116 protein-coding genes and 2 pseudogenes (2 of these 118 only partly in view) are annotated in these 113,618 nt (G+C 59.6%); 68 read left to right on the forward strand and 50 right to left on the reverse strand.

The genetic code is table 11. From position 1 onward, the window contains the following. The 3 genes in view from FCH38_RS02755 to FCH38_RS02765 are tightly spaced (at most 53 nt apart) and all read right to left on the reverse strand, a layout consistent with a single transcriptional unit that may run on beyond the window. Positions 1-1,133, reverse strand: the 5' portion of a protein-coding gene (locus FCH38_RS02755) for an RNA degradosome polyphosphate kinase (protein WP_246670521.1). The gene continues 1,114 nt to the left of window position 1, outside the view; the window shows 1,133 of its 2,247 coding nt (coding positions 1-1,133); the start codon lies at positions 1,131-1,133; the stop codon falls past the left edge of the window. A gap of 53 nt (positions 1,134-1,186) precedes the next feature. Further along, positions 1,187-1,915, reverse strand: a complete 729-nt coding sequence (hdaA, locus tag FCH38_RS02760) for a DnaA regulatory inactivator HdaA (RefSeq protein ID WP_174372761.1) — start codon at positions 1,913-1,915, stop codon at positions 1,187-1,189. A gap of 2 nt (positions 1,916-1,917) precedes the next feature. After that, a complete protein-coding gene (locus FCH38_RS02765) occupies positions 1,918-3,075 on the reverse strand; it encodes an AI-2E family transporter (RefSeq protein WP_149897903.1) in 1,158 nt (385 codons plus the stop codon). Positions 3,076-3,350: 275 nt separating this feature from the next. On the opposite strand from FCH38_RS02765, the pseudogene FCH38_RS23435 reads away from it, so the two are divergent. From FCH38_RS23435 to FCH38_RS02795, 7 genes and pseudogenes are all read left to right on the forward strand, one after another. Further along, positions 3,351-3,800 (forward strand): annotated as a pseudogene (locus FCH38_RS23435) (class I SAM-dependent DNA methyltransferase); the annotation flags it as partial. Between the two features lie 67 nt (positions 3,801-3,867). Further along, positions 3,868-4,146 (forward strand): hypothetical protein, encoded by a 279-nt coding sequence (locus tag FCH38_RS23440; RefSeq protein WP_236776566.1) that lies wholly within the window; start codon positions 3,868-3,870, stop codon positions 4,144-4,146. A 123-nt stretch (positions 4,147-4,269) separates the two neighbouring features. Continuing rightward, the gene (purM, locus tag FCH38_RS02775) at positions 4,270-5,343 is read left to right on the forward strand and encodes a phosphoribosylformylglycinamidine cyclo-ligase (protein WP_149897905.1); all 1,074 of its coding nucleotides are present in this window, start codon (positions 4,270-4,272) and stop codon (positions 5,341-5,343) included. Then, positions 5,340-6,014 carry a phosphoribosylglycinamide formyltransferase gene (purN, locus tag FCH38_RS02780; RefSeq protein WP_174372762.1) on the forward strand — a complete coding sequence of 225 codons (675 nt, stop codon included), beginning with the start codon at positions 5,340-5,342 and terminating at the stop codon, positions 6,012-6,014. Before purM ends, purN begins: the two co-directional genes overlap by 4 nt. A 133-nt stretch (positions 6,015-6,147) precedes the next feature. Continuing rightward, positions 6,148-7,083, forward strand: a complete 936-nt coding sequence (locus FCH38_RS02785; protein WP_174372763.1) for an omptin family outer membrane protease — start codon at positions 6,148-6,150, stop codon at positions 7,081-7,083. 107 nt (positions 7,084-7,190) lie between these two features. After that, the gene (locus FCH38_RS02790; protein ID WP_174372764.1) at positions 7,191-7,430 is read left to right on the forward strand and encodes a type II toxin-antitoxin system Phd/YefM family antitoxin; all 240 of its coding nucleotides are present in this window, start codon (positions 7,191-7,193) and stop codon (positions 7,428-7,430) included. Further along, positions 7,430-7,828: a PIN domain-containing protein gene (locus FCH38_RS02795; RefSeq protein ID WP_174372765.1), complete on the forward strand. Its 399-nt coding sequence runs from the start codon at positions 7,430-7,432 to the stop codon at positions 7,826-7,828. Before FCH38_RS02790 ends, FCH38_RS02795 begins: the two co-directional genes overlap by 1 nt. 6 nt (positions 7,829-7,834) lie before the next feature. Here the strand turns inward: FCH38_RS02795 and FCH38_RS02800 are convergent, their stop codons facing one another. From FCH38_RS02800 to FCH38_RS02810, 3 genes are read right to left on the reverse strand one after another with little or no spacing between them, the layout of a single operon-like run. After that, on the reverse strand, positions 7,835-8,446 hold the full coding sequence (locus FCH38_RS02800) for an NUDIX domain-containing protein (RefSeq protein ID WP_174372766.1): 612 nt from the start codon (positions 8,444-8,446) through the stop codon (positions 7,835-7,837). Positions 8,447-8,468: 22 nt separating this feature from the next. After that, the gene (locus FCH38_RS02805; protein WP_149897911.1) at positions 8,469-9,065 is read right to left on the reverse strand and encodes an NUDIX domain-containing protein; all 597 of its coding nucleotides are present in this window, start codon (positions 9,063-9,065) and stop codon (positions 8,469-8,471) included. 11 nt (positions 9,066-9,076) lie between these two features. After that, positions 9,077-11,281, reverse strand: coding sequence for a molybdopterin-containing oxidoreductase family protein (locus FCH38_RS02810; protein WP_174373121.1), 2,205 nt, complete (start codon positions 11,279-11,281; stop codon positions 9,077-9,079). A 29-nt stretch (positions 11,282-11,310) separates the two neighbouring features. Between FCH38_RS02810 and FCH38_RS02815 the strand changes: the two genes are divergently transcribed. Beyond that, positions 11,311-12,174, forward strand: a complete 864-nt coding sequence (locus FCH38_RS02815; RefSeq protein WP_149897912.1) for a 23S rRNA (adenine(2030)-N(6))-methyltransferase RlmJ — start codon at positions 11,311-11,313, stop codon at positions 12,172-12,174. A gap of 3 nt (positions 12,175-12,177) precedes the next feature. Here the strand turns inward: FCH38_RS02815 and FCH38_RS02820 are convergent, their stop codons facing one another. Then, positions 12,178-13,125, reverse strand: a complete 948-nt coding sequence (locus FCH38_RS02820) for a lysylphosphatidylglycerol synthase domain-containing protein (protein WP_149897913.1) — start codon at positions 13,123-13,125, stop codon at positions 12,178-12,180. A 197-nt stretch (positions 13,126-13,322) separates the two neighbouring features. Between FCH38_RS02820 and FCH38_RS02825 the strand changes: the two genes are divergently transcribed. Beyond that, positions 13,323-14,081: a ribonuclease T2 family protein gene (locus FCH38_RS02825; protein ID WP_153513519.1), complete on the forward strand. Its 759-nt coding sequence runs from the start codon at positions 13,323-13,325 to the stop codon at positions 14,079-14,081. A gap of 20 nt (positions 14,082-14,101) precedes the next feature. Further along, complete coding sequence (locus FCH38_RS02830; RefSeq protein ID WP_149897915.1) at positions 14,102-14,698, forward strand: glutathione S-transferase; 597 nt, start codon at positions 14,102-14,104, stop codon at positions 14,696-14,698. Positions 14,699-14,809: 111 nt separating this feature from the next. Here FCH38_RS02830 and FCH38_RS02835 read toward each other — a convergent pair whose 3' ends face one another. Further along, entirely contained in the window at positions 14,810-15,466 is a 657-nt protein-coding gene (locus FCH38_RS02835) for an outer membrane protein (protein WP_046798835.1), read from the reverse strand. A gap of 350 nt (positions 15,467-15,816) precedes the next feature. Between FCH38_RS02835 and FCH38_RS02840 the strand changes: the two genes are divergently transcribed. From FCH38_RS02840 to FCH38_RS02860, 5 genes are all read left to right on the forward strand, one after another. Further along, positions 15,817-16,605, forward strand: coding sequence for an SDR family oxidoreductase (locus FCH38_RS02840; protein ID WP_149897916.1), 789 nt, complete (start codon positions 15,817-15,819; stop codon positions 16,603-16,605). Then, positions 16,602-18,647, forward strand: a complete 2,046-nt coding sequence (uvrC, locus tag FCH38_RS02845) for an excinuclease ABC subunit UvrC (RefSeq protein ID WP_174372767.1) — start codon at positions 16,602-16,604, stop codon at positions 18,645-18,647. Before FCH38_RS02840 ends, uvrC begins: the two co-directional genes overlap by 4 nt. 103 nt (positions 18,648-18,750) lie before the next feature. Beyond that, positions 18,751-19,338, forward strand: a complete 588-nt coding sequence (gene pgsA, locus FCH38_RS02850; protein ID WP_149897917.1) for a CDP-diacylglycerol--glycerol-3-phosphate 3-phosphatidyltransferase — start codon at positions 18,751-18,753, stop codon at positions 19,336-19,338. Continuing rightward, positions 19,338-19,592 carry a molybdopterin converting factor subunit 1 gene (gene moaD / locus FCH38_RS02855; RefSeq protein WP_174372768.1) on the forward strand — a complete coding sequence of 85 codons (255 nt, stop codon included), beginning with the start codon at positions 19,338-19,340 and terminating at the stop codon, positions 19,590-19,592. The genes pgsA and moaD overlap by 1 nt, the downstream gene beginning before the upstream one ends. 16 nt (positions 19,593-19,608) lie before the next feature. Then, the gene (locus FCH38_RS02860) at positions 19,609-20,064 is read left to right on the forward strand and encodes a molybdenum cofactor biosynthesis protein MoaE (RefSeq protein ID WP_174373122.1); all 456 of its coding nucleotides are present in this window, start codon (positions 19,609-19,611) and stop codon (positions 20,062-20,064) included. 61 nt (positions 20,065-20,125) lie between these two features. Here FCH38_RS02860 and FCH38_RS02865 read toward each other — a convergent pair whose 3' ends face one another. Further along, positions 20,126-21,022, reverse strand: coding sequence for a branched-chain amino acid ABC transporter permease (locus FCH38_RS02865; protein ID WP_174372769.1), 897 nt, complete (start codon positions 21,020-21,022; stop codon positions 20,126-20,128). A gap of 61 nt (positions 21,023-21,083) precedes the next feature. On the opposite strand from FCH38_RS02865, the gene FCH38_RS02870 reads away from it, so the two are divergent. Continuing rightward, complete coding sequence (locus FCH38_RS02870; RefSeq protein ID WP_174372770.1) at positions 21,084-21,635, forward strand: CGNR zinc finger domain-containing protein; 552 nt, start codon at positions 21,084-21,086, stop codon at positions 21,633-21,635. After that, entirely contained in the window at positions 21,632-22,144 is a 513-nt protein-coding gene (locus FCH38_RS02875; protein WP_174372771.1) for a hypothetical protein, read from the forward strand. The genes FCH38_RS02870 and FCH38_RS02875 overlap by 4 nt, the downstream gene beginning before the upstream one ends. A gap of 98 nt (positions 22,145-22,242) precedes the next feature. On the opposite strand, the gene ndk is transcribed toward FCH38_RS02875, so the two are convergent. Continuing rightward, a complete protein-coding gene (gene ndk, locus FCH38_RS02880) occupies positions 22,243-22,665 on the reverse strand; it encodes a nucleoside-diphosphate kinase (RefSeq protein WP_149897923.1) in 423 nt (140 codons plus the stop codon). Between the two features lie 103 nt (positions 22,666-22,768). Beyond that, on the reverse strand, positions 22,769-23,464 hold the full coding sequence (locus FCH38_RS02885) for a glutathione S-transferase family protein (RefSeq protein WP_149897924.1): 696 nt from the start codon (positions 23,462-23,464) through the stop codon (positions 22,769-22,771). A gap of 247 nt (positions 23,465-23,711) precedes the next feature. Here FCH38_RS02885 and FCH38_RS02890 point away from each other — a divergent pair, with 247 nt between their 5' ends. Beyond that, positions 23,712-24,758, forward strand: a complete 1,047-nt coding sequence (locus FCH38_RS02890; RefSeq protein ID WP_174372772.1) for a diguanylate cyclase domain-containing protein — start codon at positions 23,712-23,714, stop codon at positions 24,756-24,758. Positions 24,759-24,930: 172 nt separating this feature from the next. Next, positions 24,931-26,814 carry an ABC-F family ATP-binding cassette domain-containing protein gene (locus tag FCH38_RS02895; RefSeq protein WP_149897925.1) on the forward strand — a complete coding sequence of 628 codons (1,884 nt, stop codon included), beginning with the start codon at positions 24,931-24,933 and terminating at the stop codon, positions 26,812-26,814. A gap of 65 nt (positions 26,815-26,879) precedes the next feature. Here FCH38_RS02895 and FCH38_RS02900 read toward each other — a convergent pair whose 3' ends face one another. The 3 genes from FCH38_RS02900 to FCH38_RS02910 form a co-directional block, all read right to left on the reverse strand. Continuing rightward, on the reverse strand, positions 26,880-27,362 hold the full coding sequence (locus tag FCH38_RS02900) for a GlcG/HbpS family heme-binding protein (protein ID WP_174372773.1): 483 nt from the start codon (positions 27,360-27,362) through the stop codon (positions 26,880-26,882). An 89-nt stretch (positions 27,363-27,451) separates the two neighbouring features. Next, complete coding sequence (locus FCH38_RS02905; protein ID WP_174372774.1) at positions 27,452-28,060, reverse strand: response regulator; 609 nt, start codon at positions 28,058-28,060, stop codon at positions 27,452-27,454. Further along, positions 28,057-29,526 (reverse strand): sensor histidine kinase, encoded by a 1,470-nt coding sequence (locus FCH38_RS02910; RefSeq protein ID WP_236776539.1) that lies wholly within the window; start codon positions 29,524-29,526, stop codon positions 28,057-28,059. Before FCH38_RS02910 ends, FCH38_RS02905 begins: the two co-directional genes overlap by 4 nt. On the opposite strand from FCH38_RS02910, the gene FCH38_RS23445 reads away from it, so the two are divergent. Continuing rightward, on the forward strand, positions 29,513-29,857 hold the full coding sequence (locus tag FCH38_RS23445; RefSeq protein WP_236776540.1) for a hypothetical protein: 345 nt from the start codon (positions 29,513-29,515) through the stop codon (positions 29,855-29,857). The genes FCH38_RS02910 and FCH38_RS23445 overlap by 14 nt on opposite strands. A 39-nt stretch (positions 29,858-29,896) precedes the next feature. On the opposite strand, the gene FCH38_RS02915 is transcribed toward FCH38_RS23445, so the two are convergent. Further along, complete coding sequence (locus FCH38_RS02915; protein WP_174372776.1) at positions 29,897-31,837, reverse strand: EAL domain-containing protein; 1,941 nt, start codon at positions 31,835-31,837, stop codon at positions 29,897-29,899. Between the two features lie 114 nt (positions 31,838-31,951). Next, positions 31,952-33,067, reverse strand: coding sequence for a GGDEF domain-containing protein (locus tag FCH38_RS02920; protein WP_236776541.1), 1,116 nt, complete (start codon positions 33,065-33,067; stop codon positions 31,952-31,954). 403 nt (positions 33,068-33,470) lie between these two features. Between FCH38_RS02920 and FCH38_RS02925 the strand changes: the two genes are divergently transcribed. Continuing rightward, on the forward strand, positions 33,471-34,397 hold the full coding sequence (locus tag FCH38_RS02925; protein ID WP_174372778.1) for a Gfo/Idh/MocA family protein: 927 nt from the start codon (positions 33,471-33,473) through the stop codon (positions 34,395-34,397). Between the two features lie 24 nt (positions 34,398-34,421). On the opposite strand, the pseudogene FCH38_RS23450 reads toward FCH38_RS02925, so the two are convergent. The 3 genes and pseudogenes from FCH38_RS23450 to FCH38_RS02935 form a co-directional block, all read right to left on the reverse strand. Beyond that, a pseudogene (locus tag FCH38_RS23450) lies at positions 34,422-34,623 on the reverse strand (GGDEF domain-containing protein); the annotation flags it as partial. Beyond that, positions 34,620-35,069, reverse strand: a complete 450-nt coding sequence (locus tag FCH38_RS02930; RefSeq protein WP_149897932.1) for a DNA polymerase III subunit chi — start codon at positions 35,067-35,069, stop codon at positions 34,620-34,622. The pseudogene FCH38_RS23450 and the gene FCH38_RS02930, both read right to left, overlap by 4 nt. Positions 35,070-35,094: 25 nt before the next feature. Beyond that, on the reverse strand, positions 35,095-36,588 hold the full coding sequence (locus FCH38_RS02935; protein WP_153514170.1) for a leucyl aminopeptidase: 1,494 nt from the start codon (positions 36,586-36,588) through the stop codon (positions 35,095-35,097). Positions 36,589-36,919: 331 nt separating this feature from the next. Here FCH38_RS02935 and lptF point away from each other — a divergent pair, with 331 nt between their 5' ends. The 7 genes from lptF (at position 36,920) to FCH38_RS02970 (ending at position 45,366) form a co-directional block, all read left to right on the forward strand. Then, entirely contained in the window at positions 36,920-38,089 is a 1,170-nt protein-coding gene (gene lptF, locus FCH38_RS02940; protein ID WP_153513508.1) for an LPS export ABC transporter permease LptF, read from the forward strand. After that, positions 38,086-39,174 (forward strand): LPS export ABC transporter permease LptG, encoded by a 1,089-nt coding sequence (gene lptG, locus FCH38_RS02945; protein WP_046798818.1) that lies wholly within the window; start codon positions 38,086-38,088, stop codon positions 39,172-39,174. Before lptF ends, lptG begins: the two co-directional genes overlap by 4 nt. After that, entirely contained in the window at positions 39,174-41,555 is a 2,382-nt protein-coding gene (locus FCH38_RS02950; RefSeq protein WP_174372779.1) for an LPS assembly protein LptD, read from the forward strand. The genes lptG and FCH38_RS02950 overlap by 1 nt, the downstream gene beginning before the upstream one ends. 299 nt (positions 41,556-41,854) lie before the next feature. Continuing rightward, entirely contained in the window at positions 41,855-42,802 is a 948-nt protein-coding gene (locus tag FCH38_RS02955) for a peptidylprolyl isomerase (RefSeq protein ID WP_149897936.1), read from the forward strand. A 26-nt stretch (positions 42,803-42,828) separates the two neighbouring features. Further along, positions 42,829-43,851, forward strand: a complete 1,023-nt coding sequence (gene pdxA / locus FCH38_RS02960; RefSeq protein WP_174372780.1) for a 4-hydroxythreonine-4-phosphate dehydrogenase PdxA — start codon at positions 42,829-42,831, stop codon at positions 43,849-43,851. Beyond that, positions 43,851-44,681: a 16S rRNA (adenine(1518)-N(6)/adenine(1519)-N(6))-dimethyltransferase RsmA gene (gene rsmA / locus FCH38_RS02965; RefSeq protein WP_153513506.1), complete on the forward strand. Its 831-nt coding sequence runs from the start codon at positions 43,851-43,853 to the stop codon at positions 44,679-44,681. The genes pdxA and rsmA overlap by 1 nt, the downstream gene beginning before the upstream one ends. A gap of 73 nt (positions 44,682-44,754) precedes the next feature. Beyond that, positions 44,755-45,366 (forward strand): dienelactone hydrolase family protein, encoded by a 612-nt coding sequence (locus FCH38_RS02970; protein ID WP_174372781.1) that lies wholly within the window; start codon positions 44,755-44,757, stop codon positions 45,364-45,366. Positions 45,367-45,379: 13 nt separating this feature from the next. On the opposite strand, the gene gmk is transcribed toward FCH38_RS02970, so the two are convergent. From gmk to fabD, 7 genes are all read right to left on the reverse strand, one after another. Further along, positions 45,380-46,042 carry a guanylate kinase gene (gmk, locus tag FCH38_RS02975; RefSeq protein WP_153513505.1) on the reverse strand — a complete coding sequence of 221 codons (663 nt, stop codon included), beginning with the start codon at positions 46,040-46,042 and terminating at the stop codon, positions 45,380-45,382. A gap of 4 nt (positions 46,043-46,046) precedes the next feature. Next, on the reverse strand, positions 46,047-46,934 hold the full coding sequence (locus tag FCH38_RS02980; protein ID WP_153513504.1) for a YicC/YloC family endoribonuclease: 888 nt from the start codon (positions 46,932-46,934) through the stop codon (positions 46,047-46,049). A gap of 65 nt (positions 46,935-46,999) precedes the next feature. Then, positions 47,000-48,220 carry an endolytic transglycosylase MltG gene (gene mltG / locus FCH38_RS02985; protein WP_149897942.1) on the reverse strand — a complete coding sequence of 407 codons (1,221 nt, stop codon included), beginning with the start codon at positions 48,218-48,220 and terminating at the stop codon, positions 47,000-47,002. A 398-nt stretch (positions 48,221-48,618) separates the two neighbouring features. Beyond that, positions 48,619-49,881, reverse strand: a complete 1,263-nt coding sequence (gene fabF, locus FCH38_RS02990) for a beta-ketoacyl-ACP synthase II (RefSeq protein ID WP_153513502.1) — start codon at positions 49,879-49,881, stop codon at positions 48,619-48,621. Between the two features lie 251 nt (positions 49,882-50,132). Next, entirely contained in the window at positions 50,133-50,369 is a 237-nt protein-coding gene (locus FCH38_RS02995) for an acyl carrier protein (RefSeq protein WP_003502080.1), read from the reverse strand. 351 nt (positions 50,370-50,720) lie between these two features. Next, on the reverse strand, positions 50,721-51,458 hold the full coding sequence (gene fabG, locus FCH38_RS03000; protein ID WP_174372782.1) for a 3-oxoacyl-[acyl-carrier-protein] reductase: 738 nt from the start codon (positions 51,456-51,458) through the stop codon (positions 50,721-50,723). A gap of 97 nt (positions 51,459-51,555) precedes the next feature. Then, positions 51,556-52,500: an ACP S-malonyltransferase gene (gene fabD, locus FCH38_RS03005; protein ID WP_174372783.1), complete on the reverse strand. Its 945-nt coding sequence runs from the start codon at positions 52,498-52,500 to the stop codon at positions 51,556-51,558. A gap of 221 nt (positions 52,501-52,721) precedes the next feature. Between fabD and FCH38_RS03010 the strand changes: the two genes are divergently transcribed. From FCH38_RS03010 to rplI, 6 genes are all read left to right on the forward strand, one after another. Beyond that, positions 52,722-53,765, forward strand: coding sequence for an aldo/keto reductase (locus tag FCH38_RS03010; protein ID WP_149897947.1), 1,044 nt, complete (start codon positions 52,722-52,724; stop codon positions 53,763-53,765). 173 nt (positions 53,766-53,938) lie between these two features. Then, positions 53,939-54,574 carry a DUF2272 domain-containing protein gene (locus tag FCH38_RS03015; protein ID WP_174372784.1) on the forward strand — a complete coding sequence of 212 codons (636 nt, stop codon included), beginning with the start codon at positions 53,939-53,941 and terminating at the stop codon, positions 54,572-54,574. Positions 54,575-54,840: 266 nt separating this feature from the next. Next, a complete protein-coding gene (rpsF, locus tag FCH38_RS03020; RefSeq protein ID WP_045016900.1) occupies positions 54,841-55,302 on the forward strand; it encodes a 30S ribosomal protein S6 in 462 nt (153 codons plus the stop codon). A 13-nt stretch (positions 55,303-55,315) separates the two neighbouring features. After that, positions 55,316-55,564, forward strand: a complete 249-nt coding sequence (gene rpsR, locus FCH38_RS03025) for a 30S ribosomal protein S18 (RefSeq protein ID WP_003496832.1) — start codon at positions 55,316-55,318, stop codon at positions 55,562-55,564. A gap of 185 nt (positions 55,565-55,749) precedes the next feature. Continuing rightward, positions 55,750-56,724: a DUF2232 domain-containing protein gene (locus FCH38_RS03030; protein ID WP_174372785.1), complete on the forward strand. Its 975-nt coding sequence runs from the start codon at positions 55,750-55,752 to the stop codon at positions 56,722-56,724. A 14-nt stretch (positions 56,725-56,738) separates the two neighbouring features. Then, positions 56,739-57,314 carry a 50S ribosomal protein L9 gene (rplI, locus tag FCH38_RS03035; protein ID WP_149897951.1) on the forward strand — a complete coding sequence of 192 codons (576 nt, stop codon included), beginning with the start codon at positions 56,739-56,741 and terminating at the stop codon, positions 57,312-57,314. A gap of 266 nt (positions 57,315-57,580) precedes the next feature. Here rplI and FCH38_RS03040 read toward each other — a convergent pair whose 3' ends face one another. Genes FCH38_RS03040 through FCH38_RS03050 form a run of 3 tightly spaced genes read right to left on the reverse strand, consistent with a single transcriptional unit; the run spans position 57,581 to position 60,865 of the window. After that, positions 57,581-58,648 carry an HlyD family secretion protein gene (locus FCH38_RS03040; protein WP_153513497.1) on the reverse strand — a complete coding sequence of 356 codons (1,068 nt, stop codon included), beginning with the start codon at positions 58,646-58,648 and terminating at the stop codon, positions 57,581-57,583. A 19-nt stretch (positions 58,649-58,667) separates the two neighbouring features. Beyond that, positions 58,668-60,413, reverse strand: coding sequence for an MFS transporter (locus FCH38_RS03045; protein WP_174372786.1), 1,746 nt, complete (start codon positions 60,411-60,413; stop codon positions 58,668-58,670). Further along, positions 60,410-60,865, reverse strand: coding sequence for a MarR family winged helix-turn-helix transcriptional regulator (locus FCH38_RS03050; RefSeq protein ID WP_149897953.1), 456 nt, complete (start codon positions 60,863-60,865; stop codon positions 60,410-60,412). The genes FCH38_RS03045 and FCH38_RS03050 overlap by 4 nt, the downstream gene beginning before the upstream one ends. A gap of 312 nt (positions 60,866-61,177) precedes the next feature. Between FCH38_RS03050 and FCH38_RS03055 the strand changes: the two genes are divergently transcribed. Continuing rightward, entirely contained in the window at positions 61,178-62,665 is a 1,488-nt protein-coding gene (locus FCH38_RS03055) for a replicative DNA helicase (protein ID WP_153513496.1), read from the forward strand. A 202-nt stretch (positions 62,666-62,867) separates the two neighbouring features. Here the strand turns inward: FCH38_RS03055 and FCH38_RS03060 are convergent, their stop codons facing one another. The 3 genes from FCH38_RS03060 to FCH38_RS03070 all read right to left on the reverse strand — a co-directional run bounded on the left by FCH38_RS03060 (position 62,868) and on the right by FCH38_RS03070 (position 64,820). Continuing rightward, positions 62,868-63,170 carry an AzlD family protein gene (locus FCH38_RS03060; RefSeq protein WP_149897955.1) on the reverse strand — a complete coding sequence of 101 codons (303 nt, stop codon included), beginning with the start codon at positions 63,168-63,170 and terminating at the stop codon, positions 62,868-62,870. Continuing rightward, positions 63,167-63,871 carry an AzlC family ABC transporter permease gene (locus tag FCH38_RS03065; protein ID WP_174372787.1) on the reverse strand — a complete coding sequence of 235 codons (705 nt, stop codon included), beginning with the start codon at positions 63,869-63,871 and terminating at the stop codon, positions 63,167-63,169. The genes FCH38_RS03060 and FCH38_RS03065 overlap by 4 nt, the downstream gene beginning before the upstream one ends. A gap of 91 nt (positions 63,872-63,962) precedes the next feature. Continuing rightward, positions 63,963-64,820, reverse strand: a complete 858-nt coding sequence (locus tag FCH38_RS03070) for an AraC family transcriptional regulator (protein ID WP_174372788.1) — start codon at positions 64,818-64,820, stop codon at positions 63,963-63,965. An 86-nt stretch (positions 64,821-64,906) separates the two neighbouring features. Between FCH38_RS03070 and alr the strand changes: the two genes are divergently transcribed. From alr to rarD, 13 genes are all read left to right on the forward strand, one after another. Beyond that, complete coding sequence (gene alr, locus FCH38_RS03075) at positions 64,907-66,100, forward strand: alanine racemase (protein ID WP_174372789.1); 1,194 nt, start codon at positions 64,907-64,909, stop codon at positions 66,098-66,100. A gap of 65 nt (positions 66,101-66,165) precedes the next feature. After that, entirely contained in the window at positions 66,166-66,477 is a 312-nt protein-coding gene (locus FCH38_RS03080; RefSeq protein ID WP_153513492.1) for a type II toxin-antitoxin system ParD family antitoxin, read from the forward strand. Continuing rightward, the gene (locus tag FCH38_RS03085; protein ID WP_210267093.1) at positions 66,416-66,724 is read left to right on the forward strand and encodes a type II toxin-antitoxin system RelE/ParE family toxin; all 309 of its coding nucleotides are present in this window, start codon (positions 66,416-66,418) and stop codon (positions 66,722-66,724) included. The genes FCH38_RS03080 and FCH38_RS03085 overlap by 62 nt, the downstream gene beginning before the upstream one ends. Positions 66,725-66,730: 6 nt before the next feature. Next, positions 66,731-68,137, forward strand: a complete 1,407-nt coding sequence (gene radA, locus FCH38_RS03090) for a DNA repair protein RadA (RefSeq protein WP_149897960.1) — start codon at positions 66,731-66,733, stop codon at positions 68,135-68,137. 89 nt (positions 68,138-68,226) lie between these two features. Continuing rightward, positions 68,227-68,814 (forward strand): CvpA family protein, encoded by a 588-nt coding sequence (locus FCH38_RS03095; protein WP_046798795.1) that lies wholly within the window; start codon positions 68,227-68,229, stop codon positions 68,812-68,814. A gap of 138 nt (positions 68,815-68,952) precedes the next feature. Next, positions 68,953-70,461: an amidophosphoribosyltransferase gene (gene purF, locus FCH38_RS03100; protein WP_149897961.1), complete on the forward strand. Its 1,509-nt coding sequence runs from the start codon at positions 68,953-68,955 to the stop codon at positions 70,459-70,461. Between the two features lie 146 nt (positions 70,462-70,607). Continuing rightward, positions 70,608-71,348, forward strand: a complete 741-nt coding sequence (locus FCH38_RS03105; protein WP_149897962.1) for an SDR family NAD(P)-dependent oxidoreductase — start codon at positions 70,608-70,610, stop codon at positions 71,346-71,348. 216 nt (positions 71,349-71,564) lie between these two features. Next, positions 71,565-72,950 (forward strand): cysteine--tRNA ligase, encoded by a 1,386-nt coding sequence (gene cysS / locus FCH38_RS03110; protein ID WP_174372790.1) that lies wholly within the window; start codon positions 71,565-71,567, stop codon positions 72,948-72,950. A 266-nt stretch (positions 72,951-73,216) separates the two neighbouring features. After that, complete coding sequence (locus tag FCH38_RS03115) at positions 73,217-73,585, forward strand: endonuclease domain-containing protein (protein WP_174372791.1); 369 nt, start codon at positions 73,217-73,219, stop codon at positions 73,583-73,585. Then, positions 73,582-74,058 carry a GFA family protein gene (locus FCH38_RS03120; protein ID WP_174372792.1) on the forward strand — a complete coding sequence of 159 codons (477 nt, stop codon included), beginning with the start codon at positions 73,582-73,584 and terminating at the stop codon, positions 74,056-74,058. Before FCH38_RS03115 ends, FCH38_RS03120 begins: the two co-directional genes overlap by 4 nt. After that, positions 74,055-74,519, forward strand: a complete 465-nt coding sequence (locus FCH38_RS03125; RefSeq protein WP_174372793.1) for a GFA family protein — start codon at positions 74,055-74,057, stop codon at positions 74,517-74,519. Before FCH38_RS03120 ends, FCH38_RS03125 begins: the two co-directional genes overlap by 4 nt. Beyond that, positions 74,516-75,472 (forward strand): prolyl aminopeptidase, encoded by a 957-nt coding sequence (pip, locus tag FCH38_RS03130; protein ID WP_149897967.1) that lies wholly within the window; start codon positions 74,516-74,518, stop codon positions 75,470-75,472. The genes FCH38_RS03125 and pip overlap by 4 nt, the downstream gene beginning before the upstream one ends. Before the next feature lie 229 nt (positions 75,473-75,701). Beyond that, positions 75,702-76,610 (forward strand): EamA family transporter RarD, encoded by a 909-nt coding sequence (gene rarD / locus FCH38_RS03135; protein WP_149897968.1) that lies wholly within the window; start codon positions 75,702-75,704, stop codon positions 76,608-76,610. A gap of 54 nt (positions 76,611-76,664) precedes the next feature. On the opposite strand, the gene FCH38_RS03140 is transcribed toward rarD, so the two are convergent. Continuing rightward, positions 76,665-78,425, reverse strand: a complete 1,761-nt coding sequence (locus FCH38_RS03140; RefSeq protein WP_174372794.1) for a peptidoglycan D,D-transpeptidase FtsI family protein — start codon at positions 78,423-78,425, stop codon at positions 76,665-76,667. 242 nt (positions 78,426-78,667) lie between these two features. After that, positions 78,668-79,288 (reverse strand): TIGR00730 family Rossman fold protein, encoded by a 621-nt coding sequence (locus FCH38_RS03145; RefSeq protein ID WP_080842185.1) that lies wholly within the window; start codon positions 79,286-79,288, stop codon positions 78,668-78,670. A 156-nt stretch (positions 79,289-79,444) separates the two neighbouring features. On the opposite strand from FCH38_RS03145, the gene FCH38_RS03150 reads away from it, so the two are divergent. The 6 genes from FCH38_RS03150 (at position 79,445) to FCH38_RS03170 (ending at position 87,203) form a co-directional block, all read left to right on the forward strand. Next, on the forward strand, positions 79,445-81,475 hold the full coding sequence (locus tag FCH38_RS03150; protein ID WP_174372795.1) for a LysM peptidoglycan-binding domain-containing protein: 2,031 nt from the start codon (positions 79,445-79,447) through the stop codon (positions 81,473-81,475). A gap of 110 nt (positions 81,476-81,585) precedes the next feature. Continuing rightward, positions 81,586-83,472, forward strand: coding sequence for an ABCB family ABC transporter ATP-binding protein/permease (locus FCH38_RS03155; RefSeq protein ID WP_174372796.1), 1,887 nt, complete (start codon positions 81,586-81,588; stop codon positions 83,470-83,472). Positions 83,473-83,600: 128 nt separating this feature from the next. After that, positions 83,601-84,335: a phosphatidylserine decarboxylase gene (locus tag FCH38_RS03160; protein ID WP_149898154.1), complete on the forward strand. Its 735-nt coding sequence runs from the start codon at positions 83,601-83,603 to the stop codon at positions 84,333-84,335. Positions 84,336-84,358: 23 nt separating this feature from the next. Beyond that, entirely contained in the window at positions 84,359-85,222 is an 864-nt protein-coding gene (gene pssA / locus FCH38_RS03165) for a CDP-diacylglycerol--serine O-phosphatidyltransferase (RefSeq protein ID WP_174372797.1), read from the forward strand. Positions 85,223-85,393: 171 nt separating this feature from the next. Next, positions 85,394-85,525 carry a hypothetical protein gene (locus FCH38_RS23535; protein WP_256367995.1) on the forward strand — a complete coding sequence of 44 codons (132 nt, stop codon included), beginning with the start codon at positions 85,394-85,396 and terminating at the stop codon, positions 85,523-85,525. Between the two features lie 385 nt (positions 85,526-85,910). Further along, positions 85,911-87,203, forward strand: coding sequence for a GGDEF domain-containing response regulator (locus tag FCH38_RS03170; protein ID WP_174372798.1), 1,293 nt, complete (start codon positions 85,911-85,913; stop codon positions 87,201-87,203). Positions 87,204-87,424: 221 nt separating this feature from the next. On the opposite strand, the gene FCH38_RS03175 is transcribed toward FCH38_RS03170, so the two are convergent. Next, positions 87,425-88,186, reverse strand: a complete 762-nt coding sequence (locus FCH38_RS03175; protein WP_174372799.1) for an SOS response-associated peptidase — start codon at positions 88,184-88,186, stop codon at positions 87,425-87,427. Positions 88,187-88,196: 10 nt separating this feature from the next. Then, entirely contained in the window at positions 88,197-88,520 is a 324-nt protein-coding gene (locus FCH38_RS03180; protein ID WP_149897975.1) for a YnfA family protein, read from the reverse strand. A gap of 142 nt (positions 88,521-88,662) precedes the next feature. Here FCH38_RS03180 and FCH38_RS03185 point away from each other — a divergent pair, with 142 nt between their 5' ends. The 9 genes from FCH38_RS03185 to FCH38_RS03225 all read left to right on the forward strand — a co-directional run bounded on the left by FCH38_RS03185 (position 88,663) and on the right by FCH38_RS03225 (position 94,633). Next, the gene (locus FCH38_RS03185; RefSeq protein WP_153513477.1) at positions 88,663-89,079 is read left to right on the forward strand and encodes an NUDIX hydrolase; all 417 of its coding nucleotides are present in this window, start codon (positions 88,663-88,665) and stop codon (positions 89,077-89,079) included. A gap of 83 nt (positions 89,080-89,162) precedes the next feature. Next, positions 89,163-89,603 (forward strand): TIGR02301 family protein, encoded by a 441-nt coding sequence (locus FCH38_RS03190; RefSeq protein ID WP_174372800.1) that lies wholly within the window; start codon positions 89,163-89,165, stop codon positions 89,601-89,603. Positions 89,604-89,708: 105 nt separating this feature from the next. Continuing rightward, positions 89,709-89,966 carry a hypothetical protein gene (locus tag FCH38_RS03195; RefSeq protein ID WP_003496894.1) on the forward strand — a complete coding sequence of 86 codons (258 nt, stop codon included), beginning with the start codon at positions 89,709-89,711 and terminating at the stop codon, positions 89,964-89,966. A 14-nt stretch (positions 89,967-89,980) separates the two neighbouring features. Then, positions 89,981-90,748, forward strand: coding sequence for a hypothetical protein (locus tag FCH38_RS03200; RefSeq protein ID WP_174372801.1), 768 nt, complete (start codon positions 89,981-89,983; stop codon positions 90,746-90,748). 122 nt (positions 90,749-90,870) lie between these two features. Then, a complete protein-coding gene (locus FCH38_RS03205) occupies positions 90,871-91,719 on the forward strand; it encodes a YgfZ/GcvT domain-containing protein (protein WP_174372802.1) in 849 nt (282 codons plus the stop codon). Positions 91,720-91,721: 2 nt separating this feature from the next. Beyond that, complete coding sequence (locus tag FCH38_RS03210; RefSeq protein WP_174372803.1) at positions 91,722-92,345, forward strand: YfbR-like 5'-deoxynucleotidase; 624 nt, start codon at positions 91,722-91,724, stop codon at positions 92,343-92,345. Further along, entirely contained in the window at positions 92,342-92,860 is a 519-nt protein-coding gene (locus tag FCH38_RS03215; RefSeq protein WP_174372804.1) for a tyrosine phosphatase family protein, read from the forward strand. Before FCH38_RS03210 ends, FCH38_RS03215 begins: the two co-directional genes overlap by 4 nt. 78 nt (positions 92,861-92,938) lie before the next feature. Next, complete coding sequence (locus FCH38_RS03220; RefSeq protein WP_174372805.1) at positions 92,939-93,760, forward strand: mechanosensitive ion channel family protein; 822 nt, start codon at positions 92,939-92,941, stop codon at positions 93,758-93,760. A 186-nt stretch (positions 93,761-93,946) separates the two neighbouring features. Beyond that, positions 93,947-94,633 carry a metal-binding protein ZinT gene (locus tag FCH38_RS03225; protein ID WP_174372806.1) on the forward strand — a complete coding sequence of 229 codons (687 nt, stop codon included), beginning with the start codon at positions 93,947-93,949 and terminating at the stop codon, positions 94,631-94,633. Positions 94,634-94,823: 190 nt separating this feature from the next. Here FCH38_RS03225 and FCH38_RS03230 read toward each other — a convergent pair whose 3' ends face one another. From FCH38_RS03230 to FCH38_RS03240, 3 genes are all read right to left on the reverse strand, one after another. Then, complete coding sequence (locus FCH38_RS03230) at positions 94,824-95,642, reverse strand: ABC transporter permease (protein WP_046798769.1); 819 nt, start codon at positions 95,640-95,642, stop codon at positions 94,824-94,826. Continuing rightward, on the reverse strand, positions 95,639-96,427 hold the full coding sequence (locus tag FCH38_RS03235; protein WP_174372807.1) for an ABC transporter ATP-binding protein: 789 nt from the start codon (positions 96,425-96,427) through the stop codon (positions 95,639-95,641). Before FCH38_RS03235 ends, FCH38_RS03230 begins: the two co-directional genes overlap by 4 nt. A gap of 410 nt (positions 96,428-96,837) precedes the next feature. After that, positions 96,838-97,881, reverse strand: coding sequence for an ABC transporter substrate-binding protein (locus FCH38_RS03240; RefSeq protein WP_174372808.1), 1,044 nt, complete (start codon positions 97,879-97,881; stop codon positions 96,838-96,840). Positions 97,882-98,171: 290 nt separating this feature from the next. On the opposite strand from FCH38_RS03240, the gene FCH38_RS03245 reads away from it, so the two are divergent. From FCH38_RS03245 to FCH38_RS03260, 4 genes are all read left to right on the forward strand, one after another. Continuing rightward, entirely contained in the window at positions 98,172-99,731 is a 1,560-nt protein-coding gene (locus FCH38_RS03245; RefSeq protein WP_174372809.1) for a VOC family protein, read from the forward strand. A 270-nt stretch (positions 99,732-100,001) separates the two neighbouring features. Beyond that, complete coding sequence (locus tag FCH38_RS03250) at positions 100,002-102,773, forward strand: DUF2339 domain-containing protein (protein WP_174372810.1); 2,772 nt, start codon at positions 100,002-100,004, stop codon at positions 102,771-102,773. Then, a complete protein-coding gene (locus FCH38_RS03255) occupies positions 102,770-103,414 on the forward strand; it encodes an HD domain-containing protein (RefSeq protein WP_149897986.1) in 645 nt (214 codons plus the stop codon). The genes FCH38_RS03250 and FCH38_RS03255 overlap by 4 nt, the downstream gene beginning before the upstream one ends. An 11-nt stretch (positions 103,415-103,425) precedes the next feature. Next, positions 103,426-104,268, forward strand: a complete 843-nt coding sequence (locus tag FCH38_RS03260; RefSeq protein WP_174372811.1) for an MOSC domain-containing protein — start codon at positions 103,426-103,428, stop codon at positions 104,266-104,268. Between the two features lie 30 nt (positions 104,269-104,298). Here FCH38_RS03260 and FCH38_RS03265 read toward each other — a convergent pair whose 3' ends face one another. Continuing rightward, positions 104,299-105,033, reverse strand: a complete 735-nt coding sequence (locus tag FCH38_RS03265) for a class I SAM-dependent methyltransferase (protein ID WP_174372812.1) — start codon at positions 105,031-105,033, stop codon at positions 104,299-104,301. 180 nt (positions 105,034-105,213) lie between these two features. Between FCH38_RS03265 and FCH38_RS03270 the strand changes: the two genes are divergently transcribed. Continuing rightward, positions 105,214-106,428 (forward strand): MFS transporter, encoded by a 1,215-nt coding sequence (locus FCH38_RS03270; protein ID WP_149897989.1) that lies wholly within the window; start codon positions 105,214-105,216, stop codon positions 106,426-106,428. A 2-nt stretch (positions 106,429-106,430) separates the two neighbouring features. Here the strand turns inward: FCH38_RS03270 and recO are convergent, their stop codons facing one another. From recO to FCH38_RS03320, 10 genes are all read right to left on the reverse strand, one after another. Then, on the reverse strand, positions 106,431-107,195 hold the full coding sequence (gene recO, locus FCH38_RS03275) for a DNA repair protein RecO (protein WP_174372813.1): 765 nt from the start codon (positions 107,193-107,195) through the stop codon (positions 106,431-106,433). Positions 107,196-107,252: 57 nt separating this feature from the next. Further along, positions 107,253-107,630 carry a response regulator gene (locus FCH38_RS03280; RefSeq protein WP_149897991.1) on the reverse strand — a complete coding sequence of 126 codons (378 nt, stop codon included), beginning with the start codon at positions 107,628-107,630 and terminating at the stop codon, positions 107,253-107,255. A gap of 137 nt (positions 107,631-107,767) precedes the next feature. Then, complete coding sequence (locus tag FCH38_RS03285) at positions 107,768-108,520, reverse strand: Crp/Fnr family transcriptional regulator (RefSeq protein ID WP_149897992.1); 753 nt, start codon at positions 108,518-108,520, stop codon at positions 107,768-107,770. A 90-nt stretch (positions 108,521-108,610) separates the two neighbouring features. Beyond that, positions 108,611-109,561, reverse strand: a complete 951-nt coding sequence (gene era / locus FCH38_RS03290) for a GTPase Era (RefSeq protein WP_174372814.1) — start codon at positions 109,559-109,561, stop codon at positions 108,611-108,613. 74 nt (positions 109,562-109,635) lie between these two features. Then, a complete protein-coding gene (rnc, locus tag FCH38_RS03295; protein WP_149897994.1) occupies positions 109,636-110,355 on the reverse strand; it encodes a ribonuclease III in 720 nt (239 codons plus the stop codon). Further along, on the reverse strand, positions 110,352-111,098 hold the full coding sequence (lepB, locus tag FCH38_RS03300; protein ID WP_149897995.1) for a signal peptidase I: 747 nt from the start codon (positions 111,096-111,098) through the stop codon (positions 110,352-110,354). Before lepB ends, rnc begins: the two co-directional genes overlap by 4 nt. Before the next feature lie 210 nt (positions 111,099-111,308). After that, positions 111,309-111,713 (reverse strand): holo-ACP synthase, encoded by a 405-nt coding sequence (gene acpS, locus FCH38_RS03305; protein WP_153513465.1) that lies wholly within the window; start codon positions 111,711-111,713, stop codon positions 111,309-111,311. Next, entirely contained in the window at positions 111,710-112,288 is a 579-nt protein-coding gene (locus FCH38_RS03310; RefSeq protein WP_149897996.1) for a DUF2062 domain-containing protein, read from the reverse strand. The genes acpS and FCH38_RS03310 overlap by 4 nt, the downstream gene beginning before the upstream one ends. Positions 112,289-112,740: 452 nt before the next feature. Further along, positions 112,741-112,887, reverse strand: a complete 147-nt coding sequence (locus FCH38_RS03315) for a hypothetical protein (RefSeq protein WP_003496944.1) — start codon at positions 112,885-112,887, stop codon at positions 112,741-112,743. 197 nt (positions 112,888-113,084) lie between these two features. Beyond that, positions 113,085-113,618, reverse strand: partial view of a RelA/SpoT family protein gene (locus FCH38_RS03320; RefSeq protein ID WP_149897998.1) — the 3' end only. 1,701 nt of this gene lie beyond the right edge of the window; the window shows 534 of its 2,235 coding nt (coding positions 1,702-2,235); its start codon lies off the right edge, out of view; its stop codon occupies positions 113,085-113,087.

Below are 113,618 nucleotides of genomic sequence, written 5' to 3' on the forward strand. Positions count from 1 at the left end.
TAGGGGTGGTGAACCACCATGTCCTTTTCGCGGATGGCGGCAAGGCAATCGCCGGCATGTTCACGCACACGCTCGGGAAACCGGGCGTTGTAAGGCTCGAATTTCAGGTCGTCGCGCGGCGCGCGCACGATTTCCGAAATGGTGTTGAGCGCCAGAAGGCCGGGCAGAACGGCGACGCGATTGTCCGGCACGCCAAGCTCGTGCACCACGAACTGGCGCAGTGACTGCGGCATTTCGCTGTCGGTCTCGATGCGGATGACGGAACCGCGACGGCGGCGCTTCAGCGCGCTTTCGAAGAAACGGACCAGATCTTCCGCCTCTTCCTCCACCTCGATATCGCTGTCGCGGATGATGCGGAAGGTGCCGAAGCCGCGGACGGTATAACCGGGATAAAGCCGGTGGATGAACAGGCCGACCACATCTTCAAGTGTGATGTAACGAATGGCGTTCTTGTCATCCGGCAGGCGCACGAAGCGGTCTAGTGCGGGCGGCAGGCGCAGCAGCGCAGTCATCGGCTCGCGGCCGTTGACGCTGTCGAGCTGCAGGCCCATTGAGAAGCCGAGATTGGGGATGAAGGGGAACGGGTGCGCCGGGTCGATCGACAGCGGCGTCAGCACCGGGAAAATACGTTCTTCGAATTCGGTGCCCAGCCAGGTCCGGTCGGCATCGGAAAGTGCGGCAGGCCGCACAACGAAGATTTCTTCCTTGGCGAGATATTGCTGCAGAACGGCGAGCGAGGCCTGCTGTTCCATCTGCAGATTGTCGATTTCCTTCAGAATATCTTCCAGCTGCTCGGCGGGCGTCTTGCCATCCGGCGTCCGGACGGTGATCTTCTGGCGAACCTGGCCTTCGAGGCCGGCAACGCGGACCATGAAGAATTCATCGAGGTTGGCGGCCGAGATGGAAAGGAAACGCAGCCGCTCCAAAAGCGGATGATCCGTATTCAACGTCTCTTCGAGAACACGGCGATTGAACTGGAGCCACGAGAATTCACGGTTGATGAAACGGGCGGGGCTGTCCCAGAGGTTCTCGCCCTCGGTCACCGGCTGAACCTTGTCGAAGTTGTCCTGCGCTACTGCGTCCATGCCCTGTTCCATCCCCTGACCTGTTTCCGTCCCGTGATCCTGTTGCATCGCGTGATCGTCCTTCTTGCCCGTATAACAGTTTGACGACGGAACTGTGACAGTCAATCGACGTCCAGCCCGTTGCCCGCCGCTGCGCTGTCCATCGAATTCAGGACTTCCGCCGCCAGCGGGCGGGTTATTCTCGTTCCGCGCGCCAGCGCCAGCCTGTCGATGCGGTCCACAATCGTCTGCGCCGTATCGAGCGAGCGCTCCATTCTATTGACGATGTAACCTATGAGTTTGTCATCCATGTAAAGCTGCCGGTCGGCGAAGAGTTTTACCAGCACCTGCGCCAGCAGCCCCTCGTCCGGCTCGCCCGTCTCCACCACCGTCACGGCCTTCAGGCGCGAACGCAGATCCGGCAGCGTCACCGGCCATGCCGCCGGCCACTGCCGGCTTGTCATCAAAAGCGTCGTGCCGTGCTGGCGCACGCTGTTGATGACATGGAAGAGTTCAGTATCGTCAAAACCACGCCGGTCGGCATCCTCGAAAAGAACAGGTCCGCTCTCGGCCGCGCGGGCAGCATCGCCGCCGGCCTGCGGGTGGATATCCCGCGCCCCGGCGATGTTTTTCCAGATATTGGCGAGATGCGATTTTCCCGAGCCGGGCGGCCCGGCCAGCACGACGACCGGTGCGCGCCAGTTCGGCCATTCATCGACAAGGCTGACGGCGGCCGCAAGCGACGCGGACAAGAGGAGATCGTCCCTGCCGGAGGCGGCCTGGTGTGAGAATGCGAGCGGCAGCTGCTCGGCCTTCGACCGGGCGTTGTCGGTTTTGATTGGGTCAGTCATCGTCAGCCCTGACCATCCACCTTGGCGGAGGACGTTTCCTTTTCTTCCAGGGTAGAATTGGCATCCCAGGGAAGGTTGGCAGCGTGTCCGTGGTAAAGATCGCTTTCAAGATACCGCGACAATGCAAAGCGGACAAGCACACCAACGGCGGCCGCCGCCGGAACTGCGACCAGAAGGCCGACGAAGCCGAACAGTGCGCCGAAGGCGAACAGGGCGAACATCAGCCACACCGGATGCAGACCGACGCTTTTGCCGACAAGTTTCGGCTGTAGAATATTGCCTTCGATGAACTGGCCGGAAAAGAACACGGCGAGTGTCAGAAACACATAGATGTAATCCGGCCAGAACTGCACGATGGCGACACCAACGGCAAGGATGAGGCCGACCATGGAACCGATATAGGGAATGAAGCTGATGAGGCCGGAGAAAAGGCCGATCAGCAGGCCGAAATTCAAGCCCACCAGCGACAGGCCAACGGCGTAATAAACGCCAAGAATGATGCAGAGCGACCCCTGCCCGCGCACGAAACCGGCAATCGTCTTGTCCATGTCGCGAGCGATCTGGCGCACGGTATGCACGTAGTCGCGCGGTATCCAGCTGTCGACCTTGTCGATCATCCGGTCCCAGTCCAGCAGCAGGTAAAAGGCGACGACGGGGGTGACGACCAGCAGCGACACGACATCGACCAGCGATTTGCCGGAATTCCAGATCTGCGTCAGTAGCGTGCCGATGAAACCGGCGCCTTCGGCCAGGAGCTTGGAGAAATTCTCCTTCACGGATTCGATCTGGTTGCTGACCCAGTCAGGCAAAAGGTTGGTATCGGCGCCGGCAATCAGCTGCTGCAAGGACGAGATATATTGCGGGATGCGGGTGATGAATTCCGAGGCCTGGGCGGCAATCAGCGGAATGATGATGATGAGCGACAGCGCGAAGATCAGCACGAAAGAAACGAGGATGACGACGGTCGCCATCAGCCGGTTGAGACCGCGACGCTCCAGCCAGTCGGCAACCGGGTCCAGAAAATAGGCAAGCGCCATGCCCGCCACGAAAGGCAGCAGAATGGAGCTGAAAACCATCAGGAAAAGGACAAAGACGGCAAGCACGCCAATCCAGAAAAACACCTGCCGGCGCAGGTTCATACCGCTCACATGGGGTTGCATTCATTCATCCTCTTGTCGCCGTGCCGTCACCGCCCAGGATGGAGATAGGATGCGCATATGCACATGGTCAAGACCGATGCGGCTGCGCTGAGGCCGCGGGAACCCGCGCGCTTGGCCATCTTTTTCCCACACAAGCTCCTCCGGCCGGCAAAATCCCGTCTTTCCGGGGTGTCGGGCCGCAACGGCAGGTTGACCGGCAGGCAATATTAGACAAATATCAAATAATAATCGGGCAAGCCCGCAACTCTCTGTCATGCCCGAGGGCCGGAGGCACGATGCAAGGCAGCAGTGAAAATGGCATCGCGGAACACAATGCCGGTCTTTTCGATCACCCCGATATTGCCGCGTGGTACGACAACCAGCAGCTTTACCCGGCCGAACGCATCATTCTCGACCAGTTTCGCCATGCCTATGCCGGCAAACGGCTGCTTGATCTCGGGGTCGGCACCGGCCGGACGACGAAACCGCTTCTGCCGCTGGTGGGCGATTATATCGGCATAGACCGTTCGCAACCCATGCTCGCGCTGGCGCGGCGCAATTTTCCGACCGCCACCTTTCTTGACATGGATGTGCGTGCGATCGGCCAATTCGGTGCGGAGCGTTTCGACTGCGTGCTCGGCGCACTCGCGATTTTAAGCGCCTTCGGCCATGAGGACCGGCTTGCCATCATCCATGCCATCAGCGGCATTCTCGCGCCCGGCGGTTATTTCATTTTTTCGTTTCATAACCGGCAATGGAAGCGGGCCGGCGGCATGCCGTTGCACCGGCGATCCTGGCATCCGCGGGACATGGGTGAATTCCCTGCATCCGCAAAGCTGGATCAACTATCTGCGGCTGCAACCCGCCACCCGGCAGACGCCGGAATATGCCATTCTGGTGGATCAGGCGCATCGCTGGAGCGGCCTCTTTTATTTCATCGACCTTGCCGCCCAAACCCGCCAGCTGGAAGCGGCGGGCTTCGAAGTTGTTGCCCGTTACGGTGAGAACGGCCGGGCGATCGAGGAAACCTCCGATACGTCCAATGACGGCCTGCTCAATCTCGTCTGTCGCGTTGGTTCGCCGGCATCGTGAGCGTCTCGCGTCGCAAGCCCTGCCAAAGCCGTTAAAAACCGGAGCTTTTGCCACTCAAACCCTTGCATCAGGCCCCGTCCCGTGCGAATGGCGACGCCAAAGGAACCAGCGGAGACGAGAGCCATGAGCCAGTCGGGCAAGAACGGTCTTACCTATAGTGACGCAGGTGTGGATATCGACGCCGGTAATCTAATGGTCGAAAAGATCAAACCGGCGGTGCGCTCGACACGGCGTCCCGGCGCGGATGGCGAAATCGGCGGCTTCGGCGGCCTGTTCGACCTCAAAGCGGCGGGTTTCACCGATCCGGTTCTGGTGGCCGCCAATGACGGTGTCGGCACCAAGCTGAAGATCGCCATCGACGCTGATTATCACGATACGGTCGGCATCGATCTCGTCGCCATGTGCGTCAACGATCTCGTTGTGCAGGGCGCCGAGCCGCTGTTCTTTCTCGATTATTTCGCGACCGGCAAGCTCGATCCGGATCAAGGTGCTGCCATCGTTTCCGGCATCGCCGCCGGTTGTCGCGAATCCGGCTGTGCGCTGATCGGTGGCGAAACCGCCGAAATGCCCGGCATGTATTCCGACGGTGATTATGATCTCGCCGGCTTTGCCGTGGGTGCGGCCGAACGCGGCCAGCTTCTGCCAGCCGGCGATATTGCCGAAGGCGATGTCATTCTCGGACTTTCCTCGTCCGGCGTTCACTCCAACGGCTTCTCGCTGGTGCGCAAGATCGTTTCGGTTTCCGGCCTTGGCTGGGATGCGCCTGCCCCCTTTGCCGAAGGCAAGAAGCTCGGGGAAGCACTGCTGACGCCGACGCGCATCTATGTGAAGCCGCTTCTGAAGGCGATCCGCGAGACCGGCGCTTTGAAGGCTCTGGCGCATATCACCGGCGGCGGCTTCCCGGAGAATATTCCGCGCGTTTTGCCCAAACATCTCGCCGCCGAGATCGATCTCGACGCGATCAAGGTTCCGGCCGTCTTCTCGTGGCTGGCAAAGACCGGCGGCGTCGAGCCCAAGGAAATGCTGCGCACTTTCAATTGCGGCGTCGGCATGATCGTGGTGGTTTCGGCTGAAAATGCCGGCAAGGTCACCGACGCGCTGACGGCGGAAGGGGAGACGGTTTTCCCGCTCGGCCGCATGGTTGCCCGTGAAGAGGGCGCACATGGCACGATCTACAAGGGCGCGCTTAACCTATGATGCGCGCCGCCTTCTCGTCCGGCCGCAAGCGTGTCGTCGTTTTCATCTCCGGCAGCGGCTCCAATATGGTGTCGCTGGCGAAAGCCTGCCAGGCGGCGGATTTTCCGGCTGAAATCGTCTGCGTGATCTCGGACACGGCTTCTGCGGGCGGGCTGGAAAAAGCCCGGGATCTCGGCATTCCTACGCTCGTCTTCGAGCGTAGGACCTATGCCAGCAAGGCCGAGCATGAAGGCGCCATTCTGGCCGCACTTGGCGAAATCGCGCCGGATATCATTTGCCTTGCCGGTTACATGCGGTTGATATCAGGGGATTTCATCGCTCCCTATGAGGGCCGCATCATCAATATCCACCCTTCCCTGTTGCCGCTTTTTCCGGGTCTCAACACCCATCAGCGCGCCATCGACAGCGGCATGAAGATTTCCGGCTGCACCGTGCATTTCGTGACCGAAGGCATGGATGAAGGTCCGACCATTGCTCAGGGCGCTGTTCCGGTCCTTTCCAACGATACGACCGAGACGCTGGCAGCGCGGCTCCTGAGCATCGAGCACCAGCTTTACCCACTCGCCCTGCAGCGGCTTGCAGAAGGCAACGTGCGGATGGAAGGCGGCAAAGCCGTCTTCACTGGCAATGAAAGTAAATCCGAGTATTCCAGTCTGATCTCCACTTTTTGATAAAGACATCACTAAAGTACAACGATACTTAAAGTGGTATTCTCCGCAAAATAAACCGATCATTTACCATAATCACCTTTAATGTCCGCAAACGGCCTCGTATTTCAGGCCCTCCGGTCATTGAGGAGCGATTATGCTATTTTCGAGATTTTCCCTGCCGCTTTCGGCACTTTTGCTGATGAGCACCAGCCTGCCGCTCGCCGCTGAACAAAGCGGCATTACCGCCTCGCTGGACGCCGGTGTTCTCAATCTTCGGGCAACGGAAACCGTTCATATCGGCGGCAGCAAGTTAAGCGAACTGGAATGGGAAACGAAAAACGCCATGGCGTTGCGCGGCTCTCTCGGACTTGAGCTTGCACCCGGCTGGCGCGTGAAAGCCGAAGGCCGTGTCGGCTTTGAAGGCGACGGCTACATGACCGACTATGACTGGATAGCGCCTTTTTCCAGAGACACGTCCAAAAACAACTGGAGCCATCGCTCCCAACACGACGATACGCGGCTTGATCACTATTTTTCGGGAAGCTTCGAGCTTAATCGCATGCTGCTGGATGATCCCCAGCAATATCTCAGCGCCGGCGTCGGTTTTCGTTATACGGATGTGCAATGGTCGGCCTATGGCGGCAGCGCCGTCTACAGCCTTTTCTCTCGAAGAGATCTGAACATCAGGTTCAAGGACGGTGAGAAGGGTATTACCTACCGCCAGCAAATCCCCGTCTTCTACGGCAACCTGACCGGTGGCCAGAGATTCGGCAACTGGTCGCTCAATGCCGGCCTGGAGGGCGGCGCGATGGTTTTTGCCAAGGCGACGGATGATCACTGGATGCGCGATATGCGCTTTACCGACAAATTCGACGTTGCTGGCATGTTCGGGGTGAAGGCAGGTGTTGCCTATGACCTGACCCAGAATGCTTCAATCTATATAGATGGCGCCTATGAATATACCAGTCTGGGGCGCGGAGACACGCATTATAGCGGCGCAGGCGCCGGAAACCTAACATCGGAAAAGAATGCCGGCGGTGGCGATCTGCAGTCGATTTTCGTAGGCGCTGGTATCAAGGGCCGGTTCTGACATGAACAGGCCTTAGCCGCGGAGAGCATCGCCGCCCTTCTTGGCCAAGCGCTTAACCAAGCAGAAGACGACCTATTATCGTCCAATATGAATAAGGGTATCGCTCCATGACGATCACGATCAAAGTCGGCGAAGCCAAAACTCATCTTTCGGAGCTTCTTGCCAGGGTTGAGGCAGGAGAAGAGGTGATTATCGCGCGCGGGAACGAAGCTGTGGCTCGCCTCGTAAAAGCCAACGACCCTCAGTCCCGCCAGCAACTCATCACTGCGATACGGACAGAGCGGTCACAGCGAAAAAAGACGACGGTGGACGAGATCAAAGTGTGGAAAGAGGAAGGTCGCAAATAGTGGCCTTCGTGGTTGACGCTTCGGTTGTCGCGGCTTGGTTCCTGCCTGACGAAAATGGCATGGTTGCCGACGAGGCATTGGCACGACTGGAAACGCAGGACGCTTTCGCGCCGGATCTTCTGTCTCACGAGTTGCGCAACATCCTGCTTTCGGCCGAACGTCGAAAACGTATTTCCCCGGACGAGATATTTGTAATTGTGCTGCGTTTTGCGAGCCTTCCGCTCACATTGTCCTCAAGCGTCGATCATGTATCAATCATCCGCCTGGCACAAAAACATTCACTTTCCGCCTGCGATGCAGCCTATCTGTCGCTTGCAATTTCGCACAAGGTACCTCTTGCAACACATGACAAGAAGCTTGCGGCAGCCGCAAAGCTGGAAAACGTCTCTTTCGTGTAAGCGTAGTCAGAGCTGCGTGCGGTTCAACATCGCCCACTGCAAAAGAATAATCGTCTTGGAATCGGTAATTTCGCCCGACGCGATCATCGCGAAGGCTTCGTCGAGACCGTAAGTCAGAACCTCGATATCCTCGCCTTCGCTTTCCAGCCCGCCGCCGTTGCCGGCCTGCACGTCGAGATCGATGCGCGCGACGAAGAGGCTGACCTTTTCCGTCAATGTTCCGGGGCTGGCATACATGTCGAAGAGATAATCGACCTTCTCGACCGCGTAGCCGGATTCTTCCATCGCCTCGCGGCGAATGGCGTCGGCCGCATTGTCGTCATCGAGAAGGCCTGCCGGCACTTCGATCATGAAACTTGGATCACCGTTTACGAAGGCGGCGGGGCGAAACTGGCGCACCATCACCACGCTGTCGCGCTTTTTATCGTAAAGCAGAATGGCCGCGGCGCTGCCGTGGTCGTGCACTTCGCGGACGATGCGGATCGTTTTGCCATCCGGCATGCGCTGATCGAAAATAAGCTTCTGCATATGCACAAAGCCCTTCCAGACCGTCTCTTTTTCCACCAGCCGAATTCTGTCCGCCTCGCCGGCAGCAGCCATTTTCAATGAACGGTCCATAATCACTCCGTAGGCAATCCCATCACAGGGTGAGGGACGATTTGTTCAGGGCCGCCCATTGCAGCAGCATGATCGTCTTTCCATCGCAGATATCGCCGGTTTCTATCATCTTCATGGCATCCGCCAGTGAAAACTCCAGAACCTCGATGTCCTCGTCCTCGTGTGCGGCACCGCCGCCCTCCTCCAGCCGATCCGATGAATCGATGATGGCGGCAAAAAAGTGCAGAATTTCGGTCACGGAACCGGGCGACATGAAGGACTTGAACAGAAACCGGACATCTTTCACGACATATCCGGTTTCCTCCATCACTTCGCGGCGAATGGCCTCGGCCGGGTCATCACCATCCAGCAGGCCGGCGGGGGCTTCCAGAAGCCAGCCGTGATAGCCGTTCACGTAGGTCGGTACGCGAAACTGCCGCACCAGCACCACCGTCTCGCGGCGCGGATCGTAAAGCAGAATGGTCGCGCCATTGCCGCGATCATAGGCCTCTCGCCGGATGACTTTTGTTTCACCCTTCGAATTGGTGTAATTATAGGTGATGTTGCGGAGATGATACCAGTTCTTTGAGAGCGTCTCGTCTTTCAGAATTTCAATCTTCACATTGTCGAACTTGCTCATTCCATGTCCCGTCAGTCTTTGCGCAGCCAAACCTTGTTGTCATGGAAAGCCGCGCCGCCATAGGGGGCAACGGCATCGGCGCCGGTGAGAACATTGATGCCCTCGCCATCCAGGTGCGCCTTGTTGGGCCACAGCCCTTCGGCAATCAGCACGCCTGATCTGGCGCCCTCAACAATCTTTGCGTGGAGACGTACTTCGCCGCGTGCGTTGCCGACGCGGACGATGTCGCCATCGGCGATACCGTGACCGGCGGCATCCTCGGAGCAGATCATCAATTCCGGGCGGCCTTCCTTCTGCACGGAGGTTTTGGTTTCCGCGAAGGTGGAGTTCAGGAAATTGCGCGCCGGCGATGTCGCCAGTCGGAAGGGATGATCCCCGTCGGCGGTCTCGATGACATCCACCTGATCCGGGAATTTCGGAAATTCGGATACCGGCCCCATGACGCCGATATTTTTCGGCGGTTTGTTCGGAGAAGGCCCCGTTGCCCAGTCCGGGCTGAACCGGAACTTTCCGTCGCCATAACCAAAGCCCTCGAGATAATGCGCCACCTCGAAAGGCGGCTGCGCATCGATCCACTTCTCCTCCGTCAGCGTGTCGAAGTCACCCCAGCCGCTGACTTTCAGCATACGGTCGACATGATCACGGGCCGAAAGGCCGAAACCGGGCATGTGGTCGACGCCGAGACGTTTTGCCAGCTCTTCGATGACAAAGAGATTGGTGCGCACGGTTTCCGGCGGTTCGACCAGTTTGGGCCCAAGCAGAATATGGTTCTGGCCGCCGGCGCGGTAGATATCGTCATGTTCGAGGAACATGGTGGCTGGCAGCACGATATCGGCCACATCAGCCGTCTCGGTCATGAACTGCTCATGCACGGCGACGAAAAGATCGTCGCGCAGGAAACCCTGCTTTACCAGACGTTGTTCGGGCGCGACATTGACGGGATTGGTGTTCTGGATGAGCAGCGCCGTCACCGGGCCGCTGTGGCGCAGCGCATTGGCATCGCCCGTCAGCACGGGGCCGATCTGCGACTGGTCGAGCTGGCGCACATCCGGGTCGGCGTAAGAACTGCCCATCAGCTCCGCCTTGTTGAGCCGGAAAATATCGCCATTATTGTGGAACGCCCCGCCACCCTCATATTGCCAGGAGCCGAGCACGGTGGCGATCGACAGGGCGGCGTGCATGGCGACCGCGCCGTTGCGCTGGCGGGCAAAACCGTAACCCAGCCGGAAGAACGTCTTTTTCGTCGTGCCGACGAGCCTTGCGAAATCCTCGATCTCGTCGACGGAAAGACCTGTAATCTCGGACGCCCATTGCGGCGTCTTCGTCTTCAGATGCGCTTCCAATCCCGTCGGATCGTCGGCAAAGCGCACCATGTAGTCACGGTCGGCGTAACCATCGCGGAAGGCGATGTGCATGATGGCGCAGGCGAGCGCTGCATCTGTGCCGGGGCGCAGGACGATGCGCATATCCGCCTGTTTCATTGTCGGATTGTCGTAGATATCAACGACGACGATCTTTGCGCCGCGTTCCTTGCGGGCCTTGACCGCATGGGTCATGACATTGACCTGCGTGGCAACCGCATTGGTGCCCCAGATGACGACGACATCGGCCTTGCCGATCTCGCGCGGATCGGGACCACGCAGCGCACCGGTGCCCATCACGTACCCCGTCCAGGCCATGTTGGTGCAGATTGAACCGAAGAAGCCGGAGTATTTCTTGGCGTGGCGCAGCCGCTCGATGGAATCGCGCTGCACCTGCCCCATGGTTCCGGCGTAGAAATACGGCCAGATGGCCTCCGCACCATGCCGGGCTTCCGCCTTGACGAAAGCATCTGCCACCTCGTCCAGCGCGGCTTCCCAGGAAATCTCCTGCCAGTCGCCTGCGCCTTTGGCGCCCTTGCGGCGCTTCGGGGTCAGCAGACGACCGGGATGATAGATGCGCTCGGAATACCGCGCCACCTTGGCGCAGATGACGCCGGCGGTGTATGTATTGCTATTGGCGCCGCGCACCCGGCCGATGCGGCCTTCCCCATTGATATCGACCTCCAGCGCGCAGGCGCTCGGACAGTCATGCGGACAGACGGTGTGGCCGACACGGACTTCGGCCTTGTTGATGGCTTTTTCAGCGGAGATCGGGGTCGCAACGTTCATGGCTTTTGTATATTGCATCAATGATGCGGCAAAAAGGCCGAAGTGACGTCCATCAAGAATATTCATCATCACCATCGGCAAGCGAGACACATCCCATGAACTATCGCCACATCTACCACGCCGGCAATTTCGCGGATGTTCTCAAACACGCCGTCCTTGCCCGTCTCGTCCGTTACCTGCAGAACAAGGACAAGGCGTTTCGCGTGCTGGATACCCATGCCGGCATCGGCCTTTACGACCTCACCTCGGAAGAGGCGCAGAAGACCGGTGAATGGCAGACCGGTATCGGCAAGCTGATGGAGACCGCCCTGCCCGCCCCCATCGCCGAACTGCTGGAACCCTATCTCGCCGCAGTCAGGGAGCTAAATCCCGATGGCGGCATTCAATTCTATCCCGGTTCGCCAAAACTCGCGCGCATGCTGTTTCGTCCGCAGGACCGGCTTTCGGCCATGGAGCTGCATCCGGATGACAGCCGCGCTTTATCCCGTCTCTTCGAGGGGGACTACCAGGTCCGGGTGACCGAGCTGGACGGCTGGCTGTCGCTTGGCGCGCATCTGCCGCCGAAGGAAAAGCGTGGCCTTGTCCTCGTCGATCCGCCTTTCGAGCTTGAAAACGAATATCAGCGGCTGGCCGATGGGCTGAACAAGGCCTATCGGCGTTTTTCCACCGGCACCTATTGCCTGTGGTATCCGCTGAAAAAGGGCGCGCCGATCAAGGATTTCCACGAGCGGCTGCAATCCTTCGACATTCCGAAAATGCTGTGCGCTGAACTTTCCGTCAAAAGCGACCGGTTGGAGGGGTTGAGCGGTTCCGGCCTCATCATCGTCAACCCGCCCTATACCCTGAAGGACGAGTTGCACACGCTCCTGCCTTTCCTGAAAACGGTGATGGCGCAGGACCGATACGCCTCGCACCGTGCCTTCTGGCTGCGCGGCGAGGAAAAGCCGGAGGAGGACTGAGGGTTACCTCAGCCCTTCCCGCTTCTGCGCCTGGGCAAGCTGTGATCGCTCGAAGAACAGGATCACGAACAGGGCCATGATGAACGGAATGATCAGGTAGAACAGCCGAAAAACCAGCAGTGCGGCGATCACGTCTGCCGGGTTCATATCCGGCAGACCGGTGACGAAGACCAGTTCCAGCACGCCGAGCCCGCCCGGCGCATGGGAAATCAGCGCCGCCGAAAAGGAAATCAGGAAAATCCCGAGGATAATCATGAAACCGGGGTTTCCGGCCTCCGGCAAGGCGAAATAGATGATGCCCGCCGCCCCGATCAGCTCGATCGGACCGATGACCAGCTGTTGCGCCACCAGTTTCGGTGCCGGATAAGGCAGGAAAAACGAGCGTATTTTCAGCGGCTTCAGCTTCAGGAGACTACCCAGCACGTAAAGGCCGACAATAACGAGCAGCAGGATGCCTGTTGTCGTGGAGGCCTCGACGGGAAGGATGCCGGTGAAGCGTTCAGTGATATCAGGCTCGTAAAGCAGCACCAGGCCGATGAGCATGATGGTTCCGATGATGAAGGTGAAGGAGCAAAGGCCAACGAGAACGCCGACCTCGGCAGCGCTCAAGCCCTTGGACGTATAGGCGCGGTAGCGCACCACGGCGCCGGAAAACACGGAGGCGCCGACATTGTGGGAAAGCGCATAGGTGGTAAACGAGGTGAGCGTGATGAAGAACCAGTTCACCTTGCGGCCGAGATGCTGGAGCGCAATGCGGTCGTAGCCGGCAAGTGCGGCATAGGCCAGCAATGTGGCCATGCCGGAGCAAACCCAGTCTCGCACGCGGATGGCCATGAAGCTTTCCCAGAGATCATCGAGCGAAAGACCGCGCAGCTCATGATAAAGCAGCCAGGCTGAAAACCCGATCGTCGCCAGACCAACGACAGGCCAGATATATTTCTTAAATCTCATGCGGTCATGCCGCCTATTTCCTCCAGCTTCACCCCAGCCTTCTTCCGTCTTTCGGGGAAGATTCGCTGGAGTCTATTCGTTATGCGGCGAAGCTTTCAACCTTTTTGCCCGTTTGCCTCGTTCACAAATTTATGTAAGACCGATTTGTCGCCGGCAGGCGATATGAGGTCGTCCATTTTCCGGAGAGCGTGCACGGAATGAAGCGTTATGCCGGTTTCATCGCCTTCGGTCTCCTGTCGCTTGCGGCCCTTTGGTTTTCGCAGGAAAAACCCGCCCCAAACAATTCCTCGAATGACTGGACCATGTATCCCCCGTCGCAACCCGCCGGGCGCTCCCAGCGGGAAACGTCCAGCCGTGATACGGGCAAAAACACCGTCCCCCGCGGCACGGGTTTTGATTTTTACGTGCTGTCATTATCCTGGTCGCCGGCATTCTGTGCCAGTTCGGAAGGTTCCGGCAATCGCCAGCAATGCGGCAGCGACAGGCGTTACGGCTTTGTCGTGCATGGGCTCTGGCCGCAAAACGAAAACGGCTATCCGGAATTCTGCAAAAGCAGCGAACCGGACCGCGTGCCTGACGCGATCGGCCGCGCCATGTTCGACATCATGCCGTCGATGGGGCTGATCGGCCACCAGTGGCGTAAACACGGCTCCTGTTCAGGCCTGTCGCAGAAAGATTATTTCTCGGCGACGCGGGCCGCCTTCGAGGCCGTCAGGCTGCCGGAGAAGATCGCTTCAGGCGCGCAAGCCGCCACCCTCTCCGCCGACGCCATCGAAACCGCCTTCACCGACGCCAATCCCGGCCTGTCGAAACGCGGCATCTCGATCAGCTGTGACGGCAAGCGCCTCGAGGAAGTCCGCATCTGCCTTAACACGGACATGACATTCCGCGACTGCCCCGAGCTTGACCGCAAAGGTTGCCGCGCCGGCTCCACCGAAATCATTCCCATACGCTAATCAACCCACAGGACCCCACCATGGAACTGCTCTATTCACCCGCCTCCCCCTATTCCGCCAAAGTGCGCATGGCCGCCCGCCATCTCGACATCGACGTTACCTCGGTGCGCGTCGATACCAATGCAGAGCCCGCGACGCTGATGGACAACAATCCGCTCGGCAAAATCCCCGTCCTGCTGCTGGATGATGGCGGCTCCGTCTATGACAGCGTGGCGATCATGCATTATCTTGACCGGCTTTCGGGCGGCAAGCTTTACCCGAAAAAGAACGGCAAGCGCACGGACGTGGAAATTCTGGAGGCGCTCTGCGACGGCATCATGGATTGCCTGCTCGCCATCGTTTACGAGCGTCGTTTTCGCCCGGAAGACAAGATCCACCAGCCCTGGATCGACAAGCAGTGGAAAAAAGTGGTGAAGGGTCTCGACCATCTGAACGCGAACCTGCCCAAGACCGGCAAAAAGCTGCATGGCGGCCATTTCGCGCTGGCGGCGATGATCGGTTATCTCGACCTGCGTTTCGCCGGTGAATGGGCCGAAGGACGCGATGCTCTGTCGCAATGGCCGGAGACTTTCGGCAAGCGTTTCGAAGCCTACGCGGAAATGAAGGCAGCCGCCTGAGGCGAAGCGGAACAGTGCCCGGCCACGTCGCCGGGCGCACTCGTAACAGACTGCAAAAACAAAAAAGCCGGGGCGTAAACCCCGGCTTTTCCTTTACCGATCCGCTGGGGATCAGAACTTGACGCCGATACCGGCCTTGACGGAGTGATCGTCGAAACCGCGCGAGAATGCGCCGGAGTCGAGACCGTAATCCTTCTTCTGGTAGTCGCTGTAGCGATATTCCAGACGGGCGGTGATGTTGTCGGTTACCATGGCTTCAACACCGGCACCAACGGTGTAACCGAGGGCGGTGGCGCTGTCCTTGGAGGTCGCGTCACGGACCTTGTTGTCGGAGACAGCAAGACCGGCCGTACCGTAGAGCAGGAACGGGTTCATGTCGTAACCAACGCGGCCACGCAGCGAGCCGTTGACGCCCTGCTTGCCTTCGATGGCGTTGCCAGCAACCGTACCGGCAGAGCCCTTCTCGTCGCCGAGGTTGACGTCTGCTTCGGCACCGTAAACGATCTGGCCGCTCTGCATGTTGTAACCACCGTACAGACCGCCACCGAAGCCCTTGGCGTCACGACCGTCATTGCTGGAGCTGAAACGGCCCCAGTCATAGTTGACCGTACCACCGAGGTAAGCGCCGGACCAATCCTTGACCGGTGCGGGCTGGTCGTAGGACACCGGTGCCTGCGGCACTTCGTTTACGGCGTCAGCGGCGTACGCAGCCGAAAAGCCGGCAGCGGCCATGGTCGAAGCCATAAGGGTTGCTACGAAAATACGCATGTTATTCTCCTTTCAGGACCGCTCTGCACTCAAAACATTGTTTTCAGACGCGGTGTAAAAATCGTCGGGTTAATCGCCCCTCTGGAAACTGAACTTGATGGGAGAATGCGGAGATCAAAGAGCCAAAATGTGAATTGTTTGGGGCAGAGACGTGACTAGAATTAGACGTTGCCTAATTGCCACAAGGGTTTTATTAACCCTAACAGAAGCCTAACCAACAATAGATCGGCTTTAAACTTAGTTATATTCAAATTAAATCAAAATTGCATTGCGAATAAAAAATCGCCCAATTCTTTTAGGGCAGACGGACAGCTTGCGATTTGCATTTATATCCAGCACATAGGGCGTGTATGAGCAAATGCAGGTCCGCCGTGAAAGAAGATATACAAAAGACAGTCTTGATAACCGGAGCCGCCCGAAGGCTTGGGCGGGCAATCGCCACCGATCTGGCCGCCCATGGCTTTGCGATCGCCGTCCATGCCAATGAATCGATGGCGCAGGCCGAGGAATTCGCTAACGAAATAAGGCAAAACGGTGGCAAAGCCGTTGCCGTGCAGGCGGATTTGACACAATCTGCGCCAACAATGGCGCTTGTCGAACAGGCCGCTTCCGCGCTCGGCCCTATCGGCGTCATCGTCAACAATGCCTCGATTTTTCTGGACGACAGCGCAGATAAACCCGATCCGGCGATCTTCGATGCGCATTTTTCCGTGCATGTGCGGGCGCCTTCGCTTATTGCCGCCGCCTTCGTTGAGCAATTGCCTAGGGATAAATCCGGTCTGATCGTCAATATCATCGATCAACGCGTGCTGGCGCTCACACCACGTTTCTATTCCTATACACTCTCGAAATCCGCCCTCTGGACAGCGACACGAACGATGGCGCAGAGCTTTGCGCCGCGTGTGCGGGTGAACGCCATCGGGCCGGGTCCCACCTTCAAAAGCGAAAGACAGGCGCCCGAGGACTTTCAGGCGCAGATCGACGGCCTTATATTAAAGCGTGGTCCTGCGCCGGATGAGTTCGGGCGGACGATTCGCTTTCTTTACGATACGCCGTCGGTCACCGGACAAATGATCGCGCTCGACGGCGGCCAGCACCTGGGCTGGGAAACCCCTGACGTGGCGGAGATTAATGAATGAACGGAAAGAAGCTGCCTGATGGCGGTATTCTCTTCGATGAAACCGACGACGAAGACGACGATGCAAGCCTTGCCACGACAGAAGTGGCGGAGGCTCCGCGCGACGCCGTGGGCATGGACTGGAATGCGGGCTGGAAGAACGAATCCGGCCTGAAGGGCATGGACCTCATCGGCGAATTCGTCAAACACCTGCCCAACTCGCCGGGCGTCTATCGCATGTTCAACGAGGCGGGTGACGTTCTGTATGTCGGCAAGGCGCGCTCGCTGAAGAAGCGTGTGGGCAACTATGCGCAGGGCCGCGTGCATTCTAACCGCATCGCCCAGATGGTGCGTTTCACCACCCATATGGAGTTCGTCACCACCCGCACGGAGACAGAGGCGCTTCTGCTCGAAGCTAACCTCATCAAGCGCTTGCGGCCGCGCTTTAATGTGCTTTTGCGCGACGACAAATCCTTTCCCTATATTCTCATCACCGGAGACAACCGCGCCCCCGCGATCTTCAAGCACCGGGGTGCACGGGCGCGAAAGGGCGATTATTTCGGCCCCTTCGCCTCTGCCGGTGCTGTGGGGCGCACGATCAATTCGCTGCAACGCGCCTTTTTGATCCGCACCTGCACCGACAGCGTGTTCGAAACCCGCACGCGGCCCTGTCTTCTACACCAGATCAAGCGCTGTTCCGGCCCCTGCACGCACGAGATCAGCGATCAGGGGTATGCGGAGCTCGTCAAGGAAGCCAAGGATTTCCTGTCCGGCAAGAGCCAGAGCGTCAAGACCGCGATTGCGCGGCAGATGAACGAGGCGGCCGAAGATCTCGATTTCGAGCGCGCCGCCGTCTATCGCGACCGGCTGGCCGCACTTTCGCATGTCCAGAGCCATCAGGGCATCAATCCGTCCGGCATCGAGGAGGCGGATGTCTTCGCCATCCACCACGAAGGTGGCATCTCCTGTATTCAGGTGTTCTTTTTCCGCACCGGCCAGAACTGGGGCAACCGCGCCTATTTCCCGAAGGCGGACCCATCTCTGCTGGGGGCGGAAATCCTCAATGCATTCCTTGCGCAGTTTTACGACGACAAGCCGGTGCCGAAACAGATCCTGCTTTCCGAAACGGTGGAGGAACAGGAACTGCTGGCCGCAGCACTTGGCGAAAAAGCCGGACACAAGGTCACGATCAGCGTGCCGCAGCGCGGCGAGAAGAAAGATATTACCGACCATGTTCTTGCCAATGCGCGCGAGGCGCATGGCCGCAAGCTGGCGGAGACCTCTTCGCAGGCGCGGCTGCTGAAGGGTTTTGCGGAAACCTTCAACCTTCCCTATGTGCCGCGCCGCATCGAGATTTACGATAACTCGCATATCATGGGCACCAATGCCGTGGGTGGCATGGTGGTAGCGGGGCCGGAAGGTTTCGTGAAGAACCAGTATCGCAAGTTCAACATCAAATCGACCGACATCACCCCCGGTGACGACTTCGGCATGATGCGCGAGGTGATGACCCGCCGCTTCTCACGCCTGCTGAAGGAAGAGGGCAAGCCCGACCGCGAGCGGACACCGACACCGGAAGAAGCGGCCGACATGCCGTTCCCCGCCTGGCCCGACGTGATCCTGATCGACGGCGGCCAGGGACAGATGACGGCGGTGCGGGCGATCCTCGATGAACTCGACATTCGTGACTGTGTGACCGCCATCGGCGTTGCCAAGGGTGTGGACCGCGATGCCGGCCGCGAACGCTTTTTCGCCGATGGACGCAGCGATTTCTCCCTGCCGCCGCGCGATCCCGTGCTTTATTTCGTGCAGCGCATGCGCGACGAAGCGCACCGATTCGCCATCGGTTCTCATCGGGCGCGACGCAAGAAGGAGATGGTGCGCAATCCGCTCGATGAAATCTCGGGGATCGGGCCGGGCCGCAAGCGCTCCCTGCTGCAGCATTTCGGCACAGCGAAGGCGGTTTCCCGCGCCGGACTCAACGATCTGATGAACGTCACCGGCATCTCCGAGGCGGTGGCGCGGCAAATCTACAATCACTTCCACGAGAGTAGCAGCGATTGAGACTGCGCTGTCGTGGCGAACTGCTAAAAAAACATAATCACGTGTTGACCCTATGCGTCAGGGGCGGCATCAAGACAGCTGATCTTTGACTGACAGGTTTCCCATGGCTTCGCGCGCATACAACATTCCCAACCTCCTCACCTATGCCCGCATTCTGGCGGTTCCCGTCATCGTTTTGTGTTTCTTCATCGAGGGCAAGCTGGAAAGCTCGGATTTCGCGCGCTGGACGGCGCTGTGGCTGTTCATCATCGCCTCGCTCACCGATTTTCTCGATGGTTACCTGGCCCGCATCTGGAACCAGACCTCAAATATCGGCCGGATGCTGGACCCGATCGCCGACAAGCTGCTGGTCGCCTCCGTCCTGCTCCTGATGGCTGCGGACGGCACCATTGCCGGCTGGTCGCTCTGGGCCGCCATCACCATTCTCTGCCGTGAAATTCTGGTCTCCGGCCTGCGCGAATATCTGGCGGCGCTGAAGGTGAGCGTTCCCGTGACGCGCATCGCCAAGTGGAAAACGACGATCCAGATGGTCGCTATCGCCTTTCTGCTGGCCGGGCCGGCGGGCGACAAGGTCCTGCCCTATACGACCGAGATGGGCATTACGCTTCTCTGGCTTGCGGCTGCACTGACCATGTATACCGGTTATGACTACTTCAAGGCTGGTCTCAAGCACATCGTGGACGAAGACTGATGACGCGGATCGTTTATTTCGCCTGGGTGCGTGAGAAGATCGGCACCGATGAGGAGCAGCTGGACATCCCCTCCTCCGTCACCACGGCCGGCGAACTGATCGCCTGGCTCGCAACCCGTGGCGAAAATTACGAAGCGGCCTTCGAATTTCCGGATGTAATCCGCGTTGCCGTCAATCAGGAACATGTCGAGCATGACGAAAGCATCGTCGGCGCGCGAGAGATCGGTCTCTTTCCGCCGATGACCGGGGGATGAGCGGATGCAGAAAGCCGTGCAGCCGACGATCCGCGTACAGGCCGGGGATTTCGACGCCGCTGAGGAAAGCCGCCGGCTGACGCAAGGCAACAAAAGTATCGGCGCGGTCGTCGCCTTCACCGGTCTTTGCCGCGACGATGGCGGCACGCTAGCGGCGCTGGAGCTTGAACATTATCCCGGCATGTCGGAAGCGGAAATCACCCGCATCGCCGAACTCGCCATCGAACGCTTCGGCCTTCTCGGCCTCACCGCCATCCACCGCCATGGCAAAATTGCCGCCGGCGAGAATATCGTTCTCGTCATCGCTGCTTCCAGCCACCGGCAGGCGGCCTTCGACGGCGCAAATTTCGTGATGGACTATCTGAAGACCTCCGCCCCATTCTGGAAGAAGGAACATGGCAAGGATGGAGCGGCGCGAGACTGGGTATCAGCCAAGACGACCGACGATGCGGCGAAGGACAAGTGGCGCTAATGCGTCGTCTTTTCTCGCACTGCCGGACATAAAGGCGGGACACACTTTTTCTGAAAATGCTTCAAGGTGCTTCAACCCTGCTGCGCATGACAATCAGCCAGCCGACCAGCATCGCCAGAACCGCCGCATCGCGCCAGACGACCGGGCCATAACCGGCCCACAGGGTTTCCGCAAATCCCACGGCAGCAGCCCCTAAACCGCAGATAAGTGGGCTGGCATAACCGCCCGCCGCCGAAATCAGCACGATCTTGAGGCCGAAGACAAGACCGGCACCAAAATCCATGGTGCCGTAATAAAAGGTGGCGAGCACCCCGGCAATGGCGGCGACAAGTCCTGCCGCGCAATAGGATAGCAGAAATACCCGGCCCGCATTGACGCCGCAGAACGATGCCGCAAGCGGATCATCCGATACGGCCTTCCACCGTCTGCCGAAAGCAGAACGGCCAAGATAAACGGACCCTGAGAGGATGAGGAGTCCAAAGGCCGCCGTGTTCAGCATCTGCATCCGCGTCAGGGTCACGGCAAAACCGCCATCGCTCCAGAAGCGTACCGGTTGCGACAGAAGCGGCGGCAGCCATAATTGCCTTGTGCCGGCGGCGAGCCTTGCACTTTCTGTAAGCGCAATCAGCACGCCGATGGAGGCGACCGTTACCGCATTGGGAGAGGCTTTCGCCAGCGGTCGCATCACCGCCCTGCCGACGAAACCGGCTGCCCACAACCCGCCGAAAACGCCCGCCCCTGCCCCAAGCGCAAGCGTTGCCGGCAAGACCAGCCACAGGCGGTTCCAGCCGAAATCGGCAAATAACAGGCAGGTCTGACCGGCAAAGGCAAATATGGCACCATAGGTAACATCGGCACGTTTGGTGACCGAGAAGGCGATGGCATAACCAAAGGCCAGAACCGCATAGAGGGCTGCGACCGGCACGGCATTCAGCAATTGTTGCAGGAAATAAGCCATGCGCGTCCTCCCACCATTGTTATAACTGTTAAAATACGTTTTGACAGTTATAATATGTGACATGACCTTTCGCTGGACAGCTCACCGTTTCGCAGGCGGCGCATTGGCGCTTGATGTCGCCAATAGTGTGATCCTGCGCTCAGACGCCGCAAAATCGGTTGACCGTTTTGCGGCGCCCGAACAGATCGCCACTTTTGCCGAGGCATCGACACAGCTTGGCGCGGAGCGTGACAGGTTTCCCGCACTCAACGCACCCGAAGCGGAGCAACGGCCAGTCCTTCTCAAGCTAAGAGAGGCGATCGACGATTGTTTTCGCGCGTCGATCATGGGTGCTGGCGATGATGACGCCAGATTGGCGGAACTTCTTTTCGCCTGCGGCACGGCGTTGCGCGCCTTTCCCGCGGCCGAAAGTCTCGGCAACGCCACTGCCCACTCCGCGCTGTCGCTGCTTGCGGTGGAGACACGGGAACGGCTGCGGATCTGCGGCAATTGCGGCTGGCTCTTCATCGATCGCAGCAAGAACAAAAGCCGGATCTGGTGCGACATGGCGGTGTGCGGCAACCGGCAAAAAGCCAGCCGGCACTACCATCGGACGAAGGAGGCGCAGACATGAACAGGATTGCCCTTCCATTGCTGGCGGTTGTGGCCGCGCTCGGTCTTTCCGGCTGCCAGCGCGACGAACCGCGTGAGGTCGCCAAGATTTCGGGCCGGATGTTCGTTTTCAATTACCGCGTAGCGATTGCCATCTATCTGGTGACCCTGCAACGCGTCGCGCCCATCGCCGATGGCAGCACGGTGGAGGCCTCATTCGAAAACCCCCGTGGTGGTCCTGACCTGACGACGAGCGACAGGATTTTTCCAGCGGACGAAAAGATCGCCGTTCAAAGCCCGCCGGTCGAGTGCGTCAAGCAGGATCGGCCTTACAAAGTCACCATTCGCATCAAGGGACCGGAGGGCGATATTCTGCAGACGATCGAGACCACGATCCACTCCGACACGGACCAGTCGCTTCTTCCCGCCAAACCGCTGGTGGTTGGACCGCTCTACACGCCCAATCCGGAGGTGTTCAAACCTGACGGCACGACGGATATGCGGCCGGTCCAAGGGTGCCCGGCATCCTGAACAAAAAAAACGGAGCCTTTCGGCTCCGTTTCCTTGAGTCTTTTCAGCGGCTTCGCGCAATAGCCTGAGAGGGCGATTCAAGCCGTTGATATTTTGAATCAGCCGACGATTTCGGTTTCGGCGAACCAGTAGGCGATTTCCTGTGCGGCGGTTTCCGGAGCGTCGGAACCGTGAACGGAGTTTTCGCCGATGGAAAGCGCGAAGGACTTGCGGATGGTGCCTTCAGCGGCCTGGGCCGGGTTGGTAGCGCCCATGATTTCGCGGTTCTTGAGGATAGCGTTTTCGCCTTCCAGAACCTGAACGATGGTCGGGCCGGAGATCATGCCTTCAACGAGTTCGCCGAAGAAAGGACGCTCTTTGTGAACGGCATAGAAGCCTTCGGCTTCGCGCTTGCTCATCCAGACGCGCTTGGAGGCGACGATGCGCAGGCCGTTATCTTCAAATACCTTGGTGATCGCGCCCGTCAGGTTACGCTTGGTTGCGTCCGGCTTGATCATCGAAAATGTGCGTTCAATCGCCATGTGTCCGTTTCCTTTTCCTATATAGAAAGTGGGCGGTCTTTACCCGCCCAAAGGCCCGAAAACAAGGGGGATCGACCATATTGCGATGACGGCGTGAGACATTTCACGCCGCTGTCACACTGCGGCCTCTTGCGTCGTAGAGATCAAGGCAGCCTTCGAACCAGTCCCGCACCGGATCATTATCGGAAAACAGATCAGCGCCGGTGGTGATCCTTGCCCATTGCAGCGCGCCGAACACGATGTAATCGGCAAAAAGCGGCGACGTGCCGCCGATAAAGGGCTGGAAGCCCAACATGCGGCGGATCGGCGCCAGCAATGCCGGAAAGGCAGCGATTTCCGCTTCGCGGTTCGCTGCGACATCCTCAAGCGGGCGGCCGAGCGCTTTCGTCCTGCTGTCGCGGAAATAACGGCGATCCGGCTCATCCAGCATATTGTGGATATCCAGCAGCGCGATACGGGTAATAGCGGGGTGAAGCACCGTCTGCGACCAGCTTTCAACGAAGCGGGCCATTGCCTTGCCGCCCTCACCGTCAAACAGCGACGGCCGCTCCGGATAGGCGTCATCCAGATAAAGCGCGATTTCGAAACTGTCGCTCACTAGCTGCTCGCCGTCGCGCAGGATCGGTACAGTCCTCGAAAAACCGTCCTCAACCGTCGGTATGACCGTGAAGGGCAAGGGGCGCTCCTCAAAATCCAGCCCCTTATGCGCCAGCGAAAGCACGGTTTTCCAGCAATGGGGAGAAAACGGCCGGGAAATGTCGCTTCCGCACAGCGAGTACAAGGTTCTGGAGTTCGTCATGGGCAACACCCTCTTTGGCTATATCGATGCAGCGATATAAGAACGGCAATGGCCTGAAATCAAATCAGCATTAGTCATATTATCGATCAAAAGCCGCCCGCCCCCCGCCAAATGTGAATTTCAGCATCAAGGCAACGAAAACATCCCAAGAGTTTAGTCTATTTTAAACCGTGGCGTGTAGGAATAGCCGCATTCGGAAACTGAATATTTCGATGAATTCATCAATACTATCTTTTTGGGGCTGACGGTGACGACATCTGCTGGCGATAAAAAACGCGAACAATCAAAAAACGGTCTTGTCGTTACCAAGATCACGCAATTTATCGCCAAGATGAATATTGCGCCGCTGCCTCGCAATTATGAATTGATCTATGAAATATTGTCGGGGCACAATCCGGCTATGGGGCGCGATATATTGGCCCTTGGCAACGCGCCACAGCAGCATGAAATCGATATTATCGGCCATAGACACAATCTGCCGGGGTTTTCGAAGATCGAAGCCGAGGAGATGGCCAACGAGGCCTTCGAAACGCTGAAGCAGATCTCAGCGCGGCTGGAAGCCGGCGTGCAGCGCGCCGAAACATTTATCGCCAGCCTTGCTGAGGAAGATCACCAGGAGCGGCCGGCAACCGAGCGGCTCGCCCGCTTGATGGGCGACATTCATGAGGAACAGACGAGCCTGCGGCACTTCATCGCCATGGGGCTGATGAAGATCCGCGAGGTTGAAAAACGCCGGGCCGAACTGCAGGCAAGTTCCCTGCGGGACGCATTGACGGCGCTTCCCAACCGCGCGGCTTTCCTCGAAAAACTCGGAGACCTTTTCGCCGGCGATCAGGCGGCGTCCGCCACCTCGCTGATGCTGCTCAACATTGACCGCTTCCGCGAAATCAACGGCAAATACGGCGCGAGCGCCGGCAACAAGGCGCTCCGGCGATTTGCGGCGCTCTTCCGTAAGACGATCAAGAAGGACGATTTCGTTGCCCGCATCGGCGGCAATGAATTTGCCTTTCTGTTTGCCAACGTCTCGCAAAATACCGCAGAAGCGATTGCCGAAAGGCTGCGGCAAAGTGTGGAGGCGCTGCGCTTCGTGACCAGCGAAGGCGAAGGTGAACATCTGACGGTTTCGATCGGCGTTGCGGCGGTGGATGGCACCGCCACGCCCGCGGAATTTTTCAGCCATGCTGAACTTGCCCTGCTTTCCGCACGCTGCGGCACGCGCAACTGCGTTGTCGGTTATTCGCGGGATCTGGCCCAGCACAGCCGCAGCAGCTACCTGGCGCAGCTCGGCTGTTAGAGCATTTCCAGTAAAAATGTGCCGCGGTTTTGCGCCCGAAAAACGCGCAAAACCAAAGATTGCGTGCACGTCCGACAATTCCGTTTAAACCAACACGCTTCAAACGCCATATCTGATCCGATGTGGCGCGCGCGCTCTTGCCTTGGCCACGCAGTTCGGCCAAAACGGCGCCATGATTACGATTACCGATCTTTCCGCCCGCATCGCCGGGCGCCTGCTTCTCGACCATGCCAGCGTGGCGCTGCCCGCCGGCGTGAAAGTGGGTCTCGTTGGCCGCAACGGTGCCGGCAAATCCACCCTGTTCAAGGTGATTACCGGTGATTTTTCGGCCGAAAGCGGTTCGGTCAGCATTCCCAAACAGGCGCGCATCGGCCAGGTGGCGCAGGAAGCGCCGGGAACGGAAGAATCGCTGATATCCATCGTGCTTTCCGCCGACAAGGAACGCAGCGCCCTTGTGGCCGAAGCGGAAACCGCGACCGATCCGCACCGGATCGCCGAAATCCAGATGCGGCTCGTCGATATCGACGCGCATTCGGCCGAAGCCCGCGCATCCAGCATTCTTGCCGGTCTGGGCTTTAACCACGAGGCGCAGCTTCGCCCCGCCTCCTCCTTCTCCGGCGGCTGGCGCATGCGCGTGGCGCTTGCCTCGGTGCTGTTTGCCGAGCCAGATCTTTTGCTGCTCGACGAGCCGACCAACTATCTCGACCTCGAAGGCACGTTGTGGCTGGAGGAATATATTCGCCGCTATCCGCATACTGTCATCATCATCAGCCATGACCGCGATCTTCTGAACAATGCCGTCAATTCCATCGTGCATCTGGACCAGAAGAAGTTGACCTTCTATCGCGGCGGTTACGACCAGTTTGAGCGCCAGAAGGCCGAGAACGACGAATTGCAGATGAAGGCCAAGGTCAAAAGCGACGCGGCGCGCAAACATCTGCAGAGCTTCATCGACCGTTTTCGCGCCAAGGCCACCAAAGCGCGGCAGGCGCAGAGCCGCATCAAGGCGCTGGAGCGCATGGGCACCGTCGCCGCCGTGATCGAGGACCACGTCCAGCCAATCATATTTCCCGAGCCGGAAAAGCAGCCCGCCTCGCCCATCGTTGCCATCAATGGCGGTGCTGTAGGTTACGAACCGGGCAAACCCATCCTGAAACAGCTCAATCTGCGCATCGACAATGACGACCGCATCGCGCTGCTCGGCTCCAACGGCAACGGCAAATCGACCTTCGCGAAATTCATTTCCGGCCGGCTTGCGCCGCAGGCGGGCGATCTTCGTATCGCCTCCGGCCTGAAGATCGGTTTCTTCGCGCAGCACCAGCTGGATGATCTGGTGCCGGACGAAACGCCGGTGGAACATGTGCGCAAGCTGATGCCGCTGGCGCCTGAAGCGCAGGTGCGCTCACGCGTGGCGCAGATGGGCCTTGCAACGGAAAAGATGGCGACGGCAGCAAAGGATCTGTCCGGTGGTGAAAAGGCCCGTCTGCTGATGGGGCTTGCCGCCTTCCATGCGCCGAACCTGTTGATCCTCGACGAACCGACGAACCATCTCGACATCGACAGCCGCCGCGCATTGATCGAGGCCCTGAACGATTATAACGGCGCGGTCATCCTCATCTCGCACGACCGGCATCTCATCGAAGCGACGGTGGACCGCCTGTGGCTGGTCGCCGACGGCACCGTCAAAACCTTTGAAGGCGACATGGAGGAATATCGCGACATCGTCGTTTCCTCCGGCAAGAAAAAGGAAGACAAGACCGAGGCCACGACCGATCAGGCGTCGAAGGCAGATCAACGCAAGGCGAATGCGGAAAAGCGCGCCCAGCTTGCGCCGCTGAAGAAAAAGATCAATGAAATCGAATCCCTGACGGCGAAGCTTGAGAAAGTGATTCAGGCGCTCGACAACGAGCTGGCGGACCCCGCGCTTTACGAAAAAGCGCCCGCCAAGGCTGCACAGAAGGTCAAGGAACGTGGTGAGGCCGCTGCCAAACTCTCCGACGCCGAAGAGCAATGGCTGATGCTTTCCGGCGAATATGAGGAAGCAATGGCGGGGTGATGCACGTCAGCGCGGGCCGAATTCCGACGGCTTTTTCAGAAGCCGTCGGATTTATCTGAGGCTGCTTACTTGGCGCCGATGGCGTTGAGGCCTTCACGGGCACATTCGGCATCGATGGCGCCCGACGGCGCGCCGCCGACACCAATTCCGCCAACCAGGGCATCACCGATCTTGATCGGCAGACCGCCAGCCTGGATGACCATGCGCTCGTCCATATTGCGCAGACCATCATTGGCAGGCTTGGAGGCGATGAAATCCGCGATCTCGCCAATATCACGACCGAGCGATGCGGCGGCGAAAGCCTTGCCGGTCGCGCTGGAGACCGTATGCGGGCCGGAATTATCCGCCTTCAGTACCGTCTTGGTGGCGCCGTCGCGGGTGACGATGGCAACGGTGACGGCGCTCCCTTTTGCGACACAAGCCTGAAGCGCTGCTTTGGCCGCCTTTTCAGCCATTTCGAGCGGCAGGTAAGGAGCGGTCGGTAGTGTCTGGGCCAATGCAGCGGCAGGAGCGAGCAGAACGGATGCGATGAGAAGATTGCGGATCATGAAAAGGTCCTCTTGGCTGATGAGGACTGCAATCTAGGAAAATGAAGCAAGGCTGCGAATCCGTAAGCCTTGCCGGGCGATCGGTAGTTCTACCGATCTTCGCCGGCTTCCAGCCACAGCCTTGTCATTTCCGCCTGTGAGGTCGTGCCGAGCTTGAGGCCAATGGCGGCGCGGTGGCTGTCAACCGTGCGCGGTGACAGGCCAAGCCCATCGGCGATCTGGCGGGTGGTGAAACCGAGTGCGATGCGTTCGAGTATCTCTCGCTCACGCGCGGTCAGAAGCGACAGAAGCGCCACCGTTTCCGCCTGCAACGCCCGTGCATCCAGCGTGCGGGCCAGCGTCTGGTGCGCCTTCTGGATTGCGTCGATGAGATCCTGTTCATCCACGGGCTTCGACAGGAAATCCACGGCACCGTTGCGGAAGGCGCGGCGGCAGGCCTCGATATTTCCGTGGCCGGAAATGATGATGACCGGCCAGTCGATGCCTTCCTCCACCAGCTTTTCCTGAAGCTTGAGGCCGGTAATGGCGGGCATACGAATGTCGAAGATCAGGCAGCCTGGCTCAAGCCCCGGTAATTGGCCAAGAAAAACCGTTGGGTCGGCAAATCCCTTCGCCTTGATGCCGACCGTGGACAAAAGCAATATCAGCGCCTTGCGCACGGCGTCGTCGTCGTCAACGAGATAGACGGGCAGCGTCACGGTTTCATCGCCTCCGTGGTGACCGGCAGGACAACACGGAACAAGGCGCCGTTTTCCTGCTCGATGAAGAGGATTTCGCCGCCGGCGCGCTCCACCAGCCGCTGACTGAGCGCGAGACCAAGTCCCATGCCGTTGTTTTTTGTGGTTGCAAAGGGGGTAAAGAGCCGGTCGCGCAATTGCGGCTCCACGCCGGGGCCGTTATCGGCGACTTCGAACAGGGCAAGATCGCCCTTGCGGGTGAGCGTTGCTGTGATTACGCCCTTGCCCTCGTCGGCACCGGCCAGCGCATCAAGGGCATTACGCAGCAGATTGAACATCACCTGCTCCATTTCCACCGGATCAACCCGAACCAGAAGCGGCACCTCTGGCTGCCGGATATCGATGACGACCTGCTGGCGCGCCGCCTCACCGGTCAAAAGCGCATCGACATTACGCAGCGCGACGCGCAGGTCATGCGCCGTGGCCGGATGGCGGTGCGGCAGCGACCAGTTGCGGAAACGGTCGAGCATGTTGGCGGCGCATCGCGCCTGCTCGATCATATCGTCCAGCGCACCGGAAAGCGTTGCGACATCCTCACGGGCTAGAAGCCGTCGCCCGGCCTGCGCCTGCGCCAGGATTGCCGTCAGGGGCTGGGTCAGTTCATGGGCAAGGCCGCTCGCCATCTCTCCAAGCGCATTGACCCGTGAGGCGTGGGTCAGCCTCGCCTCCATGCCGCTCAGTTCTGCCCGCCTTTCGGCGGCGCGTATACGTGTTCTCTGCCTTGCCATTACGATGCCGAACACAAAAATGATGCTGGCACCGGCCAGCGCCGCCAGCAGGGCGCGGCCCGGCAAAAGTTCCCGCCAGGTGATGGGAAGCGCCACCTCCAGAAGCAGCGGCTGGCTGGCACTGCTCAGCTGCCGGGCATATTGCGGTTCTACAGGCAGTTGCGGCGGGCCGTATAACAGGGTGCCATCCGGCATTTTCAGGCGGGTCACTGCCCGTTGCGCCGACCAGAAGGGGGCATCGGATGCCAGCAGCCGTGCCGCATCGACGGCCAGCACCAGCGCCTGTCGTGCCGTCTCGCTATTGGGGCTGCGCTTGACGATGAGGTAATGGCCAGGCCTCAGCGCACTTGCCAGCAATGCCGGCTTGCCCGTGAAAGCCGATGCCGACTTGCGAATATCCGCAGCCAGTTCATCTTCCAACGGCCGGGTGCCGATGGCGGGACCTCCCTCATTGAGGGAAACCAGCTGGACCTCATCGATGCGCGGGTAAAATTGCAGGATCGGCGCAGCAATCGCAAGCAGCAGGCCGTCGTCCGGCCCCTGCTCGGCCTGCGCCACCGCCGACAGCGCCGTCACATGGGCATCGTGCTGATCCGCCCGGCGCGTAGCCTCAGCCTGCAAGGCGTCGCTCTGCCGCTCCAGTTCGCCAAGCAGGCTGACATATTGGTAAGCCGCCAGAGCGGAGATGACCGCCGCCATCAACAATGCCCAGACCGCGAGCACCCGGAAAAACGGCCAGGCGGCCGGAGAGCGCGGATCACCTGACGCTGGTCGGCGGCCGGATATGGCATCGGCGATCGTGCGGAGCGACTGCGTGACGCTGCCCGCGCCTGCCCTCATTGCCTCCGGCGTAGATTGGCCGGAATGCCCGGATCGCCTGTTCCATGCGTCGTTGTTTTCAAGCATCTCTTCGCTCGCTCGACCGGAAAACACGGCCGGAACATTGGTTCGTCATAGAACCTCTCAGCACAGACTGGCCAAACATTCAATCCGGCTGAAACAGGCTCGCCTGCCGCTCGCGCTGGAATAGGGTCAAATAGTGCTGCGTTATAGCCCTGTCGGAAACCCTCTAGGCGCATTCCCTGCGGGGTTGCAAACGATCGAGCGGTACGGCGGGCGAATAGAGATAACCCTGACCGAAACGGATGCCCATCTGCATGAGAAGCCGGCTCTGCTCCTCCGTTTCTATGCCTTCCGTCACCAGCTTGGCGCCGTAACGCTCAGCGCTTTCGAATGCGAGAGCGATCGCGTCCTTGAAGCGTGACTGATCGAGCCGGGACGTCATCCAGTGGTCGATCTTGACCTCTTCGAAGGGGAACCTCGCAAGCAGCGTGAGCGCGGCATAACCGGTGCCGAAATCATCAAGTGACAGCCGCACGCCTGCTTCGCTCAGCCTGTCGAAATTCTGCTGCACGACGTCGATGGCCGGTACACGGCTCATCTCCGTCACCTCAATCGACAGCCGATGCGCAGGCACCGTCATTTCACTCAGGAACGCCACGACCCGGTCTCCGAAACGCGGGGTCGAAAATGACGAGGCGGAAATATTCACCGCCAGATGAAAATCCGGCTCAAGGCTCCGCAGATCGCTGAGGTCGCAGACGACCGCCTCAATCGTTGACCACTCAAATTCCACCAGCAGCCGGTGGCGCTCGGCAATCTCCAGCACGTAATAGGGCGAAAGCGCCTGCCCGCGCGCATCGGTTGCCCGCAGAAGCGCCTCCGCACCGATCATGCGGCGATTGTGCATTTCAAATTTCGGCTGGTAGCATATTGGCGGCCGGCCGGATTTGATCCAATGGACCAGCATCTGCCGCACACCCTCGTCGCGGGTGGCTTTTTCGGCGAAGGAGAAGGGGAAAATCTGCACCGGATTTTCGCTTCTCCTCAGCGCCAGGCTGAGATGCCTGAGAAAGGACGCTAAGTTCTGCCGGGAAAGCTTATCCAGATTGGCTGCGCCGATCTTCAGATGCGGCACCGGCCCCGCCTCCGCGGACCGGCAAAATGCGCTCAGCCCGTCATGGAGATGCATCATAAGTCGCGCGCTTTCCGACTTTTCCAGCGAAACTCCCTCGATGACCACCGCAAGCGTCGTATCACCGAACATGAAGCTGCGCGGCGCATTGGAGTACGACAGCAGGCTGCTATCACCATCACATACTTCCCGCGCCAGTCGCGGCCAGAAAAGATCGGCCCAGTCCTCGCCTTCGCAGGCGGCGACATCGGCAATATTGACGATTTCTATGAGAAGGAGGGCGTGCGGCACGGGCGGCTCCCGCCGTGCCATCGTTTCGATATGGTCTTTGAGGGCGCGACGGTTGGGCAGGCCGGTCAGGGAATCTGTCCGTGCCGCGATATCGCGCTTCCTCACTTCCTCCCGCGCCCGCGCCTCGCTGCGCAGAACAAGAAACAGGCAGGTGATCATGGGCAGACCAACAACGACCGCCCCCAGAGTGCGGCGGCCGACGGCGCTCAAAAACAGCGCCTGATCGATAAGACCCAGACCGAACGATACGGAGATGGCAAACAGCACGGCGACAAACCGCACACCAAAAACGGCGAAAATATCGCGCATCCCCAGTTCGGTCAGACGCCGGCGGCGCATCCAGCCATACATCAATATCCCGAAAGCCGAGATGACGACCATGTCCTGAAAAGCGGCGAAAAACAGCACGGGGCCGCCGATTACGTAGCGACCGACAGCAACAAGAAGCAGCGCTATTCCCCCACCCTGCCATGACCCCAGAAGCCCGGCAAGGAACAGCAGATCCGAGCGGATATAGGGTTTGGAAGGCAGCTTGATAAACTCGGAAACCAGAAGCGTCAGCAGAAATCCGGCCACGCCGAAAATGATACCGTAATAGATCTTATAACGTGGGTCATCGAGGGCGATGTTGCGGCGCATGAGGATCAGCACGGATACCATGCCGATCACCGCAGCTGCCTGGAGCAGCAGGAATGGAAGCTCGGCGGCAGCGGCCGCTGCCTGAACGGCGATCAATTCCATCATCTGCAAACCCCCGGTTATTATTTGTTTCGCCGCCGGAATTCCGGCGTTCGCCTTTCACAATTCCCGTATCTGCGAAGGACGAACTATAATACGTCGCCCGCCGCCACGGCCGGACTATATCGCCGCTACCGTTCGCATCCCGGCAAAATTCTCCGGAGCGGCAATCGCCCCGGCCTGCGCGGCGGCCAGCACCAGCCTGTCGCGTCCCCGGCGCTTCGCCTCGTACAGTGCTTCATCCGCGCGGTTCAGCATGCCCTGTATTGTCTCCAGGCCATCGGTGGAAACGGCTATTCCGAGGCTGACCGTGACGACGGTCTGTCCGTCCGGGCGGTTGGGGTGAGGTATCGCCTCGCCCGACACCGCCAATCTTAGCCTTTCACCAACGGCAAGGGCTGCGGATACGACGCAATTGTCGAGCAGGACCACAAATTCCTCGCCGCCATAACGCGCAACGAAACTCCTGTCACCATCATCCCTGCGCAGGGCGGCGCGCAGCCTGCTGGCAATCTCGCGCAGGCAGTCATCGCCAGCCACATGCCCTTCTGAATCATTGTAGTTCTTGAAATAGTCGACATCGAGAAGAATGAGCGCCCGAGGCTTGCTGCTGGCGGAAATCTCGCGTGCCGCCTCGTCAAAGCTGCGGCGGTTGCAAATACCTGTCAGCTGGTCGGTATTGGAAAGCTGCTGCAGGTCCCGATTGGCGCTTTGAATTTGTTGAAGCAGCATCTTTTCGCGCAGCGAGGCCAGATAGTCCCGCCGCTCCACCTGCTCGATGCGATAGGCCGCAAACAGCGAGACGGCGCTGATCCCGACCGAACACAGGATCGCCGGCAGCTTCGCCGCCTCGCTCGTCACCGTCACATATTGCATGCCGATGATGAAAACGACCAAGCAGCCGACCGTTCCCATGACAGCGAGAGGAAGCGGCTTGCGATGCACCGTGTTCATATAGAGTATGACAGTGATGACACCCATGTAATATTCGCTTGCCGACGCGGTGCGCGCATTGGCGTAGACGAACATCAGCGATGCGACGACCAGCATACATCCCAACCCGTGAAGGACTTCATGCGCAATCGCATCCGGACGCAGCAGCACTGCATAATGCCGCGCCGGGAAATAAAGGAACAGGAGCGGTGTGACAACGAACAACCGGACGACAACATCCAGCCAGATAATCTCCGGCACCCAGTTCGTATCGACAAACAGGTACAGATTATAGACAACCATTCCGAAAATTAATCCATATGTATTGAACCGATGGTTGCTTTCATTGACTTTGCGAATGAACCCAGAAGACCGGTCCTCTTTAAGTAAAAATATCATCCAAACGCTCTTCAAAACACCCATAAGAAAAAATAAAATTCGCAACCTAATATCGATGCAAAACAACTACAAAATTACCATTAAAAAATATTGAAAAACGAATTTTACGATTTAAACTCAAAATATTATTTCATATCCTAAATACTACTTTATTCCAAAACAGCATATTCGATATTTTATTTTGTGATGTTGTTCATCAAAAAAGCCATTCCCGGTCGGGACGATCACCTTGCCCCTTTGGCCGTTTCTGCTAAAAACTTGTAAAGTCACACTTTATCTCATGAAGCACGCACACGGGTACCTCACCATGTCAGCCACCAAGCTTGCCATCGTCGGCGTCGGCAAAATCGTTCGCGACCAGCACCTTCCAGCCATCGCGGGCAATCCGGATTTCGAATTGATCGCCACGGCGAGCCGTCATGGCACTGTGGATGGCGTCGCCTCCTATGGCACCATCGAGGCAATGCTGGAAGCGGTTCCGCAGATCGAGGCCGTGTCCCTGTGCATGCCGCCGCAGTTTCGTTACGAGGCAGCCTATGCGGCTCTGAATGCCGACAAGCATGTTTTCCTTGAAAAACCGCCGGGTGCTACACTTTCTGAAGTGCAGGATCTCGCGCGTCTTGCGGATTCGAAGGGGCTTTCGCTGTTTGCAAGCTGGCATTCGCGTTACGCGCCGGCTGTGGAAGCGGCCAAGGCATTTCTGGCTTCAACGACAATCGACAGCGTGCATGTGATCTGGAAAGAGGATGTGCGCCACTGGCACCCGAACCAGGCGTGGATCTGGCAGGCGGGTGGCCTTGGCGTCTTCGACCCCGGCATCAACGCCCTTTCCATCATCACCCATATCCTGCCCCGCGCGCTGTTCCTGACCAAGGCGACGCTGGAATTCCCGGAAAACCGCGACGCGCCGATCGCTGCCGACCTGCATTTTTCCGACGTGACGAAAATGCCTTTGCGGGCCGAGTTCGACTGGCGCCAGACCGGCAAGCAGAGCTGGGATATCGTCGCCGAAACGGCCGGCGGACAAATGGTGCTATCGGAAGGCGGCGCCAAGCTCTCCATCAACGGCGAAGAGAAGCTCTCCGAGCCGGAGCGGGAATATCCCGCCCTTTACGAGCGTTTCGCGGAAATCATCAAGGCCGGCCGCTCCGATGTGGATCTGGCGCCACTAACCCATGTGGCCGACGCCTTCCTGCTTGGCCGCCACAAATTCGTGGATTCCTTCTACGACTGACAATACGATCGTTTTCAGAATTTCTCAGAGGGCGCGGCTGACAAAACGGCCGCGCCCTGATTTTTTGGCTTGCCTCATCGACGCGGCATAACAGCGTCGCGCGATCCGCACCCGTCTGCGGGGCAATCGCGCCACCGATGCTGGGGGGCGCTGCGACCTCCTGGCCATCGACATCGAAAGGTTTGCGGAAGGCGGAGAGAAGCCGGTCCGCCGTGCCGGCTACTACGCCTTTTTCTGCCAGCGCCCCTCCGGCGACTGTTGCCAATAGGTCAGCGCATGACCTTCGGTCTTCAGCCTTTTCCAGTGATTTCGCGCCATTTCGAGCTGGTAGGCATCGTATCCGTCGAACATGAAGACGATGCGCTCATAGGCCTCCACCGCCGGCGGTTCGGCGCCGTCCACCAGAAAGCGGACATTTGCCCCGTTGTCGTTGACATCCGAGGCTGTCAGGAGAATCGGCTGGCTTTGCGGTGCCGAAGACGTATCGGTGGCGTGCGGCAGAAAACTGTCGTCACGAAAGGTCCACAGATGCGTGTCGAGGAAATCGCGGCGAGCCTCGTCCACCGTCTGGATCGCGACCTTCCAGCCGCGTTCCAGCGATTTTTCGAGCAAAGGCGGCAACGCATCCTCGAGCTTCGATTCCGTCAGATGGTAGAACAGAATTTCAGTCATCCGCAGACTTCGAACTCCGCTCGCATCAATCTTCGTAATGGGCGCGAACGAGTTCGTTCAAAAGTCGCACGCCGTAACCCGATCCCCAGGACTGGTTGATCTCGGTCATGGGCGACCCCATCGCGGTGCCGGCAATATCGAGATGCGCCCACGGCGTTTCACCCACGAAGCGCTTCAGGAACTGTGCGGCCGTGACGGAACCGGCCAGACGGCCCGAGCTGTTCTTCATGTCGGCGAATTTGGAATCGATGATCTTGTCGTAGTCCTTGCCGAGCGGCATGCGCCACAGTTTTTCGGCCGTCACATCACCGGCCTGGGCAAGACGCGTTGCAAGCTCGTCGTCATTGCAGAAAAGGCCGGCCTGAAGATTGCCGAGGGCAACCGTTATCGCACCCGTGAGGGTGGCGAGGTTGATCATGAATTTCGGATTGAAACGTTCCTTGGTGTACCAGAGCGCATCCGCCAGAACCAGGCGGCCTTCGGCATCGGTATTGATGATCTCGATGGTCTGGCCGGACATGGAGGTGACGATGTCGCCCGGACGCTGGGCGTTGCCATCGGGCATGTTTTCCACGAGACCGATGACACCGATGACATTTGCCTTCGCCTTGCGGGCCGCAAGCACATGCATGAGGCCTGTGACGGCTGCGGCGCCACCCATGTCGCCCTTCATGTCCTCCATGTTGAGGCCGGGCTTCAGCGAAATACCGCCGGTATCAAAAACGACGCCCTTGCCGACGAAAGCAATGGGTTCATCCTTCTTGGAACCACCATTCCACTGCATGACGGCAAGCCGGGGCGGACGGGCCGAGCCCTGCGCCACGCCGAGAAGCGCGTTCATGCCCAGCTTCTTCAAGTCTTTTTCGCCGAGAATCTCGACATCGACACCCAGCTTGCGCAGCTCTTCCGCCTTTTCAGCGAATTCGACAGGGCCGAGAACGTTCGGCGGCAGGTTGACAAGGTCGCGCGCCAGAAGAACGCCGCCCGCAACGGCTTCGGAGACGGCAAAGGCCTTTTCCGCTTCCTGATGAGCAGCGGTGACGATGACGACATCGACTTTCTTCGGTGTCTTTTCGTCATCGGATTTTTTCTTGGTCTTGTAGGCATCGAAGCTATAGGCGCGCAGCAGAAGGCCCAGTGCGAAATCCGCAGCGGCCTGCGCGCTGATTTCGACGCCCGGAGCGTCGAGATAGATGGCGACCTTGTCGGCCTTGCGGAAATTGGCGGCGGCAGTGCCGCCGGCACGCAGCCAGTCATGCGCAACAAGTTTCGCCGGCTTGCCAAGGCCGATGATGAGCAATCGGTCGGCGCTCGAGCCCTGCGGCGCGATCACATCGAGTGTCGTCATGGATTTGGCAGCAAATCCCGCAATCTTCGCCGCTCTCTCGATCACTCCACCCGGATCGGCCTCGGAAGCACCGGCGGCAGCCTGCGCCTCACCGAAGGCTTGCAGCACAACGGCCAGAGAGTTTTCAAGCGAAGCGGAATTGGCGAAAGAAATATCGAATTTGGCGGACATGTTTTCCTGCTCTTCATGGTCAAATTTCATGATGCGCACGATCATGGCCTTTTCAGCCCCCGGCGCAACCCTACATTTTTTAAGGCCTGCATTGTTTAAAGGCAGACATTCCTTAAAGGTCCACATTCGTTAAAGGAATGACATTTTTGCGGATGGGCCGATTACGTCATGAAACCGACAGCTTGTTCCACAAAAAGACACAGGCGATGGAAAAATCGTCGTGCAAAACATATTTGTGAGCACGCCGGAATAGCCAATTGCAAACGATGCGATTAGATAAGCGGAAATCCGGCGGGCAATCGCACGGGAAAACAATGTCGAACAGGGCCATATGAAGCTTCTCGAGAACTATATCCTGCGGCGGACAACGCAGATGTTTCTGGTCGCGCTGTTGCCGGTGCTCGCCATCATCTGGACCATCCAGGTTCTCCAGAGAATCAATCTCGTCACCGACACCGGTCAGTCGATGGGCTCCTTCATGGCGCTCGCGACCCTGATCCTGCCGACGCTGATCCCCGTTGTTTTGCCTTTCGCCCTCGTCATCGGCATCACCCAGACATTCACGGCGATGAACAATGACTCCGAGCTTGCGATCATCGATGCGGCCGGATCGCCGCGTTCGGTGATGTTTCGCCCGGTTCTCATTCTGGCCGCTGTTCTCAGCGCGCTTTCCTTCACCATCACCAATTTCATCGAGCCGCCGGCGCGTAACTCCGCCCGGCAGATGGTGGCCGCGGCCTATGCCGACCTCCTGTCCTCGGTGATCGAAGAAAAGACCTTCCGTACCATTCAGGATGGTCTCTATGTGCAGATCGCCCAAAGACAGGGCCGCATCCTCAAGGGCCTTTTCGTCGCCGACCGGCGCGATCCGAATTTCGATCTCATCTATTATGCCAAGGAAGGCATGATCGATGAAAGCGGCACGTCGCTGACCATGCGCGACGGCGAAGTGCAGCAGAAGACGCCAGATGGCAAAGTGTCGATCGTCAAGTTCCTGTCCTATGCCTTCGACCTTTCGACCATGTCGGAAAAGCAGGATTCCGAACCCTCGCTGTCTCCGGGCGATGCCAGCCTCGGCTTCCTTCTGTCGCCAGATGAAAACAATGCGAGCTACAAGCGGTCGCCGGAAAACTTCCGCAGCGAGCTGCACAAGCGCCTGTCGGACTGGATGTTTGCCTTTGCCTTCGCGCTGATCTCGCTGGTCATCGCCGCCGATGCCCGTTCGCATCGCGAGGCGCGCATGCACCCGATGGTCGCCGCGCTGGTGACGGCCTTCATGCTGCGCTGGCTCGGTTTTTACGTCACCAATCAGGTCAAGCAGAGCGCGGCCTTCATTCCGCTGGTCTATGCCGTGCCGGGTCTCAGCGGCGCTGCGGCCGCCTTCATTCTGGTGACCGGTCGCAAACCGAAGATGCCGAAGATTATCGCGGATGCGGCGAGCCGGATGCGCCGTCTGTTCTCCAGCCGGCTGGCACGCAATTCGGGGAGCGGCAACGCATGATTTTCAACACCCTCGCCCGGTATTTCCTCAAACGATATCTAATGACGGCCGTGTGGTTCGTGCTTGGCGTATCGTCGATCATCTATCTCGCGGATTTCAGCGAGACGGCGCGGCGCATGTCCAGCGTGCCGGGCTATTCCGTTCCGGGCGCACTTGGCCTGACAGCACTTCGCCTGCCGCTGATCCTGCAGCAGACCGTTCCCTTCATCGCCCTTTTCGTGGGCATGACGACACTGATTTCGCTCAATCGACGTTACGAACTGGTCGTCACGCGCGCAGCAGGTGTTTCCGCCTGGCAATTCATCCTTCCCTTCGTCCTCGGATCCGTCCTTCTCGGCATTCTGTCCGTCGTCGTTTTGAACCCCATCGCCGCATGGGGCCAGAACCGGTCGCTGGCTATGGAAGCGGGATGGCGCAACGAAGCCAATGGAGGGCGCCAGCAGCAGATCATTCCATGGATGCGTCAGGCGAGCGGCGGCCAGGACACGATCATCGGCGCCAAGAGCTTCGAGGACAACGGAACGATGCTGCTCGACGTGGTTCTGATCCACCTCGACAAGGACGGAAACATCGTCTCGCGGCAGGATGCCAAGTCGGCAAAGTTGGAAGATGGTTACTGGCTTCTTAACGGCGTGACGGAAACGCGCGCCGGACATGTGCCAGTTCGGCAAGAGAGCACGCGGATCAGTACCAATCTGAGACGGGAATTCGTGCAAGAACGTATGACTCAGACGGAAACCGTTGCTTTCTTTGATCTTTCTCACAAGATCGAAGTTGCAAAGTCTTTTGGACTGTCTTCAAAAGCGCTTGAGACGCAGTATCATTTCCTGCTATCGACGCCCCTGCTTCTGGTTGCGATGACCTTGATCGCCGCGACCGTTTCATTAAAGTTCAGCCGCTTCGCCCAATCGCGCTCCGTGATTCTGGGTGGAATCGTTTCCGGCTTCGTGCTTTATGTAGTAACCGTGCTCGTAAGGGCATTCGGGAGTGGTGGTGTTGTCCCTCCCACCGTCGCGGTCTGGGTTCCAGTCGTCGTGGCGTTGGCTTTGGGGGCAACCATTCTGCTTCATCAGGAGGACGGCTAGTGGCGGTATATGACCGCGGGAATATCAGGCGGCTTTGGACGGCCCTTCTGACGGGTGCCGCTGTGTGCGCGTATTTGGCATCAAGCCCGGTCGCTTTTGGCCAGGGCGGGATGCTTGCGTCTGCAAGCCAAGACGATTCGAAACTCCTGCTTACAGCAAATGAACTGACCTATAATCGCGACTCCCAGCGCGTCATCGCGAAGGGCGTGGTTCGCATGAAATATTCGGGCTACCGCATGGTGGCCCAGCAAGTTGAATATAATCAGCAGAGCGGCCGCGTGATCGCGCATGGCAATATCGAGCTGATCGAGCCCGGCGGCAACAAAATCTATGCCGACGAAATGGACGTTACCGACGATTTCGGTCAGGGCTTCGTCAACGCACTGCGCGTCGAGACCCCTGATAATACCCGCATCGCGGGTGAAAGTGCCGAACGCCTCGAAGGCGACCTGATGGTCCTTAACAACGGCGTCTACACCGCCTGTCTGCCCTGCGCCGCAAAGCCTGAAAAGGCGCCGCTCTGGCAGGTCAAGGCCGAGCGCGTCGTCCAGGACGGCAAGACCCATACGATCCGGCTGGAAAAAGCCCGCCTGCAGCTTTTCGGCTACTCGGTCGCCTATGTGCCGTTCCTGACGGTTCCCGACAATACGGTGAAGCGGAAGTCCGGCTTCCTGTTCCCGCAGATGAGCATTACCGACAATCTCGGTTTCGGCATCGGCGTACCCTATTTCCAGGTTCTCTCCGACACAGCGGATGTGACGGTTACGCCGACCTATTATACGACGCAGGGTCTGCTTCTGCAGGCTGAACTGCGCCAGCGTTTCGAAACCGGCATGCACACGATGACGATCGCCGGCATCAGCCAGCAGAAGTCCGATACTTTCACAGCCGGAACCAGCGACGCGCTCAACGACAATCGCGGCATGATCGCCAGCAAGGGTGATTTCACAATCAATCCCCGCTGGGCCTTCGGCTGGGATGCCATGGTGCAGACCGATAATAACTTTTCACGCACCTATAATCTCGCAGGTTACAAGGGTAGCGTTCAGACCAATCAGATTTACCTGAGCGGTGAGAGCGCGCGGAACAGTTTCGATGCACGCGGCTATTATTTCAACGTTCAGGACACGGACAATAATGAAGCCGAGGAACGTCGGCAGGCCATCGTCCATCCAGTCGTTGACTATCGTTATTTCGTGCCGGATCCGATCTATGGCGGCGAACTGTCGCTGACCACTAATTTGACCAGTATCACCCGCCTGGAACAGGACGCTTACGCGCTTGGAGGCTACTCGCGTTTCAACGGGCTCAAGGGCGACTATACCCGTCTCTCCACCGAGGCCGAGTGGAAGCGCACCTTCACGATGGATAGCGGCCTGCAGATCACGCCAATTCTGGCCGCGCGCGGCGATGCGCTGTGGACGGACATGTCGCCCTCAAGCTTTACATCGGGCGGTACGTCCTACGCCTACGAAGGCATGATGCATGACGACGTGGCGTTTCGCGGTATGGTCACCGGCGGTCTGGAAGTGCGTTATCCGTGGCTCTTCACGGCGCTCAACAGCAGCCACGTGATCGAACCGATCGCGCAGATTTTTGTGCGTCCGAACGAACAATATTCCGGCCGTCTCCCCAACGAAGATGCGCAGGCATTCGTATTCGACGCGACCAATCTGTTCGAACGCGACAAGTTTTCCGGTTTCGACCGGATCGAAGGCGGCACCCGTGCCAATCTCGGCTTCCGTTATAACGGCACCTTCGACAACGGCTACGGCGTTCGCGCCGTTGTCGGCCAGTCTTTCCATCTGGCGGGCGAGAACTCCTTCGCATCCTATGATCTGGCTAATGTCGGTGCTGACTCAGGTCTGGAGTCCGACCGGTCGGATTACGTCGCCATGGCTGCCTTCGATGCGCCGATCGGCCTTTCGCTGTCGTCTAGCCTGCGTCTCGACAAGGACGATTTCGACATCAACCGGTCTGAGACCGGCCTCAGCTATTCTGACCGCCGCATCACCGGCAAGGTCAGCTATACCCAACTCAAGGCGCAGCCAAAATACGGTTATACCGGAGACCGCGACATCGTTCAGGCTTCCGGCATGCTGCGTATGGACGACAACTGGTCGCTGTTCGGCTCGATCAATTATGATCTGAACGGAAAATTTGCCGCCGAGCGCCGCGTCGGCATTGCCTACCAGGACGAATGCACGATCTTGACAGTCAGCTATTCCAACGAGGGCAACATCAATTCCACTCGGCAGGCCGCCAATGACTGGTCGATCAACGCCCGTCTGGCGTTCCGCACGCTCGGTGATGTCAGCATTGGTTCCGCCAACCAGGACTGGGCCGATATGGATATCGGCTGGAAGCCGAATAATTACTGAGTTTAAAGGCGGGTCACGCAGCATCGTGACCCGCCTTTTTGCCGTTCGGCCAGTAAAAGTCACGGTTTCGCCGCAACAACACGCCAGTGTCGGCCGGGTATAAACCCCTATCGGGTTTTCTTTCAACAAACCGAGACATTGCCGTCCTGCGGATCGCGATGATATATACGTGGCAAAATCGCGGCGCGGACGCGCAAATGCAGGTCTGACAGGCCGGGGAATGCGAAATTTCCACCGTCAGGCAGAACAGACTGGCGGGACAGGGAGACAGGCCCCTGCCCGACGAAAGGGAGAAGGACATGATGAATTTCGGAAAGACGGCTTTGCGTGGCGCTGCTTTCGCCTTTGCGATATTTGCCGTTCCCATGGCCGCCGTGCCCTATACCGGCCAGGCTTTCGCCGACGCCACGGTCAAGATCGTCGTCAACAAGACACCCATCACCAATGACGATATCGCCAAACGCGTCGCCTTCCTGAAGCTGCAGCGCCAGTCCGGCAATCTAAACGAAAAGGCGCGCGAGCAGCTGGTCGATGAGGCGCTGAAACGCGAGGAAATCGGCCGTGTGAAAATGTCGGTCAGCACCGATGAGGTCGATGCCGCTTTTGCGCGTTTTGCCGGCAACAACAAGATGAAACCGGATCAATTGTCGAAGGTGCTCGCACAGGCGGGCGTCGGCGCTGACCATTTCAAAGCCTTCATCGCCGTGCAGATGAGCTGGCCGCGCCTCGTCAACGCCCGTTACGGTGCGCGTGGCAAGATGTCGAACCAGGATCTCGTCACCCGCCTGAAGGAACGCGGCGACAAGCCGGTCACGACGGAATATTTCCTCCAGCAGGTCATTTTCGTCATCCCGGAATCCAAACGCAATTCCATTACCGGCAAGCGCAAGTCCGAGGCTGAAGCCTCGCGCAAGCGTTATCCCGGCTGCGACCAGGCCATGACCTTCGCAGCAACCATGCGCGACGTGGCGATCAAGGATCTTGGCCGCATTCTCGCGCCTGAACTTCCGGAAGACTGGAAGGCTTTGGTGGAAAAAACCAAGGAAGGCGGCACCACCGGCACCCGCGTGACCGAAAAGGGTGTCGAATATCTGGCCATCTGCAAGCAGCGTCAGGTTTCCGACGACTATGCGGCGGAGATGGTGTTCAAGTCCGAAGACCTGATGAAGGCCAAGGACGGCGAAAACCCGAACGAAAAGAAATATATGGATGAGCTGCGCAAGAAGGCGCAGATCGTCAACACCTGATACTGATACGAAAGCCGGGTCTTTCCGTGACACATGCATCCCTGCCGCTTGCCCTGACACAGGGAGATCCAGCCGGTATCGGCCCCGATATCGCCATCGCCGCCTGGGCCAGACGCCGGGAGAACGGTCTGCCGCCGTTCATCTTCATCGGCGATCCCGATGTGGTGGCCAGCCGTGCGGCGTTGATCGGCATGCCGGTCAATATCGAGACATGCGATGTGGCGGATGCTGTCAGCGTTTTCGACCGCGCTTTCCCGATCCTGCCTCTTCCCGTCGGGTTCGAGGTTCAGGCGGGCCAGCCGCATGTCGGCGCTGCCCATGCGACGATCAAGGCGATAGAAACCGCCGTTTCCCTGACCGTTGAGGGCAAGGCTGCAGCCGTCGTTACCAATCCGATTGCGAAATCCGTGCTTTACGAAGCGGGGTTCGGATTTCCCGGTCATACGGAATTTCTGGCCGATCTGGCTTTGCGCCTTAAGGGTGAGCAGGTGATGCCGGTGATGATGATTGCCGGCCCCAAGGTCCGCGTCGTGCCGGTGACGATCCATATCCCCGTCAAAGACGTGCCAGCTGCACTGACCGAAGAACTGATCGTCGAGACATGCCGCATTATCGATGCCGATCTGCGGCAGAAATTCGGTATAGAGGCACCGCGTCTGGCGGTTGCCGGGCTTAACCCGCATGCGGGTGAGGACGGCGCGCTTGGCACCGAGGACCGCGACGTGGTTCATCCAGCGACCATGCGGCTGCGCAAAGACGGGATCGATGCTTTCGGTCCCCTGCCCGCCGACACCATGTTCCACGATGCCGCCCGCAGGCGTTATGATGTCGCTGTGTGCATGTATCACGATCAGGCACTTATTCCGGCCAAGGCGCTCGGCTTTGACGATTCGGTCAATGTCACACTCGGCCTGCCCTTCATCCGCACCTCGCCGGACCATGGCACCGCTTTTGGCATTGCCGGCCAGGGCATCGCCAATGAGGCAAGCCTTGTGGCCGCGCTGAAAATGGCGGCGGAAATTTCCGCCCGCAGCCGGGTTGACGCATAATGGCCACCATAGATGGACTGCCGCCGCTGCGCGATGTCATTCAGCGCCATGGGCTCGATGCGAAGAAATCACTTGGGCAAAACTTCCTGTTCGATCTCAACCTCACCCAGAAGATCGCCCGGACAGCGGGGCCGCTTGAAGGCGTGACGGTGATCGAGGTCGGCCCAGGCCCCGGCGGCCTCACCCGCGCCATTCTTTCGCTCGGTGCCAAAAAGGTCATCGCCGTCGAACGCGACAGCCGTTGTCTGCCGGCGCTGGCGGAAATCGAAGCGCATTATCCCGGGCGTCTCGAAGTAATTGAGGGCGATGCCCTCAAGACCGATTTCGAGGCCATGATCCCCGCCGGTGAACCGGTGCGCATCATCGCTAACCTGCCTTACAATGTCGGCACACAATTGCTGGTCAACTGGCTTCTGCCAAAAGCGTGGCCGCCTTTCTGGCTCTCGATGACGCTGATGTTCCAGAAGGAAGTCGGCCAGCGTATTGTGGCTGAGGAAGGCGACAATCATTACGGCCGCCTCGGCGTTCTCGCCGGCTGGCGCACGGTATCGGAAATGGCCTTCGACGTGCCACCGCAGGCCTTCAGCCCGCCGCCGAAGGTGACGTCCACCGTCGTGCACCTGCTGCCCAAGGACAAGCCGCTGCCCTGCGATGTCGCCAAGCTTGAAAAAGTGACCGAAGCTGCCTTCGGTCAGCGGCGCAAGATGCTGCGCCAGAGCGTCAAGAGCCTTGGCGGCGAAACGCTGCTGGAAAAAGCGGGCATTGACCCCACACGGCGGGCGGAAACGCTGTCGGTGGAGGAATTCGTGACATTGGCGAATTGCCTGTAAATACGCTCTGTGATGCACTGTTCTGGACGGTGGGACATAGGTCCGTTGGCCCGGCGAATAGAGGAACAAGCGCGTGGAGAATGCCGGTTTTCACTATAAGCTCGACATTCCCGCCGAAACGCCCGACTGCGCGGTTGTCTTGCTGCATGGATCGGGACGAACGGAAGAAGACCTTATCTCTTTTGGCCGCGCCACCTTTCCCAATGGCGTCTTATATGCGCCGAGAGGGGCTGTACCCTGGGAAAATGGCTTCGCGTTTTTTCGCAGAAAGCCTGACAGACAGCTCGATATCGGCGATCTGAAACATCAAGCTGTCAGATTATGCCGGTTTGTCACCTTCGTGTTTCAGCAGACGGGGCAAAGACCCATTCTCGTCGGATATTCGAACGGTGCGATCATCGCGGCTGAAACGATATGTCAGGACCGCCATCAGTCAAAGGGCGCTATCCTGCTTCGCCCCCTATCTCCGAGGAATGAACAGTCTCTTCCAAACCTCGCAGGATATCCCATACTTCTGCTTGCGGGCACCCGTGACGACCGGCGTCACCCCTCCGATGCTCCGCATCTGGCCGAGCAACTGGCTTCAGCCGGTGCGGAGGTTGTTCTGGAGACGATCGACGCGGGCCATGGATGGGCAGAGGATGCGATGGACGAGCGACTGTCCCGTCAATGGCTGGCGCGCTGACCCGCAGCATAAATCAGAGCTGCGGTTCTTCCTCAAGCAGCGCCCGCACAAAGTCAAACATACCATGGCGACGGTCGCGGCGGACGCGTTCGGCTTTGACGATGGCTTCGACGGCCTCGAAGGCGGCCTGCAGATCGTCGTTGAGGATGACGTAATCATAGTCGCGCCAGTGCTCGATCTCGGCGCGGGAATTAACGAGCCGGGTCTTTATCACCTCTTCTGTGTCTTCCGCCCGGCGGTGCAGGCGCGATTGCAGTTCGGTCATGGTCGGCGGCAGGATGAAGATCGAGACGACGTCGGCCTTCATCTTGTCCTGCAACTGCTCGGCGCCCTGCCAGTCGATGTCGAACAGCATGTCGCGACCGGCAGCCATCGCTATTTCCACCGGATCACGCGGCGTGCCGTAAAAATTGCCGTGGACCTCAGCCCATTCCAGCAGTTCCTCGTTGTCGCGCAGGCGCTCGAAATCGCGCTTGGAGATGAAGTGATAGTGGATGCCCTCTATCTCGCTCTGGCGGCGCGGACGCGTCGTGACGCTGACGGAAAGGCTGATATTCTTGTCCTTCTCGAGCAGGTTGCGGGCAATCGTCGATTTACCCGCGCCGGATGGCGAAGAAATCACCAGCATCAGCCCTCTGCGGGCAATCGTAACGGGAGAATCATTCACCGGGGCCATGGGTCTACTCCAGATTTTGGACCTGCTCGCGGAACTGGTCGATAACCACTTTCAGCTCTATGCCTGCTGCGGTTACCGCACTGGCGTTCGATTTGGAACAGATTGTATTCGACTCGCGGTTAAATTCCTGTGCAAGAAAATCGAGCTTGCGGCCGACAGGCCCGCCATTTGCCAAAAGCTCGCGCGAAGCCTGCACATGGGCGCGCAGCCGGTCGAGCTCTTCGCGCAGATCCGCCTTGGTGGCGATCAGCGCCGCCTCGGCGTGAAGACGGTCACGATCCAGCCCGTGCATGCCCTCGCCGATCAGGGCGATCTGCTGGGCAAGCCTTGCGGCGATCTGTTCCGGCTGGCGGGAAGGATCGTTTTCGATGAGCGCCACCAGCGTCTCGATCCTGTCGATCTGGCCGGACAGGATGGCAAATAGCGATGCTCCTTCCCGCTCGCGCATGTCCTTCAGCTTCTCGACGGCCGCAGCAAAACCGGCAAGCACATCGGCGTTGCGTGCGGCCTGCGCCTCAGCGTCATCTTCCGCCTCGCGAAAATCGACCAGCCCGCGCAACGACAGCAGTGTATCGAAACTCAGCGGCTTGTCTTCGACGACATCGCCAAGTTCTTTCTTGAGCGCCAGAACAGCGGCGAGAGCATCACGGTTGATGACGGCCTCCAGCCGGTTTTCCGCAATCGACAGCGACAGACCTGCCTGAATATTGCCGCGGGCAAGATGCTCGCCGGCGATTTCCCGCAGCGCCGTTTCCAGCGCTTCAAGCCCGGTCGGCAGCCGCAGCCGCACATCAAGCCCCTTGCCGTTGACCGAGCGCAACTCCCACGCCCAGCGGTAACGGCCGGATGTTCCTTCGCTGCGCGCAAAGCCGGTCATCGATTGCAATGTCATATCTGGAAGCCCCCGTCATGCCGTACGAAACCGGGCCTTGCGCTAACAAGACCCGGTAAGAATTATCAGTTATTGGCCGGTTTTTCCGCCTCTGCGCCACCTGGCTGGCCGTCGACGGCAACATCGGGACTGCCGCCGGCTGCCGCCTTTTCCGCCTCGATCTTGCGCCAGCGGCGGACATTGGCGTTGTGCTCGTCCAGCGTCTTGGCAAAAACGTGACCGCCCGTGCCATCGGCAACGAAATAAATGTCATCCGTGCGCCAGGGATTGGCGACCGCCTCAAGTGCGGCCCGGCCCGGATTGGCGATGGGCGACGGCGGCAGGCCCTTGATGACATAGGTATTGAACGGCGTCTGCTTCTGCAGGTCCGACTGGTAGATCGGCCTGTCGGAAGGTTTGCCGTCACCGCCGAACAGACCGTAGATGATCGTCGGGTCGGATTGCAGCCGCATGCCTTTCTTCAGCCGGTTATAGAAGACGGAGGCGACATGGGCGCGCTCGTCATCCTTGCCGGTTTCCTTTTCGACGATCGAGGCGAGCGTCACGAATTCCTCGACGGTCTTGATCGGCAGGTCGGGGTCGCGCCGCTCCCAGATCATGTCGATCAGCTTGTCCTGCGCCGCGCTCATCTGGTTGATGATCTCTTCGCGCTTGGTGCCGCGGGTGAAGCGATAGGTATCCGGGCGAAGACTGCCCTCGTCAGGCAGGGCGGAGGGCAGCTCGCCATCCAGCACCTCGTCTGCGGCAAGGCGCGCAAACATCTGCTTGACGGTCAGGCCTTCCGGCAGCGACACGGAATAAAGGATCGACTTGCCGGATTCCAGCAGCGTCAAGATGTCCTTCATCGATGCGCCGGCCTTGATCTCGTATTCACCGGCTTTCAGCGTCTGGTCCTTCTGCAGGTAGCTACCTGTCATCAGGCGGAAAATACGGGCATTCGAAACAACGTCGTTACGCTCGAGATTATTGGCGATTTCGATGATGCCAGCGCCGTTGCGCACCGTGAAATGCGTGTTCGTCTCAAGCGGGCCTGGCTCCTGGAACGCGTTGATCATGTAATAGAAAGCGGCAATGGCCAGTACGCAGACGGCAACCGCAAGCGTCATCAGAAAATTCAGGAAGATCACCAGCTGGCCATGGGCCTTGCGCGAGCGCTTGGGCGGAGCCGGCACCTTTTCCGGGCGCAGCGCCTCGGTCGGAGATTTCGGAATGATCGGGCCGCGATTGCCCTCGCTTCCACCGTCTCGTCCGTATGGTCCCTGGCTGTTCTGGTTCGTGTCGCTCACCGTCGGTCCTTTTCAGTTCGGCGTTGTCAGCGCTTTTTGCGCAGGTAATGCGGCAAAAACAGGTTCGGAATATCTTCCTGCACCACATAGAGAGATCGTGAAGTTGTCTTTGCGTCCTTCACGAATCGTCTTTTCCGGCAAAGCCGGTCAGGAACAACCTTCTGCGGCGTGAAATCGCCCACACCGAGATAATCCTCCCGAAACCGGTAAACCGTCTCCCGTAAACGACTACAATATCGGCGCGAAAATCGAAATGGCTTTCGCTGACGCGCGATGCGTTCTTCAAAGGAAAGAGCACCCTCTTTCAGCACCCGCCGGGAGAAAGCCGCAACCGTCCGAGGCGGTTTGCGGCGCGGGTTGCCACCGCAACGGCAAAAGCCGCCGCGGCTTATATAATCTTATGCTTCGTAACGACGCAGCACGAGGGAGGCGTTGGTGCCGCCGAAGCCGAAAGAATTCGAGAGCGCCACGTTGACCTGGCGCTTGCGGGCCTTGTGCGGCACCAGATCGATCTTCGTCTCCACATCGGGATTATCGAGGTTCAGCGTCGGCGGCACGATATTATCGCGGATCGCGAGCACGGCGAAAATCGCCTCGATTGCACCCGCAGCACCGAGAAGATGGCCGGTGGCCGACTTGGTGGAAGACATGGAAATCTTCGTAGCCGAATCGCCGACAAGCCGTTCGACTGCGCCAAGCTCGATCGTATCGGCCATGGTGGAGGTGCCGTGGGCGTTGATATAGTCGATATCATCAGGCGTCAGGCCGGCGCGCTTCAGCGCCATAGCCATGCAGCGATAGGCGCCATCGCCGTCCTCGGACGGGGCCGTGATGTGGTAGGCATCGCCGGAAAGGCCATAACCGACGACTTCGGCGTAAATCTTCGCGCCGCGCGCTTTGGCGTGTTCCAGCTCTTCCAGAACGACGATGCCCGCACCCTCACCCATGACGAAACCGTCGCGGTCGCGATCATAGGGCCGGGATGCCTTCTGCGGATCGTCGTTGTGCTGGGTGGAAAGCGCCTTGCAGGCGGCAAAACCGGCAAGCGCAATGCGGCAGACCGGTGATTCGGCACCGCCGGCAACCATGACCTCGGCATCACCGAGCGCGATCAGCCGGGCGGCGTCGCCAATGGCATGCGCGCCGGTCGAGCAGGCCGTCACCACGGAATGATTCGGGCCGCGCAGCTTGTGGCGGATGGAAACCTGGCCGGATACGAGGTTGATCAGACGGCCGGGAATGAAAAATGGTGAAATACGGCGCGGACCCTTGTCGCGAAGCGTGTAACCCGCATCGACAATGCCTTCCAGGCCACCGATCCCGGAGCCGATCAGAACGCCGGTGGCAATCTGGTCTTCATCCGTTTCCGGGTGCCAGTCCGCATCGGCAAGCGCCATGTCGGCAGCGGCCATGCCATACAGGATGAAAGGATCGATCTTGCGCTGTTCCTTGGGCTCCATCCAGTCATCGGCATTGAAGGTGCCGTTGGAGCCATCACCGACGGGAATGCGGCAGGCGATCTTTGCGGGCAAATCTTCGACTTCGAACTCAGTCACGAGACGGGCGCCGTTCTGGCCGGCGAGCAGCCTTTCCCAGGTGATTTCCGTTCCGCATCCAAGAGGAGATACCATGCCGGTACCGGTGATAACGACACGCCTCATCGCCAACGCTCCGCCCTTATCCAAATCATCAGTCTCTTCTGCAATGCCGGACGCCATCGAGTGACGTTTGCGAGACGCTGCAGCATTTCGAATGTCCGCACAATCTTCGTCACGCACCGTTTCCGGCCGGGACGCTTATGCGGAGGCCGGAACGCGCGCCTGTTCGGGCACGTACCGTCTCCTTATAAAACATTGGCCCGGACGAGCCGGGCCAAGATGGGAGGATATTGCACCTCCCCCATGAAGGTCGATCAGGCCTGGGCCTTCTCGATGAACTTGACGGCGTCGCCAACAGTCAGGATCGAGTCAGCTGCGTCGTCGGGAATTTCAACGCCGAATTCTTCTTCGAAAGCCATGACCAGTTCAACGGTGTCGAGCGAGTCAGCGCCCAGATCGTCAATGAAGCTGGCGCCTTCAACAACCTTGTCGGCGTCAACGCCAAGATGATCAATTACAATTTTCTTTACGCGTTCTGCGATATCGCTCATGTCGGTTTCCTCGACCTTTATTTTGAAAGGGAATGCCTTGCGGCACCCTGCCCTGTTAGAAGCCCTCATGCGCCGTTCAAATCCGGCACCGCTGGCAAACCCGTTCAACCCGGTCCAAGCTAGACATCGTCACGCAAAATCGCAACGGCTTCCTGTCTCTCCGGGACGACTGTTCACAGTCTTGGCCCGATTAACACGGTTTCAATCGGTCGAAAAGCCTGAAAACGCGCTAAGCACAGCGTATGACAGGCAATTTAGCCGGAAACCGGTCGGCGGGGCCTTGCGGCGCAAGCTACCCAACAAGGTGCTGAAATAGCGCCGCAATCGTTTTCATGACGGCTGGAAGCGCCGTCAGATCATCGCCATGCCGCCGTTGACGTGCAGGGTCTGACCGGTCATATAGGCCGCCTCGTTGGAAGCCAGATAAAGAACGGCAGACGCGACTTCCGCGCCGGTGCCCATGCGCTTCATGGGAATGGCGCCCATGATGGCGTCTTTCTGCTTGTCGTTCAGCTTGCCGGTCATGGCGCTTTCAATGAAGCCCGGGGCCACGCAGTTGACGGTGACGTTGCGGGTGGCGATTTCCTGCGCCAGCGACTTCGAAAAACCGATCATGCCGGCCTTGGAGGCGCAATAATTGGCCTGGCCGGGGTTGCCGGTAACGCCGACGATGGAGGTGATGTTGATGATGCGGCCGAAGCGGCGGCGCATCATCGGATGCGTCAGCTCACGCGTCAGGCGGAACATTGCGGTCAGGTTCACTTCGATGACGTTGTCCCAGTCCTCGTCGCTCATGCGCACGAAGAGGCCGTCCTTGGTGATACCGGCATTGTTGACGAGAATATCGACGCCTTCCAGCTCGGCTTCGGCCTTTTCGCCGAGCGTCTTGACCTCGGCGCGATCGGAAAGGTTAGCCGGGAAAATCTTGACGCGATCGCCAAGTTCCGCCGCCAGCGCCTCGAGTTTTTCAACGCGCGTGCCGTGCAGGCCGACGGTTGCGCCCTGTTTGTGCAGAAGGCGGGCGATTTCCTCGCCGATGCCACCGGTCGCGCCGGTAACGAGAGCCTTGCGGCCTGTCAGATCTAACATGTCCTGTTCCTTCTTTAGAGCAACTCCGCAGGAAATTTTGCGGTTCTGCATCGGGAATTGTCAAAAACGAAAAAGCCATTGCGGGCGAAACCCGCTATCAGCCTATCAGAGTGGCAAGAAGCTGGTCGATATCGGCAGCGCCGTTGACGGCAACGCCGTTCACGGTCTTGTCGATGCGGCGGGCAAGGCCCGTCAGCACCTTGCCGGAGCCGATCTCGTAAAGCTGGGTCACGTTGTTGGCGGCAAACCATTCCACCGTCTCGCGCCAGCGTACCTGGCCCGTCACCTGCTCTACCAGCAAAGCGGCGATCTCATTGGCGTCGGAAACGGGAGCGGCACGCACATTGGCGATAACAGGCACGACTGGATTGTTCTTTTCGACCTTGACCAGCGCCTCGCGCATGGCTTCCGCAGCCGGCGCCATCAGCGCGGAGTGGAAGGGCGCGGAAACCGGCAGCATGATGGCGCGCTTGGCGCCCTTTTCGGAAGCGATCGCGGCGGCTTTCTCGACAGCGGCCTTGGAGCCGGAAATGACCAGCTGGCCGCCGCCATTATCATTGGCGATCTGGCAGACGCCGAGAACACCGGCCTCGTCGCAGATTGCCGAAACCACATCATGCTCCAGCCCGATGATCGCCGCCATCGCGCCTTCGCCGACAGGCACGGCGGCCTGCATGGCGTTGCCGCGGATGCGCAGAAGCCGCGCGGTATCCGCAATCGAAAAAGTGCCGGCGGCACAGAGCGCCGAATATTCGCCGAGCGAATGGCCGGCAACATAAGAAACAGCGTCGGACAGTTTCAGGCCGCGCGCTTCGAGAACCCGCATGACCGCCATGGACACCGCCATGAGGGCGGGCTGGGCGTTCGCCGTCAGCGTCAGCGTTTCTTCCGGGCCGTTCCACATGATATCGGAAAGCTTCTGGCCGAGCGCCTCATCGACTTCCGCAAACACGGCGCGCGCCTCGACATAGGTATCGGCAAGTTCCTTGCCCATGCCGACGGCCTGGCTTCCCTGACCGGGAAATGTGAATGCAATACCCATGGGATGTGGTCCTTCTTTTCTGGATTGCCCTTATTCCAGTGACTTCCATTCACATTCCGGCCAGCGGTGTCAAGACTTGACGCCCTGCGGCGGGCGCATCCGCAGGGTTTTGCCACCCTATTCACTCTTTCTTTTAGTCATATTTTTTCTTGCACTGCGGCAATTCCCTATTACTTTCATGCGACCTTTCACACCATCTCGCCAAGCACCGGGACATTTCCATGAAACAGAGACTATTGGGCCGCACGGGTATATCCGTGTCCGAAATTTGCCTTGGCACCATGACGTGGGGCACGCAGAACACTGAAGCCGAGGCGCATGCGCAGATGGATTACGCCGTCGAAAACGGCGTCAATTTCTTCGACACGGCCGAGCTTTACCCCACCACCCCCGTTTCCGCCGAAACGCAGGGGCGGACGGAAGAATATATCGGCACATGGTTCGAAAAGACCGGCAAGCGCGATCAGGTGGTGCTCGCCACCAAGGTTGCCGGTTCGGGACGCGATTATATTCGCGGTGGCCGCGATATCGATGCGAGCGCCATCCGCGAGGCGGTGGATACCAGCCTTGCACGTCTGAAGACGGACTATATCGACCTTTACCAGATCCACTGGCCTAACCGCGGCACTTACCACTTCCGCGGCGTCTGGGGTTTCGATGCCTCCGGCCAGGACAAGGAGCGCACGATCGCCGAAATCACGGAAAAGCTCGATACGCTCGGCGAACTGGTGAAAGCCGGCAAGATCCGCGCCATCGGCCTCTCCAACGAAAGCGCCTGGGGCACGCAGAAATATATCGACATCGCCGAGGCCCGTGGCCTGCCGCGCGTCGCCACCATCCAGAACGAATATAATCTGCTCTATCGCAGCTTCGATCTGGACATGTCGGAAGTCGCTCATCACGAGGATGTCGGCCTGCTCGCTTATTCGCCACTGGCGGCCGGACTTCTCACCGGCAAATACCAGAATGGCGCATATCCGGCGGGATCCCGCGGCACCATCAACAGGGAACTCGGCGGCCGCCTGCAGCCGCATCAGGAAGCGCCGGTCAAGGCCTATCTGGAGCTTGCGGCGCAACATGGGCTCGATCCGGCGCAGCTCGCGATCGCATTTTGCCTCACCCGCCCCTTCATGGCCTCGGCCATCATCGGCGCGACGACGAACGAGCAGTTGAAGGTGGATATTGCGGCTGCGGATGTGAAGCTGTCAGAAGAGGTGCTGAAGGGGATTGCGGCGATCCATCGGAAGTATCCGATGGCGATCTAAACTATCCCCGGGCCATAAATTCAAATAAAACCATCTTTCAATACCAATTGAATTCTGTATTATTATGTTCACCGGCGCGTATATCGGTACACGCCGGTGAACTTCATAAATAGATAAAATAATTGACCGGATTTTTACAAAAATAACAAATATATTACAATTGGGAGAATTCGATGGCCAAGACAGTCTCAGATATTCTCAATGTTGCCGATCAGGAGTGGAAGCACTGGGGAAACTCCACATGGAACCTTTCTACTGACGCCAGGCACATCCGGCACAAGGATGACGACCGCATATTCGCAAAATACGTCATCAAGAACTATAATTCCGTTGGAGGTGGAACGCCGACGGAGGATGATGTTATGAACGACCACTATTTCTGGTCGGCCGTCGGAATTTCCTACGTGTTCCATGCCGCGCAATTCAGCAAGAAAGAGTTTCCTTTCGCGGAATCGCATTCCGTATGGATTCGCCATTTCATAAAAGCGCGTAAGCAAAACTCGACGAGCGCCCTCTACCATGGATACCGGCTGAAGGAGGCTGGCGCGACCCCGGATGTCGGCGATATCGTTGGCTATACCTATGACAAAGTCAGCTTCCAGCAGGCGCAGGGTTACTATGACAAGGTGGGCAGCTATAAGTCCCATACCGATATTGTCGTTGCCAGACGACCGGGCGAAATCGACGTCATAGGCTTCAATGTTCTCGACTCGGTGACAAAGAAAACGATCCCGCTCAGTGAAAGCGGCCATATCGCCGATACCAGGCATAAATGGTTCGTCGTTCTGAAGAAAAACGCGCTTAACTGACAAAACCATTGCCAAAACGTGAAAAATCCGTATAAGCGCGCTGTTCACAACACCCGGTCCAATTGGCTGGTGGCTGAACGGAGGGCTGGTTTCGGTAACGAAACAGCAGGAACCATAAGGTTTTTCCGGCCTCCCGTGTCTCCGCTCTCGACCGTCTCGAACAACGCTTTTCTTGCTTTAAGGCTTTATCGCCTAACCAGGAGCAGTCGTTGAGGCTTAGCGCCGTTGCCGGGTGAAGGACGAAACGCAAGAAAGGCAAAGCTTAAATGGCTCTTTACGAACACATCTTCCTTGCCCGGCAGGATATTTCTGCCCAGCAGGTCGACGCACTTGTCGAGCAGTACAAGGGCGTTATCGAATCGTTCGGCGGTAAAGTCGGACGCGTCGAGAACTGGGGTCTGAAGTCCCTTACCTACCGCATCAAGAAGAACCGCAAGGCTCACTACGCTCTCATGGACATCGACGCTCCGGCGCCTGCGATCCATGAAATCGAGCGTCAGATGCGCATCAACGAAGACGTTCTTCGCTACATGACCATCGCCGTCGAAGCCCACGAAGAAGGCCCGTCCGCGATGATGCAGAAGCGCGATCGTGACGACCGTCCGCGCCGTGACGGCGACCGTCCGGACCGTGGCCCGCGCGAAGATCGTGGTCCGCGTCCGCCGCGTGAAGGTGGCTTCGGCGACCGCGAAGATCGTCCGCGCCGTCCGCGCGAAGACCGTGCATAAGGAGAATTGACCAATGGCTGATACATCCTCTTCCCAGGCACGCCGCCCGTTCCACCGCCGTCGCAAGACGTGCCCTTTCTCCGGCGCAAACGCTCCGAAGATCGACTACAAGGACGTTCGTCTGCTGCAGCGCTACATTTCCGAGCGCGGCAAGATCGTTCCTTCCCGCATCACGGCCGTTTCCCAGAAGAAGCAGCGCGAACTCGCCCAGGCGATCAAGCGCGCCCGTTTCCTCGGCCTGCTGCCTTACGTCGTAGCGTAATGAATTAAAGCGAGGCTGCGTTTTGGCGCGGCCTCGTTTTCTCTAAAGCAACTGACTTTTAATCAGTAGGTTGCGAGTTCAAATCCTTCCGCGTTGGGCGCGGATCGATACCATAAAACCCATGTTGGGGATGACGCTCCTTAGGAACGATCCTCTAACTGCTTAAGTTTCAGCAGGACAGCGAAGTGCAAAAGTTGAACCAGACAGTGCTGATCTCCGGCGTTCTCGCCGGCATATGCGCCGCGTTTTTAACGCTTGGCGCAACGGCACAGTCGTCCTTTTCCTTCCTGCTCTACGCCGGGTCGGCCATGCCGATCTTCATCGCCGGGATGGGCTGGGGCAACCGCGCCGCCATCGTCGCGATCATCACCACCGCCATTATCGGCGCGCTGGTCATGTCGCCGCTTTTCGCGCTCACCATCGCCATCTTCACACTGATCCCGGCGGGCTGGCTTTCGCATCTTGCCAATCTGGCGCGCCCGGCCTCCGAACTCGGCGGCCCGGATGATCTGCTTGCATGGTATCCGCTGTCCGGCATCGTGCTGCACCTGTGCATTCTGGTCTCTGTCGCCGTCATCATACTCGGCTGGATGATCGGCTACGGTCCCGATCTCGTCGCCCGCATCGTCGACCTGATGATGACATCAGTGCAGAGCCGCGAGCCGCTGTTCGAGGCCAATGCCGAGGCGCTGACGCAGACGAAATCGCTGCTGGTGTTGATGTTGCCGATCGTTCAGGGCGGCCTGTGGGTCATTCTGTTGTTTGCGGCCTATTATTTTGCGGCCCGGCTGGTCGGTTCCTTCGGCAAGGGCCTTCGCCCGCGCGAAGACATCGCGTCTGCGCTGCGCATGCACCGCAACGCCATCTTCATTTTTCTCGGCGGCATCGTCGCCATGTTCTTCGGGGGCGTTGCCGCCATGGTCGGCGCCGTCATCTGCGGCACCTTCGGCGCAGGTTTCCTGATGGCGGGGTTTGCCTCGCTGCATAAAAAGGCGCGCGGAAAGGACTGGCGGCTGCCGGTTCTCATCCTCGCATATCTCTCGGCGGTCTTTGTCTTTCCGCTGTTCATCATTCTCGTGCTCGGCTTGAGCGACGTGCGCAGCACGATCTCGCTGACGCCTGCACGGAAAACCGACACAACGAACGAAACCAAACCATAGAAAGGATCAAGAAGATGGACGTCATTCTTCTCGAACGTATCAACAAGCTCGGCCAGATGGGCGAAACCGTCAAGGTTCGCGACGGTTACGCGCGTAACTTCCTGCTGCCGCAGGGCAAGGCGCTGCGCGCCAACGCCGCCAACAAGACCCGTTTCGAAACCGAGCGCGCAACGCTTGAAGCCCGTAACCTCGAGCGCAAGTCGGAAGCCCAGAAGGTTGCCGAAGCGCTTGAAGGCAAGTCCTTCATCGTCGTCCGTTCGGCTGGCGAAACCGGCCAGCTGTACGGCTCTGTCGCTGCTCGCGACGTCGTCGATATCCTGGCTGCCGAAGGCTTCAACATCGGCCGCAACCAGGTTGAACTCAACACGCCGATCAAGACCATCGGCCTGCACGACGTTACCCTGCACCTGCACGCCGAAGTCGAGCTTCAGGTCTCGCTGAACGTTGCCCGTTCCGCCGAAGAAGCCGAACGCCAGTCCAAGGGCGAAAGCCTCACCTCCGCCGACGCCATCTACGGCGTTGACGAAGACGCACTGCGTCCGGAAGACTTCTTCGATCCGGAAGCTGACGGCAACGGCGACGACGAATAAGACTTGGCCTAGCGGCCATAAGGAAAACCCCGGATGGAAGCATCCGGGGTTTTTTTGTATTTTGGGATGTTGAGTGTGTGGAGAGGTTCACCCCCCTCTGCCCTGCCGGGCATCTCCCCCTCAAGGGGGGAGATCGGCAGGGGGCGCTACCGCCACTTCATTCTCAAGCTTGAGATTGGCGAGACCTAACCGCAAATCGATCTCCCCCCTTGAGGGGGAGATGTCCGGCAGGACAGAGGGGGGTGCCTTGCCGCGAACTCCTATATCTACCTCGCCGCCGTCTCCGCCCCCTCAACCGCCGCGCTTTTATCCACATGCACCACCACCGACATGCCCGGCGACAGATCCGCCGCCAGCGGCTGATCCGCATCAATCGCGATGCGAACTCCAAGTCGTTGGGCGATCTTCACGAAATTGCCCGTCGCATTGTCGGGCTTGATGACCGCGAATTCCGATCCGGTGGCCGGCGAGAACCGCTCGACACGGCCGTTGAGCTTGCGGCGATGCAGCGCATCCACCGAGATCGTTACCGGCTGGCCGACCTGCATGCCAGCGAGCTGGGTTTCCTTGAAGTTGGCGATGACCCAGACATCATGCGGCACGACAGCCATCAATTGCGTGCCGGCGGTGACATATTGGCCGGTGCGCACGCCGACTTCGCCGAGCCTGCCGTCCACCGGCGCGTGGATTTCGGTATTGTCGAGGTCGATTTTGGCGAGTTCGACAGCGGCCTCCGCATTGGCGACGGCAGCCTGCAGGGAGCTGCGGTTGACGATGATCGTCTGCAAATCCTGCCGCGAAACTTCGAGGGCGGCTTTCGCCTGCGACAGGGATGCCCGGGCCTTTTCAAGCGCGGCATGCGCCTCTTCCTGCAGGCTGGAGGTTCCGACGCCGCTTTTGATGAGATTATCCTGCCGGTCGGATGCCAGTTGCGCCTGTTTCAGCGAAGCCCCGGCGCTGTCGACAGCCGCCTGACTGGAGAGAATATTGGCATTGGCGGCGTTTTCCTGCTGGCGGGAATTGTCGAGCGCCGCCTTTTGCGTATCGAGCGATGCAGCCGCCTGCGCCTGTTTCTGCCGGTAGATGCGATCATCGATCTTTGCCAGCAACGTGCCCTGTTTGACCTCCTGATAGTCCTTGACCGGCACATCGACGACATAACCGCTGACCTGCGGGCTCATGGTCGTGACGTAACCGCGCACGAAGGCATTGTCGGTCATTTCCACGGTGGAGAGAAACGGCGGCAGCCGCCAGGCGTAAAGCACGAGCGCTATGCCGGCGAGACCGCCGAGCAGCACGAGAATGGAAACGGGGGTAAAAAACTTCTTCAGCATTTTGTCACTCTTGGAATGTTCAAGACTGTAGTGCCGGTGCGGCTTCGACATTGTCCCGGAAAAGGAACGGACGGATGCGCATCCATGCAAGGTGGAGTAAAAGTGCGACCAGCGCCAGCGCCGAAACAACCGATATCAGCAGGAACGTGTCGTTATAGGCGAGCACATAGGCCTCCCTGCTGACCTGCTGTCCCAGAAGCGACAGCCCCTCGGCCTTCAGCAGCGCCGGATCGGTGATGACATGGCTGTAAGCGCCGGAAAGCTGGGATACGCGCTGGGCGACCACGGGGTTGGTGAGCAGGATATTTTCCACCAGAACGTTGGAATGGAATTTTTCGCGCAGCGTCACGAAACTGCCGAGCAACCCGGTCATCAGCATCGAACCTGTGATCTGGGTGAACAGGAAGATGGCGATGAAATTCACCAGATAGGGCGCGCCACGCGCAAGTGCTGCGGCAAATCCCTTGGACATGACGGGCGGCAGGAACATGGCCGCGCCGAAGGCGATCATCATCTGGCTGAGATACATCTCCGCCGGCCGCGTCATATTGGTGGACTGGCTGTCCATGAACGAGCCGGCCGCAATCAGCGTCAGCGCGATCACATGGGCCGTATCGACATATTTCGTCAGCATCAGCCAGGCGCAGGCCGCACCGCCAAGCACCGTCGCCAGCAGCACCAGCGCATATAGCGTCGTCGTCTGTTCGTTCAGCAGGCCAAGCTGCTGGTAAAAGCCGACCGCCGTTGAGGATTGCTCGGAGGAAACCGCGCGGTAGACGAGCAGGACAGCGATAACATGCAGGTTGGTTTTCGAGAAAATCCAGCGCAGGTCGAGCAGCGGGTTCTTGCGCGGCAATTCAATGAAGGCCATGAGCGTCAAAAGCGCGATCGACGTCGCCAGAAGCACGCCCAGCCACCATGTTTCGAACCACCAGTAGAACCGGCCGAGCGTCAGCATGACCGCCAGACAACCGAGACCGCCCGCAAACAGCAGATAGCTCAGAATATCCATGCGCTCGATGACTTTGGCGCGCGGCGGCGGCGTGACTTTCAGCACATAGATCATGGCGAAGGAGATCAGCGCAAAGCCCACTTCCATGGAATACAGCGCGTTCCACCCGCCGATTTCCAGCAGGGACGGCGAAACCATGCGCGCGATCGGTGCCGACAGCAATGTGCCTGTCAGCGCGATACTGAAACCGAGCGAGAATTTCCGCGCCGGCGGAAAGGCCTCGAGAATATAAAGGAATCCAAGTGACGAGATCGGCGCGGCGGCCATGCCGCTGACGAAACGGATCACGGTTGCCGAATGCAGGTCCGTCACGAACAGATTGAGACAGGAAGCGACGACAAAGGTGATGATCGAGACTTCGGCAAAGGGTCGCAGGCCATATTGCGCCCTGATCTTGAAGAGCGCGATGGAAAACGTGGCATAGGGTGCCATATAGGCGGCGGAAAGCCATGCCACCTCAGCCACCGTAGCGGAAAATTCGCCCTGTAACTGGTAGATATTGGCCATGACGAGGTTCATGCCCAGACCCTGGGTTATGAAAAACGACAGGCCCGCAAAAATGAAACACAGCCGCAGCCACACCGGCCGCTCAACCGGCTGCGGTGCGGCGGGAACAGCAGGTTCCGCCGAGATCTCACCACCATCGGCATCGCTCGCCGTCTGGGGGGCGGCCACGATTTCCTCTGGCCTGACAACAGTCACATCCTTTTCAGAGGCAGCCTCGTCCGTGGTCTGCGGCAACACGGTGCTCATGATTGCACCCTCCCGGCCGCAAGGTTTTGCAGATTGGTCGAAAGCCGCCGCATCACATCCAGCGCCTTGGCCAGATCCTCAGAGGAAATATCGGCGGTGATTTCCGAGCGCAGCGCCTTTGCCACCGCCTGCACCGTGCCTGAGGTCTTCTCACCCTCTTCCGTCATGTGGATGCGCTTGGCGCGGCGGTCGTTTTCGTCGGAGCGGCGTTCGATGAGGTTCTGTTTTTCCATGCCATCGAGAACCCGCACCAGCGTCGGAGTTTCGATTTCCATTTCTTCGGCAAGCTCGGTCTGCGTCAGCGGGCCGCGCCGCGACAGGGCAAAAAGCGCACGGGCACGCGCCAGCGTCAGGCCGCTCTCCCCTACCCGCGCATCAAAAAACGCGCGCAGTTTGCGGGTAAAAGCAGAAACCTCATCGAGAAGCTGTTCCTTGTCGGTCTCGCGGGACATGTCAGCAAGCCTTATAATTAGCACACTACTTATTTTCTGCCTATTTATTCGTAAGCCTGACGATTTTCAAGTTTCTTTCATGCCGGGTCTGCCATGCGGTAAACTCATGGCAGCGAATCACGTTGCCGGAAAATTTCGGCGCCTTGTCCCCACCCGCCTGTGGATTGCTGGGGACAACTGAAGATGTGATCCAGCTTTACAGAGCGGACGTCAGCCTGCCGTATAGTGTTGCAACAATATCATTGACTGCCATGCCCCAGGAAGCCAAACCCAACGTTTACGGACAAAGGCATAAGGGAGATCGCGCAAACCATGAACGACGCTGTGAGAAAGATCACCCCCGCAGAACCGCATTACCGCGAGGCGCCGAACAATATCGAGGCCGAACAGGCGCTGCTCGGCGCTATCCTCGTCAATAACGACGCCTATTACCGTGTTTCGGATTTTCTGAAGCCCGTGCATCTTTACGAAGCCCTGCATCGCAAGATTTTCGAGGTGGCGGGCGATATCATCCGCATGGGCAAGACCGCCAATCCGGTGACGATCAAGACCTTCCTGCCCGCCGACGACAAGGTCGGTGACCTGACGGTGGCGCAATATCTCGCGCGTCTGGCCGCAGAAGCCGTCTCGATCATCAACGCCGAGGATTACGGCCGGGCGATCTACGATCTGGCGCTGCGCCGCGCGCTGATCCAGATCGGCGAGGATGTCGTCAACATCGCCTTTGACGCGCCGCTGGACATGCCGCCGCAGGCGCAGATCGAAGATACCGAGCGCCGTCTGTTCGAACTGGCGGAAACCGGCCGTTACGACGGCGGCTTCCAGTCGTTCAACGATGCGGTGGCGCTGGCGATCGACATGGCGGGCGCAGCTTTCGAGCGTGACGGCAATCTCTCCGGCATTTCCACCGGCATTCATTCGCTTGACGCCCGCATGGGCGGCCTGCAGCGTTCCGACCTTATCGTACTTGCGGGTCGTCCGGGTATGGGCAAGACGTCGCTCGCCACCAACATCGCCTATAACATCGCGGCCTCCTATGATCAGGAAGTGCAGCCTGATGGTTCGTTCAAGGCGAAAAACGGCGGCGTCGTCGGTTTCTATTCACTCGAAATGTCGTCCGAACAGCTGGCCACCCGTATCATTTCCGAGCAGACGGAAGTGTCCTCCTCGAAAATCCGTCGTGGTGACATTACTGAATCGGACTTCGAAAAGCTCGTCGCCTGCAGCCAGATGATGCAGAAGGTGCCGCTTTACATCGACCAGACCGGTGGCATCTCCATCGCCCAGCTCTCCGCCCGCGCGCGCCGCCTGAAGCGCCAGCGTGGCCTTGACGTTCTTGTCGTGGACTATATTCAGCTGATGACCGGCGCCGGCAAGAGCGGTGAAAACCGCGTGCAGGAAATCACCCAGATCACCACGGGTCTCAAGGCGCTCGGCAAGGAACTCAACGTTCCGATCATTGCGCTGTCACAGCTCTCCCGTGCGGTGGAAAGCCGCGAGGACAAACGCCCGCAGCTTTCCGACCTGCGTGAATCCGGCTCCATCGAGCAGGACGCCGACGTTGTGCTGTTTGTGTTCCGCGAGGAATATTATGTCAAGAACATGGAGCCGCGGGATATTTCCGATCCCAAATATGGGGAGTGGGAAGCCCTTTTTGATAAGGTAAAAGGCACCGCCGACGTCATCATCGCCAAGCAGCGTCACGGACCGACAGGCACGGTGAAGCTCGCCTTCCAGTCCGAATTCACCCGCTTCGCGGATCTGGCCGACTCGAGCTTCAGCCAGTACGAGGAGCATTGATCCTGGAGCGCTTCCGCTTTTCTCCGAAACGCGAAAACGCTCTATCTCTTTGTTTTACGCATATTGCGGACGTAAAACCGCTTCGCCCTTTTGGCGAAAATGCTCGAACCGGATCATGAGGGCGAATCGGTTTTCGCCCTCGCCGCCTACCCTGCGTTCGATATGAGCGGGAGAGTCTTTTCAGGGCCTTGGCAGGGTTTTCTTACAATCCGATTCCGCGCAGCAACGCCACCGTGACGACGCCGAGCGTGGCGGCCGGCAGCAGGCTGAGACGCAGCGCCGCAATCGCAGTCACCGCGCAGGCGATGGTTTCAGCCGGGCCGCTGGCAAGTGCTGTCGGCGTGACAACGGCCATCAGAACGGCGGGCGGCACCACACCGAGCGCCTTCTTCAGGCGGGGCGTCAGGGTGAAATGGCTGACCAGCAGCAGGCCACCCAGACGCGTGGCAACGGTTGCCGCCATCATGGCAAGGATCGTCAGCAGGGTATTGACATCAAGCGTCATGCCGGCTGCTCCGCCTGTTCTTCGTGACCGAAGGCAGCGACGGCAAGCCCCGCCAGGGCGCCGGCTGCAATATACCAGGCGCCCGGAACCAGCGCATGGGTGAGACAGGCGGCGGAGGCGCTTGCCAGCAGCACGAAGCCTGTCTCCCTGCCCTTCCAGAACCCCATGAGCAGCACGATGAAGACGGCCGGGAACGCGAAATCCAGACCGAGGACCGACATGTCGCCCATGACCGCGCCGAGCAGCGCGCCTGCAAGTGTGCTTAGATTCCAGAGTAGATAGATCGGCAGCGCCGCGCCGATAAAAAAGGCTGCTGTCAAACTTGCAGTCATCGCCCGAAATTCCGACAGCGCCCAGGATTCATCCGTCAGCACCAGCATGGCCGCATATTTTCGCCAGCCGGTAAAATCATCCAGCTTGCCGGCGATGGAGGCGCTCATCAGCACATGGCGCAGATTGACCAGCAACGCGGCAAAACCGAGTGCGCTCCAGCTCGCCGGATGTGTCCACAAATCCATGGCGACGAATTGCGAGCCGCCCGCAAAGACCAGCAGCGACATCAGCGAGGCTTCCAGCGGCGACAGGCCCTTGCCGATGGCGACCGCGCCGAACACCACGCCGATCGGCACCATGGCGACCAGCAGGGGGGCAGCAGCTCTCAGCCCCGCCCCGAATTCCGCGCGCATTTCCGATATGGACATCGCATTCCCCTTTTCAGAAGAGTGCGATACGCCCGGAAAATCTAAAGGTCTTGAATGAAAGTGACATCGCGGCGCAAACGCAGGTGGCAGATCACGCCAGCCGGAATTGCCCCGGCGTGACGCCGGTGCGCGCCTTGAAATGTCGCGTGAAATGCGCCTGATCGGCAAAACCGCAAAGCGCCGCAACATCAGCCGGCATCTCACCAGCCCGCAGCAGCCGGCGCGCCTGCCGAATGCGCACATCCGTGAGATAGGCGTGCGGGGTGATATGAAATTCTCTCCTAAACGCCCGGATCAGATGCGCGCGGCTGAGACCGGCAATCGAGGCTAGCTCCTCTAGGCCGATATCCGTCTCGTAATTGTCGGACAGATAATCCCGGGCGGCATGAACAGCCGTTTTCTCGCGGGTTTCGATGGGCAGGAGGGTGGCGCTGCCGTGCCTGCCGAACAGGGCGGCGAGAACCGAGAACATGCCCTCATCCGCTTCCAGAGCGCCGGATTTCGTTTCCAGCCGCCGGTGCGCCATCTGGAATGCTGCGGCCATCTGCGGATCGCGCGGCAGAAACCTTGGAAAAGACGGTGTGCCGTGAAAGACCCTGCCCGTGACATCCTCGATGACGTCACGCAGCAGCAAGCTGTCGGGATAGATCATCCGGTAACGATAACCGCCGCCGCCCGGCGCGCCGTCGTGAACCTCATCCGGATTGATGAGATAAAGATGCCCCGGCCCCGTCTGTTCAGTGGTGCCCTGAATGGTGGAAATCTGCGAGCCGCTTTCGATCGCGCCGATCGAGAATGTATCATGCGCGTGCGGCGAATATTCATGGGTTAGAAAAGTCGCACTCAGACATTCCATGCCGCCGAAACGCCGGTCGCGCCAGAAACGCGTCGTTTCCGTCGCGGCAATCGGCATGACATCTATGGCCTGTTCCTGCGAAACATTGTGCATGAGCCGAGTTTAAAGCATTCGATCCTTACCGTCTTGAACAAAAGTGCTAGGGTCTGGCCGGTTCCAAAATCAACCGGACGCATGGCATGACAGACGACTTCGAAGACACATTTCCCGAAAACGAATCTGGTCCCGAGAACGAAACCGACCCTTTCGAACATGCACCGCTGCGGCTGACGGTCGATCTCGGCGCTCTCGCCGATAACTGGCGGAACATGAAGAAGCGGTCCGGCAGCGCGCGGACGGCGGCCGTCGTCAAGGCCGACGCCTATGGTCTCGGTATCGAGGATTGTGGTGCGACGCTATACCATGCCGGCGCGCGCGACTTCTTCGTGGCGACGGTGGCCGAGGGCGCTACGCTGCGGTCCTACGCCCCGGAAGCCCGCATCTTCGTGCTATCAGGCATCTGGCAGGGGCAGGAACGGCAGGTCTTCGACAATGATCTGGTGCCGGTGCTGGCCTCCGAGGAGCAGCTGTCCTTCTGGATGGCGACGGTGGCCGAGCGTGGCGACCACCCCTGCGCGCTGCATGTGGATACCGGCTTCAACCGGCTTGGGCTGCCGCTTGACGACGCGCTGTTTCTGGCCGACGACGTGACGCGGCCGGCGAGTTTCGATCCGGTTCTGGTGCTGTCGCATCTCGCCTGCGCCGATACGCCTTCTTCGCCGATGAACAGGGTCCAGCTCGAATCATTCCGCAGGGTTAGCGCCGCTTTCGAAGGTATCGAATCAAGCCTTTCGGCTTCGGCCGGTATCTTTCTCGGTCCCGACTATCATTTCGACCTCACCCGCCCCGGCATCGCCCTTTATGGCGGCGAGGCGGTCAATGACATGGCCAACCCGATGCGGCCCGTCGCCAAAGCTGAGGCGCGGATCATCCAGATCCGTGAAGCGGGCGAAGGCCAGACCGTCAGCTACGGCGGCAGCTTCCTGCTCAAGCGTGCAAGCCGGCTTGCCATCGCCTCCGTGGGCTACGCGGATGGATATCAGCGTTCGCTTTCTGGCTCAGGCATTCCGCTGCGCGAAATGGGCCATGGCGGCGCCTACGGCGTGGTCAATGGTTATAACGTGCCGGTGGCCGGCCGCGTGACCATGGACCTGACCATTTTTGACGTCACGGATGTGCCCGCAAATGCCATTCGCAGCGGCGATTACATCGAGCTTTTCGGCCCGAATGTGCCGGTCGATGAGACCGCGCGGGCGGCCGGCACCATCGGCTATGAAATGCTGACAGGGCTTGGCCTGCGCTACGAGCGGCAATATCTGATGGCTGACGAGTAAGCTGAGACCTTAGCTCTTGGAAAGCGGAAGCGACCTGTGCTACAAGAGAACAAAAGGAGATCGAAATGCCCGAAATCCATTTGAGCGAGCAGGACGAGAAGTTCATTGAGGAGCAGGTGGCAGCGGGCATCTTTGAGGATGCAGATGCGGTGATATCCGCCGGTTTGCGTCTGCTTGGCAGTAAGGAAGGCAAGCTCGTAGAGCTTCAGCGACTGATCCAGGAAGGGCTAGACGATGTGGAAGCCGGCCGGGTGATGGAATTTTCCACGGCGGATGATTTAACCGCACATATCATAAAGCTCGCGGGGGAACAGAATGAAGCGAAGGCGTCTGGTGATCACCGCACGGGCGCTGGACGATCTTCTCGCCGATCATAATTATATCGCGCAATTCAATCCCGTTGCTGCAAGGCGCTTTCTGGACGATATCAACGTTAAAATGATCTCGCTGGCACGATACGGGGTAACAGGCGTACCTCGGAGCTTTGCGCCGAATTTGCGGGCTTTCCCCTATCGTGATCGGTGCATCTATTTCGTTGTCGATGACAAGAAGATGTATGTTCTGCGCGTGCTGCACGGCCATCAGGACATCTCCGCCAAAGATTTCAAACAAGAAGAAAACTGAAAACACATGGCCAAAGCCAAGACTCAATTCGTGTGCCAGAACTGTGGCACGGTGCATAACCGCTGGGCGGGGAAATGCGAAGGCTGCGGCGAGTGGAATACCATCGTCGAAGAAGACCCGATGGGCGGCATCGGTTCCGGGCCGGGCAAGGTGCCGAAGAAGGGCAGACCCGTCACGCTGACATCGCTGTCCGGCGAGATCGAGGAAGCGCCGCGCATTCCGACCGGCATCAGCGAGCTCGACCGGGCGACCGGCGGCGGCTTTGTGCGCGGTTCGGCGGTCCTGATCGGCGGCGATCCCGGCATCGGCAAATCGACGCTGCTGATGCAGGCGGCGGCCGCCCTTTCGCGGCGCGGACACCGTGTCATCTATGTTTCGGGCGAAGAAGCCGTGGCGCAGGTGCGCCTGCGCGCCCAGCGACTTGGTTCTGCAGATACCGATGTGCTGCTGGCAGCGGAAACCAATGTCGAAGATATTCTGGCGACGGTTTCGGAAGGCAAGCGGCCCGATCTCATCATCATCGATTCCATCCAGACACTGTGGAGCGACACGGCCGACTCCGCCCCTGGCACGGTGACGCAGGTGCGCACCGGCGTGCAGGCGATGATCCGTTTCGCCAAGCAGACGGGCGCGACCATGGTGCTTGTCGGCCACGTCACCAAGGAAGGCCAGATCGCCGGGCCGCGCGTGGTGGAGCACATGGTCGATGCCGTGCTTTATTTCGAAGGCGACCGTGGCCACCACTACCGTATTTTGCGCACCGTCAAGAACCGCTTCGGGCCGACGGACGAGATCGGCGTGTTCGAAATGTCGGATGGCGGTCTGCGGGAAGTCTCCAACCCCTCCGAACTGTTTCTGGGCGAGCGCAATGAAAAATCCCCCGGCGCTGCGGTTTTTGCCGGCATCGAAGGCACCCGTCCGGTGCTCGTCGAGGTGCAGGCGCTGGTGGCGGCCACCTCGCTTGGCACGCCGCGCCGTGCCGTCGTCGGCTGGGACAGTTCGCGGCTTGCCATGATCCTTGCCGTGCTGGAGGCCCATTGCGGCGTGAAGCTCGGTCAACACGACGTTTACCTGAATGTGGCGGGAGGATACCGTATTTCCGAACCGGCGGCGGATATGGCGATTGCCTCTGCACTGGTTTCCTCGCTTGCCGGTCTTGCCCTGCCGGCCGATTGCGTCTATTTCGGCGAAATCAGCCTGTCGGGTGCGGTGCGGCCGGTGGCGCACACGGTGCAGCGGTTGAAAGAAGCTGAGAAACTTGGTTTTTCCGCCGCACTTCTGCCGTCTGGTTCAGCTGAATTGCCGAAAGCGGGCAAGGGTCGCTGGACGGAAATTGAAAGCCTTCCGGACCTCGTGGCTCGCATCGCCGGCTCCGGCAACCGGTTCAAACAGGTTGAGGACGACGAATATTGATCCTTTCGCCAAGGGAAACAGTGGTGTAAGAGGATCGCAAAATTGGCAAGGCAGCGTCTGACAAGGCGTCGCACCTCCGGAGTTGGTATATGCCCATTACAATTTTCGACGGCATCGTCATCGCCGTTGTTCTATTCTCCGCCGTTCTCGCGATGGTACGCGGTTTCTCCCGCGAGATTCTGTCGATCGCGAGCTGGGCCGGTTCGGTCGCCGCCGCCTATTATCTGTATCCGGTCCTGCTGCCCTATGCGCGCAACTATACCGATGACGACAAGATCGCCATTGCCGGTTCGGCCGGCGTGGTCTTCCTCGTCTCGCTGATCGTGATTTCCTTCATCACCTCGCGCATTGCCGATTTCATCATCGACAGCCGCATCGGCGCGCTGGATCGCACGCTCGGCTTCCTGTTCGGTGCAGCACGCGGCATTCTGCTGCTGGTCGTCGCGGTCGCCTTCTGGAACTGGCTGGTGGATGTGAAGACGCAGCCGGAATGGGTGACGCAGGCCAAGTCCAAGCCCTTCCTCGACGGGCTGGTGGGCAAGCTGGAGGCGGTTCTGCCTGACGATATCGAGCCGCAGATCCGCGCCCGTATCCTTGGAAAACCGCAGGAACCGACGGCCGCGCAGGCGCCTGCGGAAGATGTGCCGGCAACAAATCCGCCGGCAACGAATAATTGACACGAGGGTGCGCCTTGCAATGCATGCAAGGCGCGCTATTTGTGCTAAATATCAAGCATGACACAGACAGACCGACCGGGAGACATGCTCACCGGAGGGGTCTTTCTTTTTTCTCGTTAGAGAGCAAGGGCAAGCCGGATGATTGAGCCGCTTTCGCATTCCCCGTTCCCTGGGGCCACTTTCAAGGAAGAGATCGACGGCGATACGCTGCATGAAGAATGCGGCGTTTTCGGCATTCTCGGCCATGCCGATGCCTCGGCGCTCACCGCTCTCGGCCTGCATGCGCTTCAGCATCGTGGCCAGGAGGCAGCGGGCATCGTATCCTTCGATGGCAAGCGCTTCCACCAGGAACGCCATATGGGCCTCGTCGGCGATCATTATACCAATCCCGTCACGCTTGCCCGCCTGCCCGGCTCCATCGCCATTGGCCACACGCGTTACTCCACGACAGGCGAAGTGGCGATGCGCAACGTGCAGCCGTTGTTTGCCGAGCTGGAAGAAGGCGGCATTTCGATTGCCCATAACGGCAATTTCACCAACGGCCTGACGCTGCGCCGTCAGATCATCGCCACCGGCGCCATCTGCCAGTCGACATCGGATACCGAAGTCGTTCTCCACCTCATCGCCCGCTCGCGCCACTCCTCTACCGCCGACCGTTTCATCGACGCTATCAGGCAGATGGAAGGCGGTTATTCGATGCTGGCGATGACGCGCACCAAGCTGATCGCCGCGCGCGACCCGATCGGTATCCGCCCGCTAGTCATGGGCGAACTTGATGGCAAGCCGATCTTCTGTTCGGAAACCTGTGCTCTCGATATTATCGGCGCGAAATTCGTGCGCGACGTGGAAAACGGCGAAGTCATCATCTGCGAAATCCAGCCTGATGGCTCGATCACCATCGATGCGCGCAAGCCTTCGAAGCCGCAGCCGGAGCGTCTCTGCCTGTTCGAATATGTCTATTTTGCCCGTCCCGATTCCGTCGTCGGCGGCCGCAACGTCTATACGACGCGCAAGAACATGGGCATGAACCTTGCCAAAGAAGCACCGCTGGAAGCCGATGTCGTTGTCCCGGTTCCCGATGGCGGCACGCCGGCGGCGCTCGGTTTTGCGCAGGCAAGCGGCATTCCCTTCGAATACGGCATCATCCGCAACCATTATGTCGGCCGCACCTTCATCGAGCCGACGCAGCAGATTCGCGCTTTCGGCGTCAAGCTCAAGCATTCCGCCAACCGGGCGATGATCGAAGGCAAGCGCGTTGTACTGGTGGATGATTCCATCGTGCGCGGCACGACCTCGGTCAAGATCGTGCAGATGATCCGCGAGGCCGGTGCCAAGGAAGTGCATATCCGCGTCGCCAGCCCGATGATCTTCCATCCGGATTTCTACGGTATCGACACGCCTGATGCGGACAAGCTGCTCGCCAACCAATATGCCGATGTCGAGGCGATGGCGAAATTCATCGGCGCCGATTCGCTGGCTTTCCTGTCGATCGACGGGCTTTACCGCGCCGTCGGCGGCGAGAACCGCAACCATGCGCGGCCGCAGTTCACGGACCATTATTTCACCGGCGACTATCCGACCCGCCTTCTCGACCAGAATGGCGAGGCGATGGGCAGCAAGATTTCCATGCTGGCCAGCAACGGCTGATAGCCCGAATGAACAAGCGGCCGCCGGCTTCCGGGGGCCGCTTTTTTCTTGCCTTTTGTTCAGGCCGTCCCGTGCGACGATTTAATCGCTTGCAGCCGGCCGCTGTGGCTTCGTAAAAGGAGGCGCAATCATTTCGGAGGGGCAACATGACCATCAATCTCAAGGGCCGGATCGCGCTCGTCACCGGCGCTTCGCGCGGTATCGGTTATTTCACGGCGCTGGAACTGGCCAAGGCCGGCGCGCATGTCATCGCCTGCGCCCGCACTGTTGGCGGCCTTGAGGAGCTGGACGACGCCATCAAGGCTGTCGGCGGCACGGCGACGCTGGTTCCCTTCGACCTCTCCGACATGAATGCCATTGACGCTTTGGGCGCCAATATTTTCGAGCGCTGGGGCAAGCTCGATATTCTCGTCGCCAATGCCGGTGTTCTCGGTGTCATCTCGCCGGTTGGCCATATCGAAGCGAAGGTCTTCGAGCGGGTGATGACCATCAATGTCACCGCCACATGGCGGCTGATCCGCTCGGTTGAGCCGCTGCTGCTGCGATCGGATGCCGGCCGCGCTCTGATCCTGTCTTCGGGGGCCGCCCATAGCTGTCGCCCCTTCTGGGGTGTCTATTCCACCTCCAAGGCTGCGGTGGAAGCACTCGCCCGCACCTGGGCCGCAGAGACCGAAAAAAGCGCGCTGCGCATCAACAGCGTCAATCCCGGCGCTACACGCACCGCCATGCGCGCCCAGGCCATGCCCGGCGAAGACCCCGCAGATGTGCCGCATCCTTCCGAGGTCGCCGCCGCCATTCTTCCGCTTGCATCGCCTGAGCTTGCCGAAACCGGCAAGCTCTTTGTCGTGCGGGACAGGAAATTCGTGGACTACCGCCTGCCGGAGTGACTATTTCATGCTCTGGGAGCCGATGCGGTCACCACGGATGCTCTTGACCGGACGGCACCGCCGCGCCATAAGGCAAGACATGAAAACAACGATCTGCACCTGCTGCTGAATAAATTTTGCTGGTTCGCCGCCGGCCAGATCGTTTTCGTCTCCCCGCAAGGTCCAACAGACAAACGGTCCGGTCAGGACAATTGACTGCCTTTAGGGAACACCCGCATGTCCTTGCGCCTCAAACTCCACAACACCCTGACACGCGAAAAGGCGGAATTTGCGCCAATCGACGCCGATAATGTGCGCATGTATGTCTGCGGCCCGACGGTCTATGATTTTGCCCATATCGGCAATGCGCGCCCGGTCATCGTGTTCGATGTTCTCTACCGGCTGCTGCGTCACGTCTATGGCGAGACCCACGTGACCTATGCCCGCAACATCACCGATCTCGATGACAAGATCAATGCGCGGGCGCTGCGCGACTATCCGCATCTGCCGCTGAACGACGCGATCCATGCGGTGACGAAAAAGACCGCCGATCAGTTCCATGAGGATGTGGCCATGCTCGGCTGCCTTCCGCCGACCGTCGAACCACGCGCCACCGATTATATCGCCGAGATGATCGACCTCATCGAAAGACTGATCGCCCGCGGCCATGCCTATACGGCGGGCGGCGAGGTGCTGTTCGATACCCGCTCGATGGCCGACTACGGCCAGCTTTCGAAGCGGCCTCTGGACGAGCAGCAGGCGGGCGCACGCGTGGCGGTGGAAGCCCACAAGAAGACCCCCGGCGATTTCGTGCTGTGGAAACTGTCCTCGCATAACGAACCGGGCTGGGAGAGCCCCTGGGGCCGTGGCCGTCCGGGCTGGCACATCGAATGCTCGGCCATGGCCGGTCGCTACCTCGGCGAGGTGTTCGACATTCACGGCGGCGGGCTCGATCTCATCTTCCCACATCACGAGAACGAAATCGCGCAATCGCGCTGCGCCCATGGCACGCACGTCATGGCCAATGTGTGGATGCATAACGGCTTCGTGCAGGTGGAAGGCCGCAAGATGTCGAAGTCCGAGGGCAACTTCGTGACCATCTATGAATTGCTGCACACGGAAAAGTTCGGCGGTCGCCAATGGCCGGGCGGCGTGCTTCGTCTTGCGATGCTGATGACGCATTATCGCGAACCGATCGACTTTTCGGTGAAGCGTCTGGAAGAGGCTGAACGTCTGCTTGCCAAGTGGCCGACGGCTGATGCCTCTGACGCGGCACCGGATGAAACGGTACTCGAGGCGCTTGCCGACGATCTGAACACGGTTGCCGCCGTGCAGGCGCTGCACGCGCTGGCGCACGCCGCCAATGTGGACGCTTCCAAGCTGCCGGCCTTCGCGGCCAGCGCCGCTTTGCTTGGTGTTTTGCCCAAGAAGGCGGAAGTGGATGAGGCTATCGTTTCGGCTGTCGATGCGCTGGTGGAATTGCGTCTGGAAATGCTGAAGGCGAAGAACTTTGCGGAGGCTGACCGGTTGCGCGACGAGCTTTCGGAGAAGGGCATTCAGTTGAAGGATGGCAAGGACAAGGAGACGGGCGAGCGGACGACGACTTGGGAGTTGAAGCGGTAGGGAGTAGTTAAGGCTGCGGCTCGCGGCTTACCCCCCTCTGCCCTGCCGGGCATCTCCCCCACAGGTGGGGAGATCGACTCGTAGTTAGGCCCCGCATTTCTCTTCGGTCGAAATTGAGCGACGCAGGCGCGTCATGCCGATCTCCCCCCCTTGTGGGGGAGATGCCCGGCAGGGCAGAGGGGGGTATCCTCGCTCACCACAATCCGCTTGCGGTTTTGAGCTAGCTCGACCAATCTAAGGCGAGGCACTAAACGGCGAGCCAAATCATGCCGCATGCAGACGTAGACCCGATGCATCGCAAATACGCGAAGCAGATGCGGAAAGTAATGACGGATGCCGAGCTGAAGCTCTGGAACGCTATTCGCGCCCATCGCCTTGAAGGCTTGAGTTTCCGCAGACAAATGCCGATTGCCGATTTTATCGTCGATTTTGCCTGTTCCAATCATCGCCTTGTTATCGAGATCGATGGCTCTCAACATACATCCGAGGCAGCATTACGGTACGATAATGAAAGAACCGCCCGGCTTGAAAAAGACGGCTGGACCGTCCTCCGCTTCTGGAACGATGATATCCTCAAAGACATCGACAACGTCTGTCTCCACATTATCCGAACGGTAAAGGAGAACCAACCATGACCACCCATACCGGCGGATGCCAGTGCGGCGCGATCCGCTTTCGCGCGACCGGCGATCTGAAAGACAGCTCCGTCTGCCATTGCCGCATGTGCCAGAAGGCTTTCGGGGCTTATTATGCGCCGCTGGTCTCCGTGCGTGAGGTCGAATTCGAATGGACGCGCGGTGAGCCGAAGCGTTTCCAGTCTTCCAGTGTCGTCCAGCGTGGCTTCTGCCCGGAATGCGGCACGCCTTTGACCTATGAGGCGCCGGATGGCATGGCGGTTGCGGCCGGTGCTTTCGACGATCCAGCCGCCCTACCGCCGACCATTCAGTGGGGCGTCGAGCGCAAGATCGATTTCGTCGACAGCATCCACACGCTGCCCGCTGTTCCCACGGAAGACGACCTGACCTCGGTGGACTATCTCACCAACCTGATCTCCTATCAGCATCCTGACCACGACACTGAAAGCTGGCCGCCGGAGAGCAGAAAATGAGTGAAGCGGGATTTTCCGGCGGCTGCCAGTGCGGCGCCGTGCGTTTTCACGCCGGCAAGCTTGGCCGGGCCTCCATCTGCCATTGCCGCATGTGCCAGAAACATTTCGGCAATTTCTTCGGCGCGCTGGTCAGCGCCGATCAGGCGCATCTGGTCTGGACACGCGGCCAGCCTGCCCTCTTCCGCTCCTCAACCAAGATCCATCGCGGTTTCTGCAACAAATGCGGCACGCCGCTGACCTATCATTATCCGGGTGGCGTAGAGATCGCCATCGGCGCTTTCGATCACCCCGAGCGGATCGAGCCGCAGGTGCAGGTCAATTTTCACAAGCGCATGCCGTGGATCGAGCAGCTGTTTTCCAAACCGGCCGTGGAACAGGGCGTGGACGAGGCCGAGATCAACTCCTATCAGCATCCTGACCACGACACGGCGGAATGGCCACCACAGGAAACTAAAACATGACAGAAGAATTGCGCGGCTTTTACCCCGAGATCGAACCTTTCGAGACCGGCATGCTCGATGTCGGTGATGGGCATGTGATCTATTGGGAACGGGTGGGCACGCGTGGCGCGAAACCGGCGGTTTTCCTGCATGGCGGCCCGGGTGGCGGGGTGAACCCAACGCATCGCCGCGTTTTCGATCCGGCACTTTACGACGTCATCCTGTTCGATCAGCGCGGCTGCGGCCGTTCCACGCCGCATGCGGAACTGGAGGCCAACACCACCTGGCATCTGGTCGCCGACATTGAAAGGCTGCGTGAACTTTGCGGCTTTGAAAAATGGCTGGTTTTCGGCGGCTCCTGGGGCTCGACGCTGGCGCTCGCCTATGCCGAAACCCATCCCAACCGCGTGAGCGAACTGGTTCTGCGCGGTATCTATACCGTCACCCGGCCGGAGCTGGACTGGTATTACCAGTTCGGCGTCTCGGAGATGTATCCGGACCAGTGGGAAAAATTCATCGCGCCCATCCCGGAGGCTGCGCGCGGCGAGATGATGCAGGCCTATAATCGCTATCTCACCGGCGCTGACGAGGCAAAGAAGCTTGAATGCGCCAAGGCATGGAGCCAGTGGGAAGGCGCGACCATCGCGCTCGTTACCGATCCTGACCGTGTCGAGGATTTCGGCGAAGATAAATACGCCATCGCTTTTGCGCGCATCGAGAACCACTTCTTCGTTAATGCCGGCTGGCTGGAGGAAGGGCAACTGCTGCGCGATGCCGGCAAGCTTGGGGATATTCCTGGTGTCATCGTGCACGGGCGTTACGACATGCCCTGCCCGCTGAAATATGCCTGGCAACTGGCCAAGGCATGGCCGAAGGCGGATTTCCACATTGTCGAGGCGGCTGGACATGCGATGAGTGAGCCGGGCATTCTTGACCAGCTGATCCGCGCCAACGATCGCTTTGCCGGGAAATAAGAGTCTTTTCAGCGGCTTAAAACAGCCGGATGAGACAATGATTCATGTGGGGTTTCACGGGGGATTTCCCGCGTGGAGCACCCGGACGGTTACGGTAGCAGCTTATTTCAAGAGCAAAGCGCCTGTTATTCATGCAGTTTTTCTCATGAACCCTTCACGGAAATGAATTGGCGGCCATTGTGGCGATCCGCTATAAAACGCCATCCGAACAATTTTGGCGGTACTCCCCATGGCACTCGACAAATCGCTCCCGGCCCAAGAGGGCGGCGACAGCGCGCGCGGTTTTGCTTTCGCGCTCTCCGCATATCTGCTGTGGGGCTTCCTTCCCATATACATGAAGGCGGTTGCGCATATTTCTCCGATCGAAGTCATCGTGCATCGCGTCATCTGGTCGGTGCCGATTGCAGCGGCAGTGCTGATTGCGCTGGGTCGGACAACGGAAATCCGTTCAGCACTGAAAAACCCGAAGATGCTGGCCATGGCGAGCCTCACCGCCGCCCTCATCAGCATCAACTGGGGCGTCTATATCTGGTCCATCGGCGCGGGCCGCGCGCTGGATGCCGCACTAGGCTATTTCATCAATCCGCTGTTCAGCATCTTCCTCGGCGCTGTTCTCCTGAAGGAAAAACTCTATCCGGCGCAGATCGCAGCCATCGGCCTCGTCGCGCTGGCGGTGGCAATCCTCACCTGGCATGCCGGCAGCCTGCCCTGGGTGTCCATCGCGCTGACTGTTTCCTGGGGTTTTTACGCCTTTTTCCGCAAGACATTGCCGATTGGTGCGACGCAGGGCTTCCTGCTGGAAGTCATGCTGCTGTCCATTCCGGCTGTGCTGGTCATGGCCTGGTTGGGCTTCAGCGGACAGGCGCATTTCATGGGCGGCAATTCCGCCGACACCTGGCTTCTGGCGGCAAGCGGCGTAGTCACCGCCGTTCCGCTCATTCTCTACGGCAATGGCGCGAAACTGCTGCGGCTGTCGACCATCGGCATCATGCAATATATTGCGCCGACGATGATCTTCCTCATCGCCATCTTCATCTTCAAGGAACCCTTCGACACGGTGCGGATGGCGGCGTTTGCGATGATCTGGGTAGCGTTGGCGATCTATACCGGCTCCAGCCTGATGCGGCTCAAGCGGTAATCTGGCTCCTTCCCTCGTTCCTGTGTCCGTCGCGGGAACAAGGAGAGGCAGATATCAATAGTCCATCAGCAATTGCGGATCCGCTTCGTAACCGAAACGCGGTTTGACACCGAGGAGCGCTGCTGTCTGGGCGACGATTTCGCGGATCATCGGCGCTGCGGTGGAGGCAGCCGTGCGCCCGCCATTCTCGCCGGTTTTCGGAGCATCAATCATCGACAGCACGACATATCTCGGCCTGTGCATCGGAAAGGCGGCGACGAAGCTGTTGAAATTGATATCCTTGGCGTAGCGGCCGTTGATGACCTTGTCGGCGGTGCCGGTCTTGCCGCCGACGTGAAATCCTTCGACCTGCGCACGCCTGCCGGAGCCCTTGATACCGTTCCAATTGAAAAGATACCGCATATCGGCGCTGGTCTTTCCCTTGATGACGGCACGGGAAACCGTTGCCGCATCTTCCCTTGAACGCGACAGGAAAGTCGGCGAAATCAGGTTTCCGCCATTGATGAGCGCTGCGGCGGCAACCGCCGTCTGCAACGGCGTGGTGGCGATACCGTGCCCGAAGGAAATGGTGACGGAATTGATCTTCTTCCACGTCCTCGGCTGGGTTGGCATGGCCACACCCGGCATTTCGGTCTCCATGCGCGACAGCAGCCCGAGTTTCGTCAGGAACTGCTGGTGGCCTTCGACACCGACCATGTCGGCAACCGCGGCCGTGCCGATGTTGGATGAATATTGAAACACTTCCGCGATTGAAAGCGGGCGGTTCTTGCCCCAGAAATCCTTGATGGTGAAGCCGCCCATGCGGATCGGCCGCGACGCATCGACCACCGAATTCAGCGTGATCGCGCCGGCATCCAGCCCCATGGCGAGCGTGAAGCTCTTGAAGGTCGAGCCCATCTCGAAGGTGGCATTGCTCATGCGGTTGAACCAGCCCTTTTCGTACTCCCTGTCGATGCTGCCATCGGCAAGGGTACGGGACGGTTCGTTGGGGTCGTAGTCCGGCACCGAGGCCATGGCCAGCACCTCGCCCGTCTCCACATCCAGGATCACCGCACCCGCCGCTTCCGCCTGATAGTCGGTTTTCGCCTTCATGACGATCTCACGGACGATGTTCTGCACCCGCAGATCGATCGACAGTTTCACCGGCTCCAGCGCCACGCCGCTTGCAAGACCGGTGGCGCGCAGATCGGCGAGCCCCTGCTGGTCGAGATAACGCTCCATGCCGGCAAGGCCCTGATTATCGACATTCACGTGGCCGATAATATGCGAGGCCGTCGGGCCACCCGGATAAAACCGGCGTTTTTCCGGCCGGAAGCCGATGCCGGGTATGCCGAGATTGAGGATATCCGCCTGCTGACGGGGCGTGAGCTGGCGCCGCAGCCATTGGAAGCCGGTATCCGAGCGCAATCTGCGGTGCGTGTCGCGCCAGTCGAGATTGGGGATGACGGTCGCCAGCTTCTCCACCACCTCATCCGGATCGACCACCCGGCGCGGATCGGCATAAAGCGACACCATGTTGAGATCGGTCGCCAGCAGCTTGCCGTTGCGGTCGACGATATCCGGCCGCGACGCGACGGCGGTGGCGCCGGTGTTGATCCACGCCGTTGCGACGGGTTCCGCAATCCCATATTGAACGAGGCGCGCAGCCACGACGGCATAGATCGCGACGAAAACGGCGATCAGGATACCGAGCCGCATGCGCGTATCCACCCGGCGGCGAGCGGCAGAGCCAAGCACGCCTTCCCTGCCCCGCAACGGGCTTCTCTGAATAATGAAATGTGTCCGGCTTTTAAGCCGCACCACAAAAGCAATCATTTCCTGATGCACCCAATCTCATGGCGGCGAAATGAGATTCCGCGACGGCCAACGTCCTGGTGACGCTCGCACAGGATCAGTCGCAGGGCCATGAAAAGAGCTGGTTGAGCGATGCCGCTGTTAAATCGGTATTAATATACACTTAAAATTATAATGAACTGCGAGGCGGTTCATTAACGATTTTTCGATGCGCGATGCGTGCCGTTATCCCGAAACCGCTTAACGCTCTCGGGCGACATGGTTCAGAGGCGGGAAATGACCGAAGGGTCGCCTTCCGGGTTCTGCTGCGCCAGCGCCCGGTCGATGATGGCGGGCACGATGTCCTTCACCTCGTCGACGACAAGTGGGTTCAACAGGTGGGCGCGGTGGATGAAACCCTGGTCGCGCATGTGCTGCACCAGTTCCAGCATCGGGTTCCAGAAGCCGTTGATATTGGCAAAGACCATCGGCTTGGCGTGACGGCCAAGCTGCGCCCAGGTCATGATCTCGACAATCTCTTCCAGCGTGCCTACACCGCCCGGCAGGGTCACGAAGGCATCCGAGCGCTCGAACATCATATGTTTGCGCTCATGCATGTCTTTCGTAACGACAAGCTCGTTCAATTGTCCGAGAGAATGGCGCGTTGCCTCCATATCGACCAGAAATTCCGGTATGATGCCGGTTACTTCGCCGCCGTTGGAAAGAACGCCGCTGGCGACCGCGCCCATGATGCCCTTGGTGCCGCCGCCATAAACCAGGCGAATGCCGTTTTCGGCAATGGATTTCCCAAGCGCACGGCCTGCTTCCATGTGAGCCGGGTCACGTCCGGGCTGGGAGCCGCAATAAACGCAGATGGATCGAATCGCTGTATTTTTGTCCGTCATGAGAGGAAGGAACTATGCGCGATGCGGCACGTCAAGAAAATTTGGGAAATCCCTTGTAAATATGGCCTTTTGGCCACAGGCCGCTTGTCTGGCGTCAGGTAAGACGCTAGCAATCTCAACTCGTGTGAAAAGCTTGAAATACCCGGAGCACCCAGGATGAAAAACAATAAAGCCGGTTTGCTGGCGCTGATCGTGCTGGGCATTGCGTCCCTGCTCATGATCTTTTTCGTCCTGCCGAGAATTTCCAACGACGGCAAACCAATTGGCGACGCCATCAACGAGGCCGGCAATGCGGTGAAGAACAGCGTTGAAATGGGCGGCGACAAGGCGGGCGACATCCTGTCCGACGCTGCCGAGGAAACCGCCAATATCGCCGACAAGGTGGGGCGTCTGGCGGCGTCTGCAACCCAGTCGATCAAGGATCTGACCACGCTTTTCGCCGATAGCAAGGTTCCCTCCGACGCCGATTTCGCAGCGGCGCGCAAAAAGGTCGAAGCCTCGCTCAAGGAACTGACCAATATCGAAATTCCGGAATCGCTGGACGAAACGACGTCGCGGCTGATCACCACCGCGCGCACGGCGGCCGAGCGCACCACCGCCTTCCTGCGCGGCCTGCCCGACAATGCGGCAGCGGCCGCAGCCCAGATCCGCCGCCTGGCAGGCGTTTTCGCCGGCACAGACGATGGTGCAGCGCAGCCGGCACAGCCAGCCGCCGCACCTGCCGTCCCAGCGCCGGCCGGTGCTGCCCAGGCAGCGCCCGGTGTGCCGACCTTTGACGTGTTGCGTGTCGAGCCTGACGGTTCGGCCGTGGTCGCCGGCAAGGCGCAGCCCGGCTCCAAGCTCGAAATTCTCAGCAATGGCAAGGTGATCGCCCAGACAACCATCGACGGCACCGGCGATTTCGCCGCGGTTTTCGACAATCCCCTGCCGCCGGGCGACCATGAGCTGGTGCTGCGCTCCACCGACACCAGCGGCAAGGCAACACAATCCGAGGAAGTAGCAACCGTTTCCGTGCCCAATGGCAAGGCTGGCGAACTTCTGGCAATGGTTTCCAAGCCCGGCGAGGCAAGCCGCGTGCTGGCGATGCCGGAGGCCGCCCCCCCGGCGCTGCAGACCACACAATCGGGACAGCCCGCAGCGGCAACAGCCGAAACCGGCAATGCCGCCACTACGCCGGCAGCCGTTGCCGGAGTGACGGCTCCGCCTGCGACCGGTTCCGCTCCGGCTCAGGCAGCGGCCTCCACCGTTCAGGTCACCGCCGTGGAATTTGAAGGATCGAAGATTTTCGTCGCGGGTTCCGCGCCCGCCGGTTCGACGGTGCGTGCGCTGGTCGATGACCGGGAGATCGGCAAGAGCGTTACGGAAACCTCCGGTCATTTCGTCGTCGAGGGTGATATCGATCTTGCCGTTGGCAGCCATATCATCACCGTCGAGGAGTTGAATGCCGATGGCAGCGTGAAGCTGCGCGTGCGTGTTCCCTTCGAGCGGCCACAGACCGATCAGGCAACCGTTGCCATGCAGGCGCCCACCGCTTCGCCCGCCGCCACAGCCGCGCCGGCTGAAAACCAGAGCACGGCAAGCGACCGCGCCGCCTTTGAAAAGCTGCGTGACGACGTTTCCAAGGCTTTCGGCATTCTTTCCAATCTCTACAAGGATCAGGCGACGCCGGCGCTCGATCAGGCGATTGCCGGCCGCTCCGCCGTGACGATCGGCCTCAAGTCGCTCTCCGAGTTCCGTACCGCCGCGGCGACAGAGCCGGCCTTCACCGCCTTTGCAGGTGGCATCACCGCCAAGGCACGCGATCTGCTGGCATTGGTACAGGCTTGGCCGAATGACGTCGCGGCAATCGGCAAGGGCATCGCATCGCTGGCAAGCCAGCTTGCGGAACTCCACATTACCGCGCCAGCCGCACCCGCGCCGCAAGCGCCCGCCGGTCCGCAGACCTTCGAGCAGGCCCCGCTTGCCGAAAGCCAGAACAGCGTCATTATCCGTCGCGGCGATACGCTGTGGCAGATTTCCCGGCGCGTTTATGGCCAGGGTGTGCGTTACACGACGATCTACCTCGCCAATGAGGACCAGATCAAAAATCCTGACCTCATCGAGCCCGGTCAGATTTTCGGTGTACCGGAAAAAGCCCTGCCGAATGCCGAGGAACTGCACCGCAAGCGGCTGAAGGGCGGTTCCTGAGCACTTTAAGACGTTGCGGTGAACCCGTGACGACCCCATCTATGACACGCGCGGCGGCTTCTCAAGGCCGCCGCCCTGCTGTCGGCTTCCGGCAGAGACCGGAGTGAACAATGCCCACGCAGAAAAAAACCATTTCCGCGGATTCCAGCAATCCCACCCAGACCCTGATCAATCTCTGGCCCTATATGTGGCCGGAAGGCCGGTGGGACCTGAAGATGCGGGTGATCTGGGCCACCGTGTTCCTTGTTGTCGCCAAGCTGGTGCTGATCCTCGTTCCCTATTTTTTCAAATGGGCGACGGATGCGCTGAACGGCAAACTGGACATGGCAGGGCTGGTTCCGGCCTTCCTGCTTGGCGCGGTCGCTCTGGTCATCGCCTATAATCTGACGCGGCTGATACAGGTCGGGCTCAACCAGCTGCGCGATTCGCTGTTTGCCAGCGTTGGCCAGCATGCGGTGCGCCAGCTGGCTTATCGAACCTTCGTGCACATGCACCGACTTTCCCTGCGTTTCCATCTGGAACGCAAGACCGGCGGACTTTCGCGGGTTATCGAGCGTGGCACCAAGGGCATCGAAACCATTGTCCGGTTCACCATTCTCAACACCGCGCCGACCTTCATCGAATTCCTGCTGACGGCCGTTATTTTCTGGGCCTCCTACGGCTTTTCCTATGTACTGGTCACCGTCATCACCGTCTGGGCCTATATCTGGTTCACCGTCCGGGCCAGCAACTGGCGTATCGGCATTCGCCGCGCCATGAATGACAGCGATACCGACGCCAATACCAAGGCAATCGATTCGCTCCTGAACTTCGAAACCGTCAAATATTTCGGCAACGAAGAGATGGAGGCGAAACGCTTCGACGTTGCGATGGAGCGTTATGAAAAATCGGCGATCTCGATCTGGACCTCGCTTGGCTGGCTGAACTTCGGTCAGGGCGTCATCTTCGGCATCGGTTCCACGGTCATGATGGTGATGTCGGCGCTGGCCGTGCAGCGCGGCGAACAGACCATCGGCGATTTCGTGTTCATCAATGCGCTGCTGCTGCAACTTTCGGTGCCGCTCAATTTCATCGGTTTCGTCTATCGTGAAATCCGTCAGGGACTGACCGACATAGAGCAGATGTTCGAGCTTCTCGAGGTCGAGGCCGAAGTTACCGACAAGGCGGACGCTAAGCCGCTTGGCGCTGGACCGGGCGCGATCTCCTTCCGCGACGTGCATTTTTCCTATGATCCCGAAAGGCCGATCCTGAAGGGTGTCTCCTTCGACGTCCCGGCCGGCAAGACGGTGGCAATCGTCGGGCCTTCGGGGGCGGGAAAATCGACGATCTCGCGGCTGCTTTATCGTTTCTACGATATTCAGGAAGGCGCCGTCACAATCGACGGGCAGGATATTCGCGACGTGACGCAACAGAGCCTGCGCTCTGTCATCGGCATGGTGCCGCAGGATACGGTGCTGTTCAACGATACGCTGGCCTATAACATCCGTTACGGCCGATCTTCGGCAACGACCGAGGAGGTGACGGCGGCGGCGGATGCAGCGCAGATCAGCGCCTTCATCGGCAAGCTGCCGGATGGATACGCGACCATGGTCGGCGAACGGGGTCTGAAGCTCTCGGGCGGCGAGAAGCAGCGCGTGGCGATTGCCAGAACCATTCTCAAAGCCCCGCCGATCCTCATTCTCGATGAGGCGACCTCGGCGCTCGACACCCATACCGAACAGGAAATCCAGAGCGCACTCGATATCGTCTCGAAAAACCGCACCACACTGGTCATCGCCCACCGCCTGTCCACTGTCATCCACGCCGACGAAATCATCGTTTTGAAGGAAGGCTTGATCGCCGAGCGCGGCACGCACGCCTCGCTGATGGCGCAGAATGGTCTCTACGCCTCGATGTGGAGCCGTCAGCGCGAAGCGATCCGGGCGGAAGAGATGCTGCGCCATGTTCGCGAAACCGACGATCTCGGCGTCGTGGACCGCGGCGAACCGGCGCATTGACGGGTATGAACCCCTGACAACCGGGGTCGCAGACCCACCGGGCCATTGCCGGGCGGGTCGTTTGGCTGTAACCAGCTAGGCAAAATTTGTCGCATTGCCGTGTGGATCGTGTCGTATCACGACCACATATAGACGCGACAACGGAAACCGGAGCAAGGAATCTCATGAGTCTGTTCGACACCATTCGCAACACCATCGTACCGATCCACAAGGAAGGTTACGTCTTCGTCGCCGCCTTCTTCGTCGCATCGCTGGTGCTCGGCTGGATTTCCGAACCGCTATTCTGGGTCGGTCTCGTGCTGACGGCCTGGTGCGCCTATTTCTTCCGCGACCCCGAGCGCGTCACACCACAGGATGACGATCTGATCATCAGCCCCGCCGATGGCAAGGTTTCCGCCGTCCAGACCGTCGTTCCGCCGCTGGAGCTGGAACTCGGCAAGGAGCCGATGGTGCGCATCTCGGTATTCATGAACGTGTTCAACTGCCATGTGAACCGCGCGCCGGTGCGCGGCCGCATCGTCAATGTCGCCTATCGCCCCGGCCTCTTCCTCAATGCGGAAGTGGACAAGGCGTCCGAAGACAATGAGCGCAACGGCCTTGTCATCGAGACCGCGCATGGCAAGGTTGGCGTGGTGCAGATCGCCGGCATGGTTGCCCGTCGCATCGTCTGCTGGGTCAAGCCGAATGAACCTGTTGATGCCGGTGAGCGTTTCGGTCTTATCCGTTTCGGTTCGCGTCTCGATATCTTCCTGCCGGAAGGTTTCCAGCCGCGCGTTTCCGTCGGCCAGACGGCGATCGCCGGTGAGACCGTGCTTGCCGAATTCGGTTCCGCCAAAGGTCCGGTCCTTAGCCGACGCGGCTGAGACGAACAGGAAGGGCATACGCCATGGAAACGCCGATCGTCGAGCAGAACGGAAAACAGGAAGGCCGCAGCGATAGCGGCCGTGGCCCACGTCTGAGGGAAATTCCCTTTCGCCTCGTGGTTCCCAATCTCATCACCGTTCTGGCGATCTGCGCGGGCCTCAGCGGCGTGCGCCTCGCCATCGAAGGCCGCTTTGAACTGGCGGTCGGCATGGTGCTGCTCGCCGCCTTCCTCGACGGCATCGACGGGCGCATCGCCCGGATGATGAAGGCGACCTCCAAATTTGGCGAACAGATGGATAGTCTGGCCGACATCGTCAATTTCGGTGTCGCCCCTGCCCTCGTCGTCTATATCTATCTGCTCGATCAGGTCCGTTCGATCGGCTGGATCGCCGGCCTCATCTATGTCATCGCCGCCGGCCTGCGCCTGGCGCGCTTCAACGTCATGATCGAACGGCCGGTGAAAGCGCCCTGGCAGAATGAATTCTTCGTGGGCGTGCCGGCCCCGATGGGCGCCATGCTGGTGCTTCTGCCGGTCTATCTCGGCTTCCTTGGCGTGGAGCCGGGCAAGCCCTTCGCTTATGTGGCGGCAGCCTACACCGTGCTGATCGGTTATTTTCTCATCAGCCGCCTGCCGGTCTGGTCGGGCAAATCGGGCACCAGCGGCATTCGCCGCGATCTGGTGCTGCCGATGATCCTTGTCGTGGTGCTTTACGTGGCGATGCTGATGAGCTTCACCTGGGAAGTGCTGGTTCTGACAGTCGCCGCCTATCTCGTCTTCATTCCCATCAGCGCCCGCCTGTGGCACCGCCGCTACGGCACGCTGACCATCGAGGAAGACGCGCATGACGACGCCAATGGCGGCAACGGTCTCGATCGCGGTATTTGAAACCACAGGTGTTATTTTTCTCGCATGACCTTGCGTGAGGATGTGACGCAAAATGTCGCATCCCCAAAAGCCGGCTTCATTTTTTTCGCCTCGAATCCGTCAAGATTACCCCCGAGAAAGGGGCTTCACACGCTTCGCACCGGCGAATGGCGTGAATTATGGAGAAAAGAAATGACGAACGAGACGAAGGCACAGCCGCAGGCGAAGCCGGACCTCAAAAGCCACTATCGCCCGCTTGGACTGAAGGCCGTCGCGGCCGCAGCCCTGATGCTGAAGCGCAAGCCAGCCGTCAAACCCGCCTGAAAACATTCAGTTTTTTGGCCAGCGGTTTTCGGATCATCTGGTGTATCGGGTTAAGAATCAACATTCCCCGGCAGAATTTCAGCAATCGCGCGGCGCCTTCACCGGCGCCGTTTTTTATTCCGTGTACAGCACGAACGACAGGCATTCATAAATTCAGGAAATTTTTGTAACGAAGCTGCAACGAAAGTGAAGTAAAAGCGCGGCCTCTACGAAACGTCTGTACGAGCGCAAACGTATAGACTAGTGAATATCAAAGAATTTTCTATTTTTCGCAGTTTTTTTCCAAAACAATGCATAAGCCGACTTTCAAATCCGCAGACATGCGGATGACGATCCGGTGTTCAGGAAAGATTGCGAAGACAGGCCAGGGGGGCTTGGGACGGCCATGCAGGATAAAATCCTTCTGATTGAAGATTCCATTGCTCTTTCCATGCTGCTGAAGTCGCGGCTATCGGAAGAAACCGAAGCCGATGTCATCCATTGTGACAGCATGGCTGCCGCCGATACGCTGTTGCGCGCCCATGATTTTACGCTGGCGCTGACGGGGCTTAATCTGCCTGACGCGCCGAAGGGAGAGATTTTAGCTCTTCTTTCCGAGCACAAGGTGCCGGCGATCGTCTTCACCGCAACGGTGGATGAAGAGGCGCGCAAGCGTTATGCCGAAAAGAAAATCATCGATTATATCGTCAAGGACGGTCACCGCACCGTCGATGCGGTGGTCAAGACAGTCGACCGGATTTTGAACAATAAGCGCTTTTCCGTTCTGGTGGTCGATGATGCGCGCACAGCGCGTTCCGGCCTCGTGGAAATTCTGGAGCGGCAGAATTTTAGGGTTAGCGAGGCCCATTCAGGCAACCGGGCGCTGGAAATCCTGTCGCAGGACCCATCGATCCAGCTTGTCATCACCGATTACCATATGCCTGACATGGACGGTTATGAGCTGACGCGCCGTATCTGCGACAGCCGCTCCTCGGAAGATCTCAGGGTGATCGGCATCTCGTCCTCCACGGACCGGCTGCTTTCGGCAAGCTTCTTGAAGGCCGGGGCCTCGGATTTCGTCTACCGCCCCTTCGTGCCGGAAGAGTTGCAGTGCCGTATCGACAATAATATCGAAACGCTGAAACAGCTGAAGCGCCTGCGCGAACTGGCCGAACGCGACCATTTGACAGGTCTGCCGAACCGCCGCTCCTTCTTCGAGCGCACCCGGGCGTTGATGGACATCATCAACGACAATGACGAAAACGGCGCAGTCGCCATTCTCGACATCGACCATTTCAAGAAGATCAACGATACGCTGGGACATGACGCCGGCGACCGGGCGCTGAAGAAGCTTGCGGAACTGCTGCACGACATGTGCCATGAGCAACGCCATATTCCCGCCCGCCTCGGCGGCGAGGAATTCGCGGTGTTCCTGCGGGGGCTCGATGCCCGTGCCGCCTATCAGTTCTGCGAGGAACTGCGCGGCGCTGTCGAAAGCAATGGCCGCCAGTTGAGCGGCAGCAGCCTGGCGTTGACGATTTCACTCGGCGTTGTGGAAATCGAAAAGGGCGAACCTTTCGACAACCAGCTGAATGCCGCCGACCAGTTGCTCTATCTCGCCAAGGCCAATGGACGCAACCGGGTTTATTCCGACGTGATGATCCAGGAAGGCCTGCAGAAGATGGGTCAAAACGGCTGAGATTTTCCCGTAGACAGGGTCATGGGCCGAGCGGGTGCCGCATATTTCTTCTCCCCGCCAGGGAAAAGTCCGCGGCAGCGGGATGAGGGGGAAAGCTCTCCGAAATCCGGCAACGTCGCCCCCTCATCCGACCCTTCGGGCCACCTTCTCCCCGGCGGGGAGAAGAAACTCGCGGCAACGTCCAACCGCAAATAACTGGCCTCGGACGCCACGCAAACACATCAAAACAGCGACATCTGCCCCTCATCCTTCGGCGGCTTGATCTTTGCCAGCGGCGTGCTTTCCGGCACCGGCTCGATGAGATCGGCACCGACATTGGCGACCTTGTTGACCTTGTCCGATACCGGGATCATCTCGAAGAAATCGTCCTGAGCCGGTCGCATCAGATCGGCCACCTCGCGCGGCTCCTGCGTCTTGCAATCGAGCCAGCGGCTGAAATCCTCGGGCGCGATGACAACAGGCATACGGTCGTGGATGCGGCCGATTGCGGCATTGGCGGCCGTGGTGAGGATTGCGCCGGTATCGACCTCCGATCCGTCAGCGGAAGACCATGTTTCCATGAGGCCGGCAAAGGCAACGATGCCGCCGCTTTTCGGGCGGATGAAATAGGGCTGCGGTTTGCCGCCCTCCTCCTTCGGTGGACGTCGCCACTCGTAAAAGCCGGTGGCGGGAATTAGCACGCGGCGATGGCGCATGGCGGCACGGAAGGATGCCTTGCCGATGGCGGTTTCCGAACGCGCATTGATGAGTAGGGGAAAATCCTTGGGGTCCTTCACCCAGCCCGGTAAAAAACCCCAGCGGACCAGCACGGCCCGGCGGTTGGGCAGGTTGCTGCCGCGCTCCTGCCGCTCGCCTTCCAGCACCACCAGAACCGGCTGCGTCGGTGCGATGTTGAAACGGGCGGGAAAATCCTCAAGGCCGATCAGGTCGAGATAATCGGCGATTTCTTCCGGCGTCGCCTTCAGGACAAAACGTCCGCACATTTTCTTCTCCTCAGGCGCGTGGGCCAAACAGGATGATGGCCGTGCCGGCAAGGCAGACGGCTCCGCCGGCGACATCCCATTTATCCGGCAACTGCCCTTCAACGCCCCAGAGCCAGAGAAGCGATGCGGTGATGTAAATCCCGCCATAGGCGGCATAGGCCCTGCCCGCCGTCTCGGTCGGCACCAGTGCCAACAGCCAGGCAAAAGCGGCAAGCGACAGCATGCCCGGCAATAATATCCAGACCGGCTTGCCGAGCTTCAGCCAGGCCCAGAAGGAGAAGCAACCAGCGATTTCCGCAAGTGCCGCCAATATGTAAATAAGATAGACCTTCATTCCACCGTCTTCTGCGTGCACAATGGGGCTTGTTGTTACACAACAGGTTAGAGCCTTCGGGCCATCTCCGAAAGGGCGCGTCGGCGCTCTCACACCATAATATGCAGACAGGCCGGAGACGGCCCAAACGAGAAACCCTTTCATGAGCATTCGCATCAAGCCCCGCCCCGCCTCCTCCGCCATCGTCAGGAATGGCGACCGGCTGCTTCTCGTGCGTCGGGCCAATCCGCCGTCAAAGGACATGTTCGCTTTTCCGGGCGGGCGCGGCGAAGAAGGGGAAACGCCGGCCGAGACCGCACTTCGCGAACTTCACGAGGAAACCGGCATCATCGCGCGCAAACCGCAACTCTTCGCGACCTACGATCTGCCGTCGCGTGATGCGGAAGGCGCATTGACCAGCCATTATTTCCTGTCCGTCTTCACGGTGGAAACGGATACCGACCCGGCAGTAACGGCGGCCGACGATGCGGCGGATGCGGGCTGGTACACATTGGCGGAAATCCGCCGGCTGCCGGCGCCGGAAAGCGTCGTCGAATGCGCCGAGCGCCTGTTTGCATGATTGCCAGTCAGCCAGAATCGCGATTATTTAGGGCATGTCCGCCCGCCGGGTGTTCACGAGTATGTGTGGGGCTGAATAGAATTTTGATGCGGCCAATCATTTTCCTGTCTCTTTTGCTGACCATGCTGGCCACGGTCGGGCAAGCGGACGTCGCTTATGCACAGCCTTCGAAGGCGGTTTCCAAGGAGGCACGCCCCCCGGAAGCGACGCCGCCCAAACCCGCTCCCTATGACGACAAGCTGGCACGGCTTTCTGAAATACTGGGTGCCGTGCAATATTTAAGAACCCTGTGCCCCTCTTCCGGCCCGGAAGACTGGCGCAGATCGATGAGCGATCTTCTGGCTGCGGATACGGCCAACGAACCTGAGCGACGTCAACGCATGACAGCAGCATTCAACCGTGGATACCGCTCTTTTGCAGCCATCCACACCAGTTGCACACGCGCCGCCGTCATGGCAGAAGAGAGCTACCGTAACGAAGGGGCAACACTCGCTCAGGAAATCGCGTCACGGTTCGGAAATTAGCGGATTGTTAACCTCTTTTCGCCGCAGGCCGTGCCGTTTTGATAAAAGACTGATAGTGTTGTTAACAGGGTGGTAAGGACTTGCCCGCCCTGTCGAGGATGAAAAATGCAGACGAGCCGTAACGAAATCGACGACATGATCGTGCATGAAAAGATGCAGGTCGCTCTGGAACACCAGAACGAGGCATGGGCTGACGGCATGGCCGACGGCATCGAGCCTGAGATCATCGCCGATGCCGCCATTGCTCTGGCCATGCGCGAAACCATCCGCATGCATGGCGAAGCCGGTGCGGAAGCAATGCTGGAATCGCTGCGCCAGCGGATGCTTGAAGGCGAATTTTCTCCGCAGCGGGTGATACAGTAAAGCAGGGGTCTGTCATGTCTTGCCTGAGCAAGGGGCTTTTGCGCTCTTCCGCCATGCTGTCTATCCTGCTTGCCTTGACCGCCGGGTCGATTGGCTTGCCGAGCCGGGCCTTTGCGCTTTCCGAGCTGAAACCGGCGCAAAACACCGAAAGCGAGCCGCAGGCCCAGAACGGCGATCAGCCGCAGCAGCCACAGGTGGCTGAGCCGGATGAGATCGAAGGTGATTCGGACGGCATTCCCCTGCCCGACCCGTTGGTTGACCGTTCCGCCGGCAAGGGGAACCAACAGTCTGCCGCGCCGGGCAATACGCCGGAAATGTCCGTCGTCATCGAGCACGACATTTCCAAGGCCCCGGAAGCCGTTCGCAAGCTGCGCCAACAGATCATCGATGCAGCCGCTTCGGGTGATATCGAAAAATTGCGGCCCTTCATCGCCGCCGGTCAGAATGCATTCCGCATAGACAGTGGTGACGGCGAAGACCCGATCGCGGCGCTGAAAAGCTATTCCGGCGATCCCGACGGGCTGGAAGTACTGGCGATTATCATCGACCTTCTGTCGACGGGTTATGCCCATGTGGATGCCGGCACGCCGGATGAAGCCTACGTCTTCCCCTATTTCGCCGGGAAGCCGCTGAATACGCTGACGCCGCCGGAAAAGGTGGAGCTCCTGCGCATCATCACGGCGGGCGATCTGGCAGATATGCAGGAATTGGGCAATTACAGCTTCTACCGCATCGGCATTTCGCCTGATGGCAAGTGGAAGTTCTTCACCGCCGGCGATTGATCGCCTCACGGTGCTTGCCGTTCTCCGGTAAAAATCCTAACTGTGCGGAATGAGCCGTCCGGCGAAGTGCATCTGCATTTTGCCGGAGATCGCGCAGTCTCGATGAACCGAACGGTGACGCCATGCCTTCCGCCTTTCTTGCCGACCGCCGCCTGATCAGAGTTTCCGGCACAGGCGCCGAGGAATTTCTGAACAATCTCATCACCGCCGATGTTGAAAATTTGGCTGAGGGCGAAGCTCGCGCTTCGGCACTGCTGACGCCGCAGGGCAAGATCCTGTTCGATTTCCTGATTGCGCGCGATGGAGCGGATTACCTGATCGAGACGGGTGCCGCCGAGCAGGATGCGCTGCTGCGCCGCCTGACCATGTACAAGCTGCGCGCACCCATCGATCTGAAGGCTGAAGCGATCGAAGGCGTTAGTATTTTCTGGGATGAGAATGCGCCGGAGGCGGGCGTTCGGGATGGTCGTTTTGTCAAGGCGGGCGTCGATGTGTTCCGCGTGCCGGGCGCGTCGGCCACCGGCGACGCTGCAGCCTATGATGCGCTGCGCGTCGAACACGGCATTGCCGAATCCGGCCGGGATTATGCGCTGCAGGATGCATTTCCCCATGATGTGCTGATGGATGTGAATGACGGCGTTTCCTTCAAGAAGGGCTGCTTTGTCGGCCAGGAAGTCGTCTCCCGCATGAAACATCGCGGCACGGCAAGGCGTCGCGTCGTTACTGTTTCGGCGGAAGGTCCGCTTCCCGCCACAGGGACAGAGATTACCGCCAATGGAAAGCCTGTCGGCACGCTTGGGACCGTGTGCGGCAACACAGCGCTTGCCATTGTGCGGATTGATCGCATTGCCGATGCGCTTGCCTCCGACACCCCGATTCTTGCGGAAAATGTCACCGTAACCGTGGCCCTGCCGGTCTGGAGCGGCCTTGCCTTCCCGGCCGCCGATCCCGCAGCACGGGCGGAGGACTAGGCGTGGCTCCCGCAAAAAGCCCGCGCGCCTGGCAGCGCATGCTCTCCGGGCGGCGCCTCGATCTGCTTGACCCTTCGCCGCTCGACGTGGAAATCGCCGATATCGCCCACGGGCTTGCCCGCGTTGCCCGCTGGAACGGCCAGACGCGCGGCGATCATGCCTTTTCCGTCGCCCAGCACAGCCTCATCGTCGAGACGATTTTCTGCCGCATGTGTGCGGATGCGACGCCCGGCGACATGCAGATGGCGCTGTTGCATGATGCACCGGAATATGTGATTGGCGACATGATTTCGCCGTTCAAATCCGTGGTTGGCGGCGGTTACAAGACCGTGGAAAAACGGCTGGAGGCCGCCGTGCATCTGCGCTTCGGCCTGCCGCCGCATGCATCCCGCGAATTGAAGGACCGCATCAAGAAGGCCGATACGGTTGCCGCCTTTTTCGAGGCGACGGAGCTTGCCGGCTTTTCCACCGCCGAGGCGCAGAAATTCTTCGGCCTGCCGCGCGGCATCACCCGCGACATGTTCACCATCACGCCCATGCCCTCGACGGAAGCGCAGAAACTGTTCATCGAACGTTTCGAAGCAATCGAGGCGCTGCGCGCAACCAGGACCGGGAGCGCCACATGACGACCATCGTGGTATCGCCGCTGTCGCGGATCGCGGAAATGGCCGTGAAGCACAAGGCCCGCGAAATGGTGACGCTGATTGCCAGGGAGCAAAGCTTCCACCGCCCGGCCGTGATTGCTGTCGAACGACATCTGACGCTTGCCATGAACGACATCGCCTTCAAGGGCACTGGTAATCTTATCGCCCCTGATGATGCGCATGTGCTGAAACTCATCGATTTTGCACGGGAATGGGATCAGTCCGCGCCGCTGCTCATCCATTGCTGGATGGGGATTTCGCGCTCACCGGCCGCCGCCGTCATTGCCGCACTTAGCCTTTATCCGGATCAGGACGAAATGGCGCTTGCGCTTCGCCTGCGCGCCGTCTCGCCCTATGTCACCCCCAATGCCCGCATCATCGCCATCGGCGACCGGTTGCTGGCGCGGGAAGGCCGGCTGGTCAAGGCAATCAAGGCGATCGGCAGGGGGGCCGATACCGACGGCAATGTGCCTTTTGTGCTGCCGCTTGGCGGCTGACGCCCGATTTTTGGCGGAACCCCTGCGGCACCCGTTCGTTACCAACCCTGAACTGCAATGAAAATCACGGGATAATTCATGGAACAACAGGCAACCGATATCATCGTCGCATCGCAGGCGGCCGTGCGGCAGGCGAGCGCGCTGGCGGTGCAATATTCCTTTTCGATCGTCGGCGCGCTTCTGCTGTTGATCATCGGCTGGCTGGCCGCCACCTTCCTGCAGCGCTGGGCTTTTCAGGGCCTGTCGCGCATTCGCGGCTTCGATGCGACGCTCGCCGGTTTTTTCGCAGGCGCGATCCGTTATGTCGTGCTTATTCTGGTGCTGGTCATGGTGCTTGGCCAGTTCGGCGTGCAGACGGCTTCCATTCTCGCGGCGCTGGGTGCCGCCGGTCTCGCCATCGGCCTTGCGCTGCAGGGCACGCTGCAGAACATTGCCGCCGGCATCATGCTTCTGGTGCTGCGCCCCTTCCGGGTGGGTGAATATATCGAGACCAGCACGGTCAGCGGCACCGTGGTGGAAATCGGTTTGTTTGCCACCGAGCTCAAGACCAGCGACGGGCTTTATCGCCTCGCGCCCAATTCCACCCTTTGGAATGTACCGATCACCAATTACAGCCGCTTTCCCTCGCGCCGCCACGAGCTTAGCCTGACGGTGAAGAATGACGAGGATCTGGCTGCCGCGCAGGATATGCTGATGCGCGTGGTGCGCGCCGAAAGCCGGGTGCTGCTGGACCCTGTCCCCGTCACCTTCGTCGATTCCGTCAGCGCCGATAGCGCCACGGTCAAATTGCGCTATTGGGTGCGCAGCGAGAGTTATTTCGCAACGACCCGCGATGTGACGAAGGCCATGAAGCTTGCCTTTGATGAACGCAAGGCGGAAGTGAGCGCGCAGCCCGCCTGAGGCCTCAAAGCTCTCTTTTCCCCTCCTCCATGTCTCAAGCGCGGTGGCCTTTGATGGCCATCGCGCTTTTTCATTATGGCACGTCAGCCCGCACCCTTGCGTCATGCAAAAGACACCTCTATAGGTCATACTGTAATGTTATTACGTAACCTAATTTATCTTGACGGACTGAAGAGGGCCGAAACAATGCAGAAGAAACACATCCTCGTCACCGGCGCGGTGGCACTTGGTTCCATGCTGCTGGTGGCAGCTGCTGCCACGGCCGCCGGGGGTGACAAATCCGCCGCCCACAGACATGACCATGGGCACGATCACGGCCACCAGATGACCGAGGCGGAAAAGAAGATTTACAGCGGTTATTTCGAGGATGCCCAGGTGAAGCCGCGCACGCTTTCCGACTGGGACGGCGACTGGCAGTCTGTTTATCCTTACCTGCTGAACGGCTCGCTTGATTCCGTCATGGCCGAAAAAGCCGCACATGGCGACAAGACGGCCGCAGAATATCGCGCCTATTACGACATCGGTTACAAGACGGATGTGAACCGCATCGTCATCAAGGGTGACAGCGTGGCTTTTTACAGGGAAGGCAAACCGGTCGAAGGCACATATGCCAGCGACGGCCAGGAAATCCTGACCTACAAGAAGGGCAATCGCGGCGTGCGATATATCTTCAAGAAGACCGCCGGTGACGAGGCCGCACCGCAGTTCATCCAGTTCAGCGACCACTCCATCGCCCCGGTAAAGGCCGGTCATTACCACCTCTATTGGGGGAATGACCGCAAGGCCCTGCTGGACGAAGTCACCAATTGGCCGACCTATTATCCGTTCCTGATGGACGGCGCTGATATCGTCAAGGAAATGGCGGCGCATTGAGCCATCGCAGGCTCCGGCTTTCCAAGGTTGGAGAATGCCCAGCGAGCGCCTCTTTCGCCTTCTCCCCGCCGGGGAGAAGGTCGCGGCAGCGGGTTGAGGGGGCTAGGCCAGAGATATCCGGTGAGCTTGCCCCTCATCCGACCCTTCGGGCCACCTTCTCCCCGGCGGGGAGAAGAAACGATCGTCCCCTTCACTGACCCATGGTCGAACGATGCGCCCAGCCGGTCATGCGTTTCTCCAGCCAGGCCATGATGGCGTACATGACGATGCCTTCCACCGCGAGCATCAGGAGGCCGGCAAAGACCAGTGGGACGTTGAACTGGCTCTGCGCCGAACTCATCATGTTACCGAGGCCATAATTGGAGGCGACGGTTTCCGAGACAACCGAGCCGACGAAGGCAAGCGTGATGGCGATTTTCAGCGAGCCGAAGAAATACGGCATGGAACGCGGAATGCCGACCTTCAGCATGATGTCCATTTTCTTCGCGCCGAGCGCCCGCAGCACGTCCTCGGTTTCCGGCTCGATGGTGGCAAGGCCGGTGGCGACATTAACGACGATGGGAAAGAAGGAAATCAGGAAGGCGGTCAACACCGCGGGGACAGTGCCGATGCCGAACCAGATGACGAGGATGGGCACCAGCGCCACTTTGGGGATGGCGTTAAAGCCAATCATCAACGGATAAAGCCCGGCATAGATGGTTTTCGACCAGCCGATGAACAGGCCGATGGCAAGGCCGGCGACAACAGCGATGGCAAAGCCCAACGTCGTCGTATAAAGCGTCTGCAGCGAATTCTTCCAGATCGGCGACCAATATTGCAGGATGGCCTGACCTACTCTCACCGGTGACGGCAGGATGGTGGGCGGCATTTTCAGCGCATAAACCAGCAGTTCCCACAGCACGAAGAGCGCCAGCGTATAAAGCCAGGGGGCGGCCTTCACCCAGTTGACGCGGGCAATCAGCGGCTTGCGCGGCTCGGCCGTGACGGTGCTTTCCATGATCGCGCTCATGCCGCCACCCGCGCCTGCGCGATTTCACCATGCAGTGCCTGCACCATGTCGTTGAAACCCTTGTCATACATGAGATCGAGCTGACGCGGGCGGGCGAAGGGCACGCGATGTTCCGCCAGGACGCGGCCCGGCCTTGCGCTCATCACGAAAATCTTGTCGGCGAGGAAGGTCGCTTCACGCAGATCGTGGGTTACCAGAATGATGGTCACGCGCTGTGCGGCGTGCAGATCGCGGATGACGCACCACAACTCCTCGCGGGTAAAGGCGTCGAGCGCACCGAATGGTTCATCCAGCATCAGCAGATCCGGCTCGTGGATCAGCGCGCGGCAGAGATTGGCGCGCTGCTGCATGCCGCCGGAAAGCTGCCATGGATATTTTGAGCCAAAGCCCTTCAGACCGACGATCTCCAGAAGGCGCTCGGCTTTCGCGACATATTCCGCCTTGTGGGCCCGCAGACGGCGGCGGTGTTTCTCGACGATTTCCAGCGGCAGCAGGATGTTCTCCAGCGTCGTGCGCCAGGGCAGCATCGTCGGGTTCTGAAACGCCATGCCAACGATGGAGACCGGCTCCGTGACCTGCCGTCCGGCAACAATGACATTGCCCTTTTGCGGAATATGCAGCCCCGTCACCAGTTTCATCAGCGTGGACTTGCCGCAGCCCGACGGGCCGACAACGGCCGCGAATTCACCCTTGTCGACCGCCAGGTTCAAACCGGATACGGCCAGTGTGCCGGCCGACCCGCCATAACGCATGTCGACATTGTCTATTTCCACGAGATGTGACATCGCAGTCCCCGTTTTCAGTTGCTGATCGGGCCGTTTAATCCCGCAGCGTTGCTGCTTGTTTCTCCTCCTCGCCGGGGAGAAGGCGGCCCGAAGGGTCGGATGAGGGGGCGACGCCATCGAGAAACCGAGAGCTTGCCCCCTCATCCCGCTGCCGCGGACTTCTCCCCGGCGGGGAGAAGAAGTGAGCGGCGCCCACTCGGCCCATTCGATTGTCCTGCGGAGGCTACCGCTTCAAGAGCATGGCAAAACCGTTCCGCTTGTTTCTTCTCCCCGCCGGGGAGAAGGTGGCCCGAAGGGTCGGATGAGGGGGCGACGCCAGCGAGAGACTGAGAGCTTGCCCCCTCATCCCGCGGCCGCGGACTTCTCCCCGGCGGGGAGAAGAAGCAGGCCGCACCCGCTCATTTTACCCATCAGGGCAGCATGCGCTCTTCCTTGGCCGGCAGGTAGGTCGCATCGAACACCTGCTCCGCCTTCACATTGCCCTTCAGGCCCATGGAAACTTTCAACGTCTCGACGGAGGCGGCAAGCCGGGCCGGATCGACACCACCCATGCCGTTTTCCACCACATAAGGCGTCTTGATGTTCATGCTGTTGGCCATGTTCAGGCGCTCCAGCTCGATGGCGCTGTCCAGCGTCTCGTTGCGCTTCAGCACCGCCGCCACGCCTTCTTCCGGCGTCTTGACGGAATCGGCAAAGCCCTTGGCCAGCGCTTTCAGGAACCCCTTCACGGCATCAGGGTTTTTCTCAGCGAAATCAGTGTTTACCAGCACCGCATTACCATAAAGATTCAAGCCATGCTCAGCCATCAGGATGGTCGAGATGTCGTCATCGGCAATGCCCTGCTTCTTCAAGTTGAGGATGACAGAAAAAGCAAAACCGAAGACAGCATCGACATCGCCCTTGGCAAGCATCGGTTCACGCACCGGAAAACCGATCGATTCGATCTTGATCTTGCTCTCATCGAGACCCGCGACCTGCTTGAAGGCCGGCCATTGCGCAAAGGCGCCATCCGGCGGCGGCGCACCGAGCTTCTTGCCTTCCAGCGACTTCGGATCACCCGTGACGCCGAGCGACTTGCGGCCGACGACGGCAAAGGTCGGGCGCTCATAGACCATATAAACGGCCTTGATCTTCTGGTTCGGATCCTCGTCGAGGAACTTCATCACCGAGTTGATATCGCCGAACCCCATCTCGTAGGCGCCGGTCGCCACACGTGGAATGGCTTCCACCGAGCCATTGCCGCTGTCGATCGTGACGTCGAGGCCTTCCGCCTTGAAGTAACCCTTGTCGAGCGCCAGCAGGAAGCCGGCGGCGGGGCCTTCGAATTTCCAGTCGAGCGTGAATTTGACCGGCGTTTCGGCATAAGCGCCCGTCACCGGCAGCACCATTCCGGCTGTAACGCCGATGGCAGCAATGGCTAGCCCTTTGGACAACAACCTGCGCGTTAAGATCATCTATTCCCCCTGATGGTTTTGTTGGATTGGTTGCATAAGAGCCAATTCCCACCCTCAAGGCAAGATAAAATTGCATACAAAATAGCCGTTATTTTGTATGCTTATTTTATATGCAAATTAGTTTTATGTAGAGGCACAAAGCCCAGTTTCTGCGCAGCGTGCGTGCAACGAAGCGGAAGCAATATCGTTCACGCAGAGAACACAGCGTTCTCATTTGCCGGGGTTGCGGATCAGGCGCAGCGTAGGACAAATAGGGCGACGAACAGCAGGCGAAACGACGGGACGGCAAGATGAATTCTGCACTGGGCATACACCACATCACCATGATCACCCGGAAGGTGCAGGCGAATGTGGATTTCTACGCTGGCTTCCTCGGCTTGAAGCTGGTCAAGCGCACCGCCGGCTTCGAAGACGCCATGCAGCTTCACCTGCTTTATGGCGACGACATCGCCTCGCCCGGCTCGCTTCTGACATTTCTCGTCTGGGAAGATGGCGGCCAGGGCCGCGTCGGTTACGGCCAGACACTCGAAGTCTCGGTAGCGATCGATCCGGCCGCCATCGGCTTCTGGCTGACGCGAGCGTTGAAATTCGGCATCCGCGCCGAGGGGCCATCCGACGAATTCGGCGAGCCGGTCATCCGGCTGAAAGATCCTGACGGCCTGATCGTCAAGCTGGTCGGCACCCATGCCTTTGCCGATGCCACGCCACATGTGACAGACGATATTTCTGCGCACGACGCGATTCGCCGCATCTATGGCGCGACGATGCTGAGCGAAGTACCGGAGGAAACCGTGGCGTTTCTGGAAAAGCACTTCGGCTACCGTCAGGAAAGCCAGACTGGCGCGATCCGCCGGCTCGTCTCCGACAGCGGCGACATCATCGACGTGCGCGATGCCACCGGCTTCTGGTCCAGCGCGCCGGGCACCGGCACGGTCGATCACATCGCCTTCCGCGCTGAGGATATGGATGAGCTGAATGCGGTGCTCACCGGGCTGAAATCGCTCAATTCCAGCACCACCAATGCCCATGACCGGAAGTATTTCCATTCGCTCTATGTCCGCGAACCGGGCGGCGTGCTGATCGAAATGGCAACCGACGGCCCCGGCATGACGATCGACGAACCGCTGGAAGCGCTCGGCGAACAATTGTTCATTCCGCCGCTGTTCATGAAGGACGAGGCGGATGTGCGCGTCGCCCTGCCGCAATTCTCCATGCCGGGCGAGGAGCGTATCATTTATCGCGACCTGCCCTTCGTGCATCGGTTCTATACGCCCGAGGAGCCCGATGGCAGCACCATCATCCTGCTGCACGGCTCGGGCGGCAGCGAAACAAGCCTGATGCCGCTGGCGCACAGGGCCGCGCGCGGCGCGACACTTTTAGGCGTGCGCGGCAGAAGCACGGAAGAAGAGATCGCCCGCTGGTTCCGGCGTTTCCCCGATTTCAGCTTCGACCAGAACGATATTGCAGCAGAAGCAGAGGCCTTTGCCGCCTTTGTCGAGGGTGCGATCCGTTCCTACGGTCTTGATCGTTCGAAGTTGCGGTTTATCGGCCATTCGAATGGCGCAAATTTCTATGCGGCCTTTGCCGCACTTTATCCCGACCTTGCCGGAGACGCCCTGCTCTACCGCCCCATGCCAGTTCTCGATACGTGGCCGCAAACCGATCTTTCCGGCCGGAATTTCCTGCTCGTCGCCGGCGAACGCGACAAATATCGCGACGGAGCAACCGCGCTGCAAGGCCGGCTTGCGGCAAGCGGCGCGGAGGTACGGGTGGAAATTCTGGATGACGGGCATGATCTGGGGCTTGCCGACATAGAAGCGGCGCGGCGCTGGCTGGCGGATGCTTCCTGATTTTCGATAGATGGGCATGCGCCGAGCGGGTGCCGCCCATTTCTTCTCCCCGCCGGGGAGAAGGTGGCCCGAAGGGTCGGATGAGGGGGCAACGCCAACGATAGACCGAGAGCTTGCCCCCTCATCCCGCTACCGCGGACTTCTCCCCGGCGGGGAGAAGAAACAAGTGACACCCGCTCGCTCCATGTTACCCCCTGCCATACATCAACCGGGCCTTGCATAAATTCACCAAAAGGGCTTTAAAAACAGCTTCGTAATTGGAGAGCCCGTTTGGAAATCCCGTTTCTCATCCTCGCCCTCATCGCGGCCTTTATCTACACGCTGGTCGCGAGCATCCGTAATTCAAGCCGAATCAAGTCGCTGGAACGTGAGGTCCTCAGCCTCAAGCGGCTGATGGCTGCCGGGGTCACGTCTCCCGTGACGGCACAGGCTGAAAGCGCGGAATCCTCGGAAAAGACGGATTTCGAGGCGGAAGAGACAAATGGAGATTTGCCCGAAGCAGCGGCTTCCCAAGCTGAATATGCCTCAAAGCCCGAGGAAGCTGCCGCGATAGTGGAAGCTGGGGACGTAGCCCGTGAAGAAGCGCCGCCTGCGCTCGCCAGCGAGACCGCGTCCGCGCCAGCCACGAAAGAAAGCTTCGAAAGCCTGCTCGGCGCGCGCTGGGCTGTCTGGGCCGGCGGGTTGGCGCTGGCACTTGGCGGTATTTTCCTCGTCAAATATTCGATCGAATCGGGGCTGCTCAGCCCGGCAGTCAGGCTTTCGCTTGCCGCCATTTTCGGCCTCGTTCTCGGGCTTGCCGGCGAAGCGATCCGCCGCAAGGCGGTGCCGGGCATCGCCGCCGCCTATTCCAACGCCATGATACCGGGCGTGCTGACGGCGGTCGGCGCTTTGACGCTGTTCGGCGTGGTTTATGCGGCCTATGGAATTTATGACTATATCGGCTCAGGAACAGCTTTCATCCTGCTTGGGCTTGTCGCCTTTGCCACCATTGGCCTGTCGTTGCTGCATGGGCAGGCGCTGGCCGGTCTTGGTCTTCTCGGCTCGATGCTGACGCCGGCGCTGATTTCCAGCGAAACGCCAAATATCTGGGCGCTGTTCGTTTTCCTGACGATCTCGTGGCTGGCGACGGCGGCGGCCGCACGCAGGCAGGGCTGGACCGTGGTTCCGTCACTTGCCAATGCCGGCCTTGGCCTCTGGGCGCTCGGCTATATCGGCTTTTCCGAGACGATCAATGCCGAACCACCGACGCTCGCATTGCTCGTCATGCTGGCCGGCACGATCTTCCTGTGGCCCGGGAAACACCTCGACACGCCGCCGGCAGACACCGGTGAAACCGCCGCCCCGGAGCGGCGCGCCATCCGTGCCCTGCGGCTTCTGCTGCGCCCGTCGCTTGCCATCAACCTCACCGTATCGATGGCCGTCATCCTGCCGGCCATCGGCTTCCTGTTCGCCAGTGGCGGTGTCGACACCCACCCGGCGCTGATCGTCTCGGCGCTCATCGCAGCACTTGCGGCCCTAGGTGCTGCCCGCCACTACGCGGTGTGGCCGGCCATCATCGCCGCGCTCGGGGCGCAGACGGCGGTCGCGCTGATGTCGCGGCAGGGCATCGATTTCATCGGCCTTATCAACGATACCGGCGTAACGCTTCCACCCGTCGGAACAGGCTATACGGCTGAAATCGCCATGGCGCTTGGCCTCGGCGCTGTCCTCGTGCTGTGCGCCTTCTCCTTCCTGAGACGCAAGGGCGCTGATGATGCGGATTTTGCCCAGCTGTGGGCGGGTATTGCTGCGCTGTTCCCGGTCTGGCTGGCAACGGCAAGCTTCGTTGAATATGGCAATCTCGGCCGCGACTGGCTGCACGCCGCCTATGGTCTCGGTCTCGGCCTGGTGCTGATTGCCGGGGCCGAATGGCTGCACCGGCAGCACAACGAAGCCTATCGCAAGCCGCTCAACATTCTCGTGCTCGGCTCGTTTGCCGCCTTCGCGCTCAGCCTGCACACGCTGACGGAAGGGCTCGCGACAACCGTTCTGCTTTCGGTTATCGGCTTTGTTTATGTGCTGGCCAGCCGTTACCGCAACTGGGATGTGCTGCCCTGGGTCATGGCGGTGGCAAGCGTTGCCGTTCTCGGCCGCATCGCCTGGGAACCCACCATTGTCGGGCCGCAAAATCTTGGGCTCACGCCGGTCTTCAACGCCCTTCTGCCGGGTTACGGCATTCCCGCACTGCTTGCCGTCGCCTCGGCATGGCTGCTGCGCGACTGGCCGGGTGTCCGGGCAAAGAACTTCCTGCAGGCGATTGCCAGCGTCATGGGGCTTCTCGCCGTCGCCATCCTCATCCGCCACGCGATGAATGGCGGCACGCTTGATAACAGCGTTCCGACGCTTGGCGAACAGTCGATCTACACGCTGCTGACCATCGGCTTCTCGGGCGTGCTGATGACGCTGGATCTCAAGAGCCCCAGCCCCGTCTTCCGTTACGGCTCGATGATTGCCGGCGTGATAGCCGTCATCAACGTGCTGACGATGCATTTCTTCACGCTCAACCCCTATTTCACCGGCGAAAATACCGGGCGCATTCCAGTCCTCAACCTGCTGCTGATCGGTTACCTCCTGCCGGCGCTCGCCTATGGCGGCCTTGCCTATTATGCGCGGGGAAAACGTCCGCCGCCCTATGTCAGCATGCTGGCGGTGGCGGGTGCGGCACTCGGTTTTGCCTGGGCCACACTTTCGGTTCGCCGGTTCTGGCAGGGCGAAAACATCGCCGACTGGAAGGGCTTTATGCAGGGCGAGACCTACAGCTATTCGGTGGTCTGGCTGCTGATCGGCGTGCTGCTGCTGGTGCTCGGCTCGCGCTTTAATGCCCGCAGCCTGCGTCTGGCATCGGCTGCCTTCGTTTTGATCTCGGTTGCCAAGGCATTCCTGATCGACATGAGCAACCTTGAAGGCGTGCTGAGAGCCCTGTCCTTCATCGGGCTCGGCGCAGTGCTGATCGGCATCGGCCTGTTCTACCAGAAAATCCTGACCCGGAAGCCGCAGACATGATCGCGGCCGAGGCTTTCGCGCCCTACGCGGCGCTTGCGCAGGACTTGATACCGCACGCCGCCGATACGGGCGACGGCTCGCATGATCTTGCCCATATTCACCGCGTCTTCCGCAACGCCATGCGCATCCATGCGGGCGAAGGCGGCGATGGCACCGTACTCGCAGCGAGCGTGCTGCTGCATGATTGCGTGGCGGTGGAAAAGAACTCGCCGCTTCGCGCGCAGGCCTCACGGCTTGCGGCGGAAAAGGCCTCGGGCATTCTGGCCGGGCTTGGTTGGAAACAGGTGGACATCGATGCTGCCGCGCACGCCATCACCACCCACAGTTTTTCCGCCAATATCGAACCGCGCACACTGGAGGCGAAAATCCTTCAGGATGCCGACCGGCTGGATGCCATCGGCATGGTGGGGGCGGCGCGCTGCTTTTATATTGCCGGACGCATGGGTTCGGCGCTTTACGATCCGGCCGATCCGCTGGCGAAAGACCGGCCGCTTGACGACCGCGCCTTTGCCATCGACCATTTCGAAACCAAGCTGTTCAAACTGGCGGACGGCTTTCGCACCGGGACGGGGCGGCAGATGGCCAAGGCCCGCCATGAGCGGCTGCAACAAGTACTCGACCTGTTTCTCGACGAGATTTGAGGATATCCAAGATGCATGTGACCGAACTCAACATCTATCCGCTGAAAAGCGCGCGCGGCATTCCCCTCTCCGAGAGCGCTGTTTCGGCCGAGGGCCTGCCGGGCGATCGTCGCGCCATGTTGATCGACCCTTCCGGCCATTTCATCACCCAGCGCGAACTGCCTGCCATAGCCACGGTTCTGGCGCGGCATGAGGATGGCGGAATGGCGCTTGCGCGGGACAACGACGACGAGATCGTCGCAAGACCTTCCGGAGAGCGCATGGATGTGGCGGTGTGGAAATCGATCGTCAGCGCCAATATCGCCGATGACGAGACCAACGATACGCTCTCGGCGTGGCTGGGGCGCGAGGTAAAGCTGGCATTCTTCGATGATGCCTCGGAACGCATTGCGAGCCTCGAATGGACCGGCAACGAAACGCCCGTCACCTTTGCGGACGGCTACCAGATCCTCGTCACCACCACCGCCTCGCTTGCCGCGCTGAACGACAATATGCGCGCCAATGGCGAGGACGCGGTCGGCATGGAGCGGTTCCGGCCGAATATCGTGCTGGACACGGACGAAGCATGGGCGGAGGACCGCTGGGCGGCCATCGAGATCGGCGGCATTCGTTTTGATCTCGTCAAGCCCTGCGCCCGCTGCATCATGACCACGCAAGACCAGATAACCGGCTCCCGCGACGTGCCCTCGCCCATGAAGGCCATGGGCCGCATCCGCATGTCGGGTGACCGGCGCGTGCCCGGCCCGCTGTTCGGCTGGAACGTGACACCGCGCAGTCAGGGCAGACTGTCGGTCGGCGACGTGGCCAAGGTGGTGGAGGAACGGCCGGAAGGCTGGGCGATCAAGAGGCGCTAGGCCACGGGCGTTGCAGCGCCCCTCATGCCACTACGGCTTGCGGGCGCTGACGATCAGAAAGATCGGGCGGCGATCTTCGTGCTTCATCTCCGGTCGCTCCGCGAGCAAGGCGGGATCGGGCCTCGGCTCGGCCAGACGCGTCAGGGTAAAGCCGGCGGAAAGCAGGCTGTTGAGAATACCTGACACCGTGCGGTGATATTTGACGACATCATCGGCCATCCAGTTGGAATGGCGCACGCCCTCATTCTGATAATTATCGAGCGGCCAGTGGAGGATTTCGCCATCCTCGCCGTAAAACCAGTCCTGTTTTTCCAGCGCGGTGAAAACGGGATGTTCGATGGAAAAGATGAACTCACCGCCGGATTTCAGCACGGTGGAAACTCTCGCGAATGCCAGGTCGAGATCACGGACATAATGCAGGGCGAGAGAACTCAGCACCACATCGAAACTTTCCGGCGGAAAATCGATGTCCTCGATTGCCGCCCGACGATATTCGATACCGGTGCTGCCATTTATTTCGGCGGCACGGCGCAGCATGTTTTCCGAAAGATCAACGCCGACGACACGGGCCGCCCCCTGCTCTGCCGCATAACGGCAATGCCAGCCGAAACCGCAACCGAGATCGAGTAGGCTCCGGCCCTGCAACGGCGGAAGCATGGCGCGCAGTTCGTGCCACTCGCCGGCCTGCCGCAACCCTTCCACGGAGCGTGGCATGGCGCTGTAGCGCTCGAAAAACCCGGGGTCGTCGTAAATATTCTGCTTCATCGTCATCTCTCCGGAATTCCGGCAATAATGTGCGGGCATCCCATCAATCCCATGAATACTGGGGGTCAAGAAAAGTCGCTAGTGAGGACGGCTGACAAAAGCTAATATTCATCCCGATCAGAGGGAATCTGCAGAAGATTTGCGCCATCTCCAAGGCGCATGCTGCAGCAGGAGAATTTCATGTCGCAAGCCACACGCCAGACCATGCCCTGGCTGATTATCGCCGCCGGGTCGCTGATTGCCGTCATGACCTTCGGGCCGCGTTCGGCCATGGGCTTCTTCCAGTTGCCGATGCTGGCCGATACCGGCTGGGATCGCTCCACCTTCGGCCTCGCCATGGCCTTGCAGAACCTTTTCTGGGGCCTCGGCCAGCCCTTCTTCGGCGCCATCGCCGATAAATACGGCACGGGCCGCGTGCTCGTGCTGTCAGGCTTTCTTTATGCCGCCGGCCTCATCTGCATGTCCTTCGGCACCTCGCCGTTCTGGCTGCATTTCGGCGGTGGCGTGCTTGTCGGGCTTGGCATCGCGGCCGGCTCCTTCAGCGTCATCCTGTCTGCCTTCGCGCGCCATGTGACGCCGCAGCAGCGCTCGCTCGCCTTCGGCATCGGCACGGCGGCGGGTTCAGCGGGCATGTTCCTGTTTGCGCCCATCAGCCAGGGGCTGATTTCCACCTATGGCTGGTCGGATACGCTCGTCTGGCTTGCCGTCATGATGATGCTCGTGCCGCTGCTCGCCTTTCCGATGCGCGGCAACTCCTCTTCCGGTAGCCAGTCACAGACGCAGTTCCAGCAGACGGCGGGCGAGGCGCTGCGGGAAGCGCTGGGTCACAAGAGCTATCTCCTGTTGACGACAGGCTTTTTCGTCTGCGGTTTCCAGGTGGCCTTCATCACCGCGCATTTCCCGGCCTATCTCGGCGATATCGGCATCGAACCGCGTTACGCCGTCATTGCCATGGCGCTGATCGGCTTCTTCAATATCATCGGGTCGCTCGCCGCCGGCGTCATCGCCCAGCGTTATTCGAAACCCTATATGCTGGCCTATATCTATATCGCCCGCTCGGTTGTCGTGACGGCCTTCCTGCTCCTGCCGCAATCACCGCTTTCGGTCATCCTCTTCGCGGCCGTCATGGGCATTCTCTGGCTTTCCACCGTGCCGCCCACCAATGCGCTGGTGGCGATCATGTTCGGCACCCGCCATCTCGGCATGCTCGGCGGCGTCGTGTTCCTGTCGCACCAGATCGGCTCGTTCCTCGGCGTCTGGCTCGGCGGTTTCCTTTACGACCGGCTCGGCTCCTATGATCTCGTCTGGTGGCTGGGAGTCGGCATGGGGATTTTTGCAGCCATCGTGCATTGGCCCATTCAGGAGCGGCCCGCGCCGCGGCCGGCAATGGCCTGAGACTACACGGCCTTATCGAGCGCGGGCGGTGACGCCCTGCGCTGCAGCGCCTTCAGCGCCGCCTGCACGAAACCGTCGCGGGCGGCGTTTTCATTCAGGCCACGCGGATCATAGACATGCCGGTTGAGGAAATGGGCGGTCAGGCGGAAGGCCGCCGCGAGGCTTTCAGGATCGGCAGCTTTCGACTGGCCCTCACCGAGAAAAGCGGGCAATGACAGCATCCGGGCCGCATAGGGCGCGCCTGCCGTGCGGCAAACCGCCCTGCCCGTTTTCGGCGACACATAGATGAGATCGGTGCGCAGCCCGGTCGCCGCGCATTCGGTGAGATCGAGCCCGAAACCCAGATCGTTCAGCACGGCGAGTTCAAACCGCACGAACAATTCCCCGGCATCGGCCGGCTCATGAAGATTGTCGAGAATGATATCGAGCGCCTGATAGAGATGCGGATGCGGATCGCGCTCCGGTAGAAGCCTGAGAAGCGCGCCCATGGCCTGCACGCCGTAGACGGCGGTCGCCGTTTCCATCAGCTGGGCTGCGCGCAATTGCAGCGGCTCGATGCGGTATTCGCCGAGATGATCGTGAAGACGCGCCCGCCAGATGACATCCACCCGGTTGCCGGCCTGCAGCACAGGCTGCATGCTGCGGGAGCGCCCGGAGCGCACCATGCCGAGGTGTCGGCCGCGCGTACGGGTCATCACCTCGGCGATGACGCTCGTTTCGCCATGGCGTTTTACGCCGAGAATGATTGCCTCATCCTGCCACTGCATGAAACCTGTCCGAACTCCGATTTGAAGCCCGATCATAACCGATATGGCGGCGAAACGTTATTCTTTTACGGCGTCTTTCGCCACGCCGACGAGATTGAGGACGAAATCGGAGATTTCATTTTCCCCGAACGGCTTGCCAAGCAGAGGCGCCTGCGAAAGATCGTCCGGAAACCCCGCCGTGTCGCCGTAACCGCTGACGAAACCGAAAGGAATGCCCGCCTCGCGCAGCAGGCGCGCAAAATCGTAACTCTTGCCATCGGACAGGCTGACATCGAGAAGCACGCAGTCCGCACCGTTCTGTTCAAAGGCTTCACCGGCCTGCGCAAGCGTTGTGGCTATGATGATGGTTTCAACGCCCATGGACTGGAGAACCGCTTCGACATCGAGCGCCACCAGATATTCATCCTCAACGATGATAACCCGTTGTGGCACCATATGTTTTCTTCTTCCTAGATGAAGGAGCCAGCCGGCTCTGCGAAGCGGTCTCCGGAATTGCGTTCCAGCGAGATATTATCACAGGAGTCGCAAATTACGGCTGGAACGTCATTTAAAAAAGACATGTCGAGACAGGATCAGATGAAGGGTCGCTGGCGCTTTTCATCGCTTTCCCAGCCAGCCACATGGGCAAGTCCGGCATCATCCAGCACCAGACAGCCCTTGTCCGTCCAGCGGATCAACGCGCGATCGACGAGCTTTCTCAAGGTCTTGTTTGTGTGGACGATGGAAAGGCCGAGCGTATCGGCGACATGCTGCTGGGTGACCGGGATCGGCATCTCACCGCGAACGAGATTGACCGCTTTCGCCTTGCTGTAGAGGAAGGCGATGAGGTAGGCGGCGCGCTCCAGTGCGGTGCGCCGGCCGATGCTGAGCAGATGGCTGTCGAGCATGCGTTCTTCGCTCGCCGCGATCCAGGTCAGGTCATAGGCAAGGGTCGGATGATCGGTGAAGAGGTTGTTGAGGCGGGATCGCTCGAAAACACACAGCGTCACCGGTGACAGCGCTTCGACTGAATGCTGCATCTCCCCCATCACCGTGCCCTGCAGGCCGACGAGATCGCCCGGCATGACATAGTTGAGGATCTGCCGCCGGCCATCTTCCAGCGTCTTGTAACGAAACGCCCAGCCATTGAGCACGGTATAGAGATGGGCGCTGTGCGAACCTTCCATCAGGATGACGGAGCCGCTTTCAACCGCAAGTTCCCCCGTTTTGAAACGGGAGACGAAATCCAGTTCAGGAGGAGCAAAATCCCTGAAATGCGGCAGGTCGCGCAGGGGACACTGCTGGCAAGGCGTGGTGGAAATCCCGTTCGGTTTTTTTGGCGACATGAATATCCGTCATCGAAAAAAGGTTGCGCCCAATTGTTTTGGAACAACCCGCCCGAACGTATTCGGTTCCCGATAAAACGCTGAAGATATTCAGTTTCGCGGAAATTCCAAGCCCATTTCGCGGAAGCGTTCAGGGTCATCGCCCCAATTTTCGCGCACCTTGACGAACAGGAAGAGGTGGACCGGCTGCTCAAGGATAGCCGACAGTTCCTTGCGCGAGGCGGTGGAGATGGCCTTGATGGCATCGCCGTTCTTGCCAAGCGCAATCTTCTTCTGGCTGTCGCGCTCGACATAGATCACCTGCTCGATGCGCACGGAGCCATCCTTGCGCTCTTCCCAGCTTTCCGTCTCGACATGCGAGGCATAGGGAAGTTCCTGATGCAGCCGCAGAAACAGCTTCTCGCGAGTGATTTCGGCAGCGAGCTGGCGCATCGGCAGATCTGAAATCTGGTCTTCCGGATAATACCACGGACCTTCCGGCAGGGTATCCACCAGATAATCCATCAGGTCTTCGCAGCCCGAACCATTGGTGGCCGAAATCATGAAGGTGCGGTCGAAAGTGACCGTCTCATTGGCGGCGGCGGCAAGCTTCAGCAGGTCTTCGCGCTTCACCTGGTCGATCTTGTTGAGGCAGAGGATCTTCTTCTGCGGAACGTCCTTCAGCCCTTCGAGAATGGCCTCGGCATCGCCCTTCAGGCCGCGCTCGCTGTCGATCAGAAGCAGGATGAGATCGGCATCCTTTGCCCCGCCCCAGGCGGAGGTGACCATGGCGCGGTCAAGCCGGCGGCGCGGCTTGAAGATGCCGGGCGTATCCATGAAAACGATCTGCGCATTTTTGTGAATGGCGATGCCGCGCATCACCGCGCGCGTCGTCTGGACCTTATGGCTGACGATCGAAACCTTGGCGCCCACCAGCCTGTTCACCAGTGTCGACTTGCCGGCATTGGTCGGGCCGATCAGGGCCACGAAGCCGGAACGGGTCGGAAGGTTGTTGTCTTCGCCTTCAACGGCGGGGTTTTCGTGATCGGTCATAGTATCCATCAAGGTCTGAGGTATTCAACATGCGGCCAAAGGGTCCGCCATGCGCTCGATTTTGGCACCCTATGGTCGGGTGCTCAGTTTTTGGTGGGGCTTTTCTGCCAGACGCCTTCGCGCTCCAGCAAGCGGGTGGCCGCCACCTGTTCGGCTGCGCGCTTGGAGCGCTCGACGCCGGTTTCCGGCTTCACGCCGGGAATTTCCACCGTTACGGTGAAGCTTGGATCGTGATCCGGTCCGGAGCGGTCGTCAACCCGGTAAGAGGGCGTCGCCGCAAATCGGGCATGCGCCCATTCCTGCAACTCGGTCTTGGCATCCCGCCGCCCGGCATCCACGCGCGTTGCGCGGCCCTGCCAGTATTTCAGGATAAATTTGCGCGATGCTTCCAGCCCGCCATCCAGATAAAGGGTGGCAATCAGGCTTTCGACGACATCGGCGCGCACGTTCAGCATCGCCTTGCCGGTCAGCTTCTTCACATCAGATCCGGTGCGGATGAAATTGTGCAGGCCCATCTCATCGCCGATCGCGGCGCAGGATTCGGCGCTGACCAGCTGGTTCAAACGGACGGAAAGCTCACCTTCAGTGGCGTCACGAAAGATGGAGAACAGCAATTCTGCGACGCAAAGGCCAAGAACGCGGTCGCCCAGAAACTCCAGCCGCTCGTAATTGCCGGCCGCCGCCGAGCGGGCACTGGCATGGGTCAAGGCCCGGTCGAGCCGGGCCTTTTCCTTGAATTCATATCCGATCAACGCTTCCAGACGGGAAATCTCGTCCGTCGAAAGCGGCTTGGTCTTGCTCATTCCACAACCTTGAACAGGCGGTCCCAACGCATGTTGGCTGGCCATTCCCAAATGCGGCTGAACGGCGTGTCATTGCCCAGCGAGAAGAAGATGACGCTGGCGCGGCCGATCAGGTTTTCTTCCGGCACAAAACCGACGTCGAAGCGGCTGTCGAGCGAATTGTCTCTGTTGTCGCCCATCATGAAATAATGGCCTTCCGGCACCAGGAATTCCCGGGTGTTGTCGCCGCGCGAATCGGGCGACTGATCGAGCGTGTCATAGGTGACGCCATTATCCAGCGTTTCGCGGAAGACCGGCACATTGGCGCCCGGATCGGCGCGGTAATCCGAGGTGAAGGCGCCGTCTGGCTGCTTCGGCACCGGCTGGCCGTTAATGAAGAGCACGCCGTTCGTCACCTGGATGCGATCACCCGGCAGACCGACGAGACGCTTGATGTAATCCACTTCAGGATTTGGCGGCAGGCGGAACACCACGACATCGCCACGCTTGGGCTTGCTGAATTCCAGAATACGGCCCGAAAACAGGTTCGGCGAGAAGGGCAGCGAATATTTCGAATAGCCGTAAGAGAACTTGTTGACGAAAAGATAGTCGCCCACCAGAAGTGTCGGCATCATCGAGCCTGATGGGATCGTGAAGGGCTGAAACAGAACGGTGCGGATGACCATGGCCAGCAGCAGCGCCTGAATGATGACCTTGACGTTTTCCCAGAGGGCGTTCTGCTTCTTCTCAGCTTTTTCGGACACTTAAAGACCTGCCTGATTGTTTCCCGGCTTCTTCGGTTTCACGAAGGCATCGGGGCCGTTGTTTTGTCGTGCTTGTGCCATATGAAGCAGTCTTCACACAGCCGGCAACGCTTTCATATTTCTGCGACTTCTCTAGAACCTTTCCAGCCCGAAGGGAAGCGCTTCTATGACACGGGTGCAAATAGGCCGCCAATGCGGCCGCACCGGGTCTCAGCCATTCACGGGAAGCGCCTCGATAATCACAAATGCCTGAGCATAAGGGAAATCATCCGTGATCGTCAGGTGGATATTGGCGCGGTGGCCGGCCGGCAGCATGGCCGCCAGTCTTTCCCCTGCCCCATTGGTCAGACGCATGGTCGGCTTGCCGCCCGGCAGATTGACGACGCCCATGTCCTTCCAGAAAACACCATTCGCAAGGCCTGTTCCAAGCGCCTTGGAACAGGCCTCCTTGGCGGCGAAACGCTTGGCATAAGAAGCGGCGCGGTTCTTGCGGCCATCGGATTTGGCGCGTTCGATATCGGTGAAACAGCGGTGGGTGAACCGTTCGCCGAAACGCTCGATCGACTTTTCAACGCGGCGAATGTCGATCAGGTCGCTGCCCAATCCAATGATCATTTCAACATCTCCAGAGAAGCATTCTTGTTGGCGGCTCGGTGCGCAAGATTTTCCATCTTGCGGCGTTGGAAGCCGCTGATAAGGCCGAAAACGGCGATATAAGCGATGATCGCGCTGACGGCGGCAGGCAGAATCGCGCCGATGGTCATGGGTTCCAGCACCGGTGTCCATATCTGCCGGAATTCGAGATGGCTGAACAGCGCCACGAAATCCACATGTGCAGCACTTTCCGCCGTTTGCCGGCCGAGAATGAGGTGCCCGAGTTCCCAGGTGGAAGCCCATATGAATGGAAATGTCAGCGGATTTGCAAAAGTGGTGCCGAGGGCTGCGGCGACGAGATTGACCCGCATGAGGAAACCGAGCGCCATGGCGATGAGGATGTGAACGCCGAGAAACGGCGTCCAGGCCACGCCGACACCAAGGGCAACACCGGCAGCAACCGAATGGGGAGAGGCGGAAAGCCTGAGCAGACGCAGCTTCATATAGCGCAGCGAACGGGAAAAACCCGTGCGCGGCCAGAAGAGGTCGCGAATCTTCTCTGAAAAACCAACGGGTTCACGGCGGCGAAACGGCATGCGGGCAGTCTATTTCATCGACCGGGCTGCGCCAAGGGCATGGTGGGCGATGGGAGGATTTCTTTTGCAGGGCCTGTTGCCCGCTACCGTCATTCGGGTCTGGGCCGGAAGCCAGCAGTGGGGCATCCGCGCCGCGTCACCAGATGGGTACGACCTTGCCGCACGCACTGACGTCATCCTCGAGCTTGTCCCGAGGATCCGCAACCGATTGATTTTTCGACGTGATTAGGTTCCTTGGGACAGGCCCAAGGATGACGTTGAGGAAATACGCACCCCTCGCCGCCAACTTCGCTGCAAAGGCAGCGTGTCCCATCATTTTGACCGGACAGCGGTGGAACGCCCGCTTGAAGCGCACATTCACATAGATTTACGAAATGCAGGAACACTAGCGGGTACCAGCTGCTCCTGCCGGTCGCATACGCATGGCGAAGGGCTGCCATGCGCTGGGTGCATTACCGGCGGAACAGGCCGCGGTCGATTTCGCGCTGACGGAACTCGAGGTCGACATTCGATACCGAGCCGCTGAGATATTCGAATTCGCGTTCCTGGGTGGTCTTGCCACGGACGGCACGGGCGATCTTGCGAAGCGGAGTAAACATGATTTTCGGTCCTTTCGGTTTGGGGATTGGCGTTTCTCATCGGTGTAGATCCCACCGGCACGCCGCGTTCCCGTCTTCAATTTCTGAAAGGAAGATAGTCTTAAAGCCTGTCCGCGACCAGAGACAGGAAAAGGCCGCTGCCATGCAATGAATGCATAACAACGGCCTTTTGAGTTGCGAGAGCGACTAAAAATGCCTCAATCGAAGGCACGCGCCACTGTTGATACGCAGTCTAGATCCTTCAGCTGCGACAGAAGCTGGTTCAGCTGCCGCAAATCCCAGACTTCGACATCCAGCGCCAGCTCGGAGAAGTCAGTGCCGATGCGGACCATGTTCAGGCCGCGAATATTGACATCGAGCGTCGCGATCGATTGCGCCACCGAGGCGAGCGTGCCCGGCTCGTTCAGCGCATTGATCATCACCCGCGCCATGAAGCGTGACTTGTTCGCCTCATCGAGGTCCCAGCGGACATCGATCCAGCGCTCCGGCTCATCGTCGAAACGCTGCAGCGCCGGCGCCTGAATGGGATAGATGGTGATGCCCTTGCCTTTTTCCATGATGCCGACGATGCGGTCTCCCGGAACGGCGCCGGCGGCACCGAAATGCACATCGACATTGCCGGAAAGGCCGCGGATCGGCAGCGGGTCGGGTCCGTCCAGCATCTCGGCCGCGCCATCGTCCTCCAGAACGGAGCGCGACTTGCCGGGGATCTTGAAGACCATACCGGAGGC

The organism is Agrobacterium tumefaciens (assembly GCF_013337285.1).
Classification (GTDB): domain Bacteria; phylum Pseudomonadota; class Alphaproteobacteria; order Rhizobiales; family Rhizobiaceae; genus Agrobacterium; species Agrobacterium burrii.

Coding starts and splice junctions, on each gene's coding strand:
- purN (WP_174372762.1), top strand. CDS start 5,340: ATGATGCGCGCCGCCTTCTCGTCCGGCCGCAAGCGTGTCGTCGTTTTC.
- purF (WP_149897961.1), top strand. CDS start 68,953: ATGATTGAGCCGCTTTCGCATTCCCCGTTCCCTGGGGCCACTTTCAAG.
- FCH38_RS03285 (WP_149897992.1), bottom strand. CDS start 108,520: ATGTCGCCAAAAAAACCGAACGGGATTTCCACCACGCCTTGCCAGCAG.
- FCH38_RS02885 (WP_149897924.1), bottom strand. CDS start 23,464: ATGACGAACTCCAGAACCTTGTACTCGCTGTGCGGAAGCGACATTTCC.
- FCH38_RS03245 (WP_174372809.1), top strand. CDS start 98,172: ATGAATTCTGCACTGGGCATACACCACATCACCATGATCACCCGGAAG.
- FCH38_RS03195 (WP_003496894.1), top strand. CDS start 89,709: ATGCAGACGAGCCGTAACGAAATCGACGACATGATCGTGCATGAAAAG.
- FCH38_RS03235 (WP_174372807.1), bottom strand. CDS start 96,427: ATGTCACATCTCGTGGAAATAGACAATGTCGACATGCGTTATGGCGGG.
- purM (WP_149897905.1), top strand. CDS start 4,270: ATGAGCCAGTCGGGCAAGAACGGTCTTACCTATAGTGACGCAGGTGTG.
- FCH38_RS03085 (WP_210267093.1), top strand. CDS start 66,416: ATGAAGCGAAGGCGTCTGGTGATCACCGCACGGGCGCTGGACGATCTT.
- rnc (WP_149897994.1), bottom strand. CDS start 110,355: ATGAGCAAGACCAAGCCGCTTTCGACGGACGAGATTTCCCGTCTGGAA.
- FCH38_RS02995 (WP_003502080.1), bottom strand. CDS start 50,369: ATGAGCGATATCGCAGAACGCGTAAAGAAAATTGTAATTGATCATCTT.
- rplI (WP_149897951.1), top strand. CDS start 56,739: ATGGACGTCATTCTTCTCGAACGTATCAACAAGCTCGGCCAGATGGGC.
- FCH38_RS02900 (WP_174372773.1), bottom strand. CDS start 27,362: ATGATCCGCAATCTTCTCATCGCATCCGTTCTGCTCGCTCCTGCCGCT.
- FCH38_RS02815 (WP_149897912.1), top strand. CDS start 11,311: ATGAACTATCGCCACATCTACCACGCCGGCAATTTCGCGGATGTTCTC.
- FCH38_RS03140 (WP_174372794.1), bottom strand. CDS start 78,425: ATGATTGCTTTTGTGGTGCGGCTTAAAAGCCGGACACATTTCATTATT.
- FCH38_RS02980 (WP_153513504.1), bottom strand. CDS start 46,934: ATGACATTGCAATCGATGACCGGCTTTGCGCGCAGCGAAGGAACATCC.
- FCH38_RS03205 (WP_174372802.1), top strand. CDS start 90,871: ATGCCTTCCGCCTTTCTTGCCGACCGCCGCCTGATCAGAGTTTCCGGC.
- FCH38_RS03045 (WP_174372786.1), bottom strand. CDS start 60,413: ATGAGCACCGTGTTGCCGCAGACCACGGACGAGGCTGCCTCTGAAAAG.
- pgsA (WP_149897917.1), top strand. CDS start 18,751: ATGGCTTCGCGCGCATACAACATTCCCAACCTCCTCACCTATGCCCGC.
- cysS (WP_174372790.1), top strand. CDS start 71,565: ATGTCCTTGCGCCTCAAACTCCACAACACCCTGACACGCGAAAAGGCG.
- fabG (WP_174372782.1), bottom strand. CDS start 51,458: ATGTTAGATCTGACAGGCCGCAAGGCTCTCGTTACCGGCGCGACCGGT.
- FCH38_RS03180 (WP_149897975.1), bottom strand. CDS start 88,520: ATGAAGGTCTATCTTATTTACATATTGGCGGCACTTGCGGAAATCGCT.
- FCH38_RS02895 (WP_149897925.1), top strand. CDS start 24,931: ATGATTACGATTACCGATCTTTCCGCCCGCATCGCCGGGCGCCTGCTT.
- FCH38_RS03225 (WP_174372806.1), top strand. CDS start 93,947: ATGCAGAAGAAACACATCCTCGTCACCGGCGCGGTGGCACTTGGTTCC.
- fabF (WP_153513502.1), bottom strand. CDS start 49,881: ATGAGGCGTGTCGTTATCACCGGTACCGGCATGGTATCTCCTCTTGGA.
- FCH38_RS03280 (WP_149897991.1), bottom strand. CDS start 107,630: ATGGTGCCACAACGGGTTATCATCGTTGAGGATGAATATCTGGTGGCG.
- FCH38_RS03060 (WP_149897955.1), bottom strand. CDS start 63,170: ATGACGCTTGATGTCAATACCCTGCTGACGATCCTTGCCATGATGGCG.
- rsmA (WP_153513506.1), top strand. CDS start 43,851: ATGGCCACCATAGATGGACTGCCGCCGCTGCGCGATGTCATTCAGCGC.
- FCH38_RS02820 (WP_149897913.1), bottom strand. CDS start 13,125: ATGAGATTTAAGAAATATATCTGGCCTGTCGTTGGTCTGGCGACGATC.
- pip (WP_149897967.1), top strand. CDS start 74,516: ATGACAGAAGAATTGCGCGGCTTTTACCCCGAGATCGAACCTTTCGAG.
- hdaA (WP_174372761.1), bottom strand. CDS start 1,915: ATGACTGACCCAATCAAAACCGACAACGCCCGGTCGAAGGCCGAGCAG.
- FCH38_RS03070 (WP_174372788.1), bottom strand. CDS start 64,820: ATGCACAATGTTTCGCAGGAACAGGCCATAGATGTCATGCCGATTGCC.
- FCH38_RS03125 (WP_174372793.1), top strand. CDS start 74,055: ATGAGTGAAGCGGGATTTTCCGGCGGCTGCCAGTGCGGCGCCGTGCGT.
- FCH38_RS03065 (WP_174372787.1), bottom strand. CDS start 63,871: ATGTCCATATCGGAAATGCGCGCGGAATTCGGGGCGGGGCTGAGAGCT.
- FCH38_RS02830 (WP_149897915.1), top strand. CDS start 14,102: ATGGAACTGCTCTATTCACCCGCCTCCCCCTATTCCGCCAAAGTGCGC.
- FCH38_RS03010 (WP_149897947.1), top strand. CDS start 52,722: ATGAAACAGAGACTATTGGGCCGCACGGGTATATCCGTGTCCGAAATT.
- acpS (WP_153513465.1), bottom strand. CDS start 111,713: ATGATCATTGGATTGGGCAGCGACCTGATCGACATTCGCCGCGTTGAA.
- FCH38_RS02910 (WP_236776539.1), bottom strand. CDS start 29,526: ATGGCGGCGGTCATCTCCGCTCTGGCGGCTTACCAATATGTCAGCCTG.
- FCH38_RS02810 (WP_174373121.1), bottom strand. CDS start 11,281: ATGAATATTCTTGATGGACGTCACTTCGGCCTTTTTGCCGCATCATTG.
- era (WP_174372814.1), bottom strand. CDS start 109,561: ATGGATACTATGACCGATCACGAAAACCCCGCCGTTGAAGGCGAAGAC.
- FCH38_RS03260 (WP_174372811.1), top strand. CDS start 103,426: ATGCATGTGACCGAACTCAACATCTATCCGCTGAAAAGCGCGCGCGGC.
- lptF (WP_153513508.1), top strand. CDS start 36,920: ATGAAGCTTCTCGAGAACTATATCCTGCGGCGGACAACGCAGATGTTT.
- FCH38_RS02920 (WP_236776541.1), bottom strand. CDS start 33,067: ATGGTTGTCTATAATCTGTACCTGTTTGTCGATACGAACTGGGTGCCG.
- FCH38_RS03240 (WP_174372808.1), bottom strand. CDS start 97,881: ATGATCTTAACGCGCAGGTTGTTGTCCAAAGGGCTAGCCATTGCTGCC.
- FCH38_RS02870 (WP_174372770.1), top strand. CDS start 21,084: ATGACCTTTCGCTGGACAGCTCACCGTTTCGCAGGCGGCGCATTGGCG.
- FCH38_RS03040 (WP_153513497.1), bottom strand. CDS start 58,648: ATGCTGAAGAAGTTTTTTACCCCCGTTTCCATTCTCGTGCTGCTCGGC.
- FCH38_RS03145 (WP_080842185.1), bottom strand. CDS start 79,288: ATGACGGACAAAAATACAGCGATTCGATCCATCTGCGTTTATTGCGGC.
- FCH38_RS03050 (WP_149897953.1), bottom strand. CDS start 60,865: ATGTCCCGCGAGACCGACAAGGAACAGCTTCTCGATGAGGTTTCTGCT.
- FCH38_RS03105 (WP_149897962.1), top strand. CDS start 70,608: ATGACCATCAATCTCAAGGGCCGGATCGCGCTCGTCACCGGCGCTTCG.
- FCH38_RS03155 (WP_174372796.1), top strand. CDS start 81,586: ATGCCCACGCAGAAAAAAACCATTTCCGCGGATTCCAGCAATCCCACC.
- FCH38_RS02765 (WP_149897903.1), bottom strand. CDS start 3,075: ATGCAACCCCATGTGAGCGGTATGAACCTGCGCCGGCAGGTGTTTTTC.
- FCH38_RS03215 (WP_174372804.1), top strand. CDS start 92,342: ATGACGACCATCGTGGTATCGCCGCTGTCGCGGATCGCGGAAATGGCC.
- pssA (WP_174372797.1), top strand. CDS start 84,359: ATGGAAACGCCGATCGTCGAGCAGAACGGAAAACAGGAAGGCCGCAGC.
- FCH38_RS02790 (WP_174372764.1), top strand. CDS start 7,191: ATGACGATCACGATCAAAGTCGGCGAAGCCAAAACTCATCTTTCGGAG.
- FCH38_RS03270 (WP_149897989.1), top strand. CDS start 105,214: ATGTCGCAAGCCACACGCCAGACCATGCCCTGGCTGATTATCGCCGCC.
- moaD (WP_174372768.1), top strand. CDS start 19,338: ATGACGCGGATCGTTTATTTCGCCTGGGTGCGTGAGAAGATCGGCACC.
- FCH38_RS03115 (WP_174372791.1), top strand. CDS start 73,217: ATGCCGCATGCAGACGTAGACCCGATGCATCGCAAATACGCGAAGCAG.
- FCH38_RS03310 (WP_149897996.1), bottom strand. CDS start 112,288: ATGCCGTTTCGCCGCCGTGAACCCGTTGGTTTTTCAGAGAAGATTCGC.
- uvrC (WP_174372767.1), top strand. CDS start 16,602: ATGAACGGAAAGAAGCTGCCTGATGGCGGTATTCTCTTCGATGAAACC.
- FCH38_RS02930 (WP_149897932.1), bottom strand. CDS start 35,069: ATGACTGAAATTCTGTTCTACCATCTGACGGAATCGAAGCTCGAGGAT.
- FCH38_RS03120 (WP_174372792.1), top strand. CDS start 73,582: ATGACCACCCATACCGGCGGATGCCAGTGCGGCGCGATCCGCTTTCGC.
- radA (WP_149897960.1), top strand. CDS start 66,731: ATGGCCAAAGCCAAGACTCAATTCGTGTGCCAGAACTGTGGCACGGTG.
- FCH38_RS02865 (WP_174372769.1), bottom strand. CDS start 21,022: ATGGCTTATTTCCTGCAACAATTGCTGAATGCCGTGCCGGTCGCAGCC.
- FCH38_RS02840 (WP_149897916.1), top strand. CDS start 15,817: ATGAGCAAATGCAGGTCCGCCGTGAAAGAAGATATACAAAAGACAGTC.
- FCH38_RS02935 (WP_153514170.1), bottom strand. CDS start 36,588: ATGTCCGCCAAATTCGATATTTCTTTCGCCAATTCCGCTTCGCTTGAA.
- FCH38_RS02785 (WP_174372763.1), top strand. CDS start 6,148: ATGCTATTTTCGAGATTTTCCCTGCCGCTTTCGGCACTTTTGCTGATG.
- FCH38_RS03200 (WP_174372801.1), top strand. CDS start 89,981: ATGTCTTGCCTGAGCAAGGGGCTTTTGCGCTCTTCCGCCATGCTGTCT.
- FCH38_RS02875 (WP_174372771.1), top strand. CDS start 21,632: ATGAACAGGATTGCCCTTCCATTGCTGGCGGTTGTGGCCGCGCTCGGT.
- FCH38_RS02800 (WP_174372766.1), bottom strand. CDS start 8,446: ATGGACCGTTCATTGAAAATGGCTGCTGCCGGCGAGGCGGACAGAATT.
- FCH38_RS23445 (WP_236776540.1), top strand. CDS start 29,513: ATGACCGCCGCCATCAACAATGCCCAGACCGCGAGCACCCGGAAAAAC.
- alr (WP_174372789.1), top strand. CDS start 64,907: ATGACAGACGACTTCGAAGACACATTTCCCGAAAACGAATCTGGTCCC.
- FCH38_RS23535 (WP_256367995.1), top strand. CDS start 85,394: ATGACGAACGAGACGAAGGCACAGCCGCAGGCGAAGCCGGACCTCAAA.
- rpsF (WP_045016900.1), top strand. CDS start 54,841: ATGGCTCTTTACGAACACATCTTCCTTGCCCGGCAGGATATTTCTGCC.
- gmk (WP_153513505.1), bottom strand. CDS start 46,042: ATGGCCCCGGTGAATGATTCTCCCGTTACGATTGCCCGCAGAGGGCTG.
- FCH38_RS03220 (WP_174372805.1), top strand. CDS start 92,939: ATGGAACAACAGGCAACCGATATCATCGTCGCATCGCAGGCGGCCGTG.
- FCH38_RS03230 (WP_046798769.1), bottom strand. CDS start 95,642: ATGAGCGCGATCATGGAAAGCACCGTCACGGCCGAGCCGCGCAAGCCG.
- rarD (WP_149897968.1), top strand. CDS start 75,702: ATGGCACTCGACAAATCGCTCCCGGCCCAAGAGGGCGGCGACAGCGCG.
- FCH38_RS03015 (WP_174372784.1), top strand. CDS start 53,939: ATGGCCAAGACAGTCTCAGATATTCTCAATGTTGCCGATCAGGAGTGG.
- FCH38_RS03265 (WP_174372812.1), bottom strand. CDS start 105,033: ATGAAGCAGAATATTTACGACGACCCCGGGTTTTTCGAGCGCTACAGC.
- ndk (WP_149897923.1), bottom strand. CDS start 22,665: ATGGCGATTGAACGCACATTTTCGATGATCAAGCCGGACGCAACCAAG.
- FCH38_RS02835 (WP_046798835.1), bottom strand. CDS start 15,466: ATGCGTATTTTCGTAGCAACCCTTATGGCTTCGACCATGGCCGCTGCC.
- FCH38_RS02825 (WP_153513519.1), top strand. CDS start 13,323: ATGAAGCGTTATGCCGGTTTCATCGCCTTCGGTCTCCTGTCGCTTGCG.
- FCH38_RS03185 (WP_153513477.1), top strand. CDS start 88,663: ATGAGCATTCGCATCAAGCCCCGCCCCGCCTCCTCCGCCATCGTCAGG.
- FCH38_RS03095 (WP_046798795.1), top strand. CDS start 68,227: ATGCCCATTACAATTTTCGACGGCATCGTCATCGCCGTTGTTCTATTC.
- FCH38_RS03170 (WP_174372798.1), top strand. CDS start 85,911: ATGCAGGATAAAATCCTTCTGATTGAAGATTCCATTGCTCTTTCCATG.
- lptG (WP_046798818.1), top strand. CDS start 38,086: ATGATTTTCAACACCCTCGCCCGGTATTTCCTCAAACGATATCTAATG.
- FCH38_RS02805 (WP_149897911.1), bottom strand. CDS start 9,065: ATGAGCAAGTTCGACAATGTGAAGATTGAAATTCTGAAAGACGAGACG.
- FCH38_RS03175 (WP_174372799.1), bottom strand. CDS start 88,186: ATGTGCGGACGTTTTGTCCTGAAGGCGACGCCGGAAGAAATCGCCGAT.
- FCH38_RS03315 (WP_003496944.1), bottom strand. CDS start 112,887: ATGTTTACTCCGCTTCGCAAGATCGCCCGTGCCGTCCGTGGCAAGACC.
- recO (WP_174372813.1), bottom strand. CDS start 107,195: ATGCAGTGGCAGGATGAGGCAATCATTCTCGGCGTAAAACGCCATGGC.
- FCH38_RS02955 (WP_149897936.1), top strand. CDS start 41,855: ATGATGAATTTCGGAAAGACGGCTTTGCGTGGCGCTGCTTTCGCCTTT.
- fabD (WP_174372783.1), bottom strand. CDS start 52,500: ATGGGTATTGCATTCACATTTCCCGGTCAGGGAAGCCAGGCCGTCGGC.
- FCH38_RS03055 (WP_153513496.1), top strand. CDS start 61,178: ATGAACGACGCTGTGAGAAAGATCACCCCCGCAGAACCGCATTACCGC.
- FCH38_RS03080 (WP_153513492.1), top strand. CDS start 66,166: ATGCCCGAAATCCATTTGAGCGAGCAGGACGAGAAGTTCATTGAGGAG.
- FCH38_RS02915 (WP_174372776.1), bottom strand. CDS start 31,837: ATGATGGAATTGATCGCCGTTCAGGCAGCGGCCGCTGCCGCCGAGCTT.
- FCH38_RS03255 (WP_149897986.1), top strand. CDS start 102,770: ATGATCGCGGCCGAGGCTTTCGCGCCCTACGCGGCGCTTGCGCAGGAC.
- rpsR (WP_003496832.1), top strand. CDS start 55,316: ATGGCTGATACATCCTCTTCCCAGGCACGCCGCCCGTTCCACCGCCGT.
- FCH38_RS02925 (WP_174372778.1), top strand. CDS start 33,471: ATGTCAGCCACCAAGCTTGCCATCGTCGGCGTCGGCAAAATCGTTCGC.
- FCH38_RS03150 (WP_174372795.1), top strand. CDS start 79,445: ATGAAAAACAATAAAGCCGGTTTGCTGGCGCTGATCGTGCTGGGCATT.